The 108,939-nt window shown below is 55.4% G+C and carries 102 protein-coding genes, 2 pseudogenes and 1 other annotated feature (1 of these 105 only partly in view); of the genes and pseudogenes, 37 read left to right on the forward strand and 67 right to left on the reverse strand.

The features are described from left to right. Nucleotides 1-433, forward strand: the end of a protein-coding gene (locus tag H2Z33_RS07520; protein ID WP_032646699.1) for a multidrug effflux MFS transporter. The gene continues 725 nt to the left of window position 1, outside the view; only the last 433 of its 1,158 coding nucleotides appear in the window; its start codon lies off the left edge, out of view; it ends in the stop codon at nucleotides 431-433. A gap of 82 nt (nucleotides 434-515) precedes the next feature. Next, nucleotides 516-812, forward strand: a complete 297-nt coding sequence (locus tag H2Z33_RS07525; protein WP_003861030.1) for a YicS family protein — start codon at nucleotides 516-518, stop codon at nucleotides 810-812. Nucleotides 813-860: 48 nt separating this feature from the next. On the opposite strand, the gene H2Z33_RS07530 is transcribed toward H2Z33_RS07525, so the two are convergent. Next, nucleotides 861-1,811: a LacI family DNA-binding transcriptional regulator gene (locus tag H2Z33_RS07530; protein ID WP_003861033.1), complete on the reverse strand. Its 951-nt coding sequence runs from the start codon at nucleotides 1,809-1,811 to the stop codon at nucleotides 861-863. Nucleotides 1,812-2,104: 293 nt separating this feature from the next. Between H2Z33_RS07530 and H2Z33_RS07535 the strand changes: the two genes are divergently transcribed. The 6 genes from H2Z33_RS07535 (at nucleotide 2,105) to H2Z33_RS07560 (ending at nucleotide 8,015) form a co-directional block, all read left to right on the forward strand. Then, a complete protein-coding gene (locus tag H2Z33_RS07535; protein WP_032668892.1) occupies nucleotides 2,105-2,419 on the forward strand; it encodes a PTS sugar transporter subunit IIB in 315 nt (104 codons plus the stop codon). Nucleotides 2,420-2,430: 11 nt separating this feature from the next. Next, nucleotides 2,431-3,756 carry a PTS cellobiose transporter subunit IIC gene (locus tag H2Z33_RS07540; protein WP_017694004.1) on the forward strand — a complete coding sequence of 442 codons (1,326 nt, stop codon included), beginning with the start codon at nucleotides 2,431-2,433 and terminating at the stop codon, nucleotides 3,754-3,756. 17 nt (nucleotides 3,757-3,773) lie between these two features. Then, nucleotides 3,774-5,150 (forward strand): glycoside hydrolase family 1 protein, encoded by a 1,377-nt coding sequence (locus tag H2Z33_RS07545; RefSeq protein ID WP_047741037.1) that lies wholly within the window; start codon nucleotides 3,774-3,776, stop codon nucleotides 5,148-5,150. A gap of 5 nt (nucleotides 5,151-5,155) precedes the next feature. Beyond that, the gene (locus H2Z33_RS07550) at nucleotides 5,156-5,458 is read left to right on the forward strand and encodes a PTS lactose/cellobiose transporter subunit IIA (RefSeq protein WP_010426515.1); all 303 of its coding nucleotides are present in this window, start codon (nucleotides 5,156-5,158) and stop codon (nucleotides 5,456-5,458) included. Between the two features lie 137 nt (nucleotides 5,459-5,595). Next, nucleotides 5,596-6,975 (forward strand): carbohydrate porin, encoded by a 1,380-nt coding sequence (locus H2Z33_RS07555; protein ID WP_063135330.1) that lies wholly within the window; start codon nucleotides 5,596-5,598, stop codon nucleotides 6,973-6,975. Nucleotides 6,976-7,109: 134 nt separating this feature from the next. Further along, nucleotides 7,110-8,015 (forward strand): EamA family transporter, encoded by a 906-nt coding sequence (locus tag H2Z33_RS07560; RefSeq protein WP_063867150.1) that lies wholly within the window; start codon nucleotides 7,110-7,112, stop codon nucleotides 8,013-8,015. A gap of 48 nt (nucleotides 8,016-8,063) precedes the next feature. Here H2Z33_RS07560 and nepI read toward each other — a convergent pair whose 3' ends face one another. From nepI to H2Z33_RS07575, 3 genes are all read right to left on the reverse strand, one after another. Beyond that, a complete protein-coding gene (nepI, locus tag H2Z33_RS07565) occupies nucleotides 8,064-9,254 on the reverse strand; it encodes a purine ribonucleoside efflux pump NepI (protein ID WP_015570108.1) in 1,191 nt (396 codons plus the stop codon). A gap of 169 nt (nucleotides 9,255-9,423) precedes the next feature. Further along, nucleotides 9,424-9,942 (reverse strand): SRPBCC domain-containing protein, encoded by a 519-nt coding sequence (locus H2Z33_RS07570; RefSeq protein ID WP_017694007.1) that lies wholly within the window; start codon nucleotides 9,940-9,942, stop codon nucleotides 9,424-9,426. Nucleotides 9,943-10,039: 97 nt separating this feature from the next. After that, nucleotides 10,040-10,492, reverse strand: coding sequence for a DUF1198 domain-containing protein (locus H2Z33_RS07575; RefSeq protein WP_045343915.1), 453 nt, complete (start codon nucleotides 10,490-10,492; stop codon nucleotides 10,040-10,042). Between the two features lie 99 nt (nucleotides 10,493-10,591). Here H2Z33_RS07575 and H2Z33_RS07580 point away from each other — a divergent pair, with 99 nt between their 5' ends. After that, complete coding sequence (locus H2Z33_RS07580; RefSeq protein WP_045338706.1) at nucleotides 10,592-11,494, forward strand: LysR family transcriptional regulator; 903 nt, start codon at nucleotides 10,592-10,594, stop codon at nucleotides 11,492-11,494. Here H2Z33_RS07580 and H2Z33_RS07585 read toward each other — a convergent pair. The 10 genes from H2Z33_RS07585 to H2Z33_RS07630 all read right to left on the reverse strand — a co-directional run bounded on the left by H2Z33_RS07585 (nucleotide 11,482) and on the right by H2Z33_RS07630 (nucleotide 21,384). Beyond that, on the reverse strand, nucleotides 11,482-12,486 hold the full coding sequence (locus H2Z33_RS07585) for an alpha/beta fold hydrolase (RefSeq protein ID WP_063135332.1): 1,005 nt from the start codon (nucleotides 12,484-12,486) through the stop codon (nucleotides 11,482-11,484). The genes H2Z33_RS07580 and H2Z33_RS07585 overlap by 13 nt on opposite strands. A gap of 169 nt (nucleotides 12,487-12,655) precedes the next feature. Further along, complete coding sequence (uhpT, locus tag H2Z33_RS07590; protein ID WP_006808805.1) at nucleotides 12,656-14,047, reverse strand: hexose-6-phosphate:phosphate antiporter; 1,392 nt, start codon at nucleotides 14,045-14,047, stop codon at nucleotides 12,656-12,658. Nucleotides 14,048-14,179: 132 nt separating this feature from the next. Next, a complete protein-coding gene (locus tag H2Z33_RS07595; protein WP_032668899.1) occupies nucleotides 14,180-15,490 on the reverse strand; it encodes an MFS transporter in 1,311 nt (436 codons plus the stop codon). Next, nucleotides 15,483-16,988 carry a signal transduction histidine-protein kinase/phosphatase UhpB gene (uhpB, locus tag H2Z33_RS07600; protein ID WP_045329534.1) on the reverse strand — a complete coding sequence of 502 codons (1,506 nt, stop codon included), beginning with the start codon at nucleotides 16,986-16,988 and terminating at the stop codon, nucleotides 15,483-15,485. The genes H2Z33_RS07595 and uhpB overlap by 8 nt, the downstream gene beginning before the upstream one ends. Further along, nucleotides 16,985-17,578: a transcriptional regulator UhpA gene (uhpA, locus tag H2Z33_RS07605; protein ID WP_003861054.1), complete on the reverse strand. Its 594-nt coding sequence runs from the start codon at nucleotides 17,576-17,578 to the stop codon at nucleotides 16,985-16,987. Before uhpA ends, uhpB begins: the two co-directional genes overlap by 4 nt. A 125-nt stretch (nucleotides 17,579-17,703) precedes the next feature. Beyond that, nucleotides 17,704-17,991: an acetolactate synthase small subunit gene (gene ilvN, locus H2Z33_RS07610; protein WP_015570113.1), complete on the reverse strand. Its 288-nt coding sequence runs from the start codon at nucleotides 17,989-17,991 to the stop codon at nucleotides 17,704-17,706. A gap of 3 nt (nucleotides 17,992-17,994) precedes the next feature. After that, nucleotides 17,995-19,683, reverse strand: coding sequence for an acetolactate synthase large subunit (gene ilvB / locus H2Z33_RS07615; RefSeq protein ID WP_063135333.1), 1,689 nt, complete (start codon nucleotides 19,681-19,683; stop codon nucleotides 17,995-17,997). Between the two features lie 106 nt (nucleotides 19,684-19,789). After that, nucleotides 19,790-19,888 carry an ilvB operon leader peptide IvbL gene (ivbL, locus tag H2Z33_RS07620; protein ID WP_057979964.1) on the reverse strand — a complete coding sequence of 33 codons (99 nt, stop codon included), beginning with the start codon at nucleotides 19,886-19,888 and terminating at the stop codon, nucleotides 19,790-19,792. A gap of 107 nt (nucleotides 19,889-19,995) precedes the next feature. Continuing rightward, nucleotides 19,996-20,475 carry an Hcp family type VI secretion system effector gene (locus tag H2Z33_RS07625; protein ID WP_045339525.1) on the reverse strand — a complete coding sequence of 160 codons (480 nt, stop codon included), beginning with the start codon at nucleotides 20,473-20,475 and terminating at the stop codon, nucleotides 19,996-19,998. Between the two features lie 195 nt (nucleotides 20,476-20,670). Then, the gene (locus H2Z33_RS07630; RefSeq protein ID WP_045339524.1) at nucleotides 20,671-21,384 is read right to left on the reverse strand and encodes a hypothetical protein; all 714 of its coding nucleotides are present in this window, start codon (nucleotides 21,382-21,384) and stop codon (nucleotides 20,671-20,673) included. A 726-nt stretch (nucleotides 21,385-22,110) separates the two neighbouring features. On the opposite strand from H2Z33_RS07630, the gene tisB reads away from it, so the two are divergent. From tisB to emrD, 4 genes are all read left to right on the forward strand, one after another. Then, nucleotides 22,111-22,200 carry a type I toxin-antitoxin system toxin TisB gene (tisB, locus tag H2Z33_RS07635; protein ID WP_017383683.1) on the forward strand — a complete coding sequence of 30 codons (90 nt, stop codon included), beginning with the start codon at nucleotides 22,111-22,113 and terminating at the stop codon, nucleotides 22,198-22,200. Nucleotides 22,201-22,264: 64 nt separating this feature from the next. Next, complete coding sequence (locus H2Z33_RS07640; protein WP_003861064.1) at nucleotides 22,265-22,711, forward strand: GNAT family N-acetyltransferase; 447 nt, start codon at nucleotides 22,265-22,267, stop codon at nucleotides 22,709-22,711. A 62-nt stretch (nucleotides 22,712-22,773) separates the two neighbouring features. Then, nucleotides 22,774-23,607, forward strand: a complete 834-nt coding sequence (locus H2Z33_RS07645; protein ID WP_015570117.1) for a DMT family transporter — start codon at nucleotides 22,774-22,776, stop codon at nucleotides 23,605-23,607. 175 nt (nucleotides 23,608-23,782) lie between these two features. After that, a complete protein-coding gene (emrD, locus tag H2Z33_RS07650; protein WP_015570118.1) occupies nucleotides 23,783-24,967 on the forward strand; it encodes a multidrug efflux MFS transporter EmrD in 1,185 nt (394 codons plus the stop codon). Here the strand turns inward: emrD and H2Z33_RS07655 are convergent. Together H2Z33_RS07655 and dsdC are read right to left on the reverse strand one after the other, a co-directional pair. Beyond that, nucleotides 24,873-25,958: pseudogene (locus tag H2Z33_RS07655) on the reverse strand (cellulase family glycosylhydrolase); the annotation flags it as partial. The gene emrD and the pseudogene H2Z33_RS07655 overlap by 95 nt on opposite strands. A gap of 84 nt (nucleotides 25,959-26,042) precedes the next feature. Beyond that, the gene (gene dsdC, locus H2Z33_RS07660) at nucleotides 26,043-26,969 is read right to left on the reverse strand and encodes a DNA-binding transcriptional regulator DsdC (RefSeq protein ID WP_023302824.1); all 927 of its coding nucleotides are present in this window, start codon (nucleotides 26,967-26,969) and stop codon (nucleotides 26,043-26,045) included. 204 nt (nucleotides 26,970-27,173) lie between these two features. On the opposite strand from dsdC, the gene dsdX reads away from it, so the two are divergent. Then, nucleotides 27,174-28,511 carry a D-serine transporter DsdX gene (gene dsdX / locus H2Z33_RS07665; protein WP_045343921.1) on the forward strand — a complete coding sequence of 446 codons (1,338 nt, stop codon included), beginning with the start codon at nucleotides 27,174-27,176 and terminating at the stop codon, nucleotides 28,509-28,511. A 17-nt stretch (nucleotides 28,512-28,528) separates the two neighbouring features. Next, the gene (gene dsdA / locus H2Z33_RS07670; protein WP_063135334.1) at nucleotides 28,529-29,818 is read left to right on the forward strand and encodes a D-serine ammonia-lyase; all 1,290 of its coding nucleotides are present in this window, start codon (nucleotides 28,529-28,531) and stop codon (nucleotides 29,816-29,818) included. 3 nt (nucleotides 29,819-29,821) lie between these two features. Here dsdA and H2Z33_RS07675 read toward each other — a convergent pair whose 3' ends face one another. Genes H2Z33_RS07675 through H2Z33_RS07695 form a run of 5 tightly spaced genes read right to left on the reverse strand, consistent with a single transcriptional unit; the run spans nucleotide 29,822 to nucleotide 34,839 of the window. Further along, nucleotides 29,822-30,907, reverse strand: coding sequence for an anaerobic sulfatase maturase (locus H2Z33_RS07675; protein WP_063135335.1), 1,086 nt, complete (start codon nucleotides 30,905-30,907; stop codon nucleotides 29,822-29,824). Nucleotides 30,908-30,924: 17 nt separating this feature from the next. Then, nucleotides 30,925-31,284, reverse strand: coding sequence for a DUF202 domain-containing protein (locus tag H2Z33_RS07680; protein WP_032668910.1), 360 nt, complete (start codon nucleotides 31,282-31,284; stop codon nucleotides 30,925-30,927). Continuing rightward, nucleotides 31,274-31,621 carry a YidH family protein gene (locus H2Z33_RS07685; RefSeq protein WP_032668912.1) on the reverse strand — a complete coding sequence of 116 codons (348 nt, stop codon included), beginning with the start codon at nucleotides 31,619-31,621 and terminating at the stop codon, nucleotides 31,274-31,276. The genes H2Z33_RS07680 and H2Z33_RS07685 overlap by 11 nt, the downstream gene beginning before the upstream one ends. Before the next feature lie 9 nt (nucleotides 31,622-31,630). Next, the gene (locus tag H2Z33_RS07690) at nucleotides 31,631-33,127 is read right to left on the reverse strand and encodes a sulfatase-like hydrolase/transferase (RefSeq protein ID WP_033487027.1); all 1,497 of its coding nucleotides are present in this window, start codon (nucleotides 33,125-33,127) and stop codon (nucleotides 31,631-31,633) included. Beyond that, the gene (locus H2Z33_RS07695) at nucleotides 33,124-34,839 is read right to left on the reverse strand and encodes a solute:sodium symporter family transporter (RefSeq protein WP_033487028.1); all 1,716 of its coding nucleotides are present in this window, start codon (nucleotides 34,837-34,839) and stop codon (nucleotides 33,124-33,126) included. Before H2Z33_RS07695 ends, H2Z33_RS07690 begins: the two co-directional genes overlap by 4 nt. 173 nt (nucleotides 34,840-35,012) lie before the next feature. On the opposite strand from H2Z33_RS07695, the gene H2Z33_RS07700 reads away from it, so the two are divergent. Then, entirely contained in the window at nucleotides 35,013-35,906 is an 894-nt protein-coding gene (locus H2Z33_RS07700) for a helix-turn-helix transcriptional regulator (RefSeq protein WP_063135336.1), read from the forward strand. On the opposite strand, the gene H2Z33_RS07705 is transcribed toward H2Z33_RS07700, so the two are convergent. Together H2Z33_RS07705 and H2Z33_RS07710 are read right to left on the reverse strand one after the other, a co-directional pair. Then, nucleotides 35,903-37,225, reverse strand: a complete 1,323-nt coding sequence (locus H2Z33_RS07705; protein WP_063135337.1) for a 6-phospho-alpha-glucosidase — start codon at nucleotides 37,223-37,225, stop codon at nucleotides 35,903-35,905. The two genes, H2Z33_RS07700 and H2Z33_RS07705, sit on opposite strands and share 4 nt — an antisense overlap. Beyond that, nucleotides 37,222-38,844 (reverse strand): alpha-glucoside-specific PTS transporter subunit IIBC, encoded by a 1,623-nt coding sequence (locus H2Z33_RS07710; RefSeq protein ID WP_015570124.1) that lies wholly within the window; start codon nucleotides 38,842-38,844, stop codon nucleotides 37,222-37,224. The genes H2Z33_RS07705 and H2Z33_RS07710 overlap by 4 nt, the downstream gene beginning before the upstream one ends. Nucleotides 38,845-39,066: 222 nt before the next feature. Here H2Z33_RS07710 and H2Z33_RS07715 point away from each other — a divergent pair, with 222 nt between their 5' ends. Next, nucleotides 39,067-39,813 carry a GntR family transcriptional regulator gene (locus H2Z33_RS07715; RefSeq protein ID WP_017383690.1) on the forward strand — a complete coding sequence of 249 codons (747 nt, stop codon included), beginning with the start codon at nucleotides 39,067-39,069 and terminating at the stop codon, nucleotides 39,811-39,813. Here H2Z33_RS07715 and H2Z33_RS07720 read toward each other — a convergent pair. The 3 genes from H2Z33_RS07720 to ibpA form a co-directional block, all read right to left on the reverse strand. After that, complete coding sequence (locus tag H2Z33_RS07720; protein WP_017694020.1) at nucleotides 39,781-41,442, reverse strand: putative transporter; 1,662 nt, start codon at nucleotides 41,440-41,442, stop codon at nucleotides 39,781-39,783. The two genes, H2Z33_RS07715 and H2Z33_RS07720, sit on opposite strands and share 33 nt — an antisense overlap. A gap of 191 nt (nucleotides 41,443-41,633) precedes the next feature. After that, nucleotides 41,634-42,062, reverse strand: a complete 429-nt coding sequence (ibpB, locus tag H2Z33_RS07725; protein ID WP_015570126.1) for a small heat shock chaperone IbpB — start codon at nucleotides 42,060-42,062, stop codon at nucleotides 41,634-41,636. 136 nt (nucleotides 42,063-42,198) lie between these two features. Continuing rightward, on the reverse strand, nucleotides 42,199-42,609 hold the full coding sequence (gene ibpA, locus H2Z33_RS07730) for a small heat shock chaperone IbpA (RefSeq protein ID WP_006177605.1): 411 nt from the start codon (nucleotides 42,607-42,609) through the stop codon (nucleotides 42,199-42,201). After that, nucleotides 42,603-42,677: a sequence feature (ROSE (Repression Of Heat Shock gene Expression) occurs in the 5'-region of heat shock genes and acts as an RNA thermometer to modulate expression.), on the reverse strand. Its footprint overlaps the gene before it by 7 nt. Nucleotides 42,678-42,924: 247 nt before the next feature. Here ibpA and H2Z33_RS07735 point away from each other — a divergent pair. Beyond that, entirely contained in the window at nucleotides 42,925-43,257 is a 333-nt protein-coding gene (locus tag H2Z33_RS07735; RefSeq protein WP_017383693.1) for a YceK/YidQ family lipoprotein, read from the forward strand. Here the strand turns inward: H2Z33_RS07735 and H2Z33_RS07740 are convergent. The 8 genes from H2Z33_RS07740 to H2Z33_RS07775 form a co-directional block, all read right to left on the reverse strand. Next, complete coding sequence (locus H2Z33_RS07740; RefSeq protein ID WP_074133813.1) at nucleotides 43,254-44,483, reverse strand: DUF3748 domain-containing protein; 1,230 nt, start codon at nucleotides 44,481-44,483, stop codon at nucleotides 43,254-43,256. The genes H2Z33_RS07735 and H2Z33_RS07740 overlap by 4 nt on opposite strands. A 51-nt stretch (nucleotides 44,484-44,534) precedes the next feature. Further along, nucleotides 44,535-45,872 carry an MFS transporter gene (locus H2Z33_RS07745; protein ID WP_162269971.1) on the reverse strand — a complete coding sequence of 446 codons (1,338 nt, stop codon included), beginning with the start codon at nucleotides 45,870-45,872 and terminating at the stop codon, nucleotides 44,535-44,537. A gap of 117 nt (nucleotides 45,873-45,989) precedes the next feature. Beyond that, the gene (gene dgoD / locus H2Z33_RS07750) at nucleotides 45,990-47,138 is read right to left on the reverse strand and encodes a galactonate dehydratase (RefSeq protein WP_063135339.1); all 1,149 of its coding nucleotides are present in this window, start codon (nucleotides 47,136-47,138) and stop codon (nucleotides 45,990-45,992) included. Next, a complete protein-coding gene (locus H2Z33_RS07755; protein WP_063135340.1) occupies nucleotides 47,135-47,752 on the reverse strand; it encodes a 2-dehydro-3-deoxy-6-phosphogalactonate aldolase in 618 nt (205 codons plus the stop codon). Before H2Z33_RS07755 ends, dgoD begins: the two co-directional genes overlap by 4 nt. Next, nucleotides 47,736-48,614: a 2-dehydro-3-deoxygalactonokinase gene (locus tag H2Z33_RS07760; protein ID WP_003861107.1), complete on the reverse strand. Its 879-nt coding sequence runs from the start codon at nucleotides 48,612-48,614 to the stop codon at nucleotides 47,736-47,738. The genes H2Z33_RS07755 and H2Z33_RS07760 overlap by 17 nt, the downstream gene beginning before the upstream one ends. Continuing rightward, a complete protein-coding gene (dgoR, locus tag H2Z33_RS07765) occupies nucleotides 48,611-49,300 on the reverse strand; it encodes a D-galactonate utilization transcriptional regulator DgoR (RefSeq protein WP_003861109.1) in 690 nt (229 codons plus the stop codon). Before dgoR ends, H2Z33_RS07760 begins: the two co-directional genes overlap by 4 nt. Nucleotides 49,301-49,526: 226 nt before the next feature. Further along, complete coding sequence (gene yidA, locus H2Z33_RS07770; RefSeq protein ID WP_023295661.1) at nucleotides 49,527-50,339, reverse strand: sugar-phosphatase; 813 nt, start codon at nucleotides 50,337-50,339, stop codon at nucleotides 49,527-49,529. 113 nt (nucleotides 50,340-50,452) lie between these two features. Beyond that, nucleotides 50,453-51,478 (reverse strand): zinc-dependent alcohol dehydrogenase family protein, encoded by a 1,026-nt coding sequence (locus tag H2Z33_RS07775; protein ID WP_063135341.1) that lies wholly within the window; start codon nucleotides 51,476-51,478, stop codon nucleotides 50,453-50,455. 114 nt (nucleotides 51,479-51,592) lie between these two features. Between H2Z33_RS07775 and H2Z33_RS07780 the strand changes: the two genes are divergently transcribed. Next, a complete protein-coding gene (locus H2Z33_RS07780; RefSeq protein ID WP_032668922.1) occupies nucleotides 51,593-52,528 on the forward strand; it encodes a LysR family transcriptional regulator in 936 nt (311 codons plus the stop codon). A gap of 33 nt (nucleotides 52,529-52,561) precedes the next feature. On the opposite strand, the gene gyrB is transcribed toward H2Z33_RS07780, so the two are convergent. Genes gyrB through dnaA form a run of 4 tightly spaced genes read right to left on the reverse strand, consistent with a single transcriptional unit; the run spans nucleotide 52,562 to nucleotide 58,574 of the window. Continuing rightward, a complete protein-coding gene (gene gyrB / locus H2Z33_RS07785) occupies nucleotides 52,562-54,973 on the reverse strand; it encodes a DNA topoisomerase (ATP-hydrolyzing) subunit B (RefSeq protein ID WP_006808766.1) in 2,412 nt (803 codons plus the stop codon). Between the two features lie 28 nt (nucleotides 54,974-55,001). Continuing rightward, complete coding sequence (recF, locus tag H2Z33_RS07790) at nucleotides 55,002-56,075, reverse strand: DNA replication/repair protein RecF (protein ID WP_000060091.1); 1,074 nt, start codon at nucleotides 56,073-56,075, stop codon at nucleotides 55,002-55,004. Then, nucleotides 56,075-57,175, reverse strand: coding sequence for a DNA polymerase III subunit beta (gene dnaN, locus H2Z33_RS07795; RefSeq protein ID WP_015570134.1), 1,101 nt, complete (start codon nucleotides 57,173-57,175; stop codon nucleotides 56,075-56,077). Before dnaN ends, recF begins: the two co-directional genes overlap by 1 nt. 4 nt (nucleotides 57,176-57,179) lie before the next feature. Continuing rightward, the gene (dnaA, locus tag H2Z33_RS07800; RefSeq protein ID WP_017383700.1) at nucleotides 57,180-58,574 is read right to left on the reverse strand and encodes a chromosomal replication initiator protein DnaA; all 1,395 of its coding nucleotides are present in this window, start codon (nucleotides 58,572-58,574) and stop codon (nucleotides 57,180-57,182) included. A gap of 638 nt (nucleotides 58,575-59,212) precedes the next feature. Between dnaA and rpmH the strand changes: the two genes are divergently transcribed. The 9 genes from rpmH to H2Z33_RS07845 all read left to right on the forward strand — a co-directional run bounded on the left by rpmH (nucleotide 59,213) and on the right by H2Z33_RS07845 (nucleotide 66,732). Beyond that, complete coding sequence (rpmH, locus tag H2Z33_RS07805) at nucleotides 59,213-59,353, forward strand: 50S ribosomal protein L34 (protein WP_000831330.1); 141 nt, start codon at nucleotides 59,213-59,215, stop codon at nucleotides 59,351-59,353. A gap of 16 nt (nucleotides 59,354-59,369) precedes the next feature. Then, nucleotides 59,370-59,729, forward strand: coding sequence for a ribonuclease P protein component (rnpA, locus tag H2Z33_RS07810; RefSeq protein ID WP_006808764.1), 360 nt, complete (start codon nucleotides 59,370-59,372; stop codon nucleotides 59,727-59,729). Continuing rightward, nucleotides 59,693-59,950 carry a membrane protein insertion efficiency factor YidD gene (gene yidD, locus H2Z33_RS07815; RefSeq protein ID WP_001307474.1) on the forward strand — a complete coding sequence of 86 codons (258 nt, stop codon included), beginning with the start codon at nucleotides 59,693-59,695 and terminating at the stop codon, nucleotides 59,948-59,950. Before rnpA ends, yidD begins: the two co-directional genes overlap by 37 nt. Nucleotides 59,951-59,952: 2 nt before the next feature. Next, entirely contained in the window at nucleotides 59,953-61,596 is a 1,644-nt protein-coding gene (gene yidC / locus H2Z33_RS07820) for a membrane protein insertase YidC (protein ID WP_003861138.1), read from the forward strand. Nucleotides 61,597-61,668: 72 nt separating this feature from the next. Further along, nucleotides 61,669-63,033: a tRNA uridine-5-carboxymethylaminomethyl(34) synthesis GTPase MnmE gene (mnmE, locus tag H2Z33_RS07825; RefSeq protein WP_015570136.1), complete on the forward strand. Its 1,365-nt coding sequence runs from the start codon at nucleotides 61,669-61,671 to the stop codon at nucleotides 63,031-63,033. A gap of 111 nt (nucleotides 63,034-63,144) precedes the next feature. Further along, nucleotides 63,145-64,320 (forward strand): MFS transporter, encoded by a 1,176-nt coding sequence (locus H2Z33_RS07830; RefSeq protein ID WP_015570137.1) that lies wholly within the window; start codon nucleotides 63,145-63,147, stop codon nucleotides 64,318-64,320. Then, a complete protein-coding gene (gene yidZ / locus H2Z33_RS07835) occupies nucleotides 64,289-65,260 on the forward strand; it encodes an HTH-type transcriptional regulator YidZ (RefSeq protein ID WP_017383702.1) in 972 nt (323 codons plus the stop codon). Before H2Z33_RS07830 ends, yidZ begins: the two co-directional genes overlap by 32 nt. A gap of 122 nt (nucleotides 65,261-65,382) precedes the next feature. Continuing rightward, on the forward strand, nucleotides 65,383-66,129 hold the full coding sequence (locus H2Z33_RS07840) for a 4'-phosphopantetheinyl transferase family protein (protein ID WP_032103312.1): 747 nt from the start codon (nucleotides 65,383-65,385) through the stop codon (nucleotides 66,127-66,129). Between the two features lie 36 nt (nucleotides 66,130-66,165). Then, nucleotides 66,166-66,732 (forward strand): NADPH-dependent FMN reductase, encoded by a 567-nt coding sequence (locus tag H2Z33_RS07845; RefSeq protein ID WP_063135342.1) that lies wholly within the window; start codon nucleotides 66,166-66,168, stop codon nucleotides 66,730-66,732. An 88-nt stretch (nucleotides 66,733-66,820) separates the two neighbouring features. Here the strand turns inward: H2Z33_RS07845 and adeP are convergent, their stop codons facing one another. Continuing rightward, nucleotides 66,821-68,158 carry an adenine permease AdeP gene (adeP, locus tag H2Z33_RS07850; protein WP_137984248.1) on the reverse strand — a complete coding sequence of 446 codons (1,338 nt, stop codon included), beginning with the start codon at nucleotides 68,156-68,158 and terminating at the stop codon, nucleotides 66,821-66,823. Nucleotides 68,159-68,323: 165 nt separating this feature from the next. Here adeP and yieH point away from each other — a divergent pair, with 165 nt between their 5' ends. Continuing rightward, entirely contained in the window at nucleotides 68,324-68,989 is a 666-nt protein-coding gene (gene yieH, locus H2Z33_RS07855; protein WP_017383705.1) for a 6-phosphogluconate phosphatase, read from the forward strand. Nucleotides 68,990-69,033: 44 nt separating this feature from the next. Here the strand turns inward: yieH and phoU are convergent, their stop codons facing one another. The 24 genes and pseudogenes from phoU to asnC all read right to left on the reverse strand — a co-directional run bounded on the left by phoU (nucleotide 69,034) and on the right by asnC (nucleotide 94,140). Beyond that, nucleotides 69,034-69,759 carry a phosphate signaling complex protein PhoU gene (phoU, locus tag H2Z33_RS07860; RefSeq protein WP_003861153.1) on the reverse strand — a complete coding sequence of 242 codons (726 nt, stop codon included), beginning with the start codon at nucleotides 69,757-69,759 and terminating at the stop codon, nucleotides 69,034-69,036. A 26-nt stretch (nucleotides 69,760-69,785) separates the two neighbouring features. Continuing rightward, nucleotides 69,786-70,559: a phosphate ABC transporter ATP-binding protein PstB gene (gene pstB, locus H2Z33_RS07865; protein WP_003861154.1), complete on the reverse strand. Its 774-nt coding sequence runs from the start codon at nucleotides 70,557-70,559 to the stop codon at nucleotides 69,786-69,788. A 47-nt stretch (nucleotides 70,560-70,606) separates the two neighbouring features. Beyond that, nucleotides 70,607-71,497, reverse strand: a complete 891-nt coding sequence (gene pstA / locus H2Z33_RS07870) for a phosphate ABC transporter permease PstA (protein ID WP_003861156.1) — start codon at nucleotides 71,495-71,497, stop codon at nucleotides 70,607-70,609. Next, complete coding sequence (gene pstC, locus H2Z33_RS07875; RefSeq protein WP_015570141.1) at nucleotides 71,497-72,456, reverse strand: phosphate ABC transporter permease PstC; 960 nt, start codon at nucleotides 72,454-72,456, stop codon at nucleotides 71,497-71,499. Before pstC ends, pstA begins: the two co-directional genes overlap by 1 nt. A 127-nt stretch (nucleotides 72,457-72,583) precedes the next feature. Next, nucleotides 72,584-73,624, reverse strand: a pseudogene (pstS, locus tag H2Z33_RS07880) (phosphate ABC transporter substrate-binding protein PstS). 246 nt (nucleotides 73,625-73,870) lie between these two features. Next, complete coding sequence (locus tag H2Z33_RS07885; RefSeq protein ID WP_032668928.1) at nucleotides 73,871-74,923, reverse strand: fimbrial protein; 1,053 nt, start codon at nucleotides 74,921-74,923, stop codon at nucleotides 73,871-73,873. Between the two features lie 9 nt (nucleotides 74,924-74,932). After that, a complete protein-coding gene (locus H2Z33_RS07890; RefSeq protein ID WP_047056899.1) occupies nucleotides 74,933-77,410 on the reverse strand; it encodes a fimbria/pilus outer membrane usher protein in 2,478 nt (825 codons plus the stop codon). 38 nt (nucleotides 77,411-77,448) lie between these two features. Continuing rightward, on the reverse strand, nucleotides 77,449-78,132 hold the full coding sequence (locus tag H2Z33_RS07895; RefSeq protein WP_063867141.1) for a fimbria/pilus periplasmic chaperone: 684 nt from the start codon (nucleotides 78,130-78,132) through the stop codon (nucleotides 77,449-77,451). Between the two features lie 95 nt (nucleotides 78,133-78,227). Then, nucleotides 78,228-78,752 carry a fimbrial protein gene (locus tag H2Z33_RS07900; RefSeq protein WP_032668932.1) on the reverse strand — a complete coding sequence of 175 codons (525 nt, stop codon included), beginning with the start codon at nucleotides 78,750-78,752 and terminating at the stop codon, nucleotides 78,228-78,230. Nucleotides 78,753-79,083: 331 nt separating this feature from the next. Then, complete coding sequence (glmS, locus tag H2Z33_RS07905; RefSeq protein ID WP_015570148.1) at nucleotides 79,084-80,913, reverse strand: glutamine--fructose-6-phosphate transaminase (isomerizing); 1,830 nt, start codon at nucleotides 80,911-80,913, stop codon at nucleotides 79,084-79,086. Between the two features lie 225 nt (nucleotides 80,914-81,138). Continuing rightward, nucleotides 81,139-82,509, reverse strand: coding sequence for a bifunctional UDP-N-acetylglucosamine diphosphorylase/glucosamine-1-phosphate N-acetyltransferase GlmU (gene glmU / locus H2Z33_RS07910; RefSeq protein WP_063135344.1), 1,371 nt, complete (start codon nucleotides 82,507-82,509; stop codon nucleotides 81,139-81,141). Between the two features lie 138 nt (nucleotides 82,510-82,647). Further along, nucleotides 82,648-83,067: a F0F1 ATP synthase subunit epsilon gene (locus H2Z33_RS07915; protein ID WP_006177560.1), complete on the reverse strand. Its 420-nt coding sequence runs from the start codon at nucleotides 83,065-83,067 to the stop codon at nucleotides 82,648-82,650. A 20-nt stretch (nucleotides 83,068-83,087) separates the two neighbouring features. After that, the gene (gene atpD, locus H2Z33_RS07920; RefSeq protein ID WP_015570150.1) at nucleotides 83,088-84,470 is read right to left on the reverse strand and encodes a F0F1 ATP synthase subunit beta; all 1,383 of its coding nucleotides are present in this window, start codon (nucleotides 84,468-84,470) and stop codon (nucleotides 83,088-83,090) included. A gap of 31 nt (nucleotides 84,471-84,501) precedes the next feature. Further along, entirely contained in the window at nucleotides 84,502-85,365 is an 864-nt protein-coding gene (gene atpG / locus H2Z33_RS07925; RefSeq protein WP_003862364.1) for a F0F1 ATP synthase subunit gamma, read from the reverse strand. Nucleotides 85,366-85,416: 51 nt separating this feature from the next. Beyond that, complete coding sequence (atpA, locus tag H2Z33_RS07930) at nucleotides 85,417-86,958, reverse strand: F0F1 ATP synthase subunit alpha (RefSeq protein ID WP_003862367.1); 1,542 nt, start codon at nucleotides 86,956-86,958, stop codon at nucleotides 85,417-85,419. A 12-nt stretch (nucleotides 86,959-86,970) separates the two neighbouring features. Continuing rightward, nucleotides 86,971-87,504, reverse strand: a complete 534-nt coding sequence (gene atpH, locus H2Z33_RS07935; protein ID WP_015570151.1) for a F0F1 ATP synthase subunit delta — start codon at nucleotides 87,502-87,504, stop codon at nucleotides 86,971-86,973. Nucleotides 87,505-87,518: 14 nt separating this feature from the next. After that, nucleotides 87,519-87,989: a F0F1 ATP synthase subunit B gene (gene atpF / locus H2Z33_RS07940; RefSeq protein WP_003862370.1), complete on the reverse strand. Its 471-nt coding sequence runs from the start codon at nucleotides 87,987-87,989 to the stop codon at nucleotides 87,519-87,521. Nucleotides 87,990-88,037: 48 nt separating this feature from the next. Further along, entirely contained in the window at nucleotides 88,038-88,277 is a 240-nt protein-coding gene (gene atpE, locus H2Z33_RS07945; protein ID WP_000429386.1) for a F0F1 ATP synthase subunit C, read from the reverse strand. 49 nt (nucleotides 88,278-88,326) lie between these two features. After that, nucleotides 88,327-89,142, reverse strand: coding sequence for a F0F1 ATP synthase subunit A (gene atpB / locus H2Z33_RS07950; RefSeq protein WP_003862373.1), 816 nt, complete (start codon nucleotides 89,140-89,142; stop codon nucleotides 88,327-88,329). 8 nt (nucleotides 89,143-89,150) lie between these two features. Further along, on the reverse strand, nucleotides 89,151-89,531 hold the full coding sequence (atpI, locus tag H2Z33_RS07955) for a F0F1 ATP synthase subunit I (protein WP_003862375.1): 381 nt from the start codon (nucleotides 89,529-89,531) through the stop codon (nucleotides 89,151-89,153). Between the two features lie 615 nt (nucleotides 89,532-90,146). Beyond that, on the reverse strand, nucleotides 90,147-90,770 hold the full coding sequence (gene rsmG, locus H2Z33_RS07960; RefSeq protein WP_017694037.1) for a 16S rRNA (guanine(527)-N(7))-methyltransferase RsmG: 624 nt from the start codon (nucleotides 90,768-90,770) through the stop codon (nucleotides 90,147-90,149). Nucleotides 90,771-90,877: 107 nt separating this feature from the next. Continuing rightward, the gene (gene mnmG, locus H2Z33_RS07965; protein ID WP_032668933.1) at nucleotides 90,878-92,767 is read right to left on the reverse strand and encodes a tRNA uridine-5-carboxymethylaminomethyl(34) synthesis enzyme MnmG; all 1,890 of its coding nucleotides are present in this window, start codon (nucleotides 92,765-92,767) and stop codon (nucleotides 90,878-90,880) included. Nucleotides 92,768-93,141: 374 nt separating this feature from the next. After that, nucleotides 93,142-93,591 (reverse strand): FMN-binding protein MioC, encoded by a 450-nt coding sequence (gene mioC / locus H2Z33_RS07970; protein ID WP_003862381.1) that lies wholly within the window; start codon nucleotides 93,589-93,591, stop codon nucleotides 93,142-93,144. Nucleotides 93,592-93,681: 90 nt separating this feature from the next. After that, nucleotides 93,682-94,140 carry a transcriptional regulator AsnC gene (gene asnC, locus H2Z33_RS07975; protein WP_003862383.1) on the reverse strand — a complete coding sequence of 153 codons (459 nt, stop codon included), beginning with the start codon at nucleotides 94,138-94,140 and terminating at the stop codon, nucleotides 93,682-93,684. A 151-nt stretch (nucleotides 94,141-94,291) separates the two neighbouring features. Between asnC and asnA the strand changes: the two genes are divergently transcribed. Further along, nucleotides 94,292-95,284, forward strand: coding sequence for an aspartate--ammonia ligase (asnA, locus tag H2Z33_RS07980; protein WP_063135346.1), 993 nt, complete (start codon nucleotides 94,292-94,294; stop codon nucleotides 95,282-95,284). On the opposite strand, the gene viaA is transcribed toward asnA, so the two are convergent. Then, nucleotides 95,285-96,736 (reverse strand): ATPase RavA stimulator ViaA, encoded by a 1,452-nt coding sequence (gene viaA, locus H2Z33_RS07985; protein WP_063135347.1) that lies wholly within the window; start codon nucleotides 96,734-96,736, stop codon nucleotides 95,285-95,287. Further along, nucleotides 96,730-98,226, reverse strand: a complete 1,497-nt coding sequence (ravA, locus tag H2Z33_RS07990; protein WP_003862389.1) for an ATPase RavA — start codon at nucleotides 98,224-98,226, stop codon at nucleotides 96,730-96,732. The genes viaA and ravA overlap by 7 nt, the downstream gene beginning before the upstream one ends. A 222-nt stretch (nucleotides 98,227-98,448) precedes the next feature. Here ravA and kup point away from each other — a divergent pair, with 222 nt between their 5' ends. The 7 genes from kup (at nucleotide 98,449) to rbsR (ending at nucleotide 106,386) form a co-directional block, all read left to right on the forward strand. Continuing rightward, a complete protein-coding gene (gene kup / locus H2Z33_RS07995; protein ID WP_006808744.1) occupies nucleotides 98,449-100,317 on the forward strand; it encodes a low affinity potassium transporter Kup in 1,869 nt (622 codons plus the stop codon). 214 nt (nucleotides 100,318-100,531) lie between these two features. Continuing rightward, entirely contained in the window at nucleotides 100,532-100,951 is a 420-nt protein-coding gene (gene rbsD / locus H2Z33_RS08000) for a D-ribose pyranase (RefSeq protein ID WP_003862392.1), read from the forward strand. A 7-nt stretch (nucleotides 100,952-100,958) separates the two neighbouring features. After that, nucleotides 100,959-102,464, forward strand: a complete 1,506-nt coding sequence (rbsA, locus tag H2Z33_RS08005) for a ribose ABC transporter ATP-binding protein RbsA (protein WP_015570154.1) — start codon at nucleotides 100,959-100,961, stop codon at nucleotides 102,462-102,464. Nucleotides 102,465-102,468: 4 nt separating this feature from the next. Then, nucleotides 102,469-103,434: a ribose ABC transporter permease gene (rbsC, locus tag H2Z33_RS08010; protein ID WP_003862395.1), complete on the forward strand. Its 966-nt coding sequence runs from the start codon at nucleotides 102,469-102,471 to the stop codon at nucleotides 103,432-103,434. A 27-nt stretch (nucleotides 103,435-103,461) separates the two neighbouring features. Then, complete coding sequence (gene rbsB, locus H2Z33_RS08015) at nucleotides 103,462-104,352, forward strand: ribose ABC transporter substrate-binding protein RbsB (RefSeq protein ID WP_003862397.1); 891 nt, start codon at nucleotides 103,462-103,464, stop codon at nucleotides 104,350-104,352. Nucleotides 104,353-104,460: 108 nt separating this feature from the next. Next, a complete protein-coding gene (gene rbsK, locus H2Z33_RS08020) occupies nucleotides 104,461-105,390 on the forward strand; it encodes a ribokinase (RefSeq protein WP_015570155.1) in 930 nt (309 codons plus the stop codon). Nucleotides 105,391-105,393: 3 nt separating this feature from the next. Then, on the forward strand, nucleotides 105,394-106,386 hold the full coding sequence (gene rbsR, locus H2Z33_RS08025; RefSeq protein WP_003862402.1) for a ribose operon transcriptional repressor RbsR: 993 nt from the start codon (nucleotides 105,394-105,396) through the stop codon (nucleotides 106,384-106,386). Here the strand turns inward: rbsR and mdtD are convergent. Together mdtD and H2Z33_RS08035 are read right to left on the reverse strand one after the other, a co-directional pair. Next, a complete protein-coding gene (mdtD, locus tag H2Z33_RS08030; protein ID WP_015570156.1) occupies nucleotides 106,352-107,785 on the reverse strand; it encodes a multidrug transporter subunit MdtD in 1,434 nt (477 codons plus the stop codon). The genes rbsR and mdtD overlap by 35 nt on opposite strands. Then, the gene (locus H2Z33_RS08035) at nucleotides 107,782-108,489 is read right to left on the reverse strand and encodes a FadR/GntR family transcriptional regulator (RefSeq protein WP_003862405.1); all 708 of its coding nucleotides are present in this window, start codon (nucleotides 108,487-108,489) and stop codon (nucleotides 107,782-107,784) included. Before H2Z33_RS08035 ends, mdtD begins: the two co-directional genes overlap by 4 nt. Nucleotides 108,490-108,939: the final 450 nt, after the last annotated feature.

The following is a 108,939-nucleotide window of genomic DNA, read 5'->3' on the forward strand; positions in this document are numbered from 1 at the left end:
GCAGTTCAGCCTGCTGTTCGGTGTGAACGGTATCGGCCTGATCGTCTCAGCGCTGATTTTCTCCCGTCTGGCACGCCGACACCCGGCGGAAGGGTTAATGCAAATAGGTCTGGTGTTGGCCGTAACCTGCGCGGGGCTGACGTTGCTCTTTGCGTGGATGCAGCTTTCCGTTCCGGCACTGATTGCACTCTTTTTCACCGTCGCATTTAACAGCGGGATCAGCACCATTGCGGGTTCAGAAGCGATGAGCGCAGTCGACGCGAAGGAGTCCGGCACAGCGTCAGCCATTCTGGGCATGCTGATGTTTTTATTCGGCGGGATCGCAGCGCCTCTCGCCGGTATCGGCGGAGAAACGATGCTGAAAATGAGTCTCGCGGTGTTAGTAAGCTATGGCATTGCACTGGCGATCGGATCCCGCACGCAGAATGCGTAAATTCATACTTTTGGCTTGAATCGCGTTGATGAATGTAACGATATATTTCAGGGGAAGCATGTGACTTTCAAAGGAGGTTTCGATGAAATCTGCACACCTGGTTTGCCTGCTCGTTTGCCTGATTTTCGCTGCGTTTGTTCACGCGCAGGAGAAGAGCGCTCCGGAGAAAGAGGCCCAGATAAAACAGCAGGTCCTGAAAGATGTTAAGAAAACCTGTACCCCGCAGAAAAAGCAGAGCGATAAGGCCTGGCAGGCGATGATTTTGTCGTCTGAGGCCAATCAGCTGCTGATCAAAAACGCCATCACCGCCGTGAAGCGTGACAACCTGGACGCCTACTGGGATGCAGTAAGTCAGGTGGATTGTATGGAAGATTACTGAGGGTTGAGCGCCGGGTGGCGCTGCGCTTACCCGGCCTACATCACACGTTTAACGCTTCCGCACATCCGGAATAATCAAATCACCGCGCAGAACGTAGGACCCGAGCATCTGCGTTTTCTCTGTCAGCCAGCTCACGATGCGCGCCGCCATGGCGTCCATGGAATACTCAATGGCCGGGATCACCGGAATACCCGGCAGATGCAGCGAACCGCCGAGGCTGAAAACCATGATGTCTTCCGGTACCGATTTATTAAACGCCTGTAACTGCGGGATCACCCGCTGGGCTTCCTGCTCATCCGCCACCAGCAGCGCGTTGAAGTTCAGTGTGGACGCGTTGTTGAGTAATTCCTGAAGCGCAACGGACGATGAAGTCGCGTCCATAAACACGAGGTTGCGATTAAAGGGCAGGAAGTTTTTCTCCAGCGCGTGTTTGTAGCCCAGCAGCACCTGATCGGCAAAACCGCTGCCGTGCGGGTGGATCAGCGCTATCTGGCGACGCCCCTGGCTGGTGAGATAGTTACAGGCCGTTTCAGCCGCGAACGCGTGATCGAACTGAATGCTGTTGGCGTTATCGGCTTCCATACAGTCGACCAGAATCACGTTGTCCATGTCCACGTCCAGCGGGAAACGCGCGCCAATCACCAGAATGTCATCACATAAGCCGCAGGAGAGTTCTTCAAGGGCGTTCATCACTTCTGTTTTTGTGTGTGCGAAACGCAGCAGCAGATGTTTTTGATGCTGGCTGAGGTGTTTTTCCAGCGCGTACAGGTAACCGGTGGTCTGGTTAATGTTTTCCTGCGCGCAAATCACCCCAATGCAGCCCGTCGACTGGCTGAGCAGCGACTGGGCGATCACGTTGGGACGATAGTTCAGCTCATCCACCGCTTTCAGAACAGCCTGGCGGCTGGCTTCTTTAACGCCACGCGACCCGCTCAACACCCGTGATACCGTGGCTTTGGACACCCCGGCCAGACGCGATACATCGTTGATTGTAGACATCTCTCTCCCCTGTCAGACGCAACTGGCGTCTGTAATTTCCATCACCGCTACGGCTCACATTATAGCCAGAACGGAGTATATCCGTTTCCGTTTTCCATGGAAACCGATTTTCCGTTTCCACTCAATTTGATGCCAAAACAGCCAAATTATGTGACCCACATCCGGTTAATTAGCCTCATAAGTATTGGATCTTGATGGTTATCACACTTCTGTCTTTTATAAATGGAAACCGGTTTCCGTATCATGTCCAATCATCCTCGCAATAACTTTTTACATTTTGAGGATGGTTGTCGATGTTCAAGATTATGCTGTGCTGCTCTGCCGGGATGTCCACCAGCCTGCTGGTCAGCAAAATGATCGATGTTGCAAAAGAACGGGGCTTGCCCGTGAAGATAGATGCGTATGGCGTATCCGAATTTGATACGCAGTTTCCGTACTATCAGGTGGTGCTTCTCGGACCGCAAGTGAAATACATGTTAAAGACGCTCTCAGACAAGGCAGCGACGCAAGGCATTCCGGTGCAGCCCATCGACATGATGGATTACGGCATGCAGCGTGGCGATAAAGTACTGGACTATGCTCTGTCGCTCATCGAAGCGGCACACTAAAAGGTGTTCACATGAGTTCGTTATATCAATCCATGGTCGCGGTGATTGAGCAGTCAATTACGCCGCTGGCCGCGAAGCTCGGTCAGCAAAAGTATGTGATTGCCATCCGCGACGGCTTTACCGCTGCGCTGCCGTTTATGATCATCGGCTCGTTTATGCTGGTGTTTATCTTCCCGCCGTTTTCGGCGGATACCACCAACAGCTTCGCCCGCGGCTGGCTGGATTTCTCCGAGACCTACCGCGAACAGCTGATGCTGCCGTTTAACCTCAGCATGGGCGTGATGACCTTCTTCATCTCGGTGGGGATTGGGGCGAGCCTGGGGCGTCAGTTTAACCTCGATCCGGTGATGTCCGGCCTGCTGGCCTTTATGGCCTTCCTGCTGGTCGCCGCGCCCTATGCCGATGGCAAAATTTCGACCCAGTATCTCTCCGGTCAGGGGATCTTCACTGCGCTTATCACCGCGATCTACTCCACTCGCGTCTATGCGTGGCTGAAACAGAACAACGTCACCATCCGCCTGCCGAAGGAAGTGCCGACCGGCGTGGCGCGTTCGTTTGAGATCCTGATCCCGGTGATGGTGGTGATCGGAACGCTGCACCCGCTGAACCTGTTCATTGAAGCGCAGACCGGGATGATCATCCCGCAGGCGATTATGCACCTGCTGGAGCCGCTGGTGTCGGCGTCTGACTCGCTGCCCGCCATTCTGCTCTCCGTGCTGCTGTGCCAGATCTTCTGGTTCGCTGGTATCCACGGGTCGCTGATTGTCACCGGCATCATGAACCCGTTCTGGATGGCGAACCTCTCTGCAAACCAGGCGGCGCTGGCGGCGGGCGCGGCGCTGCCGCACGTTTATCTGCAAGGTTTCTGGGATCACTACCTGCTGATTGGCGGAGTAGGCTCCACCCTGCCGCTGGCGTTCCTGCTGCTGCGTAGCCGCGTTACCCACCTGCGCACCATCGGCAAAATGGGCGTGGTGCCAAGCTTCTTTAACATCAACGAACCGATTTTGTTCGGCGCACCGATCATCATGAACCCGATGCTGTTTATCCCGTTCGTGTTTGTTCCGCTGGTCAACGCCTGCCTGGCGTACGGCGCAACCAAACTCGGCTGGCTGGCTCAGGTGGTTTCGTTAACCCCGTGGACCACCCCCGCGCCGATTGGCGCCTCGTGGGCGGCGAACTGGGCGCTGAGCCCGGTGGTGATGTGCCTGGTCTGCATGGTGATGTCCGCCCTGATGTACCTGCCGTTCCTGCGCGCCTATGAGCGTACGCTCATCAAAAATGAAGAGCAGAAAGCCCAGGCAACCGTCGGCACCGCTGAAACAGTCAGTAATTAAGTCAAAGAGGAAGGGTCATGAAATACGCATTTCCCGATAACTTCTGGTGGGGCAGCGCAAGCTCCGCTCTCCAGACGGAAGGGACACGAGAGGGTGAAACCACGTGGGATTACTGGTTTGCCCGCGAGCCGAACCGTTTTCACAACGGCGTGGGGCCGCAGCACACCTCCACGTTTTATCAGCACTGGAAAACGGACATTCAGCTGTTAAAGCAGCTGAACCACAACAGCTTTCGTACCTCGATTAGCTGGGCGCGCCTGATCCCTGACGGTATCGGTGAAGTGAACCCGGACGCGGTCGATTTTTACAACCAGGTCATTGATGAGCTGAATGAACAGGGCATCACGCCGTTTTTCACCCTGTTCCATTTCGACATGCCGATGGCGATGCAGGAGATTGGCGGCTGGGAAAACCGCGACGTGGTGGACGCATACGCCCGCTATGCGCAGATGTGCTTCGAGCTGTTTGGCGATCGCGTGCTGCACTGGTTTACCTTCAACGAGCCGATCGTGCCGGTAGAAGGCGGTTATCTGTACGACTTCCACTATCCGAACGTGGTGGATTTTCGTCGGGCAGCCACCGTGGCGTATCACACCGTGCTGGCCCATGCGAAGGCGGTGCAGGCCTACCGCGCCGGGCATTACGCGGGGGAGATTGGCATCGTGCTGAACCTGACGCCGTCATACCCGCGTTCGCAGAATCCGGCAGACGTGAAGGCGGCGCACATAGCGGACCTGATGTTTAACCGCAGCTTCCTCGACCCGGTGCTGCGCGGGGAGTATCCGGCGGACCTGGTGGCATTGCTGAAATCTTACGATCAGCTGCCCGCCTGCAAGCCGGAAGACGGTTTCCTGATTGCGGAAGGGAAAATCGACCTGCTCGGCGTTAACTACTATCAGCCGCGTCGCGTGAAGTGTCGCGACAGCGCGGTGAACCCGCAGGCGCCGTTTATGCCGGAGTGGTTCTTTGATAATTACGAGATGCCGGGCCGTAAGATGAACCCGTACCGCGGCTGGGAAATCTACGCGCCGGGTATTTACGATATTCTGGTTAACCTGCGCGACAATTACGGCAACCCACGCTGCTTTATTTCTGAAAACGGCATGGGCGTCGAAAATGAGCAGCGCTTTATTGAAAATGGCCAGATTAACGATCACTACCGCATCGAGTTTATTTCCGAACATTTAGCCTGGCTGCATAAGGGTATTAGCGAAGGGTGCAATTGTCTTGGTTACCATATGTGGACGTTTATTGATAACTGGTCGTGGTGTAACGCGTATAAAAATCGCTACGGATTTATCCAGCTCGATTTAAAGACGCAGCAGCGCACCATTAAGAAAAGCGGAGAGTGGTTTGCCGCCACCGCCTTAAATAATAGCTTTGATAAAGAGTAATGATGATGATCGCACTAGAAGAAGCCGTAATGGAAATTATCGTCAACGCCGGCCAGTCCCGCAGCCTGTGCTTTGAAGCACTGCACGCGGCGCGTCAGGGCAACATTGACGAGGCCAAAAGCCTGCTGCGCGAAGCCGACGGCTATTCGCGCCAAGCGCACAAGATGCAGACCAAACTGATCGAGCAGGATGCGGGCGAAGGACGTCAGCCGATGACGTTAATCATGGTGCACGCGCAGGATCATTTAATGAATTCCTTATTAGCGCGTGAATTATCCGAAGAAATTATTCATTTATATCAGAGATAGTCTATGGCGAAATAAATTACTGTAATACCTCTTTACCTTAAATAGAATTCCACTTGTTCTGATGATAGCGACATACTCTGTCAGATCGGAGCGGGATGGTTATTGTCTGAATAAAATTAAACTATATTGAGATAACCATGAATACGATTAAAAAACTTCCATTAACCATGGCGGTTATCGCCGCGCTTTGCCCAATTTCCGTTCTCGCTCAGGAATTCACTCAGGAGCAAATCGACGCCATTGTGGCGAAAGCGGTGGATAAAGCCCTGGCCGAGCGTCAGGCCAAAATGGATGCTGCGGTCGCGAAAAAAGCGGACGTGGTGACCGAGCCGCAGAGCGCGGCGCAATCTCCGGATATGGCGATCCCGTTCGGGGTTAAATTTACCGGCTACGCCCGCTACGGCGCGCACTTCCAGGCCGCCGATCAGAAATACGTGGCGGTGGACGGCTCCTACAACGGCGCGTCCGCCATTGGTCGTCTGGGTAACGAAGGCAACGGCGGCGAGTTCCAGCTCTCTAAAGCCTTCAAGGGCGAAAACGGCGCCATCTGGGACATCAACGTGATGATCGACCACTGGGGCGACGAAGTTAACCTCAAGAAAGCCTACGCCGGCGTGACCAACATTATGGCCTCCAACCCGAACGCCTACTTCTGGGCGGGTCGCGACTTCCACCAGCGTCCGCAGCAGGGCATCAACGATTACTTCTGGATGAACCACGACGGTCAGGGCGCCGGGGTCAAGAACTTCGACATCGGCGGCGTGCAGTTCGACGTGGCCGCCGTGGCGGCGGTGGAATCCTGTAGCCCGGAAGTGATGGAGGACGAAGCGAACCCGTCGCGCATCACCTGTACCGGCGGTTCCGGCACGGGCGACAAAGGCAACTACGCCGCGACCTCAAAAATCCACGGCATGAAGCTCGGCCCGATCGACATGGAGCTGTACGCCAACTACGGCTTTGACTCCAAAGCGGTGGAGAGCGACGAGCGTCTGAACGCCTGGCAGGGCGGCGTGGTGCTGAGTCATACCAACGACAGCGGCGTGAACAAGGTAATTGCCCGCTACTCCGATAACTCGGACAACAGCGTGTTCAACAAAACCGAGGATCTGACCACGGTCTACGCCAGCTTCGAAGGGCTGTACAAATTCACCCAGGCGACGCAGGTGGAGTACCTCCTCGCCTTCCATGACTACGACAACAGCCGCGATAAGACCGACAACCGCAAGAACTACAACGCCATCGTGCGCCCGATGCACTGGTGGAACGACGTTCACTCCACCTGGCTGGAAGCGGGCTGGCAGCACGTGGATTACGACAACGGCGGCGACAACAAGGGCTGGAAGCTGACCCTGTCGCAGAACATGTCTATCGCCATGGGGCCGGAGTTCCGTCCGATGCTGCGCTTCTACGTGACCGGCGGCAAGGTGGATAACGAGCGCACCGCACGCGTGAACAATACCAAAGATGAGACGCTGGACGACTTCAACGTCGGCGCGATGTGGGAGGCGTGGTTCTAGTAGAGCGTCGTTTGTTTCGCCCGGCGGCGCTGCGCTTGCACGGGCCTACAAGGTTTTGTAGGCCGGGTAAGCGTAGCGCCACCCGGCAAGATCCCATGTTATGCTACAAAAAAACCAACATAACAGGGGAGAACATGGGTTCCACACGCAAAGGGATGCTAAACGTCCTGATCGCCGCCGTTTTATGGGGCAGCTCGGGGGTTTGCGCGCAGTACATCATGGAGAAAAGCCACATTTCTTCGCCTTACCTGACCATGGTTCGCCTGCTGTTTACCGGCGTGATCCTGCTGACGCTCTCCTTCGTTCACGGCGACAAGATTTTCTCGGTCATCAAAAACCGCAAAGACGCCCTCAGCCTGCTGTTTTTCTCGCTGGCTGGCGCGCTTACCGTGCAGCTCACCTTCCTGCTGACAATTGAAAAATCCAACGCCGCGACGGCCACCGTGCTCCAGTTTCTGTCGCCGACCATTATCGTGGCATGGTTCGCCCTGGCGCGGAAAACGCGTCCCGGCATATTTGTCTTATCCGCGATTTTCACGTCGCTTGTGGGTACCTTCCTGCTGGTAACCCACGGCGACCCGACGTCGCTCTCCATCTCGCCGGCCGCGCTGTTCTTCGGTATCGCCTCGGCGTTTGCCGCGGCGTTTTATACGACGTACCCGTCGACGCTTATCGCCCGCTACGGCACGCTGCCGATTGTCGGCTGGAGTATGTTGATTGCGGGACTAATGCTTACGCCGTTCTACGCCGGACGCGGCACCACCTTCGTGATCGACGGCGGCCTGCTGCTGGCGTTTTTCTACCTGGTGGTGATAGGTACCGCGCTGACGTTCAGCCTGTATCTGAAAGGCGCACAGATGATCGGCGGGCCGAAGGCGAGCATTCTGAGCTGCGCCGAGCCGCTGAGCAGCGCGCTGCTGTCGGTGGTGTTGCTGGGGGTGGCATTCACCCTGCCGGACTGGCTGGGGACGCTGCTGATTATGTCGTCGGTGGTGTTGATTTCGATGGATTCGAGAAGACGGGTTCAGACATCGGCGTAGCCTGATGCCCTCACCCCAACCCTCTCCCACGGGAGAGGGAGAAAAGCACTACTTCGCCTTAACCTTCCCCGCCACCAGCAGCGCGGTCAGCAGCATCAGCGTGCCGGAAATTACCAGCGGGGAGGTCAGCCCCAGGTGGTCGAGCGCTACGCCGCCCACCGCCGCGCCGCAGGTATTCGCAAGCTGGATCACCGCCACCTGAATCGACCCGGCTTTTTCCGCCTGATCGGCAAGCGAGCGGGTGATCCACGTCGACCAGCCCACCGGCACCAGCGCAAAGGCAAAGCCCCAGATAATCGCGATCGCCGAAGCCACCCACTTATCGCTGCCCCACAACACCAGCACCGCGGCGCTGATCGCCAGCACCAGCGGGGCACCCGCCAGCGCCACCTTCAGGGAGCGCTTCAGGAACTGGGACGACAGCGAGGTGCCGACAAAACTGGCGATCCCGAAGCTCAGGAGCACCAGCGTCAGGCCGTCCACGTCAAAGCCCGCCATGGTCATATACACCGGGCGGATATAGGTGAAGAAAGCAAACTGCCCGGCAAAGGCCATGAAGATGGCGGTCATCCCCGCCAGCACGCCCGGGCGCTTCAGCAGCGCGAACATGTTCTGTTTGTGGTGCGCCGCTTCCCCCGGAAGGGACGGCAGCGCCTTCCACACCCAGATAATGCACAGCACGCCCATCACCGCCGCCGCGTTGAACACGTTACGCCAGCCGATAATCCCGCCGAGGAAACTGCCCAGCGGCGCGGCAATCACCAGCGCGATGGAGACCGCGCCGAAGATGACGGACAAGGCTTTTGGCACCGTACGCGCGGGCACCAGGCGCATGGTCAGCGAGGCCGACATCGCCCAGAAGCCGCCTAATCCCAGCCCCAGGCAGGCACGGCCGAGCAGCAGCAGGGTGAAGCTTTCAGCGAAAGAGACCAGCAGGCAGGAGAGCGTCAGCAGCACGCTGAACAGAATGACCACCTTGCGGCGGTCGATGGTGCCAATCGCCTGGGTGATAAACAGGCTGGCGAACATCGCCACAAACGCGGTGACGGTCACCGACTGCCCCGCCACGCCCTCGGAAATGCCCAGATCCTGTGCCATCGGCGTCAGCAGGCTCACCGGCAGGAACTCGACGGTGATCAGGCAGGCGACGCAAAACGCCACGGAGAAAACCGCCGACCAGTTGGGGCGTGAAACCTCTTTGGCCTGCGGTGTGGTCGTGGGCTGGGTATGTTCTGTCATGGCATCACCTGAAGATAAAAACGTGCGGAAAAGTCGCGCAGTTTATCATCAAAAGTGTGACGAATTTAACGTTTCGACAACTTTTGTCGTTTTTTAATGCCGGGCGGCGCTGCGCTTGCGCCGGCCTACGGGCTTGTAGGCCCGGTAAGCAAAGCGCCACCGGGCAAAATTACCCGCGAGCCTTAAGAGCGGCATTCGCCAACCCGACAATCCACTCCTGATGCCCGTTAATCATTGGGTTCGGCACCGTGCGCGCTAACTCCTGCGCCGGCACGCCTTTCTGCGACTCCTGAGTCAGAATGCGCACGCGGTTTCCCGGCAGGTCTTCAAACAGCCAGGCGTGGATCACGTCCAGACGCGAATTTGCATCCCCTTCTACCCAGCCGTGCCACGCGATACGCGCGGCTTCGCCCTCCACGGGCGGAACATACTCCGTCACCTGCGCCTCAACCGGGAAGCCAAAGGTGGTGAAGCGGAAGCGGGCGTTGGCGCTCAGCGCCGGGCCGCTGCCGTCGTGAAAACGGATATCTTCGGCGTTGCTGTAGTAGTTCGGCCACAGGGTGGTGTCGTTGAGCTGCGCCCAAATCTCTTTTGCGCTCAGCCCGGCGACGATGATTTCGTTGGAGGCAAAGTTATCGGTGGTGCCGGGCAGGTAGTCGTTCGGCCAGATAATGGCGGATTGTTTCATGGTTCACCTCATCGGTTAGTTGATAAGGTGATGGTGCGCCTGCGGGTGATATAAATCTAATGACGATGCTTTATACTCTTCATCACGTTTCGTGATATCAGTGCAGGTAAAACACGCCCTCTTCCGGCAGGAAAAGCTGGTTGTAGCGCAGCTGGAAGGCGTTAAGCTCCTGCGGGTCAGGCTCTATCTCGCGCATAAAGCCGAGCGCGAGGCGGATTTGCGCGTCGGTGATCGGCGCGGCCAGACGGGCTTTACGCAGCATGCGGTGCCAGGTATGCAGATTCTCTTCGCTGGCGTCGACGATGCAGACCTGCCAGATCAGCAGCACCTGGGCGGCATTTTGCAGATGCGCCTCGTCGGGGCGTTCAAGATAGCGGATAAACTCATTGCCCGGCGTTTTACCGAACTGGTCAATCATCGACTCGACCGGCATCGGGGTGATCCCCAGCCGCTCGCTTAAACGTTTGATGGCGCGGCGGGAGTCTGAGGTCAGGACACGAAATCCAACCACAAACACCACGGCAAGCGTTGCCAGCATTATCCAGACCATGCGTTCTCCTTAGACTAGCCGCCCATCATAGCGGGAAACGCAGCGCGTCAACAGCGGGCAGCGCCATAATAGTAAACGGAAAAGAGGTGGAAAAACGTCATGAAAGCGGATCTGCGCACGCTGGATCTTAACCTGCTGAAAACGCTGGATGCCCTGCTGGACGAACGCAGCGTCACCCGCGCGGCGGCGCGTCTTGCCCTGACCCAGCCAGCGGTAAGCGGCATGCTTAACCGCCTGCGGGATTACTTTGAAGACCCGCTGTTTATCCGCGCGCCGCACGGCATCGTGCCTACCACCCGGGCGGAAGCAATGGCGGCTCCCGTCAAACGCATTCTGGCAGATATCGACGAGCTGCTTCAGCCGATCGCCTTTGATCCGCTCACCGCAACGTTCACCTTCACGCTTGCCGCGACCGACTACGCCCTGCGCGCGGTCGTCGTGCCGTTTATCGCTGCGCTTAAGGTACAGGCGCCGGGTATTCGCGTGCGCGTGGTGCCTGTGGAATCTGACCGTCTGGTCAGCCAGCTCGAACAAGGCTCTGTCGACGTGGCGCTGATCACCCCGCACACCACGCCTGACGAGCTTCACAGCCGGGCGCTTTATGATGAACGGTACGTTTGCATGATGCGTGCTGACCATCCGGATGCCGGACAGCCCATGACGTTAGACCGGTTTTGCGCCCTGGAGCATGTGCTGGTCTCTTACGAGGGCGACGGTTTTCGCGGCGTAACGGATGGCGCGCTGGAGAAGACTGGCCGAACGCGGCATGTTGGCTTATCGGTGAGTAACTTTTTAGTCCTGCCGGACGTGCTGGCCCTCAGCGATATGATTGCCGTTGTGCCATCACGCATAGCGGAAAAGCAGACGGGGATGTTCGTCTGCGAGACGCCGGTTCCCGTGCCCGGCTTTACCAAAAGCATGGCCTGGCACGGCAGAACGCACCGCAACCCCGCGCAGGCGTGGCTGCGCGGGCTGTTGCTGGAGACCAGTCAGCGCGCCTGAAGCCCTTTCAGCAGCGCCTCGTGGAAGCGGGCAGGATCCTGCATCTGCGGCGCGTGGCCCATGTCGTTAAATTCAATCAGCGTCGCGTGCGGAATGCGCTTCGCCGTCTCTTTGCCCAGCACCGCGTAATTGCCGAGCGTCTTGCGGATCTCCGGTGGGGCGAGATCCTTCCCGATGGCGGTGTTGTCCTTCGTGCCGATCATCAATAATACCGGCATCTTCAGCTCGCTAAATTCATAGACGACCGGCTGGGTATAAATCATGTCGTAGAGCAGCGCCGAGTTCCACGCCACGCGCGCTTTGCCCGGCCCGTTGTTTAACCCGGCAAGCATGGTGACCCAGCGCTCGTACTCCGGCTTCCACTCCCCGGCGTAGTAGGTGTTTTTCTCGTACTGACGAACACCGTCGGCGCTGACTTTCAGCTCGCGCTGGTACCACTGGTCGACCGTAATATGCGGCACGCCGCGCGCTTTCCAGTCTTCAAGCCCTATTGGGTTCACCATCACCAGCTGCTCCACCTGCTGCGGCCACATCAGCGCGTAGCGGGTCGCCAGCATGCCGCCGGTCGAATGGCCGATAACCGTGACGCGATCGACGCCCAGCGTTTTCAGCAGCGCGTGGGTGTTATCCGCCAGCTGCTGGAAGGTGTACTGATAATGCTCCGGCTTGGTGGATTTGCAGAAGCCGATCTGGTCGGGTGCGATCACGCGATACCCGCTGGCTGAAAGCGCGCGGATCGTGCCGTCCCAGGTGCCAGCGCAGAAGTTTTTGCCGTGCATCAGCACCACGGTGCGGCCGTTGGGTTTTTCCGGCTTCACGTCCAGGTAAGCCATATCCAGAGGCTGGTTCTGCGAGGTAAAGGTAAAGTGTTTTACCGGCCAGCCGTAGTCAAAACCTTCCAGCTTCTCGCCGTAGGTGGGGGCATCCGCGGCCATTGCGGGGGAGGCCAGCGCCATCAACAGCGCCAGGCAGGACAATCGTCGGGTCAACATGCAAGCTCTCCGTTAGCAAAAAGGGCTAAGGCTGCACGAAAGGCGGCAGCAAAAAAACTGTAGAGCATGGAGAGGGGCGGGTGTGTAAAGCGGGGTAAAGGTAAAAGGCAGGCCGTGAAAAATAAAAAAGCCCGGCATCACACACCGGGCAAAGAAGTTACCTGCACACTCAGGCTACTTTTAATTTCTGCGCACGATTCTCGCGGCGGATCTTACGCTCTTCCAGCACCGCAACCATCGCCATCAGGACGATACAGCCAATCGCTGCCGCATCCAGCGCGGCAAAGGTGCCCGCCCAGCCGGTGAGGCCGAAAATTGGCGTGCCGTCGGCGATCATGCCCAGACCGAGCTTGGCGAAGCTGTCGCCGATCAGGTAAGCGAAGGTGCCCTTAATCCCATCGGCTGCGCCGATCGCTTTTTTCGGCACAAAGCCAACCGCCGCCACGCCGATCAGCAGTTGCGGACCGAACACCAGGAAGCCGAGCGCAAACAGCGACGCCAGGTAAACGTACTGGTTGCTGGCGTGCTGGTAAACGCCGAGCGTGGCGATAATCAGCGCCAGCGCGACGCAGGCCACCAGCGCGCGACGGCCGTTGGCGAGGTCCGAGAGCCAGCCCCACAGCAGGGTACCGACCAGCGCGCCTACTTCGAACAGGGTGAAGCCCTGAATCGCCACCTCTTTCGAGAGCTTCAGCTCCTGGAAGGCATACACGGTGGACCACTGGTCGATACCGATACGCACCACGTACAGGAAGATGTTCGAGAAGCAGAGCAGCCAGATCACTTTGTTTTTCAGCACGTACTCAACAAAGATCTGCCATTTGGACATCTCGTTTTCTTCGGTCTCTTTGTCCTCCTCGCTGATCTCCTCCCCGAACAGCTCTTCAGCTTTGCCGAGGCCGTAGGATTCCGGGGAATCGCTGCCGTAGCGCAGGCCGATAAAGCCGACAATCAGGGCGATAATCGACGGGAAGATAAACATGCCAATCACGTGGCCGTCGAACAGGTAGTTCGCGCCGAACAGCGCCACGCCGGCCGCGCCCGCTCCGCCGAGGTTGTGTGAGATGTTCCACATGCCGAGGTAGGAACCCCGCTTGCGGCGCGGCGTCCATTTGGTGATGGTGGAATAGCTGCACGACCCGCCGGTGCTCTGGAAGAAACCGCTCAGGGCGTAGAAGGCGATCATCAGGAACAGGCTGACGGAGCCCGCGCCCATGCTGGCGCTGAAGCCGAGCATACAGATGGCGGAGAGGATCAGCATAAACGGCAGGAACTGCTTGGTATTTTTGCCGTCCGCGTAGTAGGACACAACCGTTTTCCCCACGCCGTAGGTGATGGAAAAGCCCAGGCCAATCATCCCCAGCTGCGTCATGCTCAGCCCGTAGGTGGAGATCATGTCGTTCTGCGCGATGTTAAAGTTTTTGCGGATCAGGTACATGGTCAGGTAGCCGATGAAGACCACCAGATAGGACTGCATGAACGGTTTGAACCACATCTTGCGCCGCACGTCGAGCGGCAGATCCAGGGTCGGCTTGCGCACCTGATTTAAGAAGGCCAGCATGACTGAGTTACTCCTGAGCTGATTTTTGCAGCATTGTAAAAACCAGCCAGGAGAGATGCCTGAGACAGCGTCCAGGTGAAACCGGGAAAATTTCTTAGTTTTGCGCGTCTCGGCAGCAAAAGGTGAGGCGCGTCACGCTTCGCGCGGTGCCTGCGCGTGCAAAAACGGCAGCAACAGCAGGGCGGAGATGCCCGCCGCGATGGCGATCACCGCGAAGAACCCGCTCCAGTGCCAGATGTCGATCACCCGCGCCAGCGGCCAGCCGGAGAGCGATGCGCCGAGGTAGGCAAACAGCCCGACAAAGCCCGTCGCCGCGCCTGCCGCCTCTTTGTGGGAACACTCCGCCGCCGCCATGCCGATCAGCATTTGCGGGCCAAAGACGAAGAAGCCGATGGTGAAGAAGCACGCCGCCTGCATCACGTAGCTGGCGAACGGCATCAGCCACAGCGACCCGACGGAGAGTAAGATCCCGGCAGCAAAAATCAGGTTCATCGGACCGCGGTTGCCGTTGAACAGCTTGTCCGAGCCCCAGCCCGCCACCAGCGCGCCGATAAACCCGCCCAGTTCAAACATGGTCACCGCCGAGTTGGCGGTCACCAGGTCCACGCCGAGAGTTTCGGACATGTACAGGTTGCCCCAGTCGTTGATGGCCGCGCGCACCACGTAGACCAGCACGTAGCAGAGCGACAGCAGCCAGATGTAGGGGTTTTTCAGCACGTATTTGGTGAGGATCTCCTGGCGGGACAGCCCCGCGCCTTCCTGCTGCTGGGCGATCTCCATCTCGTCGTGCCGCCAGTCGCCCACCGGTGGAAGGCCGACGGTTTGCGGCCTGTCGCGCAGGCGCCAGCAGAGGAACAGCCCGGCGACAATCGCGAGGCCACCGGCAATCATCATCCCCGCGCGCCAGCCGTAGTGCAGCGCCGCCGCGCCGACCACCATCGGGATCAGCGCCCCGCCGACGTTATGCGCGGTATTCCATATCGCCCACCAGCCGCCGCGCTCGTTGCGTGAGTACCAGGCGGTGAGCAGGCGGGCGCAGACCGGCGCGCCCCAGCCCTGGAAAAAGGCGTTCAGCGCCCACAGCAGGGCGAAGGCCCACAGCGAGGTGGAGAAGCCAAACAGGATGTTCACCACGCCGGTGGCTATCAGCCCAACGCCCATAAAATAGCGCGCGTTGGAACGGTCGCTGACGATGCCGGAGAAGAACTTCGACAGGCCGTAGGTGATGTAAAACAGCGTCGCCAGCAGGCCGATATCGGTGCGCGTCATCACGCCGCTGGCGAGGATTTCCGGTGCGGCGGCGTTGAAGCTTTTGCGGGTGAAATAGAACAGCGCATAGCCGAGCCAGATGGTAATCAGGATATGGCGACGCCAGTAGCGGTAGCGGGCATCGATTTCCGCTTTGTTGCTTAGCGGGGCGGCGCTGGCGGGGGTTTTAAACATGGTGCGTCCTTAACGGCAAACTGACGCTGACGCGCGTCCCGTGGGTGCAGGAGATCGTCAGCGTGCCGCCCAGCGCCTTTACGCGCTCGCGCATGCCCGCCAGGCCAAACCCCTGCTGGCCGGAGCCCGGCGGCAGGCCGCAGCCGTCGTCTTCAATCACCAGCATCAGGCGCTCGTCCTGCTGCCAGCCCTGGATCGTTACCGCGCTGGCGCTGGCGTGTTTGACGATGTTGTTCAGCCCTTCCTGGCAGACGCGGAAGAGTGTCACGCGCTGGCCTTCGCTCAGCGCAGGTTCGTTAATGCGCCAGTCGAGATGGCTGACAATCCCGCGGCTCTCCAGCTCCATCTCGCGCATCAGAGAGCGTATTGCCTGCTCGAGCGAGAGATCGTCAAGCTGGCGCGGGCGCAGCCGCCCTAACAGGCGACGAACGGAGTCATAGACACCCAGCGAAAGCTGTTCGATATGCGCCCCGCCCTGCTTCACGCCCGCGTTTTCTGCCGCCAGGCGCTGAACAATGCCCGCCTGGGTGCGGATGGCGGTGATGGTCTGGCCGATGTCATCGTGCAGCTCGCGGGCGACCTCCTGCCGCACGCTCTCTTCCGTCTCCAGCAGACGCTCCGCCAGACGGCGGTTGCGCGCCAGCTCGGCTTGCAGGGACTGATTCAGCTCGCGCAGGCGCTGTATGCCCGCGCCGAGCAGCAGCCCGGTCAGGCTCTGAGCCAGCAGCGAGAGCAGCAGATCTACCGGGTGATCGTGCCAGGTCTGGCTGGCAATCAGCGCGATGGCGTTCATCAGCGTGGCGATCAATGCGCCCTGCCAACCGTAATGCCAGGCAAGGGCGATGATCGGCAGCGCCAGACAAAACGGCGTGAAGCGTGATAATTCAGCGGGCAGACCAAGCTGCAACCACAGGCTCACCACAAACAGCAGCAGATACCAGATGAGGTGCCGGGCGCGCCAGTTCACCGGCTGGGAGACCAGCGCCGGGCCGAGCGGCTGCCAGACGGTGCTGGTAAGGTAATGCCAGAAAACCAGGCAGGTCGGGGCCAGCGTCAGGCCGCCGGTGAGGGTCAGCAGCAGGGCGTTGAGCCCCTCCTTTTCACCCACCCACGGCAGGGACTGCAACAGCGCGGCGGCAATTAGCGCCGCACCCTGACGCAGCAGCGTGCGCCAGTCGCGCTGGTGACGGTAGCGGGAAATCAGGGCGACCGGGATAAGCGTGAGCAGGCTTCCGGTCATCAATAAAGGCAGATGCGCCAACGCCACTTCCTGCGCCAGCCAGATCAGCATCAGCCACTCTGCGCCCAGCAGCACCGGCCAGTAGCCGCGCGGGCATTGCAGCATTAGCCCCAGCCGCAGGCCAAAGGGGAACAGCAGCACCGCCAGCTCCGGGCGCTCGACAAGATGCAGGCTGATACTCCACAGACAGAACCACGCGGCGGAGAAGATGAAAAAGCTGGCAACAACGGCGATCAGCCGCGAAAACAGGGAGTTCATTGCCAGCTGTCAAACATACGGCGCGCCAGCTCGACATCGTTACTGACGTTGAGTTTTTCCATCAGGTTGGCGCGATGAACGTGAACGGTCTTTGGCGACAGCCCCAGCTCTACGGCAATCTCTTTCACCGACATGCCCTGGGCAAGTTTCTCTGCCACCTGGCGCTCGCGTCTGGTGAGCGGATCCTGCCGTCCCGCCGCCAGCTTGATGGCAATATCCGGCGTCAGGTAGCAGCCGCCGGTGGAGACGGTACGCACGGCGGCAATCAGCTCGTCCGGGCTACAGCGTTTAGAGAGAAACCCGCGCGCCCCCGCGTTGAGCGCCTGCTCGACCAGCGCCGGGCTGTCGTGGACCGAGAGCATAATCGTCGCCATCCCTTTCGGCAGCTGGCTTAACAGCTCCAGCCCGGAGAGGTCCGGCATTGAGATATCGCAGATACAGACCTGCACCCCGCGTCCCGGCAGGCCCGCCAGCGCCTCGCGTCCTGAGCCAAACTCGGCCACGACCTGAAAATCCGGTTCGAGGTTTAAAAGCTGGGCAAAGCCGGAGCGAACGATAAGGTGGTCGTCGATAAGGGCGATGGTGGTCATGGTTTGATCCTGATGCGTGAACGCGCCGGATGGCGGCGCAAACGCCTTATCCGGCCTACGTGTAACGTCCTTGCAGGCCGGATAAGCGCAGCGCCATCCGGCAAAAGCCTCTTACCTTAAGTGATTTACTCAAAAAACACCGCAATTTTGTTAAACATGGTGGGATCGGACTGGTTGCGTGCCACTTTGGTGACGTCCTCCAGCTTGTCGATCTGCGCCATCATCTGCTCCAGACGCTGGTCGTCGTTCACCAGTAGCCAGATGCGGCTGTGCTCGCTGCCCTGAATCGGCAGGCACAGAATGCCTTCCACGTTAAACGCCCGACGGGCAAAGAGCCCACAGACGTGGGTCATGACGCCTGGGTGGTTGCGGACGGTGAGTTCCAGAATGACGTTATCACATTGTTTCTGCATGGCTTATTCCCCCACCATCTCAGTATTTGCCGCACCCGGCGGCACCATCGGATACACTTTTTGTTCAGGGTCGATACGCACGTGGATCAGCGCCGGGCCAGGGCGAGAAATCGCATCCTGCAACGCCGCGTGGGCATCTTCTTCGGCGTTCAGATCGCAGGTGTGAAGGCCAAAACCAGCGGCAATCTGCATAAAGTTGATCATCCCCGGATAGGTCGCCGCAAACACGCCCTGCTTGTAGAACAAGCTCTGCTGCTGGTGCACCAGACCCAGCGCCTCGTTGTTCATCAGAATGATTTTAACGTCTAACTGGTTTTCGGCCGCCGTCGCCATCTCCTGAATATTCATCATCAGGCTGCCGTCACCGGAGAAGCAGATCACCTTGCGGTCCGGGTTGGCGAGCGCCGCGCCAACCGCTGCTGGCAGGCCGAAGCCCATGGTGCCAAGGCCGCCGGAGGTCAGCCACTGGCGCGGACGGTTCAGCGGATACGCCTGAGCGGTCCACATCTGATGCTGGCCGACGTCGGTGGTGATAATCGCGCTGTCATCCACGCAGGCGGCGACGGCGTTGATAAGACCATAGTGGCTCAGCGGGTCGCCCTCGGTTGGGATAGCGCCCGGGAACTCCCGTTGCAGATCGGCTACCAGCTGGCGCCAGTCGGCGCGGTCGGTTGCCTCCGTCTGCGGGATCAGCTGCGCCAGCACCTCGGCCACGTCGCCCTGGATCGCCACGTGCGGCTGCTTGATTTTACCCAGCTCGGCGCGGTCGATATCCACGTGAATGATTTTGGCGTTCGGGCAGAACTGCTCGGTTTTGCCAATCGCCCGGTCATCAAAACGCGCCCCCATAACTATCAGCAAATCCGCCTCTTGCAGGATGTAGTTGGTGCTGCGCGCGCCGTGCATGCCCAGCATGCCGAGAGAGAGCGGGTGCGCTTTTGGCAGCATACCCAGCGCCATCAGGGTCATGGTGGTGGGCAAATTAGCTTTTTCAGCGAACTGGCGGATTTCATCCGCGGCGTTGATCGTCCCGCCGCCCAGATAGAGCACCGGGCGTTTGGCGGCGTTGATCATCGCCGCCGCATCGCGCACGCTCTCAGCGCTGAATTCTGGCGCGGGGGCACGGTCACCCGGCTCCGGCAGAACGTCGATCTCAATTTCTGCGGTCTGGACATCCTTAGGAATGTCTATCCACACCGGGCCCGGGCGGCCAGACTGCGCAATGCGGAACGCATCGCTGATAACCTGAGGCAGCTCGCTGATATCGCGAACTAAATAGTTATGTTTGGTGATGGGGATAGAGATGCCGTAGGTGTCGACTTCCTGGAACGCATCGGTGCCGATCATCGAGGACGGCACCTGGCCGGTAATGCAGATCAGCGGAATGGAGTCGAGACGCGCGTCGGCGATGGCGGTCACCAGGTTAGTGGCGCCCGGCCCGCTACAGGCCATACAGACCGCCGGTTTACCCTGGGTACGCGCCATGCCCTGGGCGATAAAGCCTGCGCCCTGCTCGTGGCGCGCCAGCACGTGGCGGATCTGTGTGCTTTGGCTTAACGCATCATACAGCGGCAGTACGGTCCCACCCGGGATGCCCGCAACGGTGGTGATGCTCTGTCGTTCCAGTAAATGAACAATCAGCTGCGCGCCTGTAAAACGCGTCTTGGTGGATGTTGTGCCCGAACTTGCCATGCTCCAGTCCTTTTCTTCTGAGCCAGCCTTCCGGGGAGGGTCCTAAACGAAAAACCCCGCCCGGTTTGCGCCGGCGGGGTTTTGGATTCGTGTGTTGATCCAGTCCCTACGGCGCATTGCCGACGACCACCACCACACGCACGACGACCACTGCGGCAGGTTGCGCAGTTTTTAGTAGGGTCGAAGTGAAGATGGATGAAGTCATTGGGGACCTGTGTTTGGAATCATTGATTGAATTTATACAAACACAGGTTTTCGGATGTGACAATGGAAATATTTTCATCTGCGCAAAAATGCGTCAGGGATCACGTTTCAGTACGTTGCTCGCTCATTCCAGGTGTCACTATAGATGACATTGCCGTCGCAATGCTTCCAGGTGATTTTCTCGTAGCGTATGAGAACCGTTTCAAGGTGGGTTCCGGTGTTTGCGCCGGGATACAGGTCTGGTGTGATTGAGGTTATTTTCACATTCTCCAGGAAGATATTAAAATACTCCTGTTCAAAACCCGCCTCATTAATCTGATACATCTTAATAGTGGCTGACTTGAGCGTTCTTCCCGTACTCAATGCGCGAAAGAGAAGCGGGGTTACACGATCAAATTCTTTTTGAAACATGATGGGCATGTGTATACGCGTACCCGTCAATTTCCCGGTATTCCCGTCGACCGGGACGTTGACATTATGAGTGAACGTTTTAAGTTCAATTGCACCTTCACGCCCTGACACAAGGCAAGGGCCAACCATGGGAGAACCATTTTCATCTTTTAAAAACAAATAAGCTGGGTTTGACATAAAAATCCTTTTAATAACATTTAATCGTATTTATCAAAGTGGCCAAAAATCATCGGGTGAACAATAATAAACACAACGATAGCAATGAATGTTAGTAAGACCCAGTGGTCAGGTACCAACCACAGGAACAAAGAGGCGCACGCAAAAATATAAACAGGGAATAAAATATCCGTAAATAGAATTGATAACAGACTTTTAAACATGCTCCTTGCCCTTTAAGTCTTTATAAATTGCATCGAAATCCTTATAGAATCCCAACTGCACCTTCTTAATGAGTTCAGACAGGAAAGGCTCAAAAAAGTAGTAAAGCATCTCCAGTTGTGCGGCATAGAGGGTGGCGTAATACTTAGGGTCCAATGTTTTCAGGCGACGAGCAGCAAGAGCGCACTTCTGTTCCGTTCCAATCAATTGAAGCGCCATGACAACGTTAGGTACGCGGCGTGCAAGCCGTTCGACGACGATTTCAGACAGCAGGCCAGATTCGGAAAGGGATTTGGCCAGACCCCATGCTATCGCTAAACGCGCGGCCTTGCTGGTCGGTATGTTATTAACAAGCCCGGTTACTTTTGAATCCGTCTTACGAACGCGATTGTGTTCATTTCCATTTTCAGAATCGGAAATAACACTTTCAAAATAAAGATATAGCATGTGGGCTATTACATCGCGATAACGGTAAAGCGAGAGAATTGAGAGGTACATTCTCTTTTCTTCTGAGAGAAGCTCGTCACACACATCGTGATAGCTGGGGATTAAGCATGATGAGTACCAACTTACACGCTCAATTCCTGAGTAAATATCAGAGCCGATCCCCTGTAATGCTTTCCACGTCCCTGCAACGCCCTGCTGCCCATAAATAGCCAACTGCCTGTCGCTTTGGAACTTCATCTTTAAATAATCAGATGCCTGCATAATGTATCCATACTATACGTGTGGTTATAGATAGTACAATGAAAAATCGAATAATTCAAATTAAGGAGGGTTAACCCCGCAAATATTTAAGAAAAATATAAATTAGTTCATTATTATTTACTGCAATTATAGTCGATACCATTTTTTCACTTTCAGAAGAGTATTGATGTCTGGAATGAGTTTATGTATTGAGAGACGTAAACTTGTATAAGTGGCCTAGAACCAGAACCACTGCTTATTAGAACTTATTAAATTAATCATTGAATCATACTGCATGCCAGCCGCACCCATTGCCAATAAGTCAACAAGCACCTTTTCTGGGCTGCCCTGAAAACAAAAAACCCCGCCTAAGCGAGGTTTTTATCAGGGTTTTGCGGTTGGTTGCCGCAGAACACACTGTGTTACGTCAACGCGAAAAGTATACGCGATCGAAGACGAACGCGCAATTCCGGCACGGATTTTGACGTTTTTGAGTATGGATCGCCTTCCAAATTTTGTCCATAAAATACTGTTCATGCATACAGTATTTATCTATACTGAGGGTGTTCGCAGTGAGCGAGGGGGCCGCAGTTTACCGGCGCAACGAAGTCCTGGCTGAAACGGGTGGTGCCGTCAGTGCCTTAACCCCTGAAGTGAGCACACTGTGTTACGTCAATCCAGGTGCTGGCCACAGGCGGCGGAAAGGTACGCCAGCATCGTGCTCCTTTTAACCAAAAGGAGACGCGTATGAGCGTCGTGGATATGGTCATACTTGTCCTCAAACTCATTGTTGCTGTATTGCAACTGCTTGATGCTGTCCTGAAATACGTTCGGTGATTCAGGTTCAAGTCGCACCTGAGAGGGGCGGGCAACCGCCCCTCTTTAATAACGAGGGAATGCTATGTCGCGTCTGTTAATTGAGCCCGTCACGCCCGATGAACCCGGGTATATCGCCCTGAAGGCGGAGAGTATCGCGTTGAATTTCAATATGCTGCGCAGGCTGGAAGAGAACTGGCAGCGGGGTGAAAACCGCTTTAACGCGCCGGGTGAAAAACTGCTGGGGGCGTTTCTTAACGGCAGGCTGGTGGGCGTGTGCGGCCTTAATCGCGATCCGTTCAGCCAGCAGCCGCGCGCCGGACGTATTCGTCATCTCTACGTCAGCGAAAAGTGCCGTGGGCAGGGCATAGGCAAACAGCTTTTGACCGTGGTGATGGCGGATGCCAGCATCTGGTTTGATTTTCTTAATACCCATGCGCCGGAAACCGCGTACGGATTTTACCATCGGGCGGGCTTCAGGCTGGTGTCAGACGAACCCCGGGTGACGCACCGCCTTTTTTGCGCAGTGTAAGCGGCTGGCAGCATCGACGGGTGAATGTTACAGTTGGATGACATTTCACCAACCGATACGCCATGACCATCACCGTTTTCTGCATTTTACTGTTCGCCGCACTGCTGCATGCCAGCTGGAACGCCATCGTTAAAGCCGGAACGGATAAACTCTACTCGGCGATCGGAGTCAGCGGTTCAGCCGCGCTTATTGCCCTGATTTTACTGCCCTTCTCTCCTCAGCCAACTGCCGCAAGCTGGCCATATTTGTTCGTCTCCTGTGCGTTACAGGTGGTGTACACCGTGCTGGTAGCGAAGACCTATCAGGTCTCCGACATGAGCCAGACCTACCCCCTTATGCGCGGGACGGCCCCTCTGCTGGTGGCGCTGATCAGCGTATTGGTGCTCGGGGATCATCTCTCCTGGCTTGCCTGGTCCGGCATTGGGGTCATTTGTCTGTCGATTCTGGCCATGGCGATGAACGGCCGCATGCAGTCACGCAAGGGAATCTGGCTGGCGCTGCTGAACGCCTGTTTTATCGCCGGGTATACCCTGGTGGACGGCACCGGTGTGCGACTCTCGGACACTGCGCTGGGCTATACGCTCTGGACCTTCTTCATGAACGGTTTCTGCCTGCTGAGCTGGGCAATGGTGGCGCGGCGTCGCGAAGCGTCCAGCTACCTGCGCCTGCACTGGAAAAAAGGGCTGCTCGGCGGTGTCGGGACGATGGGATCTTACGGTCTGGCACTCTGGGCGATGACCCAGGCACCGCTGGCTGTGGTCGCGGCACTGCGTGAAACCTCTATTCTCTTCGGCGCATTAATCGCATTTGTGCTTTTAAAAGAGAAGGTTGCCGGCCTGCGCATCGCGGCGGCACTGGGTATTGCTGCCGGTGCGGTCCTGCTGCGCCTGGCGTAATTCGCTGGCAACATTAGTTGCCGATCTTGTTTACAAATCCTGCCTTCACGCCTTCTGTCATTCATCACAGTAATGCTTAAATTGTCATCTCTCTGTGGTAGATTCCTCGCGCATTTATGGGAATGCGTAGTCACTTATTCTTTATTTATCTCTTTTGGCAAAAGTATTCAGCGACATGAAAAAGCAACGGAACGTGAACTTATTGTTGATGCTGGTGTTACTGGTGGCCGTCGGGCAGATGGCACAAACCATCTACATTCCGGCGATTGCCGATATGGCAAAAGATCTGAGCGTCCGCGAAGGTGCAGTCCAGAGCGTGATGGCAGCCTATCTGCTGACCTATGGCGTTTCACAGCTGGTTTATGGTCCCCTGTCCGATCGCGTCGGGCGTCGTCCGGTTATTCTGGTGGGCATGAGCATTTTCATGGTAGCGACGGTGATTGCCATTACCACTCACAGCCTGACCGTCCTGATTGCCGCCAGCGCCCTTCAGGGCGTGGGCACCGGCGTTGGCGGGGTTATGGCGCGTACCCTGCCGCGTGATATGTACCAGGGCACACAGCTTCGTCACGCCAACAGTCTGTTAAATATGGGTATTCTGGTCAGCCCGCTGCTGGCCCCGCTGATTGGGGGTCTGCTGGACACCGTCTGGTCCTGGCGCGCCTGTTACGCCTTCCTGCTGGTGCTGTGCATTATTGTCACCTTCAGCATGGCGCGCTGGATGCCGGAAACCCGCCCAAAAGACGCGCCGCGCACGAAGCTCATCGCCAGCTACAAAACGCTGTTCGGTAATGGGTCCTTTACCTGTTATCTGTTGATGCTAATCGGCGGCCTGGCGGGCATTGCGGTGTTTGAAGCCTGTTCCGGCGTGCTGCTGGGCGCAGGCCTTGGCCTGAGCAGCATGGTGGTGAGTATTCTGTTTATTCTGCCGATCCCGGCGGCGTTCTTCGGCGCATGGTTCGCCGGACGTCCGAACAAGCGTTTCTCCACGCTGATGTGGCAGTCGGTGATCAGCTGTCTGCTGGCCGGGCTGATGATGTGGATCCCGGGGCTGTTTGACGTGATGTCGGTCTGGACGTTGCTCATCCCGGCGGCGCTGTTCTTCTTCGGCGCGGGCATGCTGTTTCCCCTCGCCACCAGCGGCGCGATGGAGCCGTTCCCGTTCCTCGCAGGCACGGCAGGCGCGCTGGTGGGCGGTTTGCAGAACATCGGTTCCGGCGCGCTGGCCTGGCTTTCGGCTATGATGCCGCAGACCGGGCAGGCGAGTTTAGGCTTACTGATGACCCTGATGGGGCTGCTGATTTTGCTGTGCTGGCTGCCGCTGGCGTCGCGTGTTTCGCATCACGAACAGCCGGTTTAACCGCATGATGGCCCGGCTTCTCGCCGGGCTTTTCACAGACGGGCGCAATCATCGCCTGCAATAGCCGCTCCGGGGCAGGCCGCCACGCCCCCTCTTCCCCGTCATAAAACTGAACATCGGCGTTTATTGCATACGGGATGTTGGCCTGTTGCAGCTCGCACGCCATAAACGTGGCAAACGCCATCTGCGAGGCGGTTGGCGTCAGGCTTTTCGATTCGCCCACCCCCCAGCCGCCAACCCAGCTCACATGCCCGGTTTTTTGTTGCCAGTGCAGCGCGGCGTTGATTCGGTTACGGATAGCCGCTTTCTCAGCCGCAGTTCCGGACGTCCACGGGTATTTACCGTTCGTTTTCAGCGGGCCCCAGGGGAAAATATGCCACTCCGCCAGCAGGTAATTCTGGCTGTGCGCGGGCAGCTTCAGGCTGGATAAATCCTCCGGCGCGGCGCGCAGACGAGGGGCGATAAAAATCATGCGGCTGGCATCAATGGCGTGAATGTCTTTGATCGCTTTCTCATACACCCGGTTGAGCGAAGCAACGTTGTGGTTGAGCTTGTCCGCCGGTTCGTAGATCAGGTCAAAGCCCAGCAACGGCGAGCGCTGACCAAAATAGTGCGCCACGGCAATCCACCAGTTAATCACCTCTTTTTCGGTATCCGCTTTCGGGTCGTTTTTATATTCATCGGCCTGATAAGCGATGATGGGGATGACGCCGTATTGCTCGCAGGCCTCCACCAGCTTACGCAGGTGAATCAGCCGCGCTTCCGTCGGTTCGCCCGCCACCCGAATACGGACATGGTGTATGCCTTTCGCCTGAAAATCACGGACCACCAGCGGGTCGAACTCGCGGATACCGCGCTCGGTGCGTGCCCAGTCGACATCCATTCCGACGCCCAGCATCTGCGCGTAACGGGCAGCCGTCAGCGGCGGCTCAGCGGCAATCGCCCAGCCGGAAGAGAGTAAGATCGCAGTGGCAATAAAAGGCTTTAACACGGTTTACCCTGGATAAATCAAAAGCATTACCTGTATTTAGCACGCTTTTTCACATTTGGTGTAGAGCGAAAGCGTAATAATTCTTCAACCCGCCAGCTCTCTTAGCCAGCCGATAAAGGCGTCAATTTTCGGCCACTGACGGCCGGGAAGCGTTGAGACGTAATAATGCTGATGGCACTTGAGAGTTTTCCCATCAAAGGGTGCGATCAACTCCCCTCGTTCGAGACGTTTTTGCACCAGCCGCTTTCTCCCCATCGCCACCCCCACATTATTCATGGCCGCGATAATGGCTAAATCAGAGCGATCGAAGCCAATACCCGATGACAACGGCATATTCGCCGCGTAATGCTGCGCCCAGCTCAGCCACTCATCCGTACCGGAATCATTGCTCCAGGCCTGACGGTCGTGCAGTAACGTGCAGTGGCTGAGGTTATGGGGGTTTTTCAGCAGTTCATGCTCCCGGGCATACGCCGGCGAGCAGACGGGCAAAATCTCTTCATCCATCAAAAAGTGATGAGAAAGGTGGTTTGGCGGCGTATCGTCGAAATAGAGCGCCAGATCGATGCCGGTTCGCTGCATGTTGACGTAATCATTACCAGTCAGAATAGTAAGTGAAATCGACGGGTAGCGGCGGGTAAAATCCCCCAGCATCGGCACCAGCCAGCACTGGGCGATCGACGGCCGGGAGTACACCGTTAGCGTACCTGACAGCGCCTGGTTTTTAATATCCAGGATCTCCTGATTCAGGGTGTCGAGGGACGATTTCAGCGTCCAGTAAACGCGCTTGCCTTCCTGCGTCAGCTCCACTTTACGGTGTGAGCGGACAAACAGCTGAATGCCCAGCTCCTCTTCCAGCAGGTTTATGCGGTGGCTCACCGCGCTGGGGCTGAGCGACAGCTCCGCCGCCGCCAGCGCGAAGGACTCATGCCGGGCGGCCACTTCAAAGGTGTACATTTTCGACAGTTGCCAGCCGTTTAACAGCCGGTTTCTGCCTTCATTCGCATCGGTCATCACAATTCCCACACGTAATTTCTGCGTTCAGCATACCGCTCAAGAATGAATTTATGTGAACCTAATACGAGTTAAGTGCGCTTTTTAGAGTCCAGTCACTCAGTTGATCCAATCTGGCTCATCTGAACGCCAATTTATATCGTTTGTCAGCCCACGCCGTTTTTTCGTCCAATACCCCCAGATGACATAAGGGTGAGGTGAGATATGGGATCTCAGGTCTGGGTTGTGGCAACGCTGCTTGTCAGCATCGTATTGATTGTTTTAACCATCGTAAAACTGAAGTTTCACCCGTTCCTCGCGCTGCTGCTGGCAAGCTTTTTCGTCGGCGCGATGATGGGGATGAGCCCGCTGGATATGGTGAACGCCATTGAGAGCGGGATTGGCGGTACGCTGGGCTTCCTGGCGGCGGTTATCGGTCTTGGCACTATTCTCGGCAAAATGATGGAAGTCTCCGGCGCGGCAGAGCGCATCGGGATTACGTTGCAGCGCTGCCGCTGGCTGTCGGCGGACGTGATTATGGTCCTGGTCGGCCTGATCTGCGGCATTACGCTGTTTGTGGAAGTGGGCGTGGTACTGCTGATCCCGCTGGCGTTTTCCATCGCCAAAAAGACCAACACGTCGCTGCTCAAGCTGGCCATTCCGCTCTGTACCGCACTAATGGCAGTGCACTGCGTGGTGCCTCCGCATCCGGCCGCGCTGTTTGTCACCAATAAATTAGGGGCGGACGTCGGGACGGTGATTGTCTACGGTCTGATGGTGGGCCTGATGGCGTCTCTGGTTGGCGGCCCGCTGTTCCTGAAGCTGCTCGGCGATCGTCTGCCCTATAAGCCGGTTCCAGCGGAATTTTCAGACCTGAAGGTACGGGAAGAACACACGCTGCCGTCGCTGGGCGCCACGCTGTTCACCGTGCTGCTGCCGATTGCCCTGATGCTGGTGAAAACCATTGCCGAGCTGAACATGGCAAAAGAAGGCACGCTTTATACCCTGCTGGAGTTTATCGGCAACCCTATCACCGCGATGTTTATCGCCGTGTTTGTCGCCTACTACCTGCTGGGGATCCGCCAGCACATGGGCATGGGCGCAATGCTGACCCATACGGAGCACGGCTTTGGCTCTATCGCCAACATTTTGCTGATTATCGGTGCGGGCGGCGCGTTCAACGCCATCCTTAAAACCAGCGGTCTGGCGGAGACGCTGGCGCATATTCTCTCGAACCTGCATATGCACCCTATCCTTCTCGCCTGGCTGGTGGCACTGGTGCTGCACGCCGCCGTGGGTTCGGCAACGGTAGCGATGATGGGTGCCACGGCGATAGTGGCGCCGATGCTGCCGCTCTACCCGAACGTAAGCCCGGAGATCATCACCATTGCCATCGGGTCCGGCGCTATTGGCTGCACGATCGTGACCGATTCTCTCTTCTGGCTGGTGAAGCAGTATTGCGGCGCGACCCTGAACGAGACCTTCAAATACTATACGACGGCGACGTTTATCGCCTCGGTGCTTGCACTTGGCGGCACATTCCTGCTTTCCTTCATTATCTGAGCGCGAAGAGACGTATTATGGAAAACGCAACTATCACTACTTTAACCGCACAGTTTCCTCTGGTTGAGGATCTGATTGCCCTGAAAGAAACCACCTGGCTTAACCCGCGCACCACGACGCTTGCAGAAGGGTTGCCTTATGTCGGGCTGACCAAAGCCGACGTGGACGACGCCCACGCGCGTCTCAACCGCTTCGCGCCGTATCTGGCGAAAGCGTTCCCGGAAACGGCGGCAACGGGCGGGATTATCGAATCCGAGCTGGTCGCCATTCCGGCAATGCAGGCGCGGCTGGAGAAAGAGTCTGGCAAATCCGTTCCCGGCACGCTGCTGCTGAAAAAAGACAGCCATCTGCCGATCTCCGGCTCGATCAAAGCGCGCGGCGGCATCTATGAGGTGCTGACTCATGCGGAGAAACTGGCGCTGGACGCCGGGTTGCTGAGCCTTGAAGACGACTACAGCGTTCTGCTGGAGCCGCGCTTTAAGAACTTCTTCAGCCAGTACAGCATCGCGGTGGGCTCAACCGGCAACCTGGGGATGTCCATCGGCATTATGAGCGCCCGCATTGGCTTTAAGGTGACGGTGCATATGTCCGCCGACGCCCGCGAGTGGAAGAAAGCCAAACTGCGCAGCCACGGCGTGATCGTCGTGGAATATGAGCAGGATTACGGCGTGGCGGTGGAGCAGGGACGCAAAGCGGCGGAAAGCGATCCGAACTGCTTCTTCATTGACGATGAAAACTCCCGTACGCTGTTCCTGGGCTATGCGGTTGCTGGCGAGCGCCTGAAGGCGCAGTTTGCCGAGCAGGGCCGCGTGGTGGATGCCGATCATCCCCTGTACGTCTACCTGCCGTGCGGCGTCGGCGGTGGCCCCGGCGGCGTGGCGTTTGGCCTGAAGCTGGCCTTTGGCGATAACGTCCACTGCTTCTTCGCGGAGCCAACGCACTCACCGTGCATGCTGCTGGGCGTTTACACCGGGCTGCACGATGAGATTGCGGTGCAGGATCTGGGCATTGATAACGTGACGGCGGCGGACGGTCTGGCGGTAGGACGTGCCTCCGGCTTCGTGGGCCGCGCGATGGAACGCCTGCTTGACGGGTTCTACACCCTTTCCGACCAGAGCATGTACGACATGCTCGGCTGGCTGGCGCAGGAGGAAGGGATTCGCCTGGAGCCGTCGGCGCTGGCGGGGATGGCCGGGCCGCTGCGCGTCGATGCCGATGAGAACGTTACCCACCTGGTGTGGGCGACCGGCGGCGGCATGGTGCCGGAGGATGAGATGGCGAAGTACCTGGCGAAGGGAAACGCCTGATCGTCAGCCGCTCTGCCGCAGCTGTTTCATCAGTTCAGCGGGCGAACGTTGATGCCTGATGAGGTCGCGCATGGCCCGCATGTACGGCGCGCTGTGAAAAAAGAAATCACGGTAGCCCTCGCACAGCACGCTTTTACCGTTCAGGCGATGGCGGGGGCAGTCGCCATTGCACAGGGGAAGAACAGAACACTGCCTACACACATCCGTGAGCGAATCGTGCTTAATTTCGCCAAATGCACGCGCCGCGGCGGTTTGGTTAAGAACAGATATCGGCATTTGATGAATATTTCCCAGACAGTATTCAGGATAAACATAGTGGTCACATTGATAGAGATCGCCATTGGCCTCTAGTGCAAAGGCATGCCCGCAGCGTTCGGCCAGTGAGCACATCTGTGCGGGATAGCCACTCCAGACGCCCAGCATTGAGTCAAAGAGCTGCACAAAAACGCGCCCCACATCTTCTCTTACCCAGAGGTCGAAGATTGCCTTCAGGAATGTCCCCCACTCCCTGTCACTCAATGATGACGGATTACCCTGCTCTACCAACGGAATAAACTGCAAAAATGGGGTGCCGAGCGCGCGAAGAAAACGGTACACCCGCTCCGGCTGTTGGCTGTTTTGTTGATTGACCACCGTCAGAAGATTGAAAGAAACCTGATGAATACATAGCTTTTCAATGGCTGCGAGAACTTTTTGGTGAGTCGAATTGCCGCGACGGTTAACGCGATAGGCATCGTGCAATTCGGCAGGACCATCGACAGAGATACCTACCAGCCAGTCGTTTTCGCGAAAAAAACGGCACCATTCATCGTTGAGCAGTACGCCGTTAGTCTGAAAAGCGTTCATGATGCGCTTTCCTTTCCCGTGGCGTTGCTGCAACGCCACCACGTTACGAAAAAAATTGATGCCGCACAGCGTGGGTTCACCTCCCTGCCAGGCAAAGTGAACGTCATCATCCGGCTGGGCAGCAATCTGTTGGCAAATAAACGCCTCCAGAGTGGCCTCGCTCATTTGGGGTTGTTCGGGTTTATCGATATAAAAACAGTAACGGCAGTTCAGGTTACAGCGAGAGCTGGCCGGTTTGGCCATCACATGACATCCTGTCATTATTTTTCCTCTATAAAAGAGATAATCTGATGTAAGTGCGTAATAGCAAACAATATAGAGAGGGAGAGAACAGCGACAGCGATCAAAAATTTGTCACGTACGGCTTTAGGTTGTGCGAAATCACCATGCTCAACGTCCATCAGATTACGACTGCGCGTGTAGCGCCAGAGGATAACCGCCACCAGCGCAAGTACCACAAGTGAAATCCAGAATGGAAGCCCCGTGTGGTGCCAGTTGTGTTTAATCGCCAGCGCGATAAGCGCACCGTAGCCCAGTAACGTGCGCAGCCAGGCCAGCGACGTTCGCTCCGGCTGTAGACCTGGGTCGGCCTCACGGCGGGCTTTGCGGCTACCCGACATAGAGCACCAACCCCATCACCACTACGGCTACCACCAGTAGTATAGTGCTAATCACAAGCAGGCCGCGGGTGTAGGGTAAATCCTCTTTAAGTCGCATCGCTTTTTCGTTTCGCAGCCAGCGCAGGTAGCCGTAAACCGCCAGCACCCCTGCGAAAAGGCACAGCAGTAATGCCAGCAATTCACGGATCAGTGGCGTAGCGAAATCGGGTGCAAGCTGATCAAGACCCACGCCTGCGGCCAGAAAACCTAGCGCGGTGCGGATCCACGCCAGATATGTGCGTTCATTGGCCAGCGAGAAGCGGTAATCCGGCGCTTCACCGACGCGGGAAATTTTCATCTTGTCTCCTTAAAACTTCTGCTTTTTCTCTTCCACTTTTACCCCCTGCGTGGGCAGTCCGGTGTCGTAATCACGCACCACCGGAGAATAGCCATCTCCCGGCCGCGGACGGAAAGCCCCCATCCAACGAGGGATAGCGTCCGCTCTCCACGGTCGACACGCCCATTGATAGGTACGGAACGGGTCGCGGATTTTATCCATATAATCCAGCAGCGCATCATGCAGCTGATTGCGCTGCTCAGCATAGCGCGGCGAGTCAATCAGATTATGCATCTCGTTTGGATCGTTGCGGCGGTCGTAGAGTTCATCAGTTGTGAACAAGTTCAGCACCAACTTGAATGCATCCGTTACCCAACAGCGTACCGGAATAAATCCGCCAAAGCTGTCATGTTCTATCTCGTAGCGGTTAAATTCCACCATCACTCCGCGCTCTGGCTCTGTCGCCAGAATATTGTCACCCGGCAGGATGTCAGGTTTAGGTATCCCCGCCAGCGCCATCATGGTCGGCAGTAAATCGATATGGCTGACCGGCGTGTCGACTTGCTTCGGTGCGCCCTGTGGGGGGCGTATAATCAACGGGATGCGGGTAATATCGTCGTACATAGCCGCACCTTTGCTGATAAGCCGATGTGCTCCCATCATCTCGCCATGGTCAGAGGTATATATGACCCATGTGTTCTCGCATTGTTCGGGGGTGAGTGCGTTAACCACACGACCAATCTGATCGTCCACAAAGTCATTACAGGCGAAATAAAGCGGGTGATGGTAATACCGGCTGCCATCTTCAACTGGTGACGGCATGGCCTGCGACCAGAGGCGATGATGTACGGGCTTATCCACCAGCGTATCCTGAGCCTTTTCCCCTAAATCGTAGTAAAAGTCCTGATATTTCTCGAGATACTGAACCGGGCATGTGAAGGGATGATGAGGTTCGTCGTAAGAGACCACCATCAAAAAGGGTTCGTCCTCCGGGTGAGGGCGCTGTAAAAAATCGATCGCGCGATTGCTGATGCGGTACGCCCAGGTAAAGGTCTCATCGATATTATTAGCCTGCAATTCCTCTACGCTATTAAGGCCGTTGCGCCACAGATTAATCTGCTCTTCGGTAAGTTCTGCCAGATAGTTAGCGCCGTCAAACCAAAACTCGTCATTCCATTCGGGAGGACAAACGCCGGTGCCAAAATAGTCATGACCATCAAGATGCCATTTGCCGATGTAGCAGGTTTGATAGCCCGCATCCTTGAAGTAGCGCCCCATCGTTGAGATGTTCTTGCCTGGTGCAACATTGTTGGTCCACGGTCCGGACTGATTAGCGTAGATCCCGGTGAACAGCCCCGCACGCGCGGGGGTGCAAACAGGGGAGCAGGTATAAGCAGCATTGAAGCGAATCCCCTCTTCCGCAAGCTGATCAATATGGTGGGTGTTCAGGGGTTTACCACTATAACAGCCCACCATATTCGTGGCCTGAGTGTCGGTCATGATGAACAGAAAATTCGGGCGTTTCATGGCTTTTCCTTAACGTCGGAAACATAAACAAGCGAAGGGTTACGGCGCTGACGGATGGCATCGATAATGAGATAAATCACGACCCCTGCGGTGATGGAGTAGCTGACGATGGCAAGCCATTGAGTGGAATACCCCCCAAATTGGGCCAGCCCGGCGTAGACGCCAATCATGGCGAAGAGAATACCCACCGAGGCAATTTTCGCGTTACGCCAGGGTGACATGTCCACGGCAAACGCGTCATGGAAGGTAAACGGCGTGTCGCGCGGTTTGAGCCAGCCGATAATCAACATTACCGCCACGTTGATGCAGAACGTGCAGGCCAGAACATAGAGAAAGTGAAAATCGAATTTCACCAGATAATTAATTACGATGTAGCTGCAAATGCCGATAAACAGCGCCACTTTCGCGGCGAGGGCTGGAATGCGCGGGAAGAAAAAACCCATAATGATGATAGTCACCAGTGGAACGTTATAGATGCCGTTTAGCTGTTTCATCCATGAATAAAGCCCCTCCGGCGCATTGGCAATCCACGGCGCAACTATTACAGATACCACTGCGATAAACAGGCCAAACCGGCGTCCTACCTGCACCAGTCCGTCCGGCGTCGCATCAGGCTTCAGGATGCGACGATAAATTCCCATACTAAAGAGCGTACTGGCACTATTCAGGAACCCGTTGAACGTACTGATAACTGCACCAAATAAAACGGCACCAAAAAAACCCACCAACGGTGTCGGCAGGACTTTGTTGACCAGAGCAGGATAGGCCATGTCCGCACTCGGCAGATCGCTGTACAGGTGGAACGCAATCAGGCCAGGAAGCACCAGAATTAGCGGGTCGAGCATTTTTAACACGGCGGTTAACAAGGCCCCTTTTTGTCCCTCAGCGAGACTTTTAGAGGCCAGCGTTCGCTGCACAATTCCCTGATTCGTACACCAGTAAAAGGTATTCACCAGGATCAGGCCCGTAAACGCCGCGCCGATAGGCAACGGATCGGTGCTTACGCCAATGGAATTTAACTTCTCGGCGTGTACGGTGGTCAGACGCTCAACTCCCTGTAAAAAACTGCCATCCCCCATCACAATCAGACCAAACACGGGTACCAGCAGACCACCGATCACCAGACCAATGCCGTTAATGGAGTCCGCAATCGCCATGGCGCGCATTCCGCCTATAACGGCATACACAATTCCGGCCAGCCCCAGCAGAATGACCAGCAACCAGATGGCTGCGGCCTGCGAAAGTCCAAGCGCATCGCCGACGTGAAACAGGCTATTCAACGCCAGCGCGCCGGAGTAGAGCACAATCGGCAGGAAGCAGACGCCCGTCGCGATAAGAAAACAGAAATCAATAATGATGCGTGTCGTTTTGTCGTAACGCTCTTCCAGAAAATCGGGAATAGTGGCAATACCGCGTTGCAGATACTTCGGCAGGAAGATCAGCGCCAGAAAAATCAACGTAACCGCTGACGTGACCTCCCAGCCCATCACCGACATGCCGCTTTTATAGGCCTGGCCAGACAGACCCACCAGTTGCTCTGTGGACAGGTTGGTCAGCATCAGTGAAGCAGCAATCACTGGCGCTTTCAGCGACCGGCCCGCCAGAAAGTATCCCTGCTGCGAAGCGGTATCCACTTTACGTATCTTCCACCAGGTGATAAACGCCACCAGCAGCGTAAAGGCAATAAAGCTCACAATTTGCTGAATATTCATCTTGTTGCCCTTAATTATGATTATGACCCGGTAGTTCGCTGTACAGAGGAATTTAACGCACCGGACCCAGGCTATTCGATATCTTAAAATACAAGACTGGTTTCCCCATCACGGTAATTTTCTGATAAATTCCGCTACAGGTTGTGGGCATAATTTGCTGACGGGAAATTAAAATGAATGGAAAAATTCAAATTTCGCATGTAAAAAACGAAACAACGTACAATATTCCCTTAGTTCTTGATGAAAGTGTGATCTCAAGCGGAATTTCACTGATCTCACTCTGGCATACGCTAGCCGACGAGAGCTACCGCGTTATCTGGCCTCAGGATAAGAAAAAACCGCTGATTGCTAACTCCTGGGTGGCGGTTTATACCGTGCAAGGGTGCGGGAAAATCAGGCTCAAAGATAATTCTGAAATTATGCTTAATGGAAATAACGTTATATTCTTAAAACCTACCGATATAACGTCGTACTACTGCGACGGTCTTATCTGGGAACAATACTGGATGGAATTCATCCCCACAAACATGATGGAAATCCCTATATTACAAACTGGCATAATTTATAATGGCGACGAGTTTAATAAAGAACTTTCAGAAGTTGCTGAATTACTCGCTTTGCGGTCCCCCATAAAAAATAATTTAGCCGTCGCGTTTCTCACAAAAATTATCTATCAGTGGATTTGTCTTATTTCCGAAAATGGTAGGAAAGATCGGGAACTGCTGCGTCTGGAAAATCTGTTGGCCGAGTTGCACGCCAGTGTGCAAAAGCGCTGGAGCGTCACAGAAATGGCACAGCGGATGCAGTGCAGCGAGCCCTGGCTGCGGCGGATCTTTTTACGATACACGGGTAAAACGCCGAAAGAATATTATCTTGACGCACGCCTCGAACTGGCGCAATCGCTGCTGCGCCAGGAGGGAAATACGGTAAACAAGGTGGCTGACATGCTCAACTTTTTTGATTCGTTTCACTTCAGCAAAGCGTTTAAGAATAAGTTTGGCTATGCGCCGTCGGCGGTCAGCAAGTTTAAGGGCCGGCACCTCAATGATGCCGGTCAGGAAAATTAATGCAGTTCCGGCCAGTACTCTTTGTTGGCTTCAATCAGATCGTCCAGAATCGCCTTCGCCACCGACGCGCTCGGTACGGTTTTCGACAGGGTAATCGCCTGCCAGAGTTTCTGATACGAGCGCTGCTCCCAGGCGTCCACCACCAGTTTTTCCACTGCCACCTGCTGGCTCATGAGCCCTTTCTGGAAGTGCGGAATATCACCCACGGTCAGCGGCTCCGGTCCGTTGTGGCCGACCAGACACGGAATTTCTACCATCGCGTCGGCGTCAAAATTATGGATAGCCCCATTGTTAGGCACAATCAGCAGCATGCGTTCCTGGGTATTAAAGGCGATCGCGGTCGCCAGATCGACGATGTACGACGCATGTTCGTCGATTTCCAGTTCACCGGCAGAAGAATGACCGGCTTCGATAATCGCCCGGCATGAACTGAATACATGCTTCTCACGGTGATCCATCACTTCATTGGCGCGGGTACGCTCCGAGTTGGAATGGGCGACCACATAGTCCGGGAACAGGTAATACTTCAGGTAGGTGTTCGGCATGGTGTCCGGATCCAGCGCCTGTACGTCTTTAGCCTTGGCGAATGTATCATTCCAGCTCGCTTCAGTATGCGCATCTTCCGAAGGCGGAACATAACCGTTTTTCGCCACGTATTCGCGCAGTTTCGGCATCAGATCGTTGCCGTTCAGATCTTCAATCGACGTCCACCAGCCGAAGTGGTTCAGACCGTAGTAACGCACGCGCATCTCTTTGCGGTCTTTCAGACCGACGATTTGCGCCATACGTCCTTCAATGCCGATCGGCATGTCGCAGATGTTGAGAATTTTCGCGTTCGGACGCAGGCGGCGCGTGGCTTCCGCGACAATCGCCGCCGGGTTGGAGTAGTTCAGCATCCACGCGTTCGGGGAGTACTGCTCCATGTAATCCACCAACTCCAGCACGCCGCCGATGGAGCGCATGCCGTAGGAGATGCCGCCCGGCCCGCACGTTTCCTGGCCCAACACGCCGTGGCGCAGCGGGATTTTTTCATCTTTTTCACGCATGGGGTATTTGCCCACGCGAATATGCGCCATCACGAAATCCACATCGGTAAAGGCCGCTTCAGGATCGGTGGTGTAACTAAATTCAATCTCCGGCGCCTGCTCCTTAAGGATGATTTTGCACGCCTCGGCGATGATCTCCTGACGTGCTCCGTCATTGTCATAGAACTTCAGCGCACGCAGCGGGAAACGGTCACGGTTGGCTAACAGCATCAGGACGATACCAGGCGTGAATGTACTGCCGCCGCCTGCAATAACAACTGAGAATTTTTTCATGATATAGCCTCTGTCAGAGTGGTTTGTTCGTTTGTTAAGGGGGTTTTCATCAGCGATTCCAGCTGGTCGCGCACCTGAGGAACGTGCAGACCGACAATCACCTGTATGCCGTTGCCGCGCCGCACCACACCGTGTGCGCCCAGGGCTTTGAAGACGTCGTCGCTTTGGGTTTTCGTCATATCCACCAGGGCGATACGCAAGCGGGTGGCGCAGTTATTGATACTTTCGATGTTTGCTGCGCCGCCGAGCGCCTGTAAGAACCCAGCAGCCTGCCCGACCTGCTGGCTGGCTGCCGCCGGGGCGGTGGTTTGCCCGCGCGCGGCCTTATAGTCGGCTTTGTTGTAGAGTTTGATTTCGCTCTCTTCCCGGCCCGGCGTTTTGAGATTCAGACGTTCGATAAGCGTCCTGAAAACCACGAAATAGAGAGCGGTGAAGCAGAGGCCGATGCCAATCTGGGTGAATACCGTCGAGGCGTGGTTATGGAACATCGGGATCCAGTTTTGCGGCAGGAACTGGTCCAGCAGACCGCCCCCCATGTTCCCCACCACCCCGAAGGTATACATCACCGTCGCCATCGTTGCGGCCAGCACGGCGTGGATGGCAAACAGCAACGGCGAGATAAACAGGAAGGTGAACTCCAGCGGTTCGGTAATGCCCACCAGCACGGCGGTAAGCGTGGCCGGGATCAGCAGACCTGCCACTTTGACGCGGTTCTCCGGCGACGCGGTATACCAGATAGCCAGCGCAATACCGACTGAGCCAAACACCTTAGAGTTGCCGTGCAGCGCGAATCCGCCCTCCGGGAACAGCGTTTTCAGCGGCACAGTGCTCTGGCTGAATTCCTGAAGGTGCTGTGCCCAGTAGACCTGAATGCCGCCTTCTACCGCAGCCGGGCCGAAGATAAACGGGCCGTAGACAAAGTGGTGTAATCCGGTTGGGATCAGAATGCGTTCCAGGAAGGTATAAACCCATACGCCCAGCGCGCCAGCGGTACGTAGAAAGGCCTGCAACGACTCAATGCCCATCTGCACTTTCGGCCATCCCAGCAGCGTCAGCCAGGCGCAAGGGATCATGACGAAGAACGCGAGGATAACGACAAACGAGGTGCCCTGGAAAATCCCCAGAAAGACCGGCAACGGCTTGTCGAAAAATCGGTTGTGGATGGCGGTGACGAGCCCGGAAATGATAATCGCCCCGATGATGCTGGTATCAAGCGTTTTGATTCCGGCAATCATCGCCAGCCCGCTGCCGGCAGTGGGTTCAGCAGAGAAGTCGACGCCAAAGAAGTGACCCCAGGTCATCCCCATCGCGTTGATAAAGTAGTTCCAGGTCAGGAAGCTAATCAGCACCGCCAGACAGGCGCGGCCCTGCGCCTGCTTTGCCAGGCCAATCGGTAAGCCGACAGCAAAAATCAGCGGCATATTACGGAACACCGCCCAGCCGCCCTCTTCGATGATGTGAACAATTTGCGCGAACAGATTATCCGGCGCGGTTAAGGCCTCACCGACAAACAGCGGATTGCGAAGCATGATGGCGATCCCAACCACGATCCCGGCAAAGGGAAACAGCAAAACCGGGGTGAACATGGCGCCGCCAAAACGTTGTATTTGACTGAGCATTTTTAAATCCTCATGAAACAACCTGTAGGGGATAGAGGCCTTTATGGTTTTTTACTGGCCTGAGGTGAGCATAAGAACTTACTGATGCAGCAACATGGTATGCCGCTGCGATTCGTGATCGCATTCATGGTTTTAATTTGACCAATCAGGTCTACTTTTTAAACTAAACATAGACAAGTTAAGACGTAATCCACGCCATGATGTGCGCAGAGAGGTCTACTGGTGATCTACAAATCAATTGCCGATCGGCTACGGCTGCGGCTGAATTCCTCGGACTACAACATTGGCAGTCCGTTACCCGGAGAAAAAGCGCTGGCAAAGGAGTTTGGCGTAGCCCGGATGACCATCCGCAAGGCGCTGGATCTGCTGGTAAGCTGGGGGCTGGTTGAACGTCGACACGGCAGCGGGACGTTCGTGGCGCGCAAAGACGTTCATCATGAAACGACTAACCTGACCGGGCTGGTGGAGGTGCTGCGCCAGCAGGGGAAAGAAGTGCAGAGCAAGGTGTTGCAGTTTGAAGTGATGCCCGCGCCGCCCGCTATCGCCAGCCAGCTGCGGATTCAGGTTGATGAGCGGATCTATTTTTCAAGGCGGGTGCGTTACGTGGACGGAAAACCGCTGATGCTGGAGGACAGCTTTATGCCGGTGAAGCTGTTCCGCAATCTTTCCCTGGCGCATCTCGAAGGGTCTAAGTTTGATTACATCGAGAAGGAATGCGGGATCACCATCAGCGGCAACTACGAGAGCCTGACGCCGGTGCTGGCAGATAAACAGCTGGCCGGTTATATGAATGTGCCGGAACAGACGCCGCTGCTGCGCATCACCTCCCTTTCCTACAGCGACAGCGGCGAGTTCCTCAATTATTCCGTGATGTTCCGGAACACCAGCGATTACCAGGTGGACTACCATTTGCGGCGTATCCACCCGGAAGACTTGTTAGCCCATCCCCCAGAACAGCACCGCCAGTAGCTGCGGGGTGATGATGCGCAGAAACATCACCAGCGGATAAACCGTGGCGTAGGACAACGCCGCCGCGCCGCTGGTGGCGTGCAGGTTGTTGGCGAACGCCAGCGCGGGCGGATCGGTCATGGAACCGGCCAGCATGCCGCACAGCGTGAGATAGTTCATTTTAGCGAAGATACGTGCCAGTAATCCGACCGTTATCAGTGGGATAGCGGTAATAAATATGCCGTATCCTACCCAGCTCATCCCTTCGCCGTTCACCAGAGTATCGACAAAATCGCCGCCGGATTTCAGCCCCACCACTGCCAGAAACAGCACGATGCCTAACTCCCGCAGCGCCAGGTTAGCACTCGGCGGCATAAACCAGTAGAGCTTACCGATGGAGCCGATACGCCCGAGGATCAGCGCCATAATGAGCGGCCCGCCTGCCAGACCCAGCTTCAGTGCTACCGGGAAGCCGGGCACGTACAGGGGGATGGAGCCAAGCATGACGCCAAGCCCGACGCCGATAAAGACCGGCAGCATCTGCACCTGCTGGAGTTTTTGCTGGGCGTTGCCTACCATGTCCGCTACGGCATCAATGGATGAGGGACGCCCGACGAGGTTGAGAATATCACCGAATTGCAGGCTGGCATCCTGGCTGGCTACCAGCTCGACACCGGCGCGGTTAAGCCGGGAGATCACCACGTCATAACGCTCTTTAACCTGCAAATCGCGTATTTTCTTGCCCAGGACTTTCTCATTGGTCACTACCACCCGCTCCACGCGCATGTCCGTTCCACGGGTTGAGAGTGAGGTATCCACCTCCTGACCAATCACCAGCCGGGCATTGTTTAAATCCGCCGGTTGCCCTACCAGATGCAGGAGATCGCCGTGCTGAATAAGGGTATCCGGTGAAGGTACCATCAGCGTTTCATCACGTTTCAGGCGGGAACAGATAATGGTCGCGCTGTTCAGAATGGGAACATCCTGTATCGCCATATTGTTCAGGTTGGGGTTTTCGACGCGAATGTTGATGGTTTTAATGAGCGCATGGCCGTTGGTCAGCGTGCTTTCATGCTCTTTTGCCTCCTGCTCGACGTTAACACGGAACAGCACGCGCACCAGCCACATCGAGAGCAAAATACCGCAAATGCCAAACGGATAGGCCATGGCGTAGCTCATCCCCATCTGATCGACGACATCAGCAGGGATACCCAGATCGCGCAGAATTTGCTGGCCCGCCCCGAGCGCGGGCGTATTCGTGACGGCGCCGGAGAAGATGCCCAGCACAACGGGCAGCGGAATCGCGAAGAGTTTATGCAGAATGGCGGTAACCAGCCCACCCATCACGACGATGCCGAAGGCAAAGAGATTAAGGCGTAAACCGGAGACGCGCAGGGAAGCGAAGAAGCCCGGCCCCACCTGAATACCGATGGTATACACAAAGAGGATCAGGCCGAACTCCTGGATGAAATGCAGCATATCGGCGCTGAGCACCCACCCAAGCTGGTCGGCAAAATGGCCGACAAAAATCCCGCCGAACAGCACCCCGCCGATGCCAAATCCGACGCCGCGGATTTTGATATTCCCCAGCCATAGCCCCACTACCGCGACAAGGGCCAACACGCTAACGGTTAACGCGATATCACTCATGATCCACATCCTGTGTATAACCATAGTTATGCTAAGGATTCTCTCAGAGCTGACGGCGGTTGTATGGGCGATGGCGCACAAAAAAGCCCTGCCGGGGCAGGGCTTCATGGCATCTGTGAGCGAGTCGGGTGGTGGCTGCGCCTTACCCGACCTACAGGATCGGCAGGTTTGCCACCCGGCAAAAACGTGGTTTAGCTGTTCAACGCCGGGCGTTCGCTAATGGCGATGCGCTGAGGCGCAATGGCTTCCGGCACGTTACGGGTGAGGTCAATGTTCAGCAGCCCGTTAGTGAACGTCGCGCCAGAAACTTCCATATGGTCTGCCAGGGTAAAGCTCAGGCTAAACGGCTGAGTGACAAGCCCCTGATGCAGCCATTTGGTCTCGGTGTCTGGTTTTTCCGGTGACCCTTTCACGGTCAGGCGCGTACCCTCAAGCTGGATGTCGAGATCTTCCTGGCGGAACCCGGCCAGCGCAAGCGTGATGCGGTAGTGGTTATCATCGCTTTTTTCGATGTTGTACGGCGGAAAGGTCTGCTGTTCGGTTGCGCTTTGCAGCGCGTTAGCCAGTTTGTCAAAACCGATCCACTGACGCAGCAGGGGGGATAAATCGTAGTTACGCATACTAAATCTCCTTCTGAGAAGCGAGTTCGGCACAGTTTAATTTTGTGCACAGTTGTACCTGCAAACCCTTGCGGATTCGCATATGCTCCCGTTACGGCAAGCAAGTTCGGGTGGGCCGCTCACGCGACCCGCGTAATTAGTTGATTTCGATACGACGCGGTTTTTTCTCTTCCGGAATCACACGTTCCAGTTCGATAAACAGCAGGCCGTTCACCAGGTTCGCGCCCTTGACGTGGATGTTCTCAGCCAGCTGGAACTTGCGCTCAAAGTTGCGCTCTGCGATGCCCTGGTAGAGGTAGGTTCGTTCTTTCTGCTCGGCCGTATGGGAGCCTTTCACCACCAGCAGATTGTCCTGCGCGGTGATCTCCAGTTCGCTCTCTGCGAAACCGGCAACAGCAATCGCAATGCGATAGTGGTTTTCGTCAACCAGTTCAACGTTGTAAGGAGGATAGCCGTTGCTCTGGCTCTGGTTGTTTTCTAAGTGGTTGAACAGACGATCGAAACCAATGGCAGAACGGTATAGCGGAGAGAGATCGAAATTACGCATGGATAAATGCTCCTGAAATCAGCGAGAAAATGTAGCCTTCCACCATGGACAGGCTTCTGCTTCCCCGAACACCCATCAGGCGTGTCCGTTATCGGGTTACATTCTTAAAATGGGTCTGGATACGGCCTTTTCAAGACTGTTGATGTGAGATTTTTTTGCACTTTGCTGGTTGTCGCATAGACTCAGGGGCACAGCACAAAGGGTTAAATTGCGATGACGACCACAGTGCGGGAGTTTTGAGCTATCCATTTTGGACGCGCCTCGCTATAACCCTGAGTTGCAGGTCAATGCCGTGCTACTAAAGATGACTGAGTGATGATGAGAAATGTTCTGATTAAGCTGGCGTCGTTCAGCGGGGTTGTTTTACTTTGCGGGTGTTCGAGCGTGATGTCGCACACCGGCGGTAAAGAAGGAACATATCCGGGGACGCGCGCCAGTGCCGCAATGATCTCTGATGATGAGACAAACTGGGGTACCAAATCTCTGGCGATTCTTGATATGCCGTTTACGGCGGTTGCCGATACGCTTCTGCTGCCGTGGGATATGTTCCGCACCGACAGCTCAGTGCGTTCGCGCGTTGAGAAAAGCGAGCAGGAAAAGCTGGCGACCAATTCCGTCATCCCGCCCGCAGAGATGCCTCCACGCTAATTCTGTGCGGTTTCCGTTAGCCACAGCTGGCGGAAACCGTCCTTCTCTTCCATCCATGCAATAAATCGTCCGTCCGGGGAAAACACCACAGCGTCAGCAGACGGCGGATTGCCGTGATCGGACGTCAAAAACGTCACCTCTCCGGTCTGCGCATCGCAGCAGGCAATACGGCCTGCAAGCACAAATCCCAGCCCGTTGCCGGAAGGATGCCAGTTAAAGGCCGACTGAATATCAGGCTCAGTGTGGGTTAGCTGACGCGGCTCGCCGCCCTCAGGGGAGATAAGCCACAGCTGCACAACGCCGTTATCGTCCCGCATTAAAAACGCAATCTGCGTCCCCTGCGGATTGCTGCGCACCCAGTGGCGCGGTACGTTCACCAGCCCCGGATACGCCTTCTGATGGGTGAAGGTTAAGCGACGTTGCGTTACGCCCGCAGGCGGCGCGGGCATTGTATCAGGCGTTCCCTGCAACGGCGCATCGCCCGCCCGTTTCCAGCCCTGCTCGTCTTTGGGGAGATCGACAATAAACAGTTCGGGCACTTTCTCGCCTTTCGCAGACACCGTATCGCCGATAAACGCCAGCCTGTCGTTGCCCACCCAGCCCTCTTCATAGGCGCGGTTTACCTCATCGCTGCCCGGTTTCGGGTTCGGCGTTGTACGGCTTACCAGTACGCTCCAGAAGGTGCCGGCATATTCCCGCGGATGGTTCCCCTGTGGGTTTACTGGGCCAAAAGGCGCCGCCACCCCGACGTTACGCAAATCCAGCTGCGGATCGCGCGCGTGCAGCACATGGTCGTTGTAGGTAAAGCTGACGAACTGCCCGTTCGGGCTAAAAACGTGGACGTGGCTGCCGCCACGCAGCGCGCCTGCGGTGTAAGGCGCGGTGATATCCATCGCATCAAGATTGCTCGCCTGACCATTGTGCGCAATCACCCCCTGACGATGGTGAAAATCATACTGCCAGTCTGCATCCGGGTTTTTCGGGCCGTGGATAAAAACATATTTTTCCTGCGCCGGATGAACGGTTACCACGCCGACATGCGCGCCGTCAGTCGCACGGTAGATCGCCTCAACCTCGCCCGTACTAACATTGACCCGCTCAATGGTTTCACCGGTAAACGACGCGCCGGACGGGCGGACATCATAGATAAGCCACTGGCTGTCTGGCGTCCAGGTGTTGATGTTGGTGAGCTGGTGGTTGCGGGAAGCGAAGGTGATTTGTTTCATGAAAATACCCTGATGCGCGGTTATCGCATCAGGGTAAAACATCCGAAGGGATTAGCCTACTCGTTTAACGTCGCCGACCAGCAGGATGTAGGAGAGCGCCCCGATCAGCGCCACGGCAGAGATATACACCAGAGCCGGACCAAAGCCGTAGTCCTGCGCCAGGTAACCGATGACCAGCGGTACGGTGATCCCGCCCAGGCCGCCAACGAAGTTAAACACACCACCAGTCAGGCCGATCAGACGCATCGGCGCCAGGGACGACACCAGCGACCAGGTGATGGAGGCAAAACCGTTTCCGAAGAACGCTACCGCCATCAGGGTCATGATCCACGCCGGATCGTTGGTGTAGTTCGCTCCCATGATGCAGGTAGAGATCAGCAGTCCGCAGATAATCGGCGTTTTACGCGCAACGCCCAGCGAGAAACCTTTTTTCACCAGCTTATCCGCCAGCCAGCCCGAGAGCAGGACGCCGAAAAACGCCGCAAGGAAGGGTACGGTGGTCATAAAGCCTGCCTTCAGCGCGGTAATACCTTTTTCCTGGGTCAGATAGTTCGGGAACCAGGTGAGGAAGAACCACAGCGTGGAGGTCACCGCGAACTGTCCCAGATACACGCCCACCAGCTTACGGTGGAAGACCAGCTTCCAGTCCGCTCTGGTCAGCGGCTGGCGCGCCTCTTTTTTCACGGGCGCATCGCCATCCACCAGGCCACCGCCGTCGCGGATGTAGTCCAGTTCGGCTTTGGTGATGCTTTTGGTCAGGCGCGGCGGCTGATAAACCTTAAACCAGATGAGCGACCAGATAATGCCGATCCCGCCGGTGACGATAAACACCCAGTGCCAGCTCAGCAGCTCCTGGATCCAGATTAACAGCGGCGTCAGAAACGCCAGACCAACAAACTGCCCGGAGGTGTAAAAACCAACAGCGGAAGCGCGTTCGTGTTCAGGGAACCAGCTGGTCACCATGCGGTTGTTGGTCGGAAACGCCGGCGCTTCAAACACCCCGGTGATGGCGCGCAGGCCAATCAGCGACATCAGCCCGGTCGCGAAGCCCTGGAACAGGGTCGCCACGGACCAGCCAAAAATAGCGATAAAGTAGGTCAGACGTGAACCCACGCGGTCAAGGAACCAGCCACCGGGGATCTGACAGAGCGTATACAGCCAGGCAAACGCCGAGAAGACGTAGCCCATTTCCGCTTTGGTGATGCCAAACTCTTCCTGAATATGAGCCGATGCCACGGCAAGGTTGGCGCGGTCGACATAACAGATGACCACGGTAATAAAGATCATGATCAGCGTCAGGTAACGACGACGCCCGGTTTTTGCAGCAGTAACTGGAATATCCATCGCAATCTGTCTCCAGATTTTGGGCATAGCGAAGCCGCTCACCATGCCCTGTAATTTACAGAGGGTTATATTTTTTCTATGTACGTTTTTTTTGCCCGGTGGCGCTTCGCTTACCGGGCCTACGAGAGAGTAGGCCGGATAAGCGTAGCGCCATCCGGCGATTTACCACTCGGCTACGGAACCGTCTTCATGACGCCACAGTGGGTTACGCCAGTCCGGCGCACTTTTACTCAGCTCAATGACTTTGGCTTCGTCGATCTCCACGCCAAGGCCCGGCTTCGTTAACGGTTTAAAGAAACCACCTTCCATGCTGAAGTCTTCTTTGTTTTTCACAAAGTCGAGCAGCTCCGCGCCCTTGTTATAGTGAATGCCCATGCTTTGTTCCTGGAACACCGCATTGCGGGAGACGAAGTCGACGTGCAGGCAGGCCGCCAGCGCAATCGGCCCAAGCGGACAGTGCGGCGCCAGCGCCACATCGTAGGCTTCTGCCATTCCGGCAATTTTGTAGCATTCGGTGATGCCGCCCGCGTGGGAGAGGTCCGGTTGCAGGATCGCAATGCCGCCCGCTTCCAGCACGCGTTTAAACTCGAAGCGCGAGAACATGCGTTCCCCCGCCGCGATGGGAATGTGCGTCTGTTCAGCCAGTTTCGGATAGTATTCCGCCTGCTCGGCCAGCACCGGCTCTTCGATAAACAGCGGGCGATACGGCTCCAGCTCTTTAATCAGCACTTTGGCCATTGGCGCGCTGACGCGGCCGTGGAAATCCAGACCAAACTCAATCTCGTTGCCGAAGGCTTCACGGATTTGCGCCACGGTATTCACCGCCCGGTCTACCGCGCGCGAGTTGTCGATAACGCCCATCTCTTCGCAGCCGTTGAGTTTGAAGGTGTCAAAACCGATGTTGCGCAGTTGCCGGATACCGTCGATCACTTCCGCAGGGCGGTCACCGCCCACCCAGCTGTAGGCTTTGATTTTGTCGCGCACCAGGCCGCCCATTAATTGCCAGACCGGGGCATTGAGCACTTTGCCTTTCATATCCCACAGCGCCTGATCAATACCGGCGATGGCGCTCATCAGAATCGGCCCCCCGCGGTAGAAGCCCGCGCGGTACATCATCTGCCACAGGTCGTTGATGCGCGCCGGATCCTGGCCAATCAGGTATTCGCCCAGCTCGTGCACCGCGGCTTCAACGGTGCGCGCACGGCCTTCAATCACCGGCTCGCCCCAGCCAACCACGCCTTCGTCGGTTTCGATTTTCAGGAACATCCAACGCGGGGGTAAACGGTACGTGGTGAGTTTGGTTATTTTCATTGCACTGCCTCTCGATACGCTTTCACAAATGCTGCCGCCTGCTGTGCGGTACGCTCAACGGGCTGACCGGCACGATAGAGATCGCTGCCCAGCCCCGCGCCCACACAGCCCGCGCTCATCCACTGGCCCAGGTTTTCCGGCGTGACGCCGCCCACGGCAAAGACCGGCACGCTGGCGGGTAAGACCGCTTTCAGCGCTTTGATGTAATCCGGACCAAAGGCCGACGACGGGAAAATTTTGAGAGACTGTGCGCCCGCATCGAGGGCGGCAAAGGCTTCTGTGGCCGTGGCGCAACCCGGGCAGACGGTCATGCCGTAATCCACCGCCCGGCGGATCACCTCGGGGTTGATATTCGGTGTGACGATAAGCTTGCAGCCCATTTTCGCCAGTTCATCCACCTGCTCCGGTTGCAGCACGGTGCCAGCGCCAATCAGCGCCTTATCACCAAACGCCTTCACAATTGCCGGAATGCTTTTTTCCCACTCCGGGGAGTTGAGTGGGATTTCCACCGCGTCGAACCCGGCGTCGATCACCGCGCCAACGTGCGCTAAGGCCTCACCGGGCGTGATACCGCGCAAAATCACGATCAGGGGAAGTTCAGTTTGCCACTGCATGAGCGATGCTCCTTATGCCTGCCTGAAATGCCGTGTCGCCTTCCACCGCAGCAACATCCCGTCCGATAGCGTGGAACGCCTGGCGGTAACGAGACGTCAGCGATGAACCCGCGACGAGCGTGATGGCCTGCTGCCCGGCGAACGCGTCGCTCAGAGTGGCGACTTCTGCGCCAATCAGCAGGCCGGACAGAAATTCGCTGACCTGTTCGCGCGGAAGATTTCCCAGCACGTGCGAGGCGCGAACCTCAAAAAGTTGCGGCAAAACGGCAGGGGATGCGATCCCGCGCTCAAGCCCGGCGGCAAACGCTTCCGGCGAAGGGGTCTGCTCCGGCAAACCGGCCCCCACCAGCGAATGCTTAAGCAGCAAGTGGTGCAGTTCGCCGGTCATCACGGTGCGGAAATCATGAATTTGCTCAGCATCCGCCTGGACCCATTTGCAGTGCGTCCCGGGCATGACGTAGACAGAAGAAGGAGAAAGGGTGCGCGCCCCGAGCAGCTGCGTCTCTTCGCCGCGCATCACATTATGGTTATCGTCGCGAGAGACGCATAAACCGGGAATAATCCAGACATTGTCGCCAACGGACGTTAACTGCTCGCCAACGGCGGTGAAATGCACCGGAACTGACAGGTAAGGCGCGACCTTCCACCCCACGTTACTGCCGACCATTCCGGCCATCACCACTGGCGTAGTACCGTCGCGCCAGTTTTGTGTCACTTCTGCTAACACCGCTGCGGGGGATTTACCGTTCAGGCGCGTCACACCTGCTTCTGATTGCCTGCTTTCCAGGCACTGCTCACCCTGGTAGAGCCAGGCGCGCAGATTGGTCGATCCCCAGTCAATTGCGATGTAGCGTGATGTCATGTGATTTCCTTCAGCCTTCGTGTCGAGCTGGCGATCATGGTCAGCGCCGCCTGCTCTGCCGCATCGCCGTCCTGATGCCGTATCGCATCGAACAGCGCTTTATGTTCCTGAAGCGTTTTCGGCATGTTGGCCTCATCGCCCATCCAGGTACGTTCAAATACTGCTCGCTGTAGCGAGCTGATCGCCACGCTAAGCTGCTGTAAAACCGGGTTATGCACCGACTGCAATACCGCTTCGTGGTAGCGAATGTCCGCTTCGTTGAACGCCTCCCGATTCTGGTTATTGGCGATCATGTCGTTTAAAGCCGACTCAATCTGAGCCAGGTCACCTGACGTTGCGCGCTCAGCCGCCCAGCGGGCGATAGCCGGTTCCACCAAATTTCGGACTTCGCTCATCGCGCCGATAAGCCGTGGGTCGTAGTCGTTTTCCAGCACCCATTGCAGAACATCGGTATCGAGGTAGTTCCACTGGTTACGCGGTGCCACAAACGCGCCGCGATAGCGCTTCATTTCAATCAGCCGCTTCGCCATCAGCGAGCGGAACACTTCCCGGATGATGTTGCGCGAGGTTTCAAACTCCTCGCACAGTTCCGCCTCTGCTGGCAGCGGCGAACCGGGAACGTATTTGCCACCCACAATCTGAGTGCCCAGCGTGATGACAATGCGATCGGTTTTATTGAGTGTCATGGAGAGTCCTTGTGCTCTGTAAGTCCATCACTACTTTACCGCGACCGCTGAATTTCGCCTCACTTTTGCAGTACAAACGTGAGGCCTTTCGTCTTTGCCGTGGTGACAATGTAGTACAATCAATTAATGTTGTACTACAATCCAGATCACAAAAAGAACAATTTGATAAATTCAAGGCCAAAAAAAGCCCCGGTTAATAACCGGGGCTAATCTTTCAAAGCACTTGTTACGACAGAACGAATTTCTCGATCGCCCAGGCAACGCCGTCTTCCAGGTTAGATTTAGTCACGAAGTTCGCCACTTCTTTTACCGACGGGATGGCGTTATCCATCGCCACGCCCATGCCCGCATATTCGATCATCGCAATATCGTTTTCCTGGTCGCCCAGCGCCATGATCTCCTCAGGCTTGATGCCCAGCGCATCGGCAAGCGATTTGACGCCCGTGCCTTTATTGACGCGTTTATCAAGGATTTCGAGGAAGTACGGCGCACTTTTCAGCACGGTGTATTTCTCTTTTACCTCAGCCGGAATGCGTGAAATGGCTTTGTCGAGAACCGCAGGTTCATCAATCATCATCACTTTCAGGAACTGGGTCGCCGGGTCCATTTTCTCCGCTTCGCAGAACACCAGTGGAATGGTTGCAACGTAGGACTCGTGCACCGTGTAGTAGCTGATATCGCGGTTGGCGGTGTAAAGCGTATTGCGATCGAGCGCGTGGAAGTGAGAGCCCACGTCGCGGGAGAGTTTTTCCAGGAAACGGTAGTCATCATAGCTCAGTGCAGTTTGCGCCACCGTGCTGCCATCGGCTGCCTTTTGCACCAGCGCGCCGTTATAGGTGATGCAGTAATCGCCAGGCTGGTTCATGTGCAGCTCTTTCAGGTAACTGTGCACCCCGGCATACGGGCGTCCGGTGGTGAGCACCACGTTCACGCCTTTTTCGCGTGCGGCGGCGATCGCATTTTTAACGGCAGGAGAGATAGTGTGGTCTGGCAGCAGCAGCGTGCCGTCCATATCGATTGCAATGAGTTTGATAGCCATGAGGTCCCCGGGATAAATGAGTGCTACCTCATGCTAACGCGATTAAGCACACAAAAATAGAGCTACCTTGCGCAACAAAAAGCCCCTTTTACGTTTATCCCGGGAACGCGAACTCACTCGCGGGTGAGAACGATTTTGCCAAACGCACCGCGATCCAGATGTTCAAGCGCCTGTTCCAGCTCGTCAAAGCGGTAGCGATGCTCAATCACCGGTTTTAACTCCGTGACATCAACAGCACGGACAAAATCTTCCAGCGCCCGGCGGTGTCCAACCCCAATCCCCTGAATGACGGGAGATTTCAGCAACAGCTCGCTTGCAGGCAGAGAAATTTCTGTCCCGGCCAGCACGCCAATGACCGATATCCGCCCATGAACGGCAACGGCGCGCAGGGAATGTCTCAGGTTCTCCCCACCCACCGTTTCGATAATATGGTCGATGCCGCGATCCTGCGTCAGTGCCAGCGTATTTTCAGCCCAGTCGCCTTTCAGTCGGTTGATGCCCTGACTGGCCCCCAGCTTTTTGGCCCGCGCCAGTTTTTCATCACTCCCCGACGTAACAATAACTTCTGCGCCGTGCGCTTTTGCTATCTGCAAAGCGAATAGCGCCACACCGCCCGTCCCTTGTACCAGCACCGATTGCCCGGCGCGTAAATGACCGCGCTCCACCAGCGCGAACCATGCGGTAAGCCCCGCGCAAGGAAGCGTGCTGGCCTCAGCGTCATCCATGCTTTCCGGGGACGCCACCAGCGCGTTTTCACTCACAATCACATATTCGGCCAGCATGCCCTGGAAGTATCCACCGGACGTTTTATAGGGCAAATCGCGCGCGTCTGCCTGCGGCTTGCCGTCGATCCATTCCGGGAAGAAGGTTGAGATGACGCGTGCGCCGGGCTTGAAACGCGTAACGCCTTCGCCGATGCTGTCCACCACGCCTGCCATGTCAGATGCTGGGGTAAACGGGAAGGAAAGCGGAATCGGCATCGTGCCTTCAATCACCATTTTATCCCGGTAGTTGAGCGCAACGGCATTAACCCTTACGCGAACCTCCCCCGGGCCTGGCTGTGGAACAGGCTCCTGAACGAGCCTGAGGCTTTCACGACCAAGGGCATCCATTGACCAGCGTTTCATTGTTTCAGTCATTTTTTTTCTCCTGTCATCAGATGATTTTCAGTTCTGACAGTCTACCGTTGACTCAGCGTCGCCAGTGGCGATAAGTTTTCCCTTCATTGATGACCAAATTGACACAATCCGTCCATGACCGATACGCTGAAAGATATTCCCGTTTTCGTTGCCTCCGTTGAGGCAGGAAGTTTTGCCCAGGCCGCCGTCCGTCTGCATTTGTCGCGCTCGGCGGTAGGAAAAAGCATTGCTCGTCTTGAAGAGAGGCTGGGGGTTCGTCTGTTTCATCGGACCACCCGCAGTCAGAGGCTGACCGATAACGGCGCGCTTTTTTATGAACGCTGCCTGCGCGCGCTGGAGGAGATCCGTGGCGCTGAATCGCAGCTTGAAACCGGAAAACATCAGGTCAACGGTCGGCTGCGTGTTGCCGTGCCGGTGCTGTTTGGTCGCCAGTGTATCGCCCCGCTGCTAATAGAGCTGGCGCAGGAGCATCCCGGGCTTGAGCTTGAAATGTCCTTCAGCGACCGCGTCGTGGATCTCGTGGAAGAAGGGTTTGATATGGCGGTGCGCAATGGCGCTCTGGCTGACAGCAGCGTGCTGGTCGCCAGAAGGCTGGGGGAGCACCGGATGGTGCTGTGCGCCGCGCCGGATTATCTGCTTAAGAATGGCCAGCCGCAAACCGTTGATGATTTACGCCAGCATACGGCCATTAACTACACTCGTGCGGGCAGAGTCCTACCCTGGCAGCTGATGGATTACGATGGCACGTCGCGCACGTTTATTCCCCGCTCATCGCTCAATATGGATGATTTGCAGGCGATCTGCGACGCGGCGCTGGCCGGCCACGGCCTTGCATGGTTACCCTGCTGGATGGTCATTAAAGAAATTCAGCAGGGAGATCTTGTCCCGCTCTTAAAGCAGGCCCCGGATGTACGCTTCGACGTTCATGCCGTCTGGCAGCAGACGCCACACCTGCCGCTAAGGGTAAGAATTGCCATAGATATGCTGGTCAAACGTTTACCGGCAGTGATGTCGCTGGAGTTTCCTGCGTCCATAAAAAAGCCGCGCTGAAGCGCGGCCAGTTATGCTGTCGTAAAGCGACGATTAAATATCGATATTCGCCGCCTTCAGGGCGTTCTCTTCGATGAAGGCGCGACGTGGTTCAACCGCATCGCCCATCAGGGTCGTGAACAGCTGATCCGCTGCGATTGCGTCTTTAACGGTGACGCGCAACATGCGACGGCTTTCCGGATCCATGGTGGTTTCCCACAGCTGATCCGGGTTCATTTCGCCCAGGCCTTTATAACGCTGAATAGAGAGACCACGACGGGACTCTTTTACCAGCCACTCCAGCGCCTGTTCGAAGCTGGCTACCGGCTGACGACGTTCGCCACGTTCGATAAACGCATCGTCTTCGATCAGACCGCGCAGCTTCTCGCCGAGGGTGCAGATACGGCGGTATTCCGGACCGGTCACAAATTCGTGCTCCAGCGGGTAGTCGGTATCGACGCCGTGGGTACGCACGCGGACGATCGGCTCGAACTGCTGCTCAGCGTTCTGCTGAACGTCGAACTTCCACTGGCTGCCATGCTGCTCTTTCTCGTTCAGCTCGCTCACCAGGGTGTTCACCCAGCGGGTGACGGTCTGCTCGTTGCTCAGATCGGCTTCGGTCAGGGTCGGCTGGTAAATCAGCTCTTTCAGCAGCGCTTTCGGATAGCGACGCTCCATACGGCCAATCATTTTCTGCGTGGCGTTGAACTCGGAGACCAGACGCTCCAGCGGCTCACCGGCCAGCGCTGGCGCGCTGGAATTTGCGTGCAGGGTCGCACCATCAAGGGCGATCGCGATTTGGTACTGATCCATCGCGTCGTCATCTTTAATGTACTGTTCCTGCTTGCCTTTCTTCACTTTGTACAGCGGCGGCTGGGCAATGTAGACGTGGCCGCGCTCAACGATTTCCGGCATCTGACGATAGAAGAAGGTCAACAGCAGCGTACGAATGTGCGAGCCGTCGACGTCCGCATCGGTCATGATGATGATGCTGTGATAGCGCAGTTTGTCCGGGTTGTACTCGTCGCGACCAATGCCGCAGCCGAGCGCGGTGATGAGCGTCGCCACTTCCTGAGAAGAGAGCATCTTGTCGAAGCGCGCTTTCTCAACGTTAAGGATTTTACCCTTCAGCGGCAGAATCGCCTGGTTCTTGCGGTTACGGCCCTGCTTCGCAGAACCGCCCGCGGAGTCCCCTTCCACAAGGTACAGTTCAGACAGCGCCGGGTCGCGTTCCTGACAGTCAGCCAGTTTGCCCGGCAGGCCTGCCAGGTCCAGCGCGCCTTTACGACGGGTCATTTCACGCGCTTTACGCGCCGCTTCACGGGCACGCGCCGCATCGATAATTTTACCCACCACGATTTTCGCGTCGGACGGGTTTTCCAGCAGGTATTCGCTCAGCAGTTCGTTCATCTGCTGTTCAACCGCCGATTTCACCTCAGAAGAGACCAGCTTGTCTTTGGTCTGTGAGGAGAACTTCGGATCCGGCACCTTCACGGAGACCACGGCAATCAGGCCTTCACGAGCATCGTCACCGGTGGCGCTGACTTTCGCTTTTTTGCTGTAGCCTTCTTTGTCCATGTAGGCGTTCAGGGTTCGGGTCATCGCCGCGCGGAAGCCCGCCAGGTGCGTACCGCCATCGCGTTGTGGAATGTTGTTGGTGAAGCAGTAGATATTTTCCTGGAAACCGTCGTTCCACTGCAAGGCCACTTCCACGCCGATACCGTCTTTTTCAGTAGAGAAGTAGAAGATATTCGGGTGAATTGGCGTTTTGTTCTTGTTCAGATACTCAACGAACGCCTTGATACCACCTTCGTAATGGAAGTGGTCTTCTTTGTTGTCGCGTTTGTCGCGCAGACGAATCGACACGCCGGAGTTCAGGAACGACAGTTCACGCAGGCGTTTCGCCAGAATGTCGTACTCGAATTCGGTGACGTTGGTGAAGGTTTCGAGGCTCGGCCAGAAACGCACCATGGTACCGGTTTTATCGGTATCACCCGTGACGGCCAGCGGAGCGTCAGGCACGCCGTGCTGATAGATCTGACGGTGAATTTTGCCTTCGCGCTGGATAACCAGCTCCAGCTTCTGCGACAGGGCGTTAACCACGGAGACGCCTACGCCGTGCAGACCGCCGGAAACTTTATAGGAGTTATCATCGAACTTACCGCCTGCGTGCAGAACGGTCATGATGACTTCCGCAGCAGATACGCCCTCTTCCGGGTGAATACCGGTTGGGATACCACGACCGTCATCGGTAACGGACACGGAGTTGTCCGCATGGATCGTGACCACGATGTCTTTACAGTGACCCGCGAGCGCTTCGTCGATAGCGTTATCTACCACCTCGAATACCATGTGGTGCAGACCGGTGCCGTCATCCGTGTCGCCGATATACATACCCGGGCGCTTACGCACCGCATCCAGCCCTTTCAGGACTTTGATACTGGAGGAGTCATAAGAATTCGACATCAACGTTTCTCGCTCATTTCAACTTGGGTTAATCCGTTATTTTACCCTTTTCCACGGTAAACATCTTCGAATTTTCGTCCGACATGTCTATAACGTGTTCAGCGCTAATGGCGCTGACGAAAACCTGCGACTGCGTGGCTTTTAAGCGGCTGGCAAGCAGCCCGCGCCGCGCGTCGTCAAGTTCCGAGGCAAAATCATCTATCAGGTACAGGCAGCGTCGCCCGCTCTCTCGAGTGAGGAACTCCCCCTGCGCCAGGCGCAGCGCGCACATCAGGAGCTTCAGCTGCCCGCGCGACAGCGTGTCTTCCACCGGCGCACCGTCGGCACGAATGCGGAAATCCGCCTTGTGCGGGCCGTGCGCGGTGTAGGTCAACATGCGATCGCGCTCGAAGCTTCTCTCTAACACCTCGGCATAATCCGTCTCTTTTTCCCAGCCACGCTGGAAAGAGAAGGTGAGAGAGAACTCGGGTAAAAACTGTTTGCAGGTGTCGGCCATGTCTTCGGCGATACCTGCGCTGTATTCGGCACGCCAGCGGCTGATTTGTTCCGCAAGAGGGATGAGTTCCATGTCCCACGGACGCAGCTGAGCGTAGCGCGTGACCTGGCGCAATGCGGCGTTACGCTGTTTAAGCAGACGCTTCAGGTTGCTCCAGGCGTTAAAGAAACCGGCTTCATTGTGAAAGCATCCCCAGTCGAGGAACGCTCTTCTGTATTTGGGGCCGCCGTTGAGTAAAGTAAACCCCTCGGGCGTAATCAGCTGCATCGGCATCAGCAGCGCCAGCTCCGCCACTTTGTGGCCATCGGTGCCGTCGATGCGCACCTTGCTGTCGCCCTGCTTGTCTTTGGTCAGGCCGATGGCGGTTTCCCGCTCTGCGCCCTGCAAACGCCCGTGCAGAACAAAAGATTCCTGCTCGTGGCGAATCACGCGACCAATCTGCAAACTGCGAAACGCCCGGCCGTGGCCGAGCGTATAGATGGCTTCCAGCACGCTGGTTTTGCCGCTGCCGTTCGCGCCAACCAGGAAGTTAAAGCCAGGGGATAAAGCGAGATCCGCGCTTTCGATATTGCGAAAGTCGCGGATCAACAGACGGGTGAGCGACATTACAGTCTCATTGGCATGACAACATAAGCAGCCGACTGTGATGCGGCATCTTCAATCTGTACGCTCGAAACGGAGTCAGTCAGCAGGATGCGAACGTTCTCGCATTTCAGTGCATTCAGCACATCCAGCACATAGCTGACGTTGAAGCCGATTTCCATCTCAGCCCCGGCGTAGGTGACGTCCAGAATCTCTTCTGCCTCTTCCTGCTCCGGGTTGTTGGCGGTGATTTTGATCTGGTTTTCACTCACGTACAGACGTACGCCGCGGAATTTCTCGTTGGAGAGAATAGCGGCACGCGCGAACGCCTGCTTGAGGATGTCGCAACCCGCCTCCAGCGTTTTATCCGGGTTCTTCGGCAATACGCGGCGATAATCCGGGAAACGACCGTCTACCAGCTTCGATGTGAAGACAAAATCGCCCACGTGGGCACGAATATTGTTGCTGCCGATCTGCACGCGCAGCGGCGTTTCACCGCCGTCGAGCATACGCATCAGTTCAATTACGCCTTTACGCGGTACGATCACCGAATGGTTTGGCAGTGAATCGCCAATCGGCATGGAACAAACCGCCAGACGGTGACCGTCGGTCGCCACGGTACGCAGCTCTTCACCTTCGGTTTCGAACAGCATGCCGTTTAAGTAGTAACGAACGTCCTGATGCGCCATGGAGAACTGCGTGGCTTCAATCAGACGCTTCATCGTCGCCTGCGGCAGGGTAAATTCAACTTCGCTCTGCCAGTCATCCAGGTTCGGGAAATCCGCAGCGGGCAGCGTGGAGAGGGAGAAACGGCTGCGGCCAGAGCGCACCAGCATGCGGTCGCCCTCCAGCTGCACGGCGATTTCAGCGCCTTCCGGCAGCCCACGGCAAATATCAAAGAATTTACGTGCCGGAACCGTGGTCGCGCCCGCGTCGTGCGGCTGAGTCAGCGTAACGCGCGCGATCATTTCCATTTCCAGATCTGTGCCGGTCAGCGACAGCGTACCGTCCGCGACCTGAAGCAGCAGGTTTCCAAGAATAGGCAGCGTAGGGCGGCCGCCTAATGGGCCACTCACCTGTTGCAGCGGTTTTAATAAATGTTCACGTTCAACGGTAAATTTCATAGCGTCACGATGATAATGTTCTGATTAAATTGGAAAAATCTTCTTTTATGTCGTGGCTTTCTTCGCGTAACTGCTCGATCTTGCGACAGGCGTGCAGCACGGTCGTATGGTCACGGCCACCAAACGCATCACCGATTTCCGGCAGGCTGTGGTTGGTTAGCTCTTTTGCCAGCGCCATCGCCATCTGACGCGGACGCGCCACCGAGCGGGAACGACGTTTAGACAGTAAATCTGCCACTTTGATCTTGTAGTACTCAGCCACCGTCTTCTGAATATTGTCGATAGTGACCAGTTTTTCCTGCAAAGCCAATAAATCGCGCAGCGCTTCACGCACAAAATCGATGGTGATCGCCCGACCGGTGAAGTTGGCGTTGGCGATAACGCGGTTCAGCGCCCCTTCCAGCTCACGCACGTTGGAACGCAGGCGCTTGGCAATGAAGAACGCCACTTCACCCGGCAGGCGAATGTCGTTCTCGTCGGCTTTTTTCATCAGGATCGCGACGCGGGTTTCCAGCTCCGGCGGCTCGATCGCCACGGTCAGGCCCCAGCCGAAGCGGGATTTGAGACGATCTTCAACGCCGTTGATCTCTTTTGGATAACGATCCGAGGTCAGAATGATCTGCTGATTGCCTTCCAGCAAGGCGTTAAAGGTATGGAAAAACTCTTCCTGCGATCGTTCTTTATTGGCAAAGAACTGAATGTCATCGATCAGCAGCGCATCAACGGAACGGTAGTAGCGTTTAAACTCTTCGATCGCATTGTTTTGCAGGGCTTTTACCATGTCCTGAACGAAGCGTTCGGAGTGCATATACACCACTTTGGCATTGGGCTTACGCGCCATAATGCCGTTGCCCACCGCATGCAGCAGGTGCGTTTTACCGAGACCCGTGCCGCCATACAGGAACAGCGGGTTGTAAGCGCCACCGGGGTTATCGGCAACCTGACGAGCCGCCGCGCGTGCCAGCTGGTTCGACTTACCTTCAACGAAGTTATCGAACGTGTGTTTCACGTTAACGTTAGAGCGGTAGGTAGGCTCAGCGGGGGCCGGAACGTTATCCCAGCCCTGACGAACCGGTGCAACGCGAGGCGCTGGAGCGGGCGCCGCCTGTGCAGGGGCTGCCACATTGACAACTTCACGAACGGTTTGGGTGACCGGCTTTGTGCCCACTTCAAAACGCAGCTGTGGGGCATCTGACCCGCAGAAATCGTTCAGCAGTCCATTGATGTTATTAAGGTATTTATCCCTTACCCAATCGAGCACGAAACGGTTTGGCGCATACAAAGCCAGCGTGTTATCGCTCAGTTCCGCCTGCAACGGGCGGATCCACATACTGAATTCTGTGGCTGGTAACTCATCCTGCAATCGGGCAAGACACTGCTGCCAAAGCGAAAGTGACACGGCGGACTCCACTCGAACAATAAAAGAAAACTATTGAATATTCATGATTGTTGGCGCACATCGACATGACCCCATCAGGGTGATGTGCGAACCGCTATCTGCGGTTATACACGCTATCGTTGATACAGCCTGAACGATGTTGTGTTTATGCCCGACCAGGATCGCTGGATCCCGATCGGGACCGCGGATCATAGCCTAAACTGAGCCAGAGATCTTCTGTTTCTCACAGATTCTTCCCGATTTATCCACAGGAAGATCCGGAATCGGGTAAGTGTAAACGATCCTGACGCGAGTGCCTCGCGATTTAGGCCGCATATTGGAAAATTTAATGAGCACAGACAATTTTTGGCTTAAATGATCTAACGAAGATCCGGGACGATCCTTGCGCTTTATCGTTGAGCCCGTATAATCCTCGACCCGGCGCGTGATGCTCATCTTCCTGCGTCGTCCGCTGCTCATTTTCCACGCGAAAACGTGCGGAAATACACAGGGATTTAAGGAAAGAGAATTGACTCCGGAGTGTACAATTATTACAATCCGGCCTCTTTAATCACCCACGGCTTCGGCGTCCGTCATTCGAAACTCGGTCGGGCATCCGCAAAAGTCATGAATTTTTTCAAGTTTAGGTAGAAATCGCCATGAAACGCACTTTTCAACCGTCTGTACTGAAGCGCAACCGTTCTCACGGCTTCCGTGCTCGTATGGCTACTAAAAATGGTCGTCAGGTTCTGGCACGTCGTCGTGCTAAAGGCCGCGCTCGTCTGACCGTTTCCAAGTAATAAAGCTAACCCCTGAGTGGTTAAGCTCGCATTTCCCAGGGAGTTACGTTTGTTAACTCCCACTCATTTCACTTTCGTCTTCCAGCAGCCATTACGGGCTGGCACGCCGCAAATCACCATCCTCGGCCGCCAAAATTCGCTGGGGCATCCCCGCATCGGTCTCACAGTCGCCAAGAAAAACGTTAAGCGTGCGCATGAACGCAACCGGATTAAACGTCTGACGCGTGAAAGCTTCCGTTTACGTCAGCACGAACTGCCTTCAATGGATTTCGTGGTGGTGGCTAAAAAAGGGGTTGCCGACCTCGATAACCGTGCTCTCTCGGAAGCGTTGGAAAAATTATGGCGCCGCCACTGTCGCCTGGCTCGCGGGTCCTGATAGCCCTCATTCGGGTCTATCAACGCCTGATTAGTCCGCTACTCGGGCCACACTGCCGTTTCACGCCAACATGCTCAAGCTACGGAATTGAGGCATTGCGCAGGTTTGGAGTGATAAAAGGCAGTTGGTTGACGGTGAAACGCGTATTAAAATGCCACCCTTTACACCCAGGTGGAGACGACCCCGTCCCTCCAGGACCTTTTGATACCAGAGAACACTAACGATGGATTCGCAACGCAATCTTCTTATCATCGCTTTGTTGTTCGTGTCTTTCATGATCTGGCAGGCATGGGAGCAGGATAAAAATCCTCAACCCCAGCAGCAGACCACGCAGACCACGACCACCGCAGCGGGTAGCGCCGCCGACCAGGGCGTACCGGCCAGTGGCCAGGGGAAACAGATTACGGTTAAGACCGATGTGCTTGAGCTGACTATCAACACCCGTGGTGGTGATGTTGAGCAGGCGCTGCTGTTGACCTACCCGAAAGAGCTGAAGTCTACCGAACCGTTCCAGTTACTGGAAACTACGCCTGAATTTATCTACCAGGCGCAGAGCGGCCTGACCGGTCGTGATGGCCCGGATAACCCGGCTAACGGTGCGCGTCCACTGTATAACGTCGAGAATGACACGTTTGTGCTGGCTGATGGTCAGAACGAACTGGTTATCCCGATGACCTACACCGACGCGGCAGGCAACACCTTCACCAAAACCTTCACCCTGAAACGCGGTGAGTATGCGGTGAACGTGGGCTACAGCGTACAGAACGCCGGTGCGAAACCACTGGAAATCTCTACCTTTGGTCAGTTGAAGCAGTCCATCAATCTGCCGTCTCACCGTGACACCGGAAGCAGCAACTTTGCGCTGCATACCTTCCGTGGCGCGGCTTACTCCACGCCAGATACCAAGTACGAGAAATACAAATTCGACACCATTGCCGATAACGAAAACCTGAACGTCAGCTCTAAAGGCGGTTGGGTCGCAATGCTGCAACAGTATTTCGCGACGGCGTGGGTACCGAATAACGACGGTACGAACAACTTCTACACCGCGAACCTCGGCAACGGTATTGCAGCCATCGGCTACAAATCTCAGCCGGTTCTGGTGCAGCCGGGTCAAACCGGTAAACTGGCAAGCACCCTGTGGGTCGGCCCGGAAATCCAGGACAAAATGGCTGCCGTTGCGCCGCACTTGGATCTGACCGTCGATTACGGTTGGTTGTGGTTCATCTCTCAGCCGCTGTTTAAGCTGCTGAAGTTCATCCACAGCTTCCTGGGTAACTGGGGCTTCTCCATCATCGTTATCACCTTTATCGTTCGTGGCATCATGTACCCGCTGACTAAAGCGCAGTACACCTCCATGGCGAAGATGCGTATGCTACAGCCGAAGATTCAGGCTATGCGTGAGCGTCTGGGCGATGACAAACAGCGTCAGAGCCAGGAGATGATGGCCCTGTATAAAGCAGAGAAAGTGAACCCACTGGGTGGTTGCTTCCCGCTGCTGATTCAGATGCCAATCTTCCTTGCGCTGTACTACATGCTGATGGGTTCCGTTGAGCTGCGCCACGCGCCGTTCGCCCTGTGGATCCATGACCTGTCCGCACAGGACCCGTACTACATCCTGCCGATCCTGATGGGCGTGACGATGTTCTTCATTCAGAAGATGTCTCCGACCACCGTGACCGACCCGATGCAGCAGAAGATCATGACCTTTATGCCGGTCATCTTCACCGTGTTCTTCCTGTGGTTCCCGTCAGGTCTGGTGCTGTACTATATCGTCAGCAACCTGGTGACCATCATCCAGCAGCAGCTGATTTACCGTGGTCTGGAAAAACGTGGACTGCATAGCCGCGAAAAGAAAAAGTCCTGATTCGGTAACTTAACGCTAAAATAAGGGCGGTCGATTGACCGCCTTTTTTATTTGTATTGAACGAGAGCAACCATGAGCCATAACGACACTATCGTCGCCCAGGCAACCCCACCGGGACGCGGTGGTGTAGGCATTCTGCGCATCTCCGGCCTGAAGGCGCGTGAGGTGGCCGAAGCGGTGCTGGGTAAACTGCCAAAGCCGCGCTACGCTGATTATCTGCCGTTTAAGGATGCCGACGGCACACCGCTGGACCAGGGCATCGCGCTGTGGTTCCCCGGCCCAAACTCCTTTACCGGCGAAGATGTGCTGGAGCTTCAGGGTCACGGCGGCCCGGTGATCCTCGACCTGCTGTTAAAACGTATTCTGACCCTGCCTGGCCTGCGCATTGCAAAGCCGGGTGAGTTCTCCGAGCGTGCTTTCCTCAACGATAAGCTCGACCTGGCGCAGGCCGAGGCGATTGCCGACCTGATCGACGCCAGTTCCGAACAGGCAGCCCGCTCCGCGCTGAACTCGTTGCAGGGGGCATTTTCCGCACGCGTGAATCACCTTGTGGAAGCACTTACTCACCTGCGAATCTATGTCGAAGCGGCTATCGACTTCCCGGACGAGGAGATCGACTTCCTCTCAGACGGTAAAATTGAAGCTCAGCTCAACCAGGTGATGAACGATCTCGATGCCGTTCGCGCCGAAGCGCGCCAGGGCAGCCTGCTACGTGAAGGAATGAAGGTGGTGATTGCTGGTCGCCCCAATGCCGGAAAATCGAGCCTGCTGAACGCCCTGGCGGGCCGTGAAGCGGCGATCGTGACCGACATAGCCGGCACCACCCGCGATGTCCTGCGCGAGCATATCCATATCGACGGCATGCCGCTGCACATCATCGACACCGCTGGCCTGCGCGATGCGAGCGATGAAGTCGAGCGTATCGGTATCGAACGCGCCTGGCAGGAGATCGAGCAGGCCGACCGCGTGCTGTTTATGGTGGACGGCACGACAACCGACGCCGTTGACCCGGCTGAAATCTGGCCAGACTTTATCGCCCGTCTCCCGGCTAAACTGCCGATCACCGTGGTGCGCAACAAGGCCGACGTTACCGGCGAAACGCTGGGCATCAGCGATGTGAATGGTCACTCACTTATTCGCCTGTCGGCCCGTACCGGTGAAGGCGTGGAAGCCCTGCGTAGCCATCTCAAACAGAGCATGGGCTTCGACACCAGTATGGAGGGCGGCTTCCTGGCACGTCGTCGTCACTTGCAGGCGCTGGAAGAGGCGGCTCGCCACCTTGAGCAGGGTAAAGCCCAGCTGATCGGCGCGTGGGCCGGTGAACTGCTGGCGGAAGAGCTGCGTCTGGCGCAGCAGAACCTGAGCGAGATCACCGGGGAGTTTACGTCGGACGATCTGCTGGGACGGATTTTCTCGAGCTTCTGCATTGGTAAGTAATTCCCGTTAATACACGGTGATTTCCTCCAGGGAAATCACCATTGTCCAAATGGCAACTCGCTTAATCCCTCCACGCCCCCTATCCTGCTTGCCTGCATCTATGGGGGATTTATGGCTCGTTTTCTGTTCTGTAGTTTTGCGCTGGTTCTGCTGTATCCGTCCGGCATTGATATGTATCTGGTGGGGCTACCGCATATTGCCCGCGATCTGGGCGCCAGCGAGGCGCAGCTGCACATCGCGTTTTCGGCCTACCTCGCGGGAATGGCGTCGTCGATGGTATTTGCCGGGAAAATCGCGGATAAAGCAGGCCGTCAGCCCGTCGCCATTACGGGTGCAGTTATCTTTGCGCTGGCATCAGTACTGTCTTCAGTAGCTCAGGAAAGCACAATGTTCCTGTCAGGCCGTTTTATCCAGGGCATTGGCGCGGGTGGCTGTTACGTGGTGGCGTTTGCTATTCTTCGCGATACCTTAAGCGCCCAGCGCCGCGCTAAAGTGCTGTCGATGCTGAACGGCATTACCTGCATCATCCCGGTGCTGGCACCGGTTGTAGGCTACCTGATTATGCTTAAATTTCCGTGGCAGAGTCTTTTCTGGACCATGGCCGCAATGGGCGCCATCGTCTTTATCCTGTCCGTGACGGTGCTGAAAGAGACCCATCCCGGTTCGCAACAGCCATATCACACCGCAACCCTCCATCCGGCTGAAAAGCTGATGAATCGCTTTTTCCTGAGTCGGCTGACAATCACCACGCTTAGCGTGGCGGTGATCCTCACCTATGTAAACGTTTCCCCGGTGTTGCTGATGGAGACGATGGGCTTCGATCGCGGTGAGTATTCGACGGTGATGGCGCTAACCGCGATGGTGAGCATGGCGGTTTCATTCTCCACGCCCTTTGCGCTCAACATCTTCCGCCAGCGCACGCTGATGCTCACCTCACAGACGCTGTTCCTCGCCGCAGGCGTGATCCTGGCGACCGCCACCTCACACGCTGTAATGCTGGTGGGCATTACTCTGATCTGCGCCGGATTCTCCGTCGGCTTTGGTGTGGCAATGAGTCAGGCACTTGGCCCGTTTTCATTGCGGGCAGGCGTGGCAAGCTCGGTGCTGGGCATTGCGCAGGTCTGCGGTTCGTCACTGTGGATTTGGCTGGCGGCGGTGATCGGCCTTAACGCGCTGAATATGCTGATCGGGGTTCTGATTGGCTGTAGCATACTCTGCATTACCTTACTTATGGTCATCCAGCCCGCGGCGCACTATGAAGAAGCCCATCAGCAGTCTCGATCTTAATCTTTTACTTTGCCTGCAACTTTTGTTGCAGGAGCGCAGCGTCACCAAAGCCGCGAAGCGGATGAACGTGACGCCGTCCGCGGTGAGTAAATCGCTGGCGAAGCTGCGCGACTGGTTCGACGATCCGCTGTTTGTGAAAACGCCTTTAGGGCTATTGCCCACACCGCTGACGGTGAGTCTGGAACAGGATTTGGCCGACTGGATGCAGATTGGCAACCAGATCCTCGATAAATTCCACCATAGCTCTCCTGGCGGGCTTAAGTTTGTGCTCGCCGCCGAAACACCGCTGATGCTGATCCGCTTTAATACCCTGCTGGAGCAGGTGAATGAACGCTACCCACAGGCGACGGTGAAGCTGCGCCAATGGGATTACGATTCGCTGGACGCCATTACGCGCGGAGAAGTGGATCTGGGCTTCACCGGGCGTGAAACGCACCCTCGCTCGCGCGAACTGCTAAAGCTGATGCCGTGGTTTATCGACTACGAAATCCTGTTCAGTGACCGTCCGTGCGTGTATTTGCGCGAGGATCATCCCGCGCTCCAGGAAGCATGGGATCTGGAGACGTTTCTGCGCTACCCGCATATCAGCATCTTCTGGGAACGCAGCGACACCTGGGCGCTCGATGAGGTGCTAAGAGAGATGGGTCGGGAGCGTAACATCGCCATGAGTTTGCCCGGTTTTGAACAGTCGATGTTTATGGCGGCCCAGCCGGATCACAACTACATTGCCACTGCGCCGCACTACTGCCATCACTACAATCAACTCCACCAGCGTAATCTGGTCTGTCTGCCCATTCCCATCGATGAGGCGCAGGCAGAAAAGCTCACCGTCCCCTTCACGCTGATCTGGCATAAACGGAACAGCCATAATCCGAAAATCCTCTGGCTGCGCGAGACGATCAAAGCGCTGTATACCGCACCAGGTCAGGTTTTTGCCTAAGATAATGTAAAGTTCGGTGCTCAGGCTTCTCTTATTTCCATTTACTGATTAAAACAGAAGCTGAGTTAAGCGATAATCATGTAACCGTTTAACCGACTACGACCATTATCAAGGAGCGAAAAATGGCTACGCACTTTGCACGAGGAACATTAACGGAAGGGCATCTCGTATCGGCCAGACTTTCTTCAGCCTGTCACAATGAGGCGCTCAAACTACCTGAACACCGCAGGACGCGGTTTTTAGCTTCCAGAGCGCTCCTCGCAGAACTGCTTTTTATGCTCTACGGCACCAGCGAATTACCGGACATACTCACCCAGCCAGAAGGTCGCCCGGTTTTTGCGGACCCGGCACTCCCCCATTTTTCCATTGCGTACACCGGCAACATTGTTGGCGTCGCGCTGACGACGGAAGGTGATTGCGGCCTGGATATGGAGCTACAACGCGTCACGCGCAGCTTCCATGGTGCTAACGCGCTCGATGAATACCCGCTCTCCAGCAATGAAAAGCTGTGGATACGTAACCAGAACGACCCCGTTGAAGCCAGAGCGCAGCTCATCACCCTTCGCCAGAGCATCCGCAAACTGAGCGGCGCGGCGTCAGACGACGCCAGCCTGTTGCAGCTGCTCCCCGGCTCCGGACGCCTGCGCGCGACAAAAGCCTCGCTGGTAGAGGCGCTCTGCGACGCTGAGGACGTACTGATCTGGTCCGTTGCGGTGACCCCCGCCATCGAACGGCTGAAAATCTGGGAGTTTGACAGCACTCGCGGTTGGCGTAGTCTTCCGGATGTCCCTGAGCGCGCCAACGAGCCCGCCGCGCGCCTGATGCGATTAACCAGTTTACCGGCAGAAAAAGCATACACCCATAGCTGATCCGTCCAGGATCATCATGATGAAACAGGAGTAATCATGTCTGATACGTTGAAAGTTGTTACGTTACTGGGAAGCCTGCGCAAAGGTTCTTTTAACGGGATGGTTGCCCGTACGCTGCCGCAGCTGGCGCCTGCGGGAATGGAGATCAGTGCCCTGCCGTCCATTGGCGACATCCCGCTTTATGATGCTGACGTTCAGCAGGAAGAAGGGTTCCCGCAGAGTGTGGAAGCGATAGCCGAGCAAATCCGTCAGGCTGACGGCGTGGTGATTGTGACGCCTGAGTATAACTACTCGGTGCCGGGTGGTTTGAAGAACGCCATTGACTGGCTGTCCCGTTTACCGGAGCAGCCGCTGTCTGGTAAACCTGTGCTGATCCAGACCAGCTCAATGGGCGCCATCGGCGGCGCGCGCTGCCAGTATCACCTGCGTCAGATCCTGGTGTTCCTGGATGCGATGGTGATGAACAAGCCGGAATTTATGGGCGGCGTGATTCAGAACAAGGTCGACCCGCAGACGGGTGAAGTGGTGGATCAGAGTACGCGTGACCATCTTTCTAGCCAACTGACCGCGTTTGGGGATTATATTAAGCGGGTGAAGGCCTGATAAAAAAGCCCGGTGGCGCTAGCGCTTACCGGGCCTACACTCGTCAGTAGGTCAGGTAAGCGAAGCGCCACCTGACACCACCAGCATCTTAGTGTGCATCAATAAACACAATCTTCAGCACAAACAGCAGCGCCACAATAATCACGCACGGGCTAAGTTCGCGGAAGCGGCCGGTACCGATCTTCATCACGCAGTAAGAGATAAAGCCCAGCGCGATACCTTCGGTGATCGAGAAGCTGAACGGCATCATCACCGCGGTAATAAATGCCGGAACGGCTTCCGTCAGATCTTCCCACTTCACGCGCGCCAGGCTTGAGGTCATCAGCACGCCGACGTAGATCAGCGCGCCGGCTGCCGCGTATGGTGGCACCATCCCCGCCAGCGGAGAGAGGAAGATCACCAGCAGGAATAGCAGACCCACAACTACCGCCGTCAGGCCGGTACGACCACCCACGGACACACCGGAAGAGGATTCAATGTAAGCGGTAACAGACGAGGTACCGATGAAAGAGCCAGCAACGGAAGAGATGCTATCCACATACAGCGCCTGCTTCATGCGCGGGAATTTGCCTTTTTCATCTGCCAGACCCGCTTTGTCGGTCACGCCAATCAGCGTACCGGAGGAGTCAAACAGGTTGACCAGCATGAAGGAGAAAATCACCCCGGCCAGTCCCAGGTTCAGCGAGCCCGCCAGATCAACGTGGCCAATCACGGTAGAGACGCTCGGTGGCGCAGAGACGATACCGCTGTAATGCACGTCACCCAGCATCCAGCCCAGCAGCGTGGTCACAATGATAGAGACCAGCACCGCAGCATGGATGTTGCGCGATGCCAGGATCGCGATGATAAAGAAGCCCAGCACGCCCAGCAGCACGCTGTGAGAGGTCAGGTTACCAATGCTCACCAGCGTTTCCGGGTTCGCCACGATAACGCCAGCGTTTTTCAGCCCCATCATGCCGATGAACAGACCGATACCGCTGGTGATGCCCACGCGCAGGCTCACGGGAATGTTCGCAATCATCCAGTAGCGCACGCGGAAGATGGTCAGCAGCAGCAGGCCGACCGCGCCCCAGAAAATAGCGCCCATCCCAACCTGCCACGGCAGGCCCATCGCCTGAACCACCACGAACGCAAAGAACGCATTCAGACCCATTGCCGGGGCCAGCGCCACGGGCAGATTAGCGAAAACGCCCATCAGGATGCTGCCAAGGGCCGCGATCAGACAGGTGGTTACAAAGACGGCGCTGGTGTCCATGCCAGCCACGCCCAGAATTTGCGGGTTAACGAAAACGATATAGACCATCGTCAGGAAGGTAGTAAAACCGGCGATCACTTCGGTGCGTGCCGTTGTGCCGTGCTCGCGCAGTTTGAACACGCGCTCAAGCAGCCCCTGACCAGACGTCTGGGTAGTGTGTTGTTGACTCATCATCAATTTCCGAACAAGGAGGGAAAATTCGTCGCTATCCTATACCAAAATGCGACAATAGTGGCGGTTACGGGATACTTTTTTCATTGATTTTGCTTATACGGCAACGATTGCGTCCCGGTGAACTGCCGTACGAAAACGTTAAACTTGTTAAAAGGGAAAGGCATGTCCGGAATTGAAGCGGTATTTTTCGACTGTGACGGTACGCTGGTCGACAGTGAGGTCATTTGTTCCCGCGCGTATGTCGCCATGTTCCAGGAATTTGGTATTACGCTCGATCTCGAAGAGGTGTTTAAACGCTTTAAGGGCGTGAAGCTGTACGAGATCATCGACATCATTAACGAAGAGCACGGGGTGGATCTGGTGAAAGCGGATCTGGAACCGGTGTACCGCGCCGAGGTCGCACGCCTCTTCGACGCCGAGCTGGAAGTTATCGCCGGCGCTAACGCGCTGCTGGATGCGATGACGGTGCCGATCTGCGTAGTCTCTAACGGACCGGTCAGCAAAATGCAGCACTCGCTCGGCAAGCTGGAGATGTTGCACCACTTCCCGGAAAAACTGTTCAGCGGCTACGATATCCAGCGCTGGAAGCCCGATCCGGCGCTGATGTTCCACGCGGCGAAGGCGATGAACGTCAACGTGGAGAACTGCATTCTGGTGGATGACTCATCTGCCGGCGCGCAGTCAGGGATTGATGCGGGGATGGAGGTGTTTTACTTCTGCGCCGATCCGCACAACAAGCCGATCGACCATCCAAAAGTGACAACCTTTACCGATCTGGCGCAACTGCCAGCGTTGTGGAAGGCGCGCGGGTGGGATATTACGCGTTGAATTAACGTAGGGCGGGTAAGCGTTAGCGCCACCCGCCACACATATCACTCTTTCGGATCTTTACCCGCCAGCAGCTTGTCCAGCTCGTCGCCGCCCACGTGTCGGAAATCTTGCCCCTTCACGAAATAGAAAATGTATTCGCAAATGTTCTGGCAACGGTCACCGATACGCTCGATGGAGCGCGCACAGAACAGCGCGGTCAGTACGCTTGGAATGGTACGAGAATCTTCCATCATGTAGGTCATCAGCTGACGCACAATGCCTTCGTATTCCTGGTCAACTTTCTTGTCTTCACGGTAGATACGGACCGCTTCGTCCAGATCCATGCGCGCGAAAGCGTCCAGCACGTCGTGCAGCATCTGCACGGTGTGGCGCCCGAGAGACTCCAGGCTCACCAGCAGCGGCTGGTGCTGCTGGGAGAATTTCTCCAGCGCGGTACGGCAGATTTTATCCGCCACGTCACCGATACGCTCCAGCTCGGCGATGGTTTTGATGATCGCCATCACCAGACGCAGGTCGCTCGCCGTCGGCTGACGCTTCGCAATGATGCGCACGCAGGCTTCGTCGATGGCGACTTCCATCATATTGACGTTGTGGTCGCCTTCAATAACGCGCTTCGCCAGCTCGCTGTCCTGGTTGTGCATCGCCGTGATCGCGTCAGAAAGCTGCTGCTCGACCATGCCGCCCATGGTCATCACCTGGGTGCGAATGCTTTCCAGCTCTGCGTTAAACTGGCCGGAAATGTGTTTATTAAGATTGAGGTTGTCCATGGTTTCTCCACATGCACTAAGGCAAATCAACCGTAGCGGCCAGTAATATAATCTTCGGTTTGTTTCTTCGCCGGACGAGTGAACAGCGCGTCCGTATCGCTGAACTCAATCAACTCGCCCAGATACATAAACGCCGTGTGGTCAGAACAACGTGCAGCCTGCTGCATGTTGTGGGTCACGATCACTACGGTGTAATCCTGCTTCAGCTCGGTGATCAGCTCTTCGATACGCCCGGTTGAGATCGGGTCCAGGGCTGAGCACGGCTCATCCAGCAGCAAGACTTCCGGGCGAATGGCGATACCGCGCGCAATGCACAGACGCTGCTGCTGACCACCGGAGAGAGAGTACCCACTCTGGTGAAGTTTATCTTTGGTTTCGTTCCATAATGCGGCCTTGGTCAATGCCCACTGCACGCGCTCGTCCATATCCGCACGGGAGAGCTTCTCAAACAGACGCACACCAAAGGCGATGTTGTCATAGATCGACATCGGGAACGGCGTGGGTTTCTGGAATACCATCCCCACTTTCGCACGCAGCAGGGCGATATCCTGGGTATTGGTCAGGATGTTGTCACCGTCCAGCAGAATTTCACCTTCTGCGCGCTGCTCCGGATAGAGCGAATACATTTTGTTAAAGGTGCGCAGCAGCGTGGATTTGCCACAGCCGGACGGACCGATGAATGCCGTTACCTGGTTCTTTGCGATATCCAGGTTGATATTCTTCAGGGCATGGAATTTGCCGTAGTAGAAGTTCAAATCACGAACCTGAATCTTACCCGGGGCAGTATCAACCATACTCATTGACTCATTTCCTCATTCGGCGCCGCGATGTGCCGCGCCGTAAAAATTTAACCGTGTTTCTTCTTCGCGAAAATGACGCGCGCCAGAATGTTCAGCAACAGTACGCAAAGGGTGATGATCAGCACCCCGGCCCAGGCCAGCTGCTGCCATTCCGCGAATGGGCTCATCGCAAATTTAAAGATCGTCACCGGCAGGTTGGCGATCGGCTGCATCATGTCCGTGCTCCAGAACTGATTGGAGAGGGCGGTAAACAGCAGCGGTGCGGTTTCACCGGCGATACGGGCGATAGCCAGCAGGATACCGGTCATGATCCCCGAGACGGACGCTTTCAGGGTGATAGCCGAAATCATCTTCCATTTAGGCGTACCCAGCGCGTAAGCCGCTTCACGCAGGCTGTCCGGCACCAGTTTCAGCATGTTTTCAGTGGTACGAATAACGATAGGCACCTGCAACAGCGCCAGCGCAATCACACCCGCCCAGCCGGAGAAGTGTTCCATTTGCGCCACCACGATGGTGTAAACAAACAGACCCACGACAATCGACGGGGCAGAAAGCAGAATGTCGTTAATGAAGCGGATGACTTCAGCGATCCAGGACTTGCGGCCATATTCCGCCAGATAGATACCCGCCATGATGCCCAACGGCGTACCGAAAACGGTCGCCCACAGGATCAACAGGCCGCTGCCCGCCAGGGCGTTTGCCAGACCACCACCCGCCGTGTTCGGCGGCGGCGTCATCTCGGTGAACAGCGCCAGGGACATTCCATCAATACCCCGGGTGATGGTGGACATCAGGATCCAGATCAGCCAGAACAGGCCGAACGCCATCGTTGCCATGGAAAGCGTCAACGCAATGCGGTTTTTAATCCGGCGCTTTGACTGCATTTTGCGACGGGATTCCGCAAGCTGAGCGGTGTTTTGCATGTCGAGAGTCGCCATTAGCGTGCCCCCTCGTTTTTAGCCAGACGCATAATCATCAGCTTGGAGATAGCCAGCACAATAAAGGTGATAACAAACAGGATCAGACCCAGTTCCATCAGCGCGGCGACGTGCAGCCCGGATTCCGCTTCGGCAAATTCGTTCGCCAGCGCAGAGGTAATACTGTTCCCCGGCATATAAAGCGAGGCGCTGTCGAGCTGGTAGGTGTTGCCGATGATAAAGGTGACCGCCATGGTTTCACCGAGCGCGCGACCTAAGCCCAGCATAATGCCGCCAATCACCCCATTTTTGGTGAACGGAAGGACGATGCGCCAGATAACTTCCCAGGTGGTGCAGCCGATGCCGTAGGCGGACTCTTTCATCATCACCGGGGTTTGTTCGAAGACATCGCGCATGACCGCCGCAATGTACGGAATAATCATGATGGCGAGGATCACACCTGCCGCCAGAATGCCGATACCGAATGCCGGGCCGGAGAACAGCGCCCCCACAAACGGAATGGCAGAGAGAACGTTACCGACCGGCTCCTGGAAGTACGTCGCAAACAGCGGCGCGAAGATAAACAGGCCCCACATGCCGTAGACGATACTTGGGATGGCCGCCAGCAGTTCAATGGCGATACCCAGCGGACGTCGCAGCCAGCCTGGCGCCAGTTCCGTCAGGAACAGGGCAATACCAAAGCTCACCGGAACCGCAATCAGCAGGGCGATAAAAGAGGTCACCAGCGTGCCGTAAATCGGCACCAGCGCACCATAAATATCGTTCGGCGCATCCCACTCTTTGGTCCACAGGAAGGCGAAACCAAATTTTTGAATGCTCGGCCAGGAGGAGAAAATCAGGGACACGATAATGCCGCCCAGCAGCAATAGCACAATCAGCGCAGCCAGTTTCACCAGCGCGCTGAAAATCATGTCACCTTTTTTACCCGGAGGGTTAAATGCAGGCTTGGTTGCAGCCATAAATTACTCTTCTGTTTGAGACGTTTTTACGAATATGCCCGGCGGCGCTGACGCTTACCGGGCCTACAGAGTAACCGTAGGGCGGGTAAGCGCAGCGCCACCCGCCATCTTCGTTAAATATATCCTGTTAGTACAGCGCTTTACCGCTGCTGTCTTTCACGTTGGTTTTCCATGCAGCACGGATCTGCTCAACCACGCTGTCTGGCAGGCTGGCGTAATCCAGATCGTTAGCCTGTTTGCCGCCATTTTTATATGCCCAGTCGAAGAACTTCAGCACTTCAGCACCCTGCTCAGGCTTCTTCTGCTCTTTGTGGACCAGAATGAAGGTGGTAGACGTGATAGGCCATGCATCGTCGCCTTTCTAGTTGGTCAGGTCCTGCGCGAAGGATTTGCTCCAGTCAGCGCCTTTCGCGGCGTTGGCGAAGTTCTCTTCGGTCGGGCTAACCGGTTTGCCGTCGGCAGAAACCAGTTTGGTGTAAGCCAGGTTGTTCTGCTTAGCGTAAGCGTATTCTACGTAACCGATGGAGCCTGGCAGACGCTGTACGAAGGCTGCGATACCGTCGTTGCCTTTACCGCCCAGACCGGTTGGCCAGTTAACGGTAGAGCCGGAACCGACTTTAGATTTCCACTCTTCGTTCACTTTCGCCAGGTAGCTGGTGAACACGAAAGAGGTACCAGAGCCGTCAGCACGACGAACCACCGCGATATTCTGCGAAGGCAGCTTAACGCCCGGGTTCAGCTTAGTGATGGCTTCGTCATCCCATTTTTTGATTTTGCCCAGGTAGATGTCACCCAGGGTTTTGCCGTCCAGCACCAGCTCGCCTGATTTCAGGCCAGGGATGTTAACAGCCAGCACAACGCCGCCGATCACGGTCGGGAACTGGAACAGGCCTTCCTGATTCAGTTTCTCATCAGACAGCGGAGCGTCGGATGCGCCGAAATCAACGGTATTCGCGGTAATTTGTTTTACGCCACCGGAGGAGCCGATACCCTGATAGTTGACCTTGTTACCGGTCTCTTTCTGGTAGGTATCCGCCCATTTGGCATACACCGGCGCAGGGAAGGTTGCACCAGCGCCAGTCAGGCTTGCTGCTGCAAAGGCAGAGAAAGCGCTCATTGATAAGGTCGCGGCGACAACAGTTGCGACAGTGGTACGCATAACTTTCATAATGTCTCCTGCAAGGATTTCGTAAATCATTGTTTAAGTGGCTACGATGAGCAAAATAGGACAAACAGGTGACAGATAAATGTACGAAATATGACAGTTTTATGACAAAGCCAGCGATGGATGTAACCACATGAAAAATAAAGCCATTAATTCACAGCATGGTCATATTTTTGTCATCTTTTTTGCAATGAATCAGTTTTAGCGTAGCTGATATGACAACGGCTGTCATAAACAGCCGTTGTCATTTTAATGAGCGATTTCAATCGTCAGAGTTGCCGTTGCATTGAACTGGCCTGGTTTGGGTCTCGCTCCTGTCGCGCTGGCAGGCGCGCTTGAAAATGTCAGCGTGCCCAGCGTATCCCCCATGATGTCGGGAATTTTAGTCGTTTCCGCTTCAAGGGCACCGCCATTCGTATTCACTTCCCGATTATATTTATCGTAGACTTTAATTCCTACGTCTTCGTTGTCCGTCGCAATCATCGAATTATCAGAAGCCACGGCTGAGGCATGCAGGGTTGCGTCGAGCTTGTCGTAGAACATCATATTGGTGCATTTGATGTTCACGGTACGAGTGATTTTGCGATCGGTCAGCGCTTTCCCTTTCGTCGACGAAAACTCTGACGCCAGGATTTTATTGAAATCAAAAACAATGGCCTGCCCCTCGTCAATCTCACAAGATTGAGGAACCGTCACTGTTCCCTGAACAATCACATCAGAAATAATCTCATTCGAAACAGTACGCGGGTCGATCGTGGCATAGATATTCGCCACCACCGTCGCCGGGATCGTCATCACCCCGGTAAAGGCTTTTTTTACGTACAAATAGACCAGCCCCGAGCCGCCACTATAAAACGAGGTGGCAGAACTCACGCCGTTATGACATTGATAGGGAGTACCGGTTTTATTCGGCAGATGATCAAAAGGCACGGCCGTATAACCGACACCGAGTATGTAAACAAGCAAGCCAATATCAACGTTTTCATTCAGGTTAAAATAGGCGACATTGTTCCTGCTTCCCGCTGGCTCCAGCGCCGGATTAACGACGCTGGTTATATAGGTGTGATCGTAACTCTGATTCGGCCCGGTCAGACAATAGCAAGTACCTTTAAACGAGGTATTGTTGTTATTCACATCAATAAGCGTTGTCGTCCCGGCTATATTGTCCGTAATGGAAAACTGCTCTGTAAAATTGAGGTAGTTATGATATTTGCCATTGTCTGGCACACAATAACCGGTTGGGGCCGCATGCGCATAAAAGACGCAGGTCAGTAAGGCTAAAAGCCAGTATTGCAGTTTCATTTTAATCCTTTATCGACACGTGACGGGCATCTGCACCAGTCCAGCGTCAGGCTGTTGTTGAAGCGTGTATTCCGCCCGACAGGTTGCGCCGTCGTTTAGCGTCAACGTAAATTGCCCCTTTTCCGGCAGGCCTGAGAGATAGAGTTCGCCCTCTTCTCCGACAATGCCCGTAACGCTTCCGGTGTCCAGCGTTGCCGATCCCGTTGCCCCAAAAGGCGCAGGTTTGCCATTGCTGAGATGAACGTTGAAAAGGATGCGGTAGCCGATATGCGTAACGAATTCCGCTTTTACTACCGCTCCACGGGTGGGAACCAGATTCTGGACGCTTTTTTCCAGTTCAACATTGCCAGAGGCAAAGTCGCTGTCGCCAATTGCGATACGATTTTCATCATAGGGTGACAGCTGCGTTTTTACGGTGTAGCCGCGCCAGTCCGTCGCGACACCGCTGCTGTTTTCCACCGCCAGGCCCGCCGCTCCTGGAGCTTTCACCAGCGCGACGGTTTCTCCCATTTCCTGTGAGAAGGTGACACCTTCTGAATGCAGTAGAATGCCGCCGCTGACGCCATAATTGAGACTTCGGGTTTCGTTGCTCCAGGCATAGTTACCTTTCATGGAGCCATAAGCCGCGTCCCATGCCAGTCCCGCATTCCCCCCCGTACTGCCGCCACTTTCATCAACGGATTGCTGTATGTTCCAGTTCAAGTTGTTGTTCTGAAGCAGCCTTCCGTTCAGGCCTACCTGATGGGAGACGCTGTTTTTATTGTTGCCAGTAACGTTATAGTTGGCGTAGGTGTTCGGTAACCACTGGGAGAGCGGAAGCGAGAGTGACAGCATGAAAACGTGTTCGTTTTCGCCATCCTTTTCCCAGTCCCCATCGTGATGATTCGCAGTATCGGTATAGTTCCATGACGCATTCCACGTCATCTGTTTCCAGCTGTTGCTGTAACCAATCTGGATCAGCCGTTCAACGCTATCCGTTCGCCAGTACTGTTCACGGCTCAGCGTCAGGTAAATATTTCCATACCCCTGCGCAAAAGGTTGTGTCCACGTTCCCTCCAGACGGCTTCTGCGGTTACCCGTTTGCCAGAACGACTCGCTATCGCTCCTGCGGGAAGCCCACTCATCCAGGGTATAAAATCCTTCCGTTGAATAGCGATAGCCTACTATTCGCAGGCTGGTATTACTTACATCGAACGTCTTGGAATAGAGAAAACGCCAGGATTGCCCCTGCTCCGTATCATCGACAAAACGAGACGCCGCATGGGTGACATCCATCGATATCGCCCCGATCTCGCCGAGATCCTGACCAATACCAGCCGCTATGGCAGTGTAATTCTCAGCTAACTGTGTGCCGCCATACAGCGTCATTCCCCCTTGCATGCCGCGTAAAAGCTGAGCCTGCAATAAATCAGGTGAATAGCGATCGCTGTTGTTCAGTTCGCCAATGCTGATATCAAAGTCCGTCTGGCCTTCCCGTCGCAATATCGCCAGGGAAGCATAAGGCTGCGTAAAATGCTGCTCACTACCGTCTTCTTCTTTGATCGTAACGTCGAGATCGCCCCCACTGCTGGTGGTGTTGAGATCGGTCAGGGCAAACGGCCCCTGAGGAACAGCAGATTGATAGATAATGTAGCCATTCTGACGAATGGTGACGACGGCATTACTTTTAGCAATGCCCCGGACGACGGGTGCGAAGCCGTTCAGACTATCCGGCAGCATGTCATTATCGGTATACAGGCGCACGCCGCGCACCTGGCTGCTATCGAATAGATCATTTGCCGTCCAGGTATCCCCCATCATTATCTGGCTTCGCAGGCTGGCAATATCACGTTGTAAATACGTACTCGCAGAATGATAACTGCCGTTGCTGTTTACCGCATTGAGGGTGCTGTAGTTGCGAAGTCGCCAGCTGCCAAGGTTAATACCGCTACGCATGTTCAGATAATACAGATCGTCACTGTCATAGTCTGATTTCAACGTCTGGGTGGTTGAAAAATCATAATTCACCATCAGGGCATTAATACCCTGATCCCAGCGTGAAGGCGGAATGGCGTCACGCGCTGAAGAATCCATATAAATCTGCGGGATAGAGACCCGTAACGCGAGCTTTTCGTCATCCAGAACCCATGTAGCTCCCGCCAGCGGGGGAACGGGCTCGCAGCGGCTGGTGTTAATCGTAGCCAGTGCTTTTATGGCATCCACTTTTATGCCAAACGTAGCCAGCGTATTTTTTAAGTCGCGGAAACAGGGCTGGAGTGCGCTCTCGTTGTTTGTTCGAAAAAAATGGATTTCACGGCGCTCAAAAAAGCGCTCGTTGATATAAATATCAACCTGATAATCCCCTTCAGGGAGATTATCGGGCCGGCTAAACTGACTGATATCAATGTCGACCGGATGTTCAAGTTCTAACAATCGTGAGTTAAAGGTTTCACCAGCAGCGTGCCCGGAATACGTGCCGCTGACCCACAGCGACACCAGGGATAACATAAAATAGATGCGCTTCAACGTTAACCATCTCGCCTGAGTCAAAGGGGGTGTTTGATGGCGTCGCTTATCGCGCCATAATCATTGATGCTATGCCAGATGAGTGTCTTACTCGCGATACCAGCGGGTAAGGGAATGTTGAGCGTCTCAAAGGGCTTAATCATCGCCAAATCCAGCGGTTTGCCGTCTACAGCAACATCAATAACGTTGATATGGATAGCCGTAGGATTATTAACCACCAGGGTATTGCCTTGTTTGCGCCAGATGACTTTTAGGCTGGCGGTTTCAGGCTTTTCAGTAATGCTGGCAGGGCGCCAGAATAACTTAATGCGCGTTTTAATCGCGATTTCCAGCTTGCTGTTCTGTTTGTCCGGCGTTGGAGGGATATTCTTAACATTCAGCCAAAAGACAGATTCCCGCTCGGTGGGTAAATCGCCTTTTGTTTTAATAATGCGCAATACGCGCTCCTGTTTTGGCTCCAGCCTTGAAACAGGAGGAATAACGGTAAACGGTGGTTTCGTTTTCTCTGTGGCTAAAAAAGGATCAATCCATGCCTGAATCAGATAGGGTAAGGAAGTATCATTATTTATTACAGAAATAGTGGTATCTGTTTTATTGCTGGGGAAAATAATCCGCGTACCACCGATAATAATCCCACCCCAGGAGGGAGAGGCACACACGACTAAAAAGAGAATAATAAAAATATCGATAAAACGCCTGCGCATATCATATCCTGTGACAGGCCTGCGAGGTTTCGCTGTCCATTAGACGTAAAGAAACCTGCCTTGCCAGGCCTGATTTTATTTCGGAAAGCTAGAGGTTAATTACTGTAAGTGATAGTAAATTCAGAATCCGCATTTGCCACACCTGGCGTTACGGTTGCGGAGGTAGCCATATAGCGAGCCATGAACGGCAGTGTCGCCTTGCCATCAGCGTCGATATCTGCACTGACTGACTGGTTGTAAAGCTTCAGCAAGCTGTTGTCAGCACGGTTGTAGATGGCAACGGCAACCCCTGTAGCTCCACCAGCGTTCAGTTTAAGGTAACCGTCTCCATCTTCTGTACCATCAAAGCGAGCGGTGGCTTTTTTATATGTATCAGGGCAATTTTCAAGATCGATCTGGAAAGCCTGTACGGAAGCCGTCGAGCCTGCACCAGAAAAGGCGGATTTATTGACTTTACCAAGGTCAACGGTTTGAGTTTGTGTTGGCGCAGTAACCTCACAGGTGCTGTCAATAATTTCGCCTGTAAAGTGTACAGTACCATTGCCGTTCCCCGCGTGCGCCTGCCAACCTAAAATCAAAGATGAGCAAACTAATGCGCTTTTAAAAAGTTTTCCATTCATTATGACATTATCCTGAAGTTATGAATAATCATGTTTCATTATTAAAACAAATATTGCCGAACCATCCCGGCCAGGAAATAGTAAACTGAAAAATGAAAATAACAAGGAGAAATAATATTGTATTAATTATTACTGATGGAATAAGAGAATAAACATAAGCGTTTTATTACTTAATATAATTTTATATCACACAGAAAAGTCGACACACTGTAATTAGTTTTTATTTAATAAGAAGTGGGAAACTTTATTTTTCAGAAAATATTTATGTTTTGATATAAAAATAACCCCGTAATCATAAATTAACGGGGTTATTCCTAAGTGATATATAATATTATTCTACGGTAACAGACTTCGCCAGATTTCGCGGCTGATCAACGTCGGTGCCTTTGATCAGCGCGACGTGATAAGCCAGCAGTTGCAGCGGAACAGTGTAGAAGATCGGCGCAATCACCTCTTCCACATGTGGCATCTCGATGATGTGCATGTTGTCGCTGCTGGCGAAACCGGCATCTTTATCCGCAAAGACGTACAGAACACCACCACGGGCGCGCACTTCTTCGATGTTAGATTTCAGTTTTTCCAGCAGTTCGTTGTTCGGTGCCACCACGATAACCGGCATATCCGCGTCGATCAGCGCCAGCGGGCCATGTTTCAGTTCACCTGCCGCGTAAGCTTCAGCGTGAATGTAAGAGATCTCTTTCAGCTTCAGTGCGCCTTCCAGCGCAATCGGATACTGATCGCCACGCCCCAGGAACAGGGAGTGATGTTTGTCAGAGAAATCTTCCGCCAGCGCCTCAATGCGTTTGTCCTGAGACAGCATCTGCTCGATACGGCTCGGCAGCGCCTGAAGGCCATGCACAATGTCGTGTTCAACGGAGGCATCCAGACCTTTCAGACGCGCCAGTTTCGCCACCAGCATCAGCAGAACGGTTAACTGAGTGGTAAACGCCTTGGTGGAAGCCACGCCAATTTCAGTACCGGCTTTGGTCATCAGCGCCAGATCGGATTCACGTACCAGCGAAGAGCCCGGCACGTTACAGATGGCCAGCGAGCCCAGGTAACCCAACTCTTTAGACAGACGCAGCGCCGCCAGGGTATCAGCCGTTTCGCCAGACTGAGAAAGGGTGATCATCAGGCTGTTACGACGCACCGCAGATTTGCGGTAGCGGAACTCAGACGCGATTTCCACATCACACGGCACGCCCGCCAGGGATTCAAACCAGTAGCGCGAGACCATACCGGAGTTATAAGAGGTACCGCAGGCCACGATCTGAATGTGCTCGACTTTGCCCAGCAGTTCGTTGGCATTGGCGCCCAGCTCACTCAGATCCACTTCGCCGTGGCTGATGCGCCCGGTCAGGGTGTTTTTAATGGCGTTTGGCTGTTCGTAGATCTCTTTCTGCATGTAGTGACGGTAAGCACCTTTGTCGCCCGCGTCGTATTGCAGGTTTGATTCGATCTCCTGACGCTTAACCTGCTCGCCTTTCGTGTCGAATACGGTCACGCTGCGACGTGTCACCTCGGCAATGTCTCCCTCTTCCAGGAAGATAAAGCGACGGGTAACTGGCAGCAGCGCCAGCTGGTCGGAAGCGATAAAGTTTTCACCCATGCCCAGACCAATCACCATCGGACTACCGGAACGCGCGGCCAGCAGCGTGGACGGGTCGCGGGAATCCATGATCACCGTACCGTAAGCACCACGCAGCTGAGGGATAGCGCGCAGCACCGCATCACGCAGTGTACCGCCCTTTGCCAGCTCCCAGTGCACCAGGTGAGCAATCACTTCGGTGTCGGTTTCAGAGACGAAGGTATAGCCGCGCGCTTTCAGTTCTTCACGCAGCGGTTCGTGGTTTTCGATAATGCCGTTATGCACCACCACAATGTGTTCAGACACATGCGGGTGTGCGTTGCCTTCAGATGGCTCACCGTGGGTCGCCCAGCGGGTATGTGCAATACCGGTGCCACCGTGCAGCGGATGTTCTTCCGCAGCCTGGGCCAGCATCTGCACTTTACCGAGACGACGCAGACGGGTCATATGACCTTCTGCATCGACCACAGCCAGACCGGCTGAGTCGTAACCACGGTATTCCAGACGACGTAAACCTTCGAGAAGGATTTCAGCAATATCACGCTGCGCAACTGCGCCAACAATTCCACACATAGTTAGATTTCCTGATTATGGCGTTATGCCATGCGTTGTCGCTGACCTGTATTTGCCCTTTCCGGGCGCCCCGAGCCTTGTAGAGAGTGGGGTTATTTTTATGGGTACTGCTTGTGGGGGGAGATATATATTTATCTCCTCTCCCGGGTTTGCCTGATGTCGGCTACGCCTTATCAGGCCTACTCAATCGTAGGGCGGGTAAGCATAGCGCCACCCGCCTTGTTGTTACTTCTGCTTCACCGGGCGTTTCCAGCCCTGCTTGCTGACCTGCGGCACACGGCTTAACACCAGCTCGTTCTCGGCCACATCGCGCGTAACGGTTGTCCCGGCGGCAATGGTCACGCCTTTGCCCACGGTGACAGGCGCCACCAGCTGGGTATCGGAGCCTACAAACACATCATCACCGATGATGGTTTTAAACTTATTGGCACCGTCATAGTTACAGGTGATGGTTCCAGCACCGATGTTTACGTTGTCGCCAATTTCCGCATCGCCCAGATAGGTCAGATGACCGGCTTTCGAGCCCTTACCCAGACGCGCTTTTTTCATTTCCACAAAGTTACCTACGTGAGCGCCTTCCAGCAGCTCAGCGCCCGGGCGCAGACGCGCAAACGGGCCGATGGTACATGCCGCCTCAAGATGGGCATCTTCCACCACGCTGTACGGGCTGATTTCGCAGTCGTCACCGATCACGCTGTTTTTAATCACGCAGCCAGTGCCGATTTTGACGCGGTTGCCCAGCGTGACGTTACCTTCCAGGATAACGTTAGTATCTATTTCAACGTCGCGCCCGTGGGTCAGCGTGCCACGCAGATCGAAACGCGCCGGATCGCGCAGCATAACGCCAGCGAGCAACAGCTTTTCTGCCTGCTCGGACTGATAAATACGCTCCAGGCGAGAAAGCTGGAGACGGTTGTTTACCCCGTCCGTTTCGCTGATGCGAGCCGGGTGAACGGCGGCAATCTCACGCCCTTCCTGGTAAGCCATCGCAATGATGTCGGTGATGTAGTATTCACCCTGCGCGTTGTTATTATTGAGTCTGGACAGCCAGCGCTTCATATCCGCACCGTTCGCAATCAGGATGCCGGTGTTGATCTCCTGAATCTGGCGCTGTTCGTCAGTGGCATCTTTATGCTCAACAATCCCGGTTACCTTGCCGTTTTCACGCGTAATGCGGCCATAGCCGGTTGGATCGTCCAGCACGACGGTCAACAAACCGATGCCGCCCTGCGGTTTGGCTTCACGTAGGCGAGTGAGGGTTTCAACGGAGATCAGCGGGACGTCGCCGTAGAGCATCAGGATATCTTCATCATCAGAGAAGAAGGGTGCAGCCTGCTGCATCGCATGGCCTGTACCCAACTGTTCTGCCTGTAGCACCCAGTTGAGATTGTCATCACGCAGCGTTTTTTTCAGCAGGTCGCCGCCATGTCCATAAACCAGATGCACCTGGCTGGCGCCCAATTCATTCGCTGCATCAATAACATGCTGAACCATTGGCTTTCCTGCCAGCGTGTGGAGCACCTTAGGCAGATCGGAATACATGCGGGTACCTTTGCCTGCGGCAAGGATCACCACGCTCATCGCACTGTTTAACATACGCATCCTGACGGTAGTTTGTGTGAGAAGTAAAAACGTTTGATGCTTAAAATTCTACATCTTTTTCATCATGAATTAAGGCCGAAAAAAAAAGCCAGCCTGGGATCCAGACTGGCTTTTGTGCTTTTCAAGCCGGTGTTACATCGCTTTTTTGGTCAACTCGATAACGCGCAGTTTCGCGATCGCTTTGGCCAGCTCCGCAGACGCCTGAGCGTAATCCACGTCACCATGAGAGCTGCTAATGTGCTCTTCAGCCTTACGCTTCGATTCCAGGGCTCGCGCTTCGTCGAGATCCTGGCCACGTATAGCGGTATCGGCCAGAACGGTCACACTGCCTGGCTGCACTTCAAGAATGCCGCCGGACAGATAGATAAACTCTTCATGACCGAACTGTTTAACGATGCGGATCATACCAGGCTTAATGGCGGTGAGCAGCGGTGCGTGACCCGGGAAAATACCCAGTTCACCTTCACTACCCGTTACCTGGATTTTCTCGACCAGACCAGAGAACATTTGTTGCTCTGCGCTGACGACGTCCAGGTGGTAAGTCATTGCCATATCACCCTCCGATTAAGGCGTTAAAGTTTTTTGGCTTTTTCCACGGCTTCTTCGATGGAACCAACCATGTAGAACGCCTGCTCTGGCAGGTGATCGTATTCGCCTTCCATGATGCCTTTAAAGCCACGGATGGTGTCTTTCAGGGAAACGTATTTACCAGGTGCACCGGTGAATACTTCCGCAACGAAGAACGGCTGGGACAGGAAGCGCTGGATCTTACGCGCACGTGCTACCACCAGTTTGTCTTCTTCAGACAGTTCATCCATACCCAGGATGGCGATGATGTCTTTCAGTTCCTGATAACGTTGCAGCAGGGACTGTACGCCACGCGCGGTGTCGTAGTGCTCCTGGCCAACAACCAGTGGATCCAGCTGACGGCTGGTGGAGTCCAGCGGGTCAACGGCCGGGTAGATACCCAGAGACGCGATCTGACGGCTCAGTACCACGGTTGCATCTAAGTGAGCAAAGGTGGTGGCTGGGGATGGGTCAGTCAAGTCATCCGCAGGAACGTATACCGCCTGAACGGAGGTGATAGAACCGGTTTTGGTAGAGGTGATACGTTCCTGAAGAACACCCATCTCTTCCGCAAGCGTAGGCTGATAACCTACCGCTGAAGGCATACGACCCAGCAGTGCAGATACTTCAGTACCGGCCAGGGTGTAACGGTAGATGTTATCAACGAACAGCAGAACGTCACGACCTTCGTCACGGAACTTCTCAGCCATGGTCAGGCCGGTCAGCGCAACGCGCAGACGGTTTCCTGGTGGCTCATTCATCTGGCCGTAAACCAGGGATACTTTATCCAGAACGTTGGAGTCGGTCATTTCGTGGTAGAAGTCGTTACCCTCACGAGTACGTTCACCCACGCCCGCAAACACGGAGTAACCGGAGTGCTCGATCGCGATGTTACGGATCAGCTCCATCATGTTTACGGTTTTACCTACACCCGCACCACCGAACAGACCGACTTTACCGCCCTTCGCGAACGGACACATCAGGTCGATAACTTTGATGCCGGTTTCCAGCAGTTCCTGAGAGCTGGACAGCTCTTCGTAGGAAGGTGCCGCGCGGTGGATAGCCCAACGCTCTTCTTCACCGATGTCGCCTTTCATGTCGATTGGCTGACCCAATACGTTCATGATACGACCCAGTGTTGCTTTACCTACCGGGACTTCGATCGGGTGCTCAAGGTCTTTTACTTCCAGACCACGACGCAGACCGTCGGAAGAACCCATGGCGATGGTACGCACGATACCGCCGCCGAGCTGCTGCTGAACTTCCAGCACCAGGCTCTCGTTACCATTCTGTACCTCAAGCGCGTCGTACACGCGTGGTACGGCGTCCTGAGGGAACTCGACGTCCACCACGGCGCCGATTACCTGGACAATCTTTCCAGTAGCCATCTTGAATCCTCTACGTAATTCGTAAACCTGGTTAAACCGCGGCGGCCCCCGAGACGATCTCGGTGAGTTCCTGAGTAATGCTGGCCTGACGAGCTTTGTTGTAAACCAACTGCAGCTCTTTAATCAGGCTGCCGCCATTATCGGTCGCGGCTTTCATCGCCACCATTCGTGCGGCCTGCTCGCTGGCCAGGTTTTCTACAACGCCCTGATAAACCTGAGATTCAACGTAACGACGCAGCAGGGTATCCAGCAGCGGTTTCGGATCGGGTTCATACAGGTAATCCCAGGCTTTCTGTTTCAGCTCGTCATCTTCTGATGCCGGTAACGGCAGCATCTGAGTGAGCGTAGGCACCTGAGACATGGTGTTAATAAATTTGTTGCTGACAACGTACAGTCTGTCCAGACGGCCTTCATCGTAGGCCTGCAACATCACTTTAACCGGGCCGATCAGTTCGGACAGGGACGGGTTATCACCCATACCGGTCACCTGAGCGACAATGTTGCCGCCAACGGAGTTAAAGAAAGAGACGCCTTTAGAGCCAATCAGTGCCAGATCGCACTGAACGCCTTTATCGGACCAGCCTTTCATATCCGCCAGCAGTTTTTTGAACAGGTTAATGTTCAAGCCGCCACACAGACCACGGTCAGTCGACACCACCAGGTAGCCCACGCGCTTAACGTCGCGTTCTTCCAGGTAAGGGTGCTTATATTCCAGATTACCGTTCGCAAGGTGACCAATCACTTTGCGCATGGTCTCTGCATAAGGACGGCTGGCCGCCATGCGATCCTGCGATTTACGCATTTTGGAAGCGGCGACCATCTCCATCGCTTTAGTGATCTTTTGCGTGTTCTGGACGCTTGCGATCTTACTACGTATCTCTTTTGCGCCGGCCATGAGCTTCTCCTCAATGCCAGACGGCTTGTCCTGAGACAAGCCGCCGGACGATTACCAGGATTGGGTTGCTTTGAAGGAATCGAGGATAGCTTTCAGCTTGCCTTCGATTTCGTCGTTATAGCCACCGGTCTGGTTGATCTCTTGCATCAGCGGAGCGTGATCACGGTCGACGTAAGCCAGCAGAGCGGCTTCGAAGCTACCGATTTTCGCCAGTTCCACATCTTCGAGGTAACCGCGTTCAGCCGCGAACAGTACCAGGCCCTGCTGAGCAACAGACATTGGCGCGTACTGTTTCTGCTTCAGCAGCTCGGTCACTTTCTGACCGTGGCTCAGCTGTTTACGGGTTGCTTCGTCCAGATCGGATGCGAACTGAGAGAACGCAGCCAGTTCACGATACTGTGCCAGCGCGGTACGGATACCACCGGACAGTTTCTTGATGATCTTGGTCTGAGCAGCACCACCCACACGGGATACGGAGATACCCGGGTTAACCGCCGGACGAATACCGGAGTTAAACAGGTTGGTTTCCAGGAAGATCTGACCATCGGTAATGGAGATTACGTTGGTCGGAACGAACGCAGAAACGTCACCCGCCTGGGTTTCAATGATCGGCAGAGCGGTCAGAGAACCTGTTTTACCCTTCACTTCACCTTTGGTGAAGTTCTCGACGTATTCCGCGTTAACGCGGGAAGCACGCTCCAGCAGACGAGAGTGGAGGTAGAATACGTCGCCCGGGAATGCTTCACGTCCTGGTGGACGACGGAGCAGCAGGGAAACCTGACGATAAGCAACGGCCTGTTTAGACAGGTCATCGTATACGATCAGCGCATCTTCACCGCGGTCACGGAAGTATTCGCCCATTGCGCAACCGGCGTATGGCGCCAGGTATTGCAGTGCAGCAGATTCAGACGCGGTTGCTACCACAACGATGGTGTTAGACAGTGCGCCGTGCTCTTCCAGTTTACGAACCACGTTGGAAATGGTGGACGCTTTCTGGCCGATAGCCACGTACACACATTTGATGCCGGAATCACGCTGGTTGATGATGGCGTCGATTGCCATCGCGGTTTTACCGGTCTGACGGTCACCGATGATCAGTTCACGCTGACCACGACCGATTGGGATCATGGCGTCAACGGACTTATAACCCGTCTGCACTGGCTGATCAACGGACTGACGGTCGATAACGCCTGGTGCGATAACTTCGATTGGGGAGAAGCCATCGTGCTCAACCGGACCTTTACCGTCGATTGGCGCACCCAGGGTGTTAACAACGCGCCCCAGCAGGCCACGGCCAACCGGTACTTCCAGAATACGGCCAGTACACTTAACCTTCATGCCTTCGGCAAGGTCAGCGTATGGACCCATCACAACGGCACCTACGGAGTCGCGCTCCAGGTTCAGTGCGATAGCGTAACGGTTACCCGGCAGGGAAATCATCTCACCCTGCATACAATCGGCCAGGCCGTGGATGCGGATAACACCGTCACTTACAGAAACAATAGTACCTTCGTTGTGAGCTTCACTCACAACATTGAACTGAGCAATGCGCTGCTTGATCAGTTCGCTGATTTCGGTGGAATTCAGTTGCATGCTCCAGTCCCCTTAAGACTGCAAGACGTCTGCAAGGCGCTCAAGACGGCCGCGTACGCTGCCATCAATGACCATATCACCCGAGCGGATGATTACGCCTGCCATTACAGACTTATCGATTTTGCAATTCAGCTTAACTTTGCGTGACAGACGTTTTTCCATCGCGGCGGTGATTTTCGCAAGCTGTTCGTTACTCAGTTCAGTCGCAGAAGTTACTTCAACTTCAGCGGTAGCTTCACTAAGGGCACGTAAGTGCTCAAACTGCTCGAGAACATCCGGGAGCACACGGAGACGACCATTTTCCGCCATCACCTTAATCAGGTTCTGGCCGTTGGCATCCAGTTGCTCTCCGCACACGGCGATAAACGACGCGGCGAGGGTTTCAGGCGCTAACGCACCAGAAAGCAACTCGGCCATTTGTTCGTTTTTCGTCACCTCAGCGGCAAACGCCAGCATATTCTGCCAGCGATCGACATTTTGGTGTTCGACAGCAAAGTCAAAAGCTGCTTTGGCGTAGGGGCGAGCTACCGTAACAAATTCAGACATCAGCCCCTCCCTCCTTACAGTTCAGCGACAAGTTTGTCCACGATGTCGCTGTTAGCAGCTTCATCCACGGAACGTTCGATGATCTTCTCGGCGCCAGCAACAGCCAGAATCGCAACCTGCTTACGCAGTTCTTCACGAGCACGTTTACGCTCAGCTTCAATTTCAGCCTGAGCCTGTGTCACGATCTTAGTACGTTCCTGTTCTGCTTCAGCTTTGGCTTCGTCCAGGATCTGAGAACGGCGTTTGTTAGCCTGTTCAATGATTACCTGAGCTTCAGCTTTCGCTTTTTTCAGCTGGTCTGTCGCGTTGGCCTGTGCAAGGTCCAAATCTTTCTTAGCGCGTTCTGCGGAAGCCAGACCGTCAGCAATTTCTTTCTGACGTTTTTCGATGGCAGCCATTAAAGGCGGCCATACATACTTCATGCAGAACCAGACAAAGAGAATAAACGCGATGGCCTGGCCGAGGATTGTTGCGTTCATGTTCACAGCACAATACCTCTTAAATTTCTGTGGCTTGGGGTTTTAAAACAACTACTACGCGACAGCAAACATCACGTACAGACCCAGACCTACAGCGATCATTGGGATTGCATCCACCAGACCCATAACGATAAAGAACTGAGTACGCAGCAGAGGAATCAGATCAGGTTGACGCGCTGCGCCTTCCAGGAATTTGCCCCCGAGGATGCCGATACCGATCGCAGCACCGATAGCCGCCAGACCCATCATCACAGCGGCAGCCATGTACAGCAGATCCATATTCAGGTTTTCCATGACAGTCTCCAGTTTGTTTCAATTAAAACGTAGTAGTGTTGGTAAAAAATCAGTGCTCTTCAGACGCCATCGACAGATAGACGATCGTCAGAACCATGAAGATAAAGGCTTGCAGCGTAATGATCAGGATGTGGAAAATGGCCCATGGCACATTCAGAATCCACTGTGACCACCACGGCAGAAGACCCGCGATCAGAATGAAAATCAGCTCACCCGCATACATGTTGCCGAACAGTCGCAGACCCAGTGAAACAGGTTTGGACAGCAGGCTAACGCCTTCCAGGATCAGGTTGACCGGAATAAACGCCCAGTGGTTGAACGGCTGCAAGGTAAGCTCTTTCACAAAGCCGCTTACGCCTTTCATTTTGATGCTGTAGAACAGAATGAGGATAAATACGCCCAGCGCCATCGACAGGGTGATGTTCACGTCGGCAGACGGAACCACGCGCAGTGCAGGCAGGCCGAGTACGTGCTCACCGATCCAAGGTAAGAAATCGATAGGCAGGAGGTCCATCAGGTTCATCAGGAAGACCCAAACGAACACGGTCAGGGCCAGCGGAGCAATCAGTTTGCTCTTACCATGGTACATGTCTTTCACGCTGCCATGGACGAAGCCGATGATCATCTCGATGAACGTCTGGAATTTCCCTGGAACACCGCTGGTCGCCTTTTTAGCAACGCTGCGGAACATGGCCAGGAACAGAAGACCCAAAACCACCGAGAAGAACATGGAGTCGATGTTGATCGTCCAGAAGGTGGCCGGGGGGTTATGTGGATCCACCAGCGAGAATGTACGCAGGTCCAGCTGAAGGTTATTCAGATGGTGACCTATGTAATCCTGCGGCGTCATATTTTCTGAAGCCATGATGCCTTTTACCCTTTGTTATTGATTACAGCTGGAGCCAGAACTTGTACCACCAGCACCAAAACCCACGTTGCTATCAGCGGCATGAATACCACTTTCAAAACCGCCAGCGCCATCACCAGTAGAGCAAAGGTCAGCAACACCTTACACACTTCGCCGAGAGCGAAGGACCAGGCCACGCGGCCTTTGGCGGGTGTATGCGCCTGATGACGCCAGGCAAAAATCATAAACAACACGTTTGGCAGAACCACCGCCAAACCTCCGCACGCGGCGGAGATGCCCCAGAAGGGGTCTTTGAGGCTAAACAGCAGTCCACTTGCTATCACAGCCAGAAACTGAATGAACAGAAGCTTACGAGCAACGTTTCTACTCAAGAGCGACACAGACATCACGTTTTTACTCCTGCTCCCTTCGAGGTATGCCGCGTGTCGTATAAAACGTCCTTTAAGGCTCAGAGTCAAGCATCAAAAAGCGGTCAAATTATACGGTGCGTACCCGTGATTTCAAACATTAAGTAGCGAAAAGGTGAATAAATGTTTAAATATTTTTCCCCAGTCCTATTTTTCAACTTTTGACCTAAGTGCCGACCTTCAGGCAAAACTGCAAACAGCGCGGAAACGTTGGTGATAAAGCGTGCACGAGATCACAAAATACACATTTGCGATAAAGTGGTATTTATCAAAGACGTAAAACGATTTATTTCATCTGTATGAAATTAAAGCAAAAAAATCGCAACTATTTTTAAAACAGAGCCGTATACAACAAAAACCTTTTATTGACATTCTTAATAAATATTTAACATTCCATTCTTGTTGCCTTTACCCACTTTTAGCAGGCTGATATTTTCATGGTTGATTATCCTCAGAGTGAACAACTCACTTCAGGTTAACCATAAGAAAACCCATGGTAACAACAAGGTTAAATTAACAACGGCCAAAACAGACGGGATGTGCTGCTTTTTAACACGATCAGAACAGCACAAATTCCACATTTTTTATTAATTTTTAAAAAGTGTTTGGCTTAATTATCACCAGATGACGCTCACCTTCGAGCTGAGGGATCTGAAGTTTCTCAATGGATTCGACAGCAAAACCGTCCGGAAGCTGCTCGATTTCGTCCCCCGGAAGTTGCCCTTTCAGCGCATAAAAACGCCCCTTCTCCGCCGGCAGGTGTTTGCACCAGCTCACCATGTCATTGAGTGACGCAAATGCGCGGCTGATAACGCCGTCAAACGGTGGCTCAGCCGGGAACTCCTCTACCCTGCTCTGCACGGGCGTGATGTTTTCCAGCTTTAGCTCATGCTGGACCTGGCGTAAAAAGCGTACGCGCTTACCCAGGCTGTCCAGCAGCGTGAATTGACTCTCCGGTCGAACAATAGACAACGGAACGCCCGGCAAGCCCGGGCCGGTGCCCACGTCGATAAAACGTTCCCCGTTCAGATATGGCGCCACGACGATGCTATCGAGAATATGGCGAATCAGCATCTCGTTGGGATCGCGTACGGAGGTGAGGTTGTACGCTTTATTCCATTTGTTCAGCATATCGACATAGGCCACCAGCTGATTTTTCTGGTGATCGGTGAGCGAAATACCTGCCTGTTCCAGCAGACGAGAGAGTTTATTGAGCACGGTGGATACCTGTTGAGAAACTTAAGTGGCGGGTGGCGCTTCGCTAACCCGCCCTACGGGTTCAGTAGGCCCGGTAAGCGCAGCGCCACCGGGCAATTTTCAGAGCATTACGCGCTGCGGCGCAGCATACCCTGCTTTTTCAGCCACACCAGCAGAATCGAAATCGCGGCAGGTGTGACGCCGGAGATACGTGAGGCCTGGCCAATCGACACAGGTTTGTGATCGTTTAGCTTAGCGATCACTTCGTTGGAAAGGCCCGTCACCTGACGATAGTCCAGCATTTCCGGCAGCAGCGTGTTTTCGTTGCGCTGCTGTTTTTCGATCTCATCCTGCTGACGCGCGATGTAGCCTTCGTATTTCACCTGGATCTCGACCTGTTCAGCCGCTTCCGCGTCTTCAAGGCCCGGCGCGAACGCGGTCAGTTTGACCAGATTCTCGTAAGTGACTTCAGGACGGCGCAGCAGATCTTCCCCGCTGGCTTCGCGCGAAAGCGGTGCTGTTAAGTGAGCGTTTACTTCGGCAGCGGTTTCCGCCTGCGGATTCACCCAGGTGGTTTTCAGGCGCTGACGTTCCTGTTCGATACGCTCCAGCTTCTCGTTGAAGCGCGCCCAGCGTTCGTCATCCACCAGACCCAATTCGCGGCCCACCTCGGTCAGACGCAGATCGGCATTGTCTTCGCGCAGCATCAGGCGATATTCCGCACGAGAAGTAAACATGCGGTACGGTTCTTTGGTCCCCAGCGTACAGAGATCGTCGACCAGAACGCCCAGGTAAGCCTGAGAACGCGCCGGTGCCCAGCCCTCTTTCTCGGCAGAGAAGCGAGCGGCGTTCAGACCGGCCAGCAGCCCTTGCGCGGCAGCTTCTTCGTAGCCGGTAGTACCGTTAATCTGGCCCGCGAAGAACAGACCCTGGATGAATTTGCTTTCCAGGGTTGGCTTCAGGTCACGCGGATCGAAGAAATCGTACTCAATAGCGTAGCCAGGGCGAACGATTCTTGCGTTCTCCATGCCCTGCATTGAGCGAACAATTTGCATCTGTACATCGAACGGCAGGCTGGTGGAGATGCCGTTCGGGTAAATTTCATTTGAGGTCAGCCCTTCCGGCTCCAGGAAGATCTGGTGCTGGTTACGATCGGCAAAGCGCATCACCTTGTCTTCGATCGACGGGCAGTAGCGCGGGCCGATCCCTTCGATCACGCCGGCGTACATTGGGCTGCGATCGAGGTTATTGCGGATCACGTCATGGGTTTTTTCATTGGTGTGCGTGATGTAGCACGGCACCTGCTGCGGATGCTGAGCCGCATTGCCCATGAACGAGAACACCGGCATCGGGTTATCGCCGTGCTGCTGTGCGAGCACGCTGAAATCAATGGTGCGCGCATCAATACGCGGCGGCGTACCGGTTTTCAGGCGGCTTACGCGCAGCGGCAGTTCACGCAGACGACGAGATAACGGAATCGACGGCGGATCGCCAGCACGGCCACCGCTGTAGTTGTCCAGACCAATATGGATTTTACCGTCCAGGAATGTCCCGACCGTCAGCACCACCGCTTTTGCGCGGAACTTAAGACCCATCTGGGTCACGGCGCCAACAACACGATCGTTCTCCACGATAAGATCTTCTACCGCCTGCTGGAAGATCATCAGGTTCGGTTGGTTTTCCAGCGCGGTGCGCACAGCCTGACGGTAAAGCACGCGGTCTGCCTGTGCACGGGTGGCGCGAACAGCCGGACCTTTACTCGCGTTTAGTATCCTAAACTGAATGCCCGCATGATCGATCGCTTTCGCCATCAGGCCGCCAAGTGCATCCACTTCTTTTACCAGGTGTCCTTTCCCAATGCCGCCAATCGCCGGATTACAGGACATTTGTCCCAGCGTGTCGATATTGTGTGTCAAAAGCAGGGTCTGCTGACCCATTCGCGCTGCGGCCATTGCGGCCTCAGTGCCTGCGTGACCCCCGCCAATGATGATGACGTCAAAAGGATCCTGATAAAACATGGTGGTCTGCCTCGCGTAAAGCGGTATGAAAATGGATTGAAGCCCGGGCCGTGGATTCTACTCAACTTTAGTCTTTCGAGAAAGCATTGGGATCCTGGGCTATTAAAAAGAAGATCTTTTTATTTAGAGATCTGTTCTATTGTGATCTCTTATTAGGATCGCAGACCTCTGTGGATAAGTCCGATCCCATAAATAAGATCATGCAGTTAGGAAGGATCGTTTGCTGTGAATGATCGGTGATCCTGGACCGTATAAGCTGGGATCAGATCGCCACTTTATACACAGGTCAAAAACTAAACCAACGTTGTTCTTTGGATAACTACGGCTTAATACGAGCTTTTAACCAGAGTTATCCACATCTGATCGCACGATCTTTAATCGTTTTTGAGTAAATTTTTCCATTCCGCGAGCCAGATCTCGGCTGGATCTTCGGGAATGTCATGATCGAGGATGTTGATCTTCAGCGTTTCACCCAGCTGTTTTGCTCCGCAGGCGGTCACCGCAGCTTCTACTTTCTCTATGGCGCCACAGAAAGTGTCATATTCACGGCTGCCGATCCCCACAGCGCCAAACCGGACGTTTGACAGATCGGGCTGTTGTTCCAGCAGTTCGTCATATAAAGGTTGCAGGTTATCCGGCAGATCGCCCGCGCCGTGCGTGGAGGTGATCAGCAGCCAGACCCCGTCAGTCGGGAGATCTTCCAGCAGCGGTCCGTGCAGCGTTTGTGTAGAAAAGCCCGCATCTTCCAGCTTCTCAGCCAGATGTTCCGCTACATATTCCGCACCGCCCAGGGTGCTGCCGCTGATAAGAGTAATGTCCGCCATTGATCGCTCGCTCAGATAAAGAGGCGGCCATTGTACGCTGTGAACGAGCTGGGATCTACCTGTGGAAAATGTGGGAATGAAATTGCCCGATCACGGGCGGATAGTACGCATGATCGGGTTTTGCAGGGAGATCAGGGTTTCAGTGGACTGAATTTCATCGATTGTTTGGATCTTGTTGATAAGTACCTGCTGGAGGGCGTCAATGGATCGGCACATCACCTTTATAAAGATGCTGTAGTGCCCGGTGGTGTAGTACGCCTCGGTGACTTCATCCAGCGCGTTCAGTTTCTCCAGCGCGGAGGGGTAATCTTTGGCGCTTTTCAGAATAATGCCAATGAAGCAGCAGACGTCGTAGCCAAGTTGCTTCGGGCTGACATCAATGCGTGCGCCGGTGATGATCCCGGCCTGCTTCATTTTCTCGACGCGAACGTGAATGGTCCCCGGGCTGACGCCAAATTGTTTCGCCAGTTCGGCATACGCGGTGCGTGCGTTGGCCATTAGCGCTTCCAGAATGCCGCGGTCCAGATTGTCGATCTGATAATTTTCCATAGGTTTTTCTTATGAAGATTAATGATTCCCTCTATTCTAGCGTCTTATTTTAACGAATCAAAAGTGAAGGCGGCTTTTTGTTGATGGGTTATTGAATTAAGTGCCTGTTCTATTGCTTAATCAGTATCAACAGGACGCAGGAGTATAAATAATGAAAACCGCTTACATCGCAAAACAACGCCAGATCAGTTTCGTAAAATCCCATTTTTCCCGCCAGCTGGAAGAGAAGCTTGGCCTTATTGAAGTTCAGGCGCCGATTCTGAGCCGCGTGGGTGACGGGACGCAGGATAACTTGTCTGGTTGCGAAAAAGCGGTACAGGTAAAAGTGAAAACACTGCCAGACGCCCAGTTCGAAGTGGTTCATTCCCTGGCGAAGTGGAAGCGTCAAACCCTGGGACAACACGACTTCAGCGCGGGCGAAGGGCTTTACACGCACATGAAAGCCCTTCGCCCCGATGAAGACCGCCTTTCCCCGATTCACTCTGTCTACGTTGACCAGTGGGACTGGGAGCGCGTAATGGGAGATGGCGAGCGTCACGTCGGTACGCTGAAATCCACTGTTGAGGCGATCTACGCCGGGATCAAAGCAACCGAAGCGGCCGTGAGCAAAGAGTTTGGTCTGGCACCGTTCCTGCCGGAAACGATCCACTTTGTTCACAGTCAGGAATTGCTGAGCCGTTTCCCGGAGCTGGATGCCAAAGGCCGTGAACGCGCGATCGCCAAAGAGCTGGGCGCGGTATTCCTTATCGGCATTGGCGGGAAATTGTCTGATGGTAAACGTCACGACGTCCGTGCGCCGGATTACGATGACTGGAGCACCGTGGGCGAAAGCGAATATGCCGGTCTGAACGGCGATATTCTGGTCTGGAACCCGGTTCTGGAAGATGCGTTTGAACTCTCTTCGATGGGGATCCGCGTGGATGCTGAAGCACTGAAGCGTCAGCTGGCCGTGACCGGTGATGAAGATCGTCTGCAACTGGAGTGGCACCAGGCACTGCTGCGCGGTGAAATGCCGCAGACCATCGGCGGTGGGATTGGCCAGTCTCGTCTGACCATGCTGCTGCTGCAACTCTCTCACATTGGTCAGGTACAGTGTGGGGTCTGGCCGCAGCAGGTACGTGAGAGCGTCGGTTCTCTTCTTTAATTAACGTCGCCAGCGTCTGAGCAGGCGGCTACGCAACCCGGTATCAAAGCGCCAGATGTGATCGAAGATGCGCATGATGCCGGGTTTTCCATGTGCAGACATCGCCACGGCATGGAAACGGTGCTGGTGCACGCGCTGCATCTCCTTCACTTTATTCACGACGTCGTCCGGCAGCCGCTGGGCAATAAAATCGGAAATCACCACCGCATCCGCGTCGTACCAGTCTCCGCCCTGCATGCGCTCAATGATGCTGCGAAAACAGCTGGCCAGATCGGTGCCGCCGCGAAAGCGCTGGCTTAAAAAGCGGATCGCCTGCTCCAGCCCCTGTGGGCTGGTCAGTTCATACCCCACCACTTCGCTGGAAAATAACATGATGTAGCAGCGACGACGATCGGCGAGCGCCACGCGCATCAGGGCCAGGCAGAACGCTTTTGCACACTGTTCATTAAAGCCCCCCATCGATCCGGACGTATCGACGCAAACAATAAATGGGCCGCGCGGTTGCTCATCAAAATCCTGGTGCACTACCGGACGCTGGCTGATCTTCTCGCGCCAGGCTTCGCCATGCAGTCGATAGGTAATGAGCTGTTTTTCCACCAGCCGACGATAAAACTCATACTCCAGTTCGGTCATTCCCAGCGTGCTGAGTTCCGTGGGCAGCAGGCGCAGGATGTCATCGCTTTGCTGTAGCCCGTCCACCTGCTCCGGTACGGTGGAGGGTTCGCGTACCAGCGTACGGAAGGTCTCCATCGGCGCATCTTTCTTTGGGACCGACCGGGCCTCCCGGGAGCGGCCGAGCTGTTCTGCAAGCTTCATCAGCTCCGGCTGTTGCGCCAGAAAGTCGCCGTACTTCACGATCAGCTGATAATCGCCCCGTTTTAACTGGCCGGCACTCATATCCCAGAGTCGACCGGCGGCGTTTTCATTCTCCACCAGCACCTGTTCTAACTGGCCGCTCAGGGTCATTCGCTCCTGGACTTCACTGAGCAACTGTTCGCGCTCTTCGTCCAGCAACTGCTGATTAAGGACCGTGGCCTGGACCACAAGGCTCAGACGCCAGCGCTGTAAAAACAGCGTATGCAGGGCGGGAGTAAAGCTGGGGTTGTCCGTGACCAGCGCTCTGGCCTGGCTGGCAAACGGGGAGTGAACGTTATCAAGCAGCATCAGGGTTTGCTGTAGCTGGGCAATAAACTGCGGCGTTGAAAGCCGCTGGCACTGCTGGTAACCAGCCACTTCCTCTGTCAGTTCCGGCGGGACTTCCGTCTCCTTAAACCGCTGTCGCAGGTTATCGCGCCAGCGGGGCAGATCGTCCGTCATTGCTTTTCGGAGCTTCGGGAATTTTTCAAAGAAGGCCGCCAGCTGCGGTGAAGCGAGCAGGGTAATGACGACCTCTTCGATCAACCCTTCTTCGCTAACCGCCAGCATGACGTTAAGCGTGTCCAGCGTTAGCATTGACGCGCCTGTTTGATCTGCGCGCTGACATCCTGCAAGCTGGCTTCAATGCGACCTAACCAGTCGCTATGGATAAAGAGGCATTTCTGCTGCTCGCTGAAGCGCGTGTGCTGCTGATGCCATTCGTTATCCAGCGCGTCGAGCTGCTGTTTGATCTCCTCCGGAACAGTATCGGAGGCCGTGCCCGGCAGCGCCAGGCGCGATCCCTGAAGGCTGACGTCGCGGATCACAAGGTGCTGGCTGCTGTCGACTTCCATCGACAGCGGCTGTGCAAAGCCGATACCGTTGAGTTTACCGCGGATCTCACCGCCTTTATCCAGCCACTGAACCAGCGCAACGCGTTCGATCGTCACGTGCACAACCTGCATATCATGAAGCTTCAGCGGTTGCTGAAGAAGAAGCGTGAGCGAGGCGTCAGTCAGCCCGGCGGGCAGCTCATAGTGCGGTTTACGGGCAAACATCCCGCCAAGACGGTTCACCTTCAGCGCGGTTTTGTCACTTTGCTGCTGCTGGAGCTGAAGGCGACGTTGGGCAATCGCGCCCAGTTGATTAAGCATGGATTGTTGACCCCACGCGTGTCCGGTCATCAAAACGTCCAGCTGCTGTTGCATCAGATTCATCCCTTCTGCGTCGTGCCACAGGCAGTCTTTCAGCAGGATCAGATCGATTGGGGCGACAGCATCGCGGCCGCTAAACAGCGCGCTTGCCTGGAGCAGGCGAATGGCTTTTTTCCAGCGACGATCGGAGACGTACGGCGCGGAAGGCAGCAAATCAAGCTGCTGGCGCAGCATAAAGATCAGCTCGAAAACGGGATCGGGCAGTTTTATCTTGCCGATCTCCTCCTGCCACTGGTGGTATTCCTCGTCCGTGACCTGCAATGACGCTGCCACCGGGTTTTCGTTTTCATCCTGCTGGCTTACCAGCATGGAACGGAAGTTTGATTTATCCTGGACTTTATCCAGCCACAGGCGGATCAGCATACGGTCATACAGCGCTTCCAGGCTGCTGTCGGCTTCGGGCAGTTCGTTAGATGCGGCCACCAGCAGGCGCATGGGGATCTTCTCTTCGCTGGCGCCGTTGCGGAAGCGGCGTTCGTTAATTGCCGTCAGCAGGGTATTCAGAATGGCCGGGCCGGCTTTCCAGATCTCATCAAGAAAGACAATTTCCGCTTCCGGAAGATAGCCCGCCGTCAGACGTTCATAGCGTCCCTCATCTTTTAACGCCTGAATGGAGAGTGGGCCGAAAACTTCTTCCGGCGTGGAGAAGCGCGTCATCAAATACTCGAATGCGCGCGCGTTCTGGAAAGCGAATTTGAGGCGGCGTGCGATCAGACTTTTGGCAATGCCCGGCGGGCCCAGCAGAAATACGCTTTCCCCACTCAGCGCCGCCAGTAAACAGAGGCGAATGGCGTGGCTACGCTCGTAAAGGCCTTTCTCCAGCGCACTGCTGAGGCGGGAAATTCTTTCTGCTAATAAATGTGAGTGAGCCATAATAGTTTTGCATCCTTTCGCCGTCGTGGCGGCTAATTGAAGCGAGTATAGACGTTTCGGTCTGGCCTGGTAATAGGCTGAAGTGCGGCGCTATTTTCTTTGCGCTACATTAATGCGGCTGCATTTAGGGGTACGATTTTGCATTGAATCGTGCATACTGTGCGCTTTTTGTGGGCCAAGGGACTAAGCACACATTTGTTATTCAAACGAAAAGACTAGTCTATGAGCACTGATAATAAGCAATCATTACCCGCTGTAACGCTTGCGGCGATCGGGGTTGTCTACGGTGATATCGGCACCAGCCCGCTTTATACGCTTCGTGAATGTCTGTCCGGTCAGTTTGGTTTTGGTGTAGAGCGTGACGCCGTATTTGGTTTCCTCTCGCTCATCTTCTGGCTGCTGATCCTGGTGGTCTCCCTTAAGTATCTCTCTTTCGTAATGCGGGCTGATAACGCGGGCGAGGGCGGTATTCTGACCCTGATGTCCCTTGCCGGGCGCAATACGTCTGCAAGAATGACCTCCGTGCTGGTCATCATCGGCCTGATTGGCGGCAGCTTCTTCTATGGAGAAGTCGTGATTACGCCGGCGATTTCTGTAATGTCGGCCATAGAGGGGCTGGAGATTGTCGCGCCACAGCTTGATACGTGGGTGGTGCCACTCGCTATTATCGTGCTGACGTTGCTGTTTGCCATACAAAAACACGGTACCGGGCTGGTGGGTAAGCTGTTCGCGCCTATTATGCTGGCCTGGTTCCTGATCCTGGCGGCGCTGGGCTTACGCAGTATTATCGCCAACCCGGATGTCCTGCACGCGCTGAACCCAATGTGGGCGGTGCATTTCTTCCTTGAATATAAAGTGGTGTCGTTTGTGGCGCTGGGCGCGGTGGTGCTGTCCATTACCGGTGTTGAAGCGCTGTATGCGGATATGGGCCACTTCGGGAAACTCCCTATTCGCGTCGCCTGGTTTAGCGTGGTCTTGCCTTCACTGGTGCTGAATTACTTCGGTCAGGGCGCGCTGCTGCTTGCACACCCTGAAGCGATTAAAAACCCGTTCTTCCTGCTGGCGCCGGACTGGGCGCTGGTTCCGATGCTGATCCTGGCGACGCTGGCGACGGTCATTGCCTCTCAGGCTGTCATTTCCGGCGTATTCTCCCTGACGCGTCAGGCCGTGCGTTTGGGTTATCTCTCCCCAATGCGCATTATCCATACCTCGGAGATGGAGTCTGGCCAGATCTACATTCCGTTCGTCAACTGGCTGCTCTATTTCGCGGTGGTGATTGTTATCGTCAGCTTTGAGCACTCCAGTAATCTGGCGGCGGCGTACGGTATCGCGGTAACCGGAACGATGGTGTTGACCTCTATTCTCTCCACCACCGTGGCGTACCGTAACTGGCACTGGAATAAGTTCCTCGTGGGGCTGATCCTGGTTGGCTTCCTGTGCATCGACGTGCCGCTGTTCTCTGCGAACCTCGACAAGATTGTCTCCGGCGGCTGGCTGCCGCTGACGCTGGGTCTGGTGATGTTTATTGTGATGACGACGTGGAAGAGCGAACGTTTCCGCCTGCTGCGTCGTATGCACGAGCACGGTAACTCTCTTGAGGCGATGATCGCCTCGCTGGAGAAGTCCCCACCGGTGCGCGTGCCGGGCACGGCGGTGTATATGTCTCGCGCGCTGAACGTGATCCCGTTTGCGCTTATGCATAACCTCAAGCACAACAAAGTGCTGCACGAGCGCGTGATCCTGCTGACGCTGCGTACCGAAGATGCGCCGTACGTTCACAACGTGCGTCGCGTACAGATTGAACAGCTGTCGCCAACCTTCTGGCGCGTGGTGGCAAGCTACGGCTGGCGCGAAACGCCGAACGTGGAAGAGGTGTTCCACCGCTGCGGTCTGGAAGGCCTGAGTTGCCGCATGATGGAGACGTCGTTCTTTATGTCCCATGAGTCGCTGATCATCGGCAAGCGCCCATGGTATCTGCGCCTGCGCGGCAAGCTGTATCTCATTCTGCAACGTAACGCCCTGCGTGCGCCTGACCAGTTTGAGATCCCGCCTAACCGCGTGATTGAGCTGGGGACGCAGGTCGAGATTTAACCCTTCTGAATATGCCGGGTGGCGCTGCGCTTACCCGGCCTACCAGACCCGTAGGCCCGCGCAAGCGTAGCGCCGCCGGGCAATTTTCCTCTATTGCATTCCACTTAGCGAAACGTTTCGACGTTGATCACAAATCCGTTACGTCATGATGGTTTTCTGAACACTTCTGCGGCTACACTGTTTTTAGCGAAACGTTTCGCTAGTGGAGCAAAAAATGAAGAAAGGCACAGTACTCAACTCAGAAATCTCATCGGTGATTTCCCGTCTTGGGCATACCGATACGCTGGTGGTTTGCGATGCAGGCTTACCGGTTCCGCGCAGCACAACCCGTATCGATATGGCGTTAACGCAGGGCGTACCCTCGTTCATGCAGGTACTGGAAGTGGTCACCGCGGAGATGCAGGTTGAGGCGGCCATTCTCGCGGCGGAAATTAAACAACATAATCCGCAACTCCACGAAACGTTGCTCAGCCACATTGAGCAACTGCAACAGCACCAGGGAAACACAATAGAAATTCGTTACACAACGCACGAGCAGTTCAAACAACAAACCGCAGACAGTCAGGCGGTGATTCGCAGCGGGGAGTGCTCCCCGTATGCGAATATCATTCTCTGTGCTGGCGTCACCTTCTGAGGCCATCATGGACGCATTACTGCAACTCAAAGGGATCGATAAGTCGTTCCCGGGCGTAAAAGCCCTCTCCGGTGCGGCGCTGAACGTCTATTCCGGGCGCGTCATGGCGCTGGTGGGCGAAAACGGCGCCGGCAAATCCACCATGATGAAAGTGCTGACCGGTATCTACCAACGCGATGCCGGTTCGCTGCTGTGGCTGGGTAAAGAGACCACCTTTAACGGCCCGAAATCCTCTCAGGAAGCGGGCATCGGCATCATCCACCAGGAGTTGAACCTGATCCCGCAGCTCACCATTGCGGAGAACATCTTCCTCGGCCGTGAGTTCGTGAACCGGTTTGGCAAAATCGACTGGAAAACCATGTATGCCGAAGCGGACAAACTGCTGGCGAAGCTGAATCTGCGCTTTAAGAGCGACCGACTGGTGGGCGACCTTTCCATCGGCGATCAGCAGATGGTGGAAATCGCGAAGGTGCTGAGCTTCGAGTCGAAGGTCATCATTATGGATGAACCGACCGACGCCCTGACCGATACCGAAACCGAATCCCTGTTCCGCGTGATCCGTGAGCTGAAATCCCAGGGCCGCGGCATTGTCTATATCTCACACCGCATGAAAGAGATCTTCGAGATCTGCGACGACGTCACCGTCTTTCGCGACGGGCAGTTTATTGCCGAGCGCGAAGTGGCAACCCTGACCGAAGATACCCTGATTGAAATGATGGTGGGACGTAAGCTCGAAGATCAGTATCCGCATCTGGAGAAAGCGCCGGGAGAAATCCGCCTGAAGGTGGATAACCTCTGCGGGCCGGGCGTGAATGACGTCTCCTTTACTCTGCGCAAGGGCGAGATCCTTGGCGTCGCGGGCCTGATGGGCGCGGGGCGCACCGAACTGATGAAAGTGCTCTATGGCGCACTGCCGCGCACCAGCGGCTACGTTACCCTTGACGGCCATGAGGTGGTCACCCGCTCGCCGCAGGATGGCCTGGCGAACGGCATTGTCTATATTTCCGAAGACCGTAAGCGCGACGGCTTAGTGCTGGGCATGTCGGTGAAAGAGAACATGTCCCTGACGGCGCTAGGCTATTTCAGCCGCAGCGGCGGCAGCCTGAAACACAAAGATGAGCAGCAGGCGGTCAGCGATTTTATCCGTCTCTTTAACGTTAAAACCCCATCGATGGAGCAGGCGATTGGCCTGTTGTCCGGCGGGAATCAGCAGAAAGTGGCGATTGCCCGCGGGCTGATGACGCGCCCAAAAGTGTTGATCCTGGATGAACCTACCCGCGGCGTGGACGTGGGCGCGAAGAAAGAGATATATCAGCTGATTAACCAGTTCAAGGCCGACGGTCTGAGCATCATTCTGGTCTCTTCCGAGATGCCAGAGGTATTAGGCATGAGCGATCGCATTATCGTCATGCATGAAGGGCATCTCGGCGGTGAATTCACTCGCGAGCAGGCCACCCAGGAAGTTCTGATGGCTGCCGCTGTGGGCAAGCTTAATCGCGTGAATCAGGAGTAAGAAGATGACTACCCAGGCTGTTTCTGGTCGCCGCTATTTCACAAAGGCATGGCTGATGGAACAAAAATCGCTGATTGCCCTGCTGGTGCTGATCGCGATTGTCTCGACCATGAGCCCCAACTTTTTTACCGTCAATAACCTGTTCAACATTCTTCAGCAGACCTCCGTCAACGCCATTATGGCGGTGGGGATGACGCTGGTGATTTTGACCTCGGGTATCGATCTGTCCGTCGGTTCCCTGCTGGCCCTCACCGGCGCGATCGCCGCATCGATTGTTGGTATTGAGGTCAACGCGCTGGTGGCCGTTGCCGCTGCGCTGGCGGCAGGTGCGGCAATTGGCGCCGTAACCGGCGTGATTGTGGCGAAAGGTCGCGTTCAGGCGTTCATCGCCACGCTGGTGATGATGCTGCTGCTGCGCGGTGTGACCATGGTGTACACCAACGGCAGCCCGATTAATACCGGTTTTACCGATAACGCCGATCTGTTTGGCTGGTTCGGTATCGGTCGCCCGCTGGGTGTCCCGACCCCGGTCTGGATCATGGCTATCGTCTTCCTGGCGGCATGGTACATGCTGCACCATACCCGTCTGGGTCGTTATATCTATGCGCTGGGCGGTAACGAAGCGGCAACGCGCCTGTCCGGTATCAGCGTTAATAAAGTCAAAATTATCGTTTACTCCCTGTGCGGCCTGCTGGCGTCTCTGGCGGGCATCATCGAAGTGGCGCGCCTCTCTTCCGCGCAGCCAACGGCGGGTACGGGCTATGAGCTGGATGCCATCGCGGCAGTGGTTCTGGGCGGTACGAGCCTTGCGGGTGGTAAAGGTCGCATTGTTGGGACATTGATCGGCGCACTGATCCTCGGTTTCCTGAATAATGGTTTGAATTTGTTAGGTGTTTCCTCCTATTACCAGATGATCGTTAAGGCAGTGGTGATTTTGCTGGCGGTACTGGTAGACAACAAAAAACAGTAACTGACGACACTACAGGACATCTTAGATATGAACATGAAAAAACTGGCTACCCTGGTTTCTGCTGTCGCGCTGAGCGCAACCGTAAGTGCTAACGCCATGGCGAAGGACACCATCGCGCTGGTTGTCTCTACCCTGAACAACCCGTTCTTCGTCTCTCTGAAGGATGGCGCGCAGAAAGAAGCAGATAAACTGGGCTACAACCTGGTGGTGCTGGATTCTCAGAACAACCCGGCGAAAGAGCTGGCTAACGTTCAGGACTTAACCGTTCGTGGTACCAAAATCCTGCTGATCAACCCAACCGATTCCGACGCGGTCGGTAACGCCGTGAAGATGGCAAACCAGGCGAAGATCCCGGTCATCACCCTTGACCGTCAGGCAACGAAAGGGGATGTGGTCAGCCACATTGCGTCTGATAACGTACTGGGCGGTAAAATCGCCGGTGACTACATCGCGAAGAAAGCAGGTGAAGGCGCGAAAGTGATCGAGTTGCAGGGTATCGCCGGGACTTCCGCAGCCCGTGAACGTGGTGAAGGCTTCCAGCAGGCTGTAGCGGCGCACAAATTCAACGTGCTGGCGAGCCAGCCGGCAGACTTCGACCGTACAAAGGGCCTGAACGTCATGCAGAACCTGCTGACCGCGCATCCTGATGTGCAGGCGGTATTCGCACAGAACGACGAAATGGCGCTCGGTGCGCTGCGTGCGCTCCAGACTGCGGGTAAATCAGATGTGATGGTTGTCGGATTTGACGGCACGCCGGATGGTGAAAAAGCAGTAAATGATGGCAAACTGGCTGCGACCATCGCTCAGCTGCCTGAGCAGATTGGCGCGACTGGCGTGCAAACTGCCGATAAAGTGCTGAAGGGCGAAAAAGTTCAGGCCAAATATCCTGTTGACCTGAAACTGGTCATTAAGCAGTAAAGGCGATTCAGGCAGTCGCTGGCTGCCTGAGGGACACCAAATAAAAGAAAAGTGTGGCATACGCCACCGGGTAAGACCGGTGGCGCTCTCAGATGGACACCTCAATACATGAAAACCGCAGGCAACCTCGTCGTCCTTGGCAGTATCAATGCCGATCACATTCTTAACCTTGAAACGTTCCCCACTCCGGGCGAAACCGTCACTGGCAATCAGTATCAGGTGGCGTTCGGCGGTAAGGGCGCAAACCAGGCGGTTGCCGCCGGACGCAGCGGGGCGAATATCGCGTTTATCGCCTGTACGGGTGATGACGATACCGGCGAGCGCGTACGCAAACAGCTGGCAAGCGACAACATCGACATTGCACCCGTCAGCGTGGTTGCAGGGGAATCTACCGGCGTGGCGCTGATTTTCGTCAATGCGGAAGGTGAGAATGTCATCGGTATTCATGCGGGGGCTAATGCCGCGTTAACGACTGAACGCGTCGAAGCGCAGCGTGGAATCATCGCCGGAGCGGAAGCCCTGCTGATGCAGCTGGAGTCACCGGTTGAAAGCGTGCTGGCCGCCGCGAAAATTGCGCATGAAAATCATACGTCTGTCGTACTTAACCCTGCGCCTGCCCGTGTATTATCAGACGAGCTGCTGGCGCTGGTGGATATCATTACCCCGAACGAAACCGAAGCGGAAAAGCTGACGGGTATCCGTGTCGAAAATGATGACGATGCAGCGCGTGCCGCGCTTGCACTGCATGAAAAAGGCATCGGCACCGTAATCATCACCCTCGGCAGCCGTGGGGTCTGGGCTAGCGTCAATGGCGAAGGCCGTCGCGTACCGGGCTTTAAGGTCAAAGCCATTGATACCATCGCCGCAGGAGACACCTTCAACGGTGCACTGGTAACGGCGCTGCTGGAAGGAAAAGCAATGGATGACGCGATCCGCTTCGCGCATGCCGCCGCTGCGATTGCGGTGACGCGTAAAGGCGCTCAGCCTTCTGTTCCATGGCGTAAAGAGATTGATGAATTCTTAAGTCAGCAGGGGTAACGCTTGGCCACAATGAAAGATGTCGCCCGTATGGCGGGCGTTTCTACCTCGACTGTCTCCCACGTAATCAATAACGATCGCTTCGTCAGCGAGGCGATTCGGGAGAAAGTTGACGCTGCAATTAAAGAACTCAACTATGCGCCGTCTGCGCTGGCCCGCAGCCTGAAGCTCAACCAGACGCGCACCATCGGCATGCTGATCACGGCCAGTACCAACCCTTTTTATTCTGAACTGGTGCGCGGCGTGGAGCGCAGCTGCTTCGAGCGCGGCTACAGCCTGGTGCTGTGCAATACCGAAGGCGATGAGCAGCGCATGAACCGTAACCTGGAAACGCTGATGCAAAAACGCGTCGACGGGCTGCTGCTGCTCTGTACCGAAACGCATCAACCCTCGAAAGAGATCATCCAGCGTTATCCTTCTATTCCCACGGTGATGATGGACTGGGCGCCGTTCGACGGCACCAGCGATCTGATCCAGGATAACTCGCTGCTGGGCGGCGATATGGCGACTCAGCATCTGATCGATAAAGGTCATACCCGCATTGCCTGTATTACCGGCCCGCTGGATAAAACCCCGGCGCGCCTGCGTCTGGAAGGCTATCTTTCGGCCATGGAACGGGCGGGGCTTGCCATTCCTGATGGCTATCGCATCACCGGCGATTTCGAATTTAACGGTGGATTTGAAGCAATGCAGAAACTGCTGGCGCAAGAGCCGCGTCCGCAGGCGGTGTTTATCGGTAACGATGCGATGGCATTCGGAGCTTATCAGGCGCTGTATCAGGCGGGATTACGTGTTCCGGACGACATGGCGATCGTCGGTTACGATGATATCGAACTGGCGCGCTACATGACGCCCCCACTGACCACCATCCATCAGCCGAAGGATGAACTGGGCGAGCTGGCCATCGATGTGTTGATCCACCGCATGGCCCAGCCCACGCTGCAACAGCAACGTTTGCAGCTTACTCCTGTTCTGATGGAACGCGGTTCGGTTTAGCCTTCTCTTTGTGACGCTCTTTAATCAGGTTCCGGCCGTCTTTTGGTTTTAACAACATAAAGACCACCGCCGATACCACGGTAAGCGCGCCCATAGTGATAAAGGTATAGTGGAACTGCTCAACGGTATTAGTTCCCTCGAACCCTTCATAAAACCGCAGTACCGCCGCGCTCACGGCAACCCCGAGGCTGATCGACAGCTGTTGAGTGACCGCCAGTACGCTGTTGCCGCTGCTGGCATTCTCGTCGGTGAGGTCCGCAAGGGTGATGGTGTTCATCGACGTAAACTGCGTCGACATGGCCATACCCAGCACAAACAGCGGCAGGATCAGCATCCAGATTGGTAACGCCGCAGATTGCAGGGAGAACTGCGCAATCATCAATCCGATAAAGATCGTCACGCCAACCAGCGTCTTACGATAGCCAAACCAGCGCAGCACCTGCGTGACCGTCGATTTTGCCAGAATCGAGCCCATCGCCGTGGGCGCCATCATGCAGCCAGCAATCAGGGCCGGATAGCCGAAACCGACCTGGAGCATCAGCGGCATCAGGAACGGTACGCAGCCCGTGCCCAGACGCGAGGCAATATTGCCCGCGATCCCGACGGAGAACGTTCGGGTGTTAAACAGAGATAAAGAGATAAGCGGTGTCGGATGGCGACGCGCATGACGTATATATAGAAGGAACAGCAGAATACCGCTGAGGATGACGGCCAGCGCCAGCCACGTCGCTACGATTTTCTCGCCAAACAGCTCCATCCCGCTGGAGAACAGGACCAGGCTCAGGCCAAACAGGAAGAAACCACCCATATCGAAGCTGCGTCTTGGCGTGGTGAAGTTCGGCATATATTTGCGGGCATAAATCAGCCCTGCCACACCAATCGGAATATTAATCAGGAAGATCCAGTGCCAGCTAGCCCAGGTCACCAGTACGCCGCCGAGAACCGGGCCAAGTATCGGGCCGACCAGCCCCGGCATAGTCACAAAGTTGAGCACCGGGAGCAGTTCGCTGCGCGGATAGGCGCGTAATAACGCCAGACGCGCGACGGGCATCATCATCGCGCCGCCTATCCCCTGTAGAACGCGGAAGATAACCAGTTCCGTCAGAGAGGTGGAGAGGGCGCAAGCCAGAGAACCGAGCGTGAACAGCGTCACCGCCAGCATGAACACTTTGCGTGTGCCGAAACGATCGGCCAGCCAGCCGCTGACCGGAATAAGCATCGCCACTGTCAGGGTGTAGCTGATGATGGCGGATTGCATCGCCAGCGGGGAGCGGTTAAGGCTTTGGGCTATGGCGGGAAGGGCGGTATTGAGGATAGTGGCATCCAGTGCCTGCATAAAGAACGCCATGGCTGCAATCCACGGCAGTCCGGCCATACTGCGTGCTTTTTTCTCTGTCATTTATTTACCTGCTGGTGGGTTGGCGCGGCCAGCAACGCCTGGCACGCACTCAGGGCTCGCTGCCCGTCGCTCTCCTGAATGGCATCGACTATCGCCTGATGCAGATCCAGCTTCACCACCTCATCCTGCGTAATAGAGGTAAAGTAAGTGTGGTACACAGAATGGAATAAAGAAGCAAAGGAGGTCAGGAAAGGATTTCCGCTCATATTATAGATATGTTCATGCCAGGCCATATCGACCGCTATCCAGCGCTCGCGGTTAAAGTGCTTTTTCAGATCCACCATCTCTTCCATCAAAGTATTGAGCTGCGCTTTTTGCTCGGCTGTGCCGAGCGTGGCGGCAAGCAGGCAGGCCTGAGGCTCAAGACTGCTGCGCATGACCAGAAAGTGATCGACGACCTGATTAAAGTTATCTTCGGTCATCCACCAGGTGAGTAACTCCTGATCGAGAAAGTTCCAGTTTCCCTGAGGCATAACGCGGGTGCCAATGCGCGGACGTGGAAGCACCATCCCTTTCGCCGTTAATGTTTTTACCGCTTCGCGAACGGCGGTACGGCTAACGCCAAACTGATCTCCCAGCTCCATCTCGCTGGGCAGGATGCTACCTGGAGCATATTTACCCGCTAAGATCAGCTGCGCCAGTTTCTCTGCCAGCACATAGGACAGGTTTTTTTGAGCTGCCAGCTGTTGTGCGCTTAATGGCATCGCTTTTATTCCTTAAATATTGATGCGGTTAATTATGCCATCTCAGGTGTGATTGTGGTTGCAGATACATCAAATAGAACAATTTGTAGCTGGATCTCATCGCTTTTGGTGAAAAAAAACACGGTCAGAAACTTTTTTTAAATTTCCTCTTGTCACTTCAGAAGAACTCCCTATAATGCGCCTCCACTGACACGGAACAACGGCACGCAAGCCGCCGGGTCGGCAGAGAAAAGCAAAACAAACGCTTGACTCTGAAGCGGGAAAGCGTAATATGCACACCCCGCGCCGCAGCGAAAACGAAGCGGCACTGCTCTTTAACAATTTATCAGACAATCTGTGTGGGCACTCAAAGTGACATGGATTCTTAATGTCTTCGGACACTAAATGAATACCAAGTCTCAACGAGTGAACACGTAATTCATTACGAAGTTTAATTCATTGAGCATCAAA

This window comes from Enterobacter sp. YSU, from assembly GCF_016082135.1.
Lineage (GTDB): Bacteria > Pseudomonadota > Gammaproteobacteria > Enterobacterales > Enterobacteriaceae > Enterobacter > Enterobacter hormaechei_C.

Coding starts and splice junctions, on each gene's coding strand:
- H2Z33_RS07710 (WP_015570124.1), bottom strand. CDS start 38,844: ATGCTCAGTCAAATACAACGTTTTGGCGGCGCCATGTTCACCCCGGTT.
- ilvB (WP_063135333.1), bottom strand. CDS start 19,683: ATGGCAAGTTCGGGCACAACATCCACCAAGACGCGTTTTACAGGCGCG.
- yieH (WP_017383705.1), top strand. CDS start 68,324: ATGTCCGGAATTGAAGCGGTATTTTTCGACTGTGACGGTACGCTGGTC.
- H2Z33_RS07895 (WP_063867141.1), bottom strand. CDS start 78,132: ATGCGCAGGCGTTTTATCGATATTTTTATTATTCTCTTTTTAGTCGTG.
- atpB (WP_003862373.1), bottom strand. CDS start 89,142: ATGGCTTCAGAAAATATGACGCCGCAGGATTACATAGGTCACCATCTG.
- H2Z33_RS07625 (WP_045339525.1), bottom strand. CDS start 20,475: ATGTCAAACCCAGCTTATTTGTTTTTAAAAGATGAAAATGGTTCTCCC.
- H2Z33_RS07735 (WP_017383693.1), top strand. CDS start 42,925: ATGATGAGAAATGTTCTGATTAAGCTGGCGTCGTTCAGCGGGGTTGTT.
- H2Z33_RS07700 (WP_063135336.1), top strand. CDS start 35,013: ATGAATGGAAAAATTCAAATTTCGCATGTAAAAAACGAAACAACGTAC.
- H2Z33_RS07675 (WP_063135335.1), bottom strand. CDS start 30,907: ATGGCCAAACCGGCCAGCTCTCGCTGTAACCTGAACTGCCGTTACTGT.
- atpI (WP_003862375.1), bottom strand. CDS start 89,531: ATGTCTGTGTCGCTCTTGAGTAGAAACGTTGCTCGTAAGCTTCTGTTC.
- H2Z33_RS07890 (WP_047056899.1), bottom strand. CDS start 77,410: ATGTTATCCCTGGTGTCGCTGTGGGTCAGCGGCACGTATTCCGGGCAC.
- H2Z33_RS07885 (WP_032668928.1), bottom strand. CDS start 74,923: ATGAAACTGCAATACTGGCTTTTAGCCTTACTGACCTGCGTCTTTTAT.
- rbsB (WP_003862397.1), top strand. CDS start 103,462: ATGAACATGAAAAAACTGGCTACCCTGGTTTCTGCTGTCGCGCTGAGC.
- H2Z33_RS07695 (WP_033487028.1), bottom strand. CDS start 34,839: ATGAATATTCAGCAAATTGTGAGCTTTATTGCCTTTACGCTGCTGGTG.
- H2Z33_RS07685 (WP_032668912.1), bottom strand. CDS start 31,621: ATGAAAATTTCCCGCGTCGGTGAAGCGCCGGATTACCGCTTCTCGCTG.
- emrD (WP_015570118.1), top strand. CDS start 23,783: ATGAAAAAGCAACGGAACGTGAACTTATTGTTGATGCTGGTGTTACTG.
- H2Z33_RS07640 (WP_003861064.1), top strand. CDS start 22,265: ATGTCGCGTCTGTTAATTGAGCCCGTCACGCCCGATGAACCCGGGTAT.
- rbsD (WP_003862392.1), top strand. CDS start 100,532: ATGAAGAAAGGCACAGTACTCAACTCAGAAATCTCATCGGTGATTTCC.
- atpD (WP_015570150.1), bottom strand. CDS start 84,470: ATGGCTACTGGAAAGATTGTCCAGGTAATCGGCGCCGTGGTGGACGTC.
- atpE (WP_000429386.1), bottom strand. CDS start 88,277: ATGGAAAACCTGAATATGGATCTGCTGTACATGGCTGCCGCTGTGATG.
- H2Z33_RS07680 (WP_032668910.1), bottom strand. CDS start 31,284: ATGTCGGGTAGCCGCAAAGCCCGCCGTGAGGCCGACCCAGGTCTACAG.
- yidA (WP_023295661.1), bottom strand. CDS start 50,339: ATGGCTATCAAACTCATTGCAATCGATATGGACGGCACGCTGCTGCTG.
- H2Z33_RS07535 (WP_032668892.1), top strand. CDS start 2,105: ATGTTCAAGATTATGCTGTGCTGCTCTGCCGGGATGTCCACCAGCCTG.
- pstB (WP_003861154.1), bottom strand. CDS start 70,559: ATGAGTATGGTTGATACTGCCCCGGGTAAGATTCAGGTTCGTGATTTG.
- H2Z33_RS07530 (WP_003861033.1), bottom strand. CDS start 1,811: ATGTCTACAATCAACGATGTATCGCGTCTGGCCGGGGTGTCCAAAGCC.
- rpmH (WP_000831330.1), top strand. CDS start 59,213: ATGAAACGCACTTTTCAACCGTCTGTACTGAAGCGCAACCGTTCTCAC.
- ravA (WP_003862389.1), bottom strand. CDS start 98,226: ATGGCTCACTCACATTTATTAGCAGAAAGAATTTCCCGCCTCAGCAGT.
- ibpA (WP_006177605.1), bottom strand. CDS start 42,609: ATGCGTAATTTCGATCTCTCTCCGCTATACCGTTCTGCCATTGGTTTC.
- H2Z33_RS07705 (WP_063135337.1), bottom strand. CDS start 37,225: ATGAAAAAATTCTCAGTTGTTATTGCAGGCGGCGGCAGTACATTCACG.
- H2Z33_RS07575 (WP_045343915.1), bottom strand. CDS start 10,492: ATGGTCTGGATAATGCTGGCAACGCTTGCCGTGGTGTTTGTGGTTGGA.
- dgoD (WP_063135339.1), bottom strand. CDS start 47,138: ATGAAAATAACCAAACTCACCACGTACCGTTTACCCCCGCGTTGGATG.
- rbsC (WP_003862395.1), top strand. CDS start 102,469: ATGACTACCCAGGCTGTTTCTGGTCGCCGCTATTTCACAAAGGCATGG.
- H2Z33_RS07745 (WP_162269971.1), bottom strand. CDS start 45,872: ATGGTGAGCGGCTTCGCTATGCCCAAAATCTGGAGACAGATTGCGATG.
- dgoR (WP_003861109.1), bottom strand. CDS start 49,300: ATGACACTCAATAAAACCGATCGCATTGTCATCACGCTGGGCACTCAG.
- uhpA (WP_003861054.1), bottom strand. CDS start 17,578: ATGACCACCATCGCCCTTATCGACGACCACCTTATCGTTCGCTCCGGC.
- H2Z33_RS07780 (WP_032668922.1), top strand. CDS start 51,593: ATGACCGATACGCTGAAAGATATTCCCGTTTTCGTTGCCTCCGTTGAG.
- ibpB (WP_015570126.1), bottom strand. CDS start 42,062: ATGCGTAACTACGATTTATCCCCCCTGCTGCGTCAGTGGATCGGTTTT.
- yidD (WP_001307474.1), top strand. CDS start 59,693: ATGGCGCCGCCACTGTCGCCTGGCTCGCGGGTCCTGATAGCCCTCATT.
- H2Z33_RS07740 (WP_074133813.1), bottom strand. CDS start 44,483: ATGAAACAAATCACCTTCGCTTCCCGCAACCACCAGCTCACCAACATC.
- adeP (WP_137984248.1), bottom strand. CDS start 68,158: ATGAGTCAACAACACACTACCCAGACGTCTGGTCAGGGGCTGCTTGAG.
- viaA (WP_063135347.1), bottom strand. CDS start 96,736: ATGCTAACGCTGGACACGCTTAACGTCATGCTGGCGGTTAGCGAAGAA.
- yidC (WP_003861138.1), top strand. CDS start 59,953: ATGGATTCGCAACGCAATCTTCTTATCATCGCTTTGTTGTTCGTGTCT.
- H2Z33_RS07540 (WP_017694004.1), top strand. CDS start 2,431: ATGAGTTCGTTATATCAATCCATGGTCGCGGTGATTGAGCAGTCAATT.
- mioC (WP_003862381.1), bottom strand. CDS start 93,591: ATGGCGGACATTACTCTTATCAGCGGCAGCACCCTGGGCGGTGCGGAA.
- rbsK (WP_015570155.1), top strand. CDS start 104,461: ATGAAAACCGCAGGCAACCTCGTCGTCCTTGGCAGTATCAATGCCGAT.
- H2Z33_RS07525 (WP_003861030.1), top strand. CDS start 516: ATGAAATCTGCACACCTGGTTTGCCTGCTCGTTTGCCTGATTTTCGCT.
- phoU (WP_003861153.1), bottom strand. CDS start 69,759: ATGGACAACCTCAATCTTAATAAACACATTTCCGGCCAGTTTAACGCA.
- ilvN (WP_015570113.1), bottom strand. CDS start 17,991: ATGCAGAAACAATGTGATAACGTCATTCTGGAACTCACCGTCCGCAAC.
- H2Z33_RS07900 (WP_032668932.1), bottom strand. CDS start 78,752: ATGAATGGAAAACTTTTTAAAAGCGCATTAGTTTGCTCATCTTTGATT.
- H2Z33_RS07775 (WP_063135341.1), bottom strand. CDS start 51,478: ATGACTGAAACAATGAAACGCTGGTCAATGGATGCCCTTGGTCGTGAA.
- dnaN (WP_015570134.1), bottom strand. CDS start 57,175: ATGAAATTTACCGTTGAACGTGAACATTTATTAAAACCGCTGCAACAG.
- H2Z33_RS07720 (WP_017694020.1), bottom strand. CDS start 41,442: ATGAGTGATATCGCGTTAACCGTTAGCGTGTTGGCCCTTGTCGCGGTA.
- H2Z33_RS07830 (WP_015570137.1), top strand. CDS start 63,145: ATGGCTCGTTTTCTGTTCTGTAGTTTTGCGCTGGTTCTGCTGTATCCG.
- asnA (WP_063135346.1), top strand. CDS start 94,292: ATGAAAACCGCTTACATCGCAAAACAACGCCAGATCAGTTTCGTAAAA.
- asnC (WP_003862383.1), bottom strand. CDS start 94,140: ATGGAAAATTATCAGATCGACAATCTGGACCGCGGCATTCTGGAAGCG.
- H2Z33_RS07580 (WP_045338706.1), top strand. CDS start 10,592: ATGAAAGCGGATCTGCGCACGCTGGATCTTAACCTGCTGAAAACGCTG.
- tisB (WP_017383683.1), top strand. CDS start 22,111: ATGAGCGTCGTGGATATGGTCATACTTGTCCTCAAACTCATTGTTGCT.
- H2Z33_RS07550 (WP_010426515.1), top strand. CDS start 5,156: ATGATCGCACTAGAAGAAGCCGTAATGGAAATTATCGTCAACGCCGGC.
- yidZ (WP_017383702.1), top strand. CDS start 64,289: ATGAAGAAGCCCATCAGCAGTCTCGATCTTAATCTTTTACTTTGCCTG.
- H2Z33_RS07630 (WP_045339524.1), bottom strand. CDS start 21,384: ATGCAGGCATCTGATTATTTAAAGATGAAGTTCCAAAGCGACAGGCAG.
- gyrB (WP_006808766.1), bottom strand. CDS start 54,973: ATGTCGAATTCTTATGACTCCTCCAGTATCAAAGTCCTGAAAGGGCTG.
- recF (WP_000060091.1), bottom strand. CDS start 56,075: ATGTCGCTCACCCGTCTGTTGATCCGCGACTTTCGCAATATCGAAAGC.
- H2Z33_RS07570 (WP_017694007.1), bottom strand. CDS start 9,942: ATGAAACAATCCGCCATTATCTGGCCGAACGACTACCTGCCCGGCACC.
- H2Z33_RS07595 (WP_032668899.1), bottom strand. CDS start 15,490: ATGTTTAAAACCCCCGCCAGCGCCGCCCCGCTAAGCAACAAAGCGGAA.
- uhpT (WP_006808805.1), bottom strand. CDS start 14,047: ATGCTGGCCTTCTTAAATCAGGTGCGCAAGCCGACCCTGGATCTGCCG.
- glmS (WP_015570148.1), bottom strand. CDS start 80,913: ATGTGTGGAATTGTTGGCGCAGTTGCGCAGCGTGATATTGCTGAAATC.
- atpG (WP_003862364.1), bottom strand. CDS start 85,365: ATGGCCGGCGCAAAAGAGATACGTAGTAAGATCGCAAGCGTCCAGAAC.
- H2Z33_RS07585 (WP_063135332.1), bottom strand. CDS start 12,486: ATGTTGACCCGACGATTGTCCTGCCTGGCGCTGTTGATGGCGCTGGCC.
- H2Z33_RS07845 (WP_063135342.1), top strand. CDS start 66,166: ATGTCTGATACGTTGAAAGTTGTTACGTTACTGGGAAGCCTGCGCAAA.
- H2Z33_RS07645 (WP_015570117.1), top strand. CDS start 22,774: ATGACCATCACCGTTTTCTGCATTTTACTGTTCGCCGCACTGCTGCAT.
- glmU (WP_063135344.1), bottom strand. CDS start 82,509: ATGTTAAACAGTGCGATGAGCGTGGTGATCCTTGCCGCAGGCAAAGGT.
- dsdC (WP_023302824.1), bottom strand. CDS start 26,969: ATGACCGATGCGAATGAAGGCAGAAACCGGCTGTTAAACGGCTGGCAA.
- ivbL (WP_057979964.1), bottom strand. CDS start 19,888: ATGACTTCATCCATCTTCACTTCGACCCTACTAAAAACTGCGCAACCT.
- H2Z33_RS07560 (WP_063867150.1), top strand. CDS start 7,110: ATGGGTTCCACACGCAAAGGGATGCTAAACGTCCTGATCGCCGCCGTT.
- H2Z33_RS07760 (WP_003861107.1), bottom strand. CDS start 48,614: ATGACATCACGCTACATCGCAATTGACTGGGGATCGACCAATCTGCGC.
- mnmG (WP_032668933.1), bottom strand. CDS start 92,767: ATGTTTTATCAGGATCCTTTTGACGTCATCATCATTGGCGGGGGTCAC.
- pstC (WP_015570141.1), bottom strand. CDS start 72,456: ATGGCTGCAACCAAGCCTGCATTTAACCCTCCGGGTAAAAAAGGTGAC.
- H2Z33_RS07555 (WP_063135330.1), top strand. CDS start 5,596: ATGAATACGATTAAAAAACTTCCATTAACCATGGCGGTTATCGCCGCG.
- atpH (WP_015570151.1), bottom strand. CDS start 87,504: ATGTCTGAATTTGTTACGGTAGCTCGCCCCTACGCCAAAGCAGCTTTT.
- mnmE (WP_015570136.1), top strand. CDS start 61,669: ATGAGCCATAACGACACTATCGTCGCCCAGGCAACCCCACCGGGACGC.
- dsdX (WP_045343921.1), top strand. CDS start 27,174: ATGGGATCTCAGGTCTGGGTTGTGGCAACGCTGCTTGTCAGCATCGTA.
- H2Z33_RS07840 (WP_032103312.1), top strand. CDS start 65,383: ATGGCTACGCACTTTGCACGAGGAACATTAACGGAAGGGCATCTCGTA.
- mdtD (WP_015570156.1), bottom strand. CDS start 107,785: ATGACAGAGAAAAAAGCACGCAGTATGGCCGGACTGCCGTGGATTGCA.
- uhpB (WP_045329534.1), bottom strand. CDS start 16,988: ATGAACTCCCTGTTTTCGCGGCTGATCGCCGTTGTTGCCAGCTTTTTC.
- H2Z33_RS07755 (WP_063135340.1), bottom strand. CDS start 47,752: ATGCAGTGGCAAACTGAACTTCCCCTGATCGTGATTTTGCGCGGTATC.
- nepI (WP_015570108.1), bottom strand. CDS start 9,254: ATGACAGAACATACCCAGCCCACGACCACACCGCAGGCCAAAGAGGTT.
- dsdA (WP_063135334.1), top strand. CDS start 28,529: ATGGAAAACGCAACTATCACTACTTTAACCGCACAGTTTCCTCTGGTT.
- H2Z33_RS07690 (WP_033487027.1), bottom strand. CDS start 33,127: ATGAAACGCCCGAATTTTCTGTTCATCATGACCGACACTCAGGCCACG.
- pstA (WP_003861156.1), bottom strand. CDS start 71,497: ATGGCGACTCTCGACATGCAAAACACCGCTCAGCTTGCGGAATCCCGT.
- H2Z33_RS07545 (WP_047741037.1), top strand. CDS start 3,774: ATGAAATACGCATTTCCCGATAACTTCTGGTGGGGCAGCGCAAGCTCC.
- rbsA (WP_015570154.1), top strand. CDS start 100,959: ATGGACGCATTACTGCAACTCAAAGGGATCGATAAGTCGTTCCCGGGC.
- H2Z33_RS07915 (WP_006177560.1), bottom strand. CDS start 83,067: ATGGCAATGACTTACCACCTGGACGTCGTCAGCGCAGAGCAACAAATG.
- atpA (WP_003862367.1), bottom strand. CDS start 86,958: ATGCAACTGAATTCCACCGAAATCAGCGAACTGATCAAGCAGCGCATT.
- H2Z33_RS08035 (WP_003862405.1), bottom strand. CDS start 108,489: ATGCCATTAAGCGCACAACAGCTGGCAGCTCAAAAAAACCTGTCCTAT.
- kup (WP_006808744.1), top strand. CDS start 98,449: ATGAGCACTGATAATAAGCAATCATTACCCGCTGTAACGCTTGCGGCG.